We start from the raw sequence: 115,343 nt of genomic DNA, 5'->3' as shown, positions 1-115,343 counted from the left end.
TTGATAATGATGAAGCTGATACAATAGTTTTACCAGTAACATCGTCAATAATTTGTGCGTAGATGCCTTTATTGCTTCTGAATACAGATAAACGTGGGCGTGCTGTTGATCCTGAAAGGCGTTTTCTGATGCCTTTTTTAATCCTGTCTCTTCTTGATAATTTCATGACGATTATTTTTTAGATGCTGATTTACCTGCTTTTCTTCTCAATATTTCGCCAACAAACTTGATACCTTTACCTTTGTAAGGCTCTGGAGTACGTAACGAGCGTATTTTTGCCGCAACTTGTCCAATCAATTGTTTATCGTTTGATTCCAGGATGATGGTTGGGTTTTTACCCTTCTCAGCAGTGGTTGTAACTTTAATTTCTACTGGTAATTGAAACACATAGTGGTGAGAATAACCCAACACAAGATCTAATGTATTGCCGGTATTAGTTGCGCGGTAACCCACACCTACTAATTCCTGCTCAATTTTGTAACCGATGGTTACACCAACAACCATGTTATTTATAAGCGACCGGTATAAACCGTGTAACGCTTTATGACGTTTTTGCTCTGAAGGGCGTTTAACCAATAACTGGTCGCCTTCTTGCTCAATGATGATATCTCTATCAACTGCCTGTTGCAATTCACCTTTTGGGCCTTTAACAGTAACAACATTATCTGCTGATACAGTAACGGTAACACCGGTGGTTAACGCAATAGGTGCTTTTCCTATTCTTGACATTGCTTAATTTCCTCCTATTAATAAACGTAGCATAAAACTTCGCCACCCACATTTTGTGTACGAGCTTCTTTATCGGTCATTACACCTCTTGAAGTCGATAAGATAGCGATACCTAAACCATTTAATACGCGTGGCAGGTTATCCATGCCGGCGTATTTTCTCAAACCTGGTTTACTAATACGTGAAATGCTGCGGATTGCAGGAATTTTAGTTATTGGGTGGTATTTCAAAGCAACTTTGATAGTGCCTTGAGGACCGTTATCCTCAAACTTGTAATTAGCAATGTAACCTTTTTCGAAAAGCACTTTAGTGATTTCCTTTTTCAGATTTGATGCAGGAATTTCAACAACCCTATGGTTGGCTTTAATAGCATTCCTTACTCTTGTAAGATAATCTGCGATTGGATCTGTATTCATTATTGTTGTTTATGATAGTGGTTTCCTTCCGGTAACATCCCGGGTGACCTTCTATCGGTTAATTCTTTATAAAATTTGAGCCGCGAAATTACAAAAAAATTCAAAACATATTGTAGTATGTTTTGAATTCAATTTCGTTCCCGATATTTTGCTTACCAGCTTGCCTTTTTAACACCTGGTATTTTACCAGCTAGTGCCATATCACGGAATGTAACACGTGATATACCAAACTGGCGCATGTAACCACGCGGGCGGCCTGTTAATTTACAACGATTGTGTAATTTTACCGGTGATGAAGCTTTAGGCAATTTGTCTAAACCTATGTAATCACCAGCTGCTTTTAACGCTGCTCTTTTTTCAGCAAATTTTGCTACTAATTTGGCACGTTTTACTTCACGAGCCTTTACGCCTTCTTTAGCCATTGTTAGTTGGTGTTTGATTTTTAAATGGTAAACCAAATTGTTTCAGTAACTCCAATGCTTCAACATCGTTAGTTGCCGAGGTTACAAAGGTAATATCCATACCCTGGATCTTGTTGATCTTGTCAATGTTGATCTCCGGGAAGATAATTTGCTCTGATATACCTAAGGTATAGTTTCCGCGACCGTCAAAGCCTTTGTCGTTGATACCTTTAAAGTCACGTATACGTGGCAGGGCAACAGCAATTAAGCGGTCTAAGAACTCATACATAGTATTATCACGTAAAGTTACACGTACGCCAATCGGCATACCTTTACGTAATTTAAAGTTTGAGATATCCTTTTTAGATTTTGATGAAACAGCTTGCTGACCGGTGATGGTTGTTAGCTCGGTGATCGTGTTCTCGATAAGTTTTTTATCGGTAGTAGCACCGCCAACACCCTGGTTGATAGCAATTTTTTGCAATTTAGGAACCTGCATTACGCTTTTGTAGGCAAATTTTTCCTTAAGCGCTGTGCGGATATCTTCCTTATATTTTGTTTTTAATCTTGGTATGTAAGTCATTACTTAATTTCCTCCCCTGATTTTTTTGATACTCTAACCAATTTGCCGGCATCGTTTAATTTACGGCCTACGCGGGTTGTTTTACCTGTTGAAGGTTCAACCAGTGCCAGGTTAGATATGTGTATAGCAGCTTCCTGCTTTACAATACCGCCGTTAGGGTTGGCTGCATTAGGCTTAGTGTGTTTAGATACCATGTTGGCACCTTCAACTATAGCCCTGTTTTTTTCAATGATAACTTCAACTATTTTACCTTGTGATCCTTTTGAATCTCCGGCTATTACCTTAACTAAATCGCCCTTGCGGATCTTTAATTTAGCTGGTTTTGTGTTTTTCTTTTCCATATTACAATACCTCCGGTGCTAATGATACAATTTTCATAAATTGTTTTTCACGTAATTCTCTGGCAACAGGGCCAAAGATACGTGTGCCCCTTGGCTCATCCTGGTTGTTTAACAAAACGGCTGCGTTGTCGTCAAAGCGGATATATGAACCATCTTTCCTGCGGATCTCTTTCTTGGTTCTAACCACTACTGCTTTAGATACAGTACCTTTTTTTACGTTACCTGATGGTAAAGCACTTTTTACGGTAACTACTATCTTATCGCCAATAGAAGCATATCTTTTACCTGTACCACCTAATACGCGTATCACTAAAACTTCTTTAGCTCCGCTGTTATCGGCTACATTTAATCTTGATTCCTGTTGTACCATGTTATTTAGCCCTCTCTAAAATTTGAACTAATCTCCAGTTTTTGTTTTTGCTCAACGGACGGGTTTCCATAATCAATACGGTATCACCAACACCACATGTGTTAGTTTCGTCATGAGCCATAAATTTGGTAGTCTTCTTTACGAATTTACCATAGATTGGGTGTTTCACCTTCCGCTCTACAGCAACCACAATAGACTTTTCCATCTTATTGCTTACTACCAGGCCGGTACGTGTTTTTCTTAAATTTCTTTCCATTGTTTTCCGACGCTTAAAAATTAATTCTGTTCAGAAGCTGACGCCGCCTTGCGTTTTGTTAATTCAGTAGTTAAACGAGCAATATCCTTACGCACTTTAGTAATGCGGGTTGGGTTCTCAATAGCCGAAACAGCGTGTGCAAATTTCAGTTTAGTAAGAGTTGATTTTTCCTCGCCCAGTCTTGCTGACAATTCTTCGGTTGTAAGCTCTAAAATTTCTGAGTTCTTCATGTTCTTTATTGTTGTTGTAATGTTAGAAAGTTTAAATGTGTTAATGTTACCTAATGGCGGCTGCAAATAACAACCTTTCAACACTTACAACTTTCAACCTTAAATTTATGCTTCTACGTAATCCCTACGTGTTACAAATCTTGTTTGCACAGGTAGCTTTTGTGCTGCCAGGCGTAAAGCCTCTTTTGCAACGTCCAAAGGCACACCTTCTGCTTCAAATATCATCCTGCCCGGGCGTACAACTGCAACCCAGTATTCCGGTGCACCTTTACCTTTACCCATACGTACCTCTGCTGGTTTTTTGGTTATGGGTTTGTCAGGGAATATCCTGATCCACACCTGGCCTTCACGTTTCATGAAACGTGTAACAGCGATACGTGCAGCCTCGATCTGACGACTGGTTATCCAGGCGGCTTCGAGTGATTTTATACCGAAAGATCCGAATGAAAGCTCAGTACCACGACTGGCTAAACCTTTCATCCTGCCTTTTTGCATCTTTCTGAACTTCGTTCTTTTTGGCTGTAGCATTTTATTAAGCTTTTATATCCTCACGGATATGTCTTTTCTAATTCTTGTTATCTTCTTCCGGGGCCGCCTGGACGGTTACCACCACCTTGACCTGGTCCACCTGGACGGCTGTTACCACCACCGCCTCTGCGGTCGTTGTTGCCACCTGGTTTACGATCGCCTCTGCGCTCACCACCTCTTTCGCCGCCACGTGCATTATCACGTCCGCCAAAGCCTGGTGCGCCACCTTCAGGGCGTCCGCCTTTACCGCTTGCGCTGCTTGTACCACCAATGTTTGGAGATAAATCGCGTTTGCCGTAAACCTCACCTTTACAGATCCATACTTTAACACCTATTTTACCATAAGTAGTTAAGGCTTCTGCCAAAGCATAGTCAATGTCAGCACGGAAAGTATGCAAAGGAATTCTTCCTTCTTTATATTGTTCAGTACGTGCCATTTCAGCGCCACCTAAACGGCCTGATGTCATCACTTTAATTCCTTCGGCACCCATTCTCATGGTAGAAGCAATTGTAGTTTTCATAGCACGACGGAAGGAGATACGTGCTTCAAGTTGTTTGGCAATACCTTCGGCAACTAACTGGGCATCAAGCTCAGGGCGTTTTATCTCGAAGATGTTGATCTGAACATCTTTTTTAGTTAATTTTTTTAACTCTTCCTTGATCTTATCAACCTCGGCGCCACCTTTACCAATTACAATACCCGGACGGGCAGTGTGGATGGTTACAGTGATGCGCTTTAAAGTACGTTCTATAACTACTTTAGATACGCCACCTTTGTTGATACGTACTGATAAGTATTTGCGGATCTTTTCGTCTTCAACTAATTTGTCGGCATAGTGATTTCCACCGAACCAATTAGAATCCCAACCGCGGATGATCCCTAACCTGTTACCTATTGGATGTGCTTTTTGTCCCATTTCAAATTAGTTGTTATCGTTTTTACTATCCACAATTAGAGTTACATGGTTAGAACGTTTGCGGATACGGAAACCTCTACCTTGTGGTGCGGGGCGTAACCTCTTTAATTGACGGCCACCACCTACTGATACTTCTTTAACAAATAAGGCACTATCCTCAACACGTTTACCTTCGTTTTTTGCTTCCCAGTTTTTAATGGCTGATAACAAAAGTTTCTCTACACGTATAGCTGCTTCTTTGTTAGTAAATTTTAAGATGTATAACGCTTTCTCAACGTTTTCACCACGGATCAGATCAACCACCAAACGCATTTTGCGTGGTGAAGTTGGACAGTTCTGTAGTTTAGCAACTGAAGAGCCACCCACTACGAGTTTAGCCGCTTCTTTTTGTTGCCTGATTAGTACAGACTTTTTGATTTTAGTTGTTGCTTCCATGCCTTATTTTTTCTTTTCTGCGTGACCGCGGAATGTGCGGGTTGGTGCAAATTCTCCCAACTTGTGACCAACCATGTTTTCTGTTACATACACAGGGATAAATTTATTACCGTTGTGTACTGCGAATGTATGACCAACGAAATCAGGAGAGATCATGGAACGACGTGACCATGTTTTTACAACTGATTTTTTACTTGCATCATTCAAGGTAAGAACTTTTCTTTCCAGGTTATGATCTATGTAAGGTCCTTTTTTAATTGAACGTGCCATTATTATTTCTTCCTTCTTTCAATGATGTAACGATCTGATCCTTTTTTCTTGTCACGGGTTTTGTAACCTTTGGCTAATAAACCTTTGCGTGAACGTGGGTGACCACCTGATGAACGGCCTTCACCACCACCCATAGGGTGATCGACAGGGTTCATGGCTACACCACGAACGCGAGGGCGACGACCTAACCAGCGTTTACGGCCGGCTTTACCAAGCACTGCGTTTGCTTTTTCGCCATTTGAAACGGTACCGATAGTTGCCAAACAAGTTGACAGTATCATACGTGTTTCGCCTGAAGGTAATTTGATGATGGCGTATTTACCATCACGTGCGGATAACTGAGCATAAGTACCGGCGCTGCGGGCAATAACACCACCCTGGCCTGGGTTTAACTCAATGTTGTGGATGATAGAACCTAACGGGATGTTCTTCAAAGGCATGGTATTACCAACCTCTGGTGCAGCAGCCTCGCCAGATACAACTACCGTTCCAACTGTTAAGCCTTCCGGAGCTATCATGTATCGTTTTTCACCATCTACAAAATGTAACAGGGCTATGCGTGCAGATCTGTTTGGATCATACTCAATAGTTGCAACTTTTGCAGGAATGTCAAACTTATTACGTTTAAAATCTATTATCCTGTATGCTTGTTTATGGCCACCACCAAGGTAGCGCATAGTCATTTTACCGCTGTGGTTACGACCGCCTGATCTTTTATTCGCTGCTTCAACCAACGACTTTTCAGGAACGTTTGTTGTAATGTCCGAATTAGATACATCAATCCTGAAACGGGTACCGGGGGTAACCGGTTTAAATCTCTTTACTGCCATCTCTATATTATATATTGCTGTAAAAATCTATTGTTTCACCATCCTTCAGCGTGATGATGGCTTTCTTGTAAGTAGCCGCGCGGCCAGACACTGCACCTGCTTTTGTGTTGCGGGTTTTAAGTTTGCCTATGTATTTCATTGTATTAACTGCTGTAACGTTAACACCATACATAGCCTCAATAGCGCCTTTGATCTGAATTTTGTTAGCTCTGTGGTCAACTTTAAACGCATAGCGATTAAGTTTCTCAGTTAGTTGAGCTACTTTTTCAGTAAGTAAGGGTTTCTTTAAAATTTCCATAATTACTTAGCTAATGCTTCCTCCAAAGTTTTAACAGCGCCTGTAGTTAAGATTAGTTTACCAGCGTTTAACACATCATAGGTGTTAAGCTGCTCAACTGATATAACCTTAGTTTTCTTCAGGTTCCTGCTTGATAAATAAACGTTGTTATTTTCGGCACCTGCTAATACTAATAACGTTTTATCGTTAGTAACATTCAGGTCAGCTTCCATTTTTATATAAGTTTTGGTTGCGATGGCATCAAAGCTGAAATCCTCCAGAACCAAAATGTTGTTATCTTTTGCTTTGTATGATAGAGCTGAAGCACGTGCTAATGATTTAAGCTTTTTGTTTAATTTAAAGCTATAATCACGTGGTTGCGGACCGAAAACACGACCACCACCATTAAACAATGGAGATTTTATGCTACCTGCACGGGCGCCACCTGTACCTTTTTGTTTATGTAATTTGCGGGTACTACCAGCAATTTCATTACGTTGTTTTGATTTGTGCGTACCCTGGCGTTGGTTAGCTAAGAACTGCTTTACATCTAAGTAAATAGCATGATCGTTAGGCTCTACTCCGAATACGGACTCAGGCAGTTGCACCTTGGCACCTGTTTCTTTACCTGATAGATTTAATACGTTGATTTCCATCTTATTTATCCACTATTACGAATGAACCCTTAGCTCCGGGGATAGAACCTTTAACTACAATTAGGTTTTGCTCAGCAAATACTTTAACCACTTCGAGGTTTTGTACTTTAACGCGAACGTTACCCATTTGACCCGCCATACGCATACCTTTAAATACACGAGAAGGCCATGATGATGCACCCAATGAACCTGGAGCACGTAAACGGTTGTGCTGACCGTGAGTTTGCATACCCACACCACTAAAACCGTGACGTTTTACAACACCCTGAAATCCTTTACCTTTTGAAGTACCTACTACATCAACGTAATCGCCTGCGGCAAAAATCTCAACGGTAACAGTGTCACCAAGAGCTTTTTCGTCTTCGAATGTTTTAAATTCAACAAGTTTACGTTTTGGAGTAGTACCGGCTTTTTGGAAATGGCCTTTTAACGGGCCTGAAGTGTTTTTTTCCTTCTTCTCGCCATATGCTAACTGTACAGCTGCATATCCGTCTGTTTCAACAGACCTGATTTGGGTTACTACGCAAGGGCCAGCTTCGATTACAGTACAAGGAATGTTTTTCCCCGCTTCATCGAAAATGCTGGTCATTCCTACTTTTTTACCAATAATTCCTGACATTTTCTTTATTTTATTTGTGCCCATCGAAGCAGTAGGGCTTCGTTCAAGGCATATTATTTCCCCCTTAAGGGACGGCAAAGATAGAAACTTTACATTAATTTTCAAATAGTTATCAAGTTATTTTTAAATAAATATTACGCCAACACAATTACCATTCAATTTAATGATAACCAGCCCATAACTTGTGTATTGAACGAGGTAAGCTGGAAGTGTAATTTGTTAACTTATTATAAACTTGCAACAGCTAAGCCTTTGATTAATTTTAATGTGTATCCGGGGGGAATTTGCCCGCCCAGCTTTTGGGGATTAAGGACAATTAAATATAAGCCAGTTTTTGTTTGATAAAGGGTGGTTTCTACAGCAACTTCCTTAACAATATCGCCATTAGGCCTTATCACTATTTCCTCCATGCTTTTAGGACTAAACTTTAAATAACTCAATTGCATATTAGAGTAAAACGAAGCGATACTATCTGAACGAAGAATTACCTGATAACCCTTGCCAGCTAAACTTAAATAAATATGTTTCAACGGCTCAGGTTTTCCGATCTGATATTCGACTGTAAGGGGTGGATTATTTGCAAATGATGAGTAATAACCAGCTTTCATATTCATTTTAAAAGAATGATGAATAATAGTAATCAATGAATCAAGCGAAGGCAGATCGTAGTTAGTAAGTTTATAGAGTTCTATATTATATTCCTTGCCATACCCCAACGTAACGCTTGGATTTCGATATTTACTTTTATCGCCAACAAAAAACTTCAAGCTATCAATCAAAGGAAATACATTTGAATATGCAGCCGGTATAGTAATTAATGCAATGCGTGGGGCATCGGCAGATTTTGCGTTCGTTTTCTTAATAAGGTTAATTGAGAACCAAATAAACCCAATAAAGAAAAGGATAACTATCGACAGAAAAAATATTAGTAATGGTCTTTCATTTTATCATTAGCTATGATAGCCTTGCAAATTACCCCATCATTAACCTGCGGATCAACTCAGCGCTCTGCTTGTTACCCTCTTCTAACCTGCCGGCAAAAAAGGACTGCACTTCGTTAAAATGTTTTTTGTAGCCTTCCATATCGCCGTACCCAATAATGGCGCTCCACTCCCGCACTGCGGAATGGAACTCTAAGTCATCACCACGGATGGTTTTATCGTACAGGGCAGTTTCTATTGATTCTTCCAATAATTCTTCATTCTTGAATAAATACTCTGCTATACCTAACCTCAATCTGAACGGCGGGGTTTGGCAGATGAGGTTGTCATACGGGTTTACGCCCAGGTGATACCAAGCATCAACCATACTTAATATACTCAGGTGCGAATTTGGCTTTTGGTGGCCCGCATCCCGCGCAAGCGAAAACTCGTTCATAATGCTATCATTAAACATGATGGGTTTGCGGCTTTCATGAAAAACAAAATCGCGCGCGCGGTAAAGGCGGTTCCTAAACTCCTGCTCCTCCTCTTTTATCATCAGCTTAAATAGTTCCGATTCAGATTCGGCATAACGTTTCACCTGTTGGCGTGCATAAGGATTAAGGATAGCCAAACCTGCGTACACGTGGGCTTTGTAGCTAAATATGCGCAGGGTGGTCAGGATCTTTACATTATCGATCCCTCCTATATAAGAGGCATTCTCCCACGGGAAAAACCCAGCCGATTTCCAGGCGGTGCCCATACTCTCGAAACCAACGTGGGTTACAGCCTGCGTGTCGGCTACAATTTTATCGTGTTCGTGATAGTCCGGGATCTCTACAATGTCGGTTTCTAAAGCAGTAAACAGGTCAAGCATGCGCTGGTAAGCATCTGCTTCGCTACGGTGATTAATAAGAATCAGCTTTTGCCCCTTTGGCTCAAAGCCCGGGCCGTGCATGGCATGGAAGGTGATGATCTGCGCATCCGCAGGCAAATATTTTTCAAAGATGGCGATCTCGGGGTGTTTAACAGATGTTTGCCCTGCTACAATAGCACCATATTTGGTAGATGAGCCGTACATGCCCACTACCTGCTCCAGTTTATCGGCCTCTACCGAATAAATGATGAGGTCGCTTACGCGAGATACATCTTTCCCATCATCCATTAGGATGATGCCCAACTGGTCTAACTCATTCTCCAGTCGCTCCCGGTTAAGGGGCATATCGCAGCCGCAAACCGTGTAGCCCGCATTTGCAAAAGCTTTGGCGTAAAGTTTACCCATATCGCCTAAACCTATAATACCTATCCGCATAGTATAAAATAAAGGCCTAATATATGCTTTTTGCCAATTACACCTTATTTATACAGGCATTACTTATCATCCTTGTAAAGATGATGGTGATACACGCCATTTGTTTAAACTATATTTATAAACTTTAAATTATTTGTTACGTTTAACATATTATACATTTACATAGCTTAAACCGATCTGATTAACCCCCGATACCTATAATTTTATGACCAAGCCTTTGAATTTACGGATTACCTTATTAGCGATACTCACTTTAAGCAGCGCAAGCTTTAGCCAAGCGCAGGATACTACAAAAAAAGTAACCGCCGCTAAATTGGTTGCCGCTAAACCCAAATACAGTACCTATAAAAAACCTGTATTTACCAGCGCGCAAATACCGGGCACTACAGCTGTACCAACTGTAGCAGTACCTGCACAACATCGCACCGCGCCTACACAACAATCTGCAGCGCCTGTAGATAAGAGCCTGCGCGGGCAATACCATTACTTGTTGACCAAAGTTTACAATTACCAGCAACCATTGGTTGCAGCGCTTTTTAAAAACTATAACGACACGCTTAGCACTACCCGCAAACAGTTAAAAGCAGCGCAGGCTACTGTTAAAGAACAGGCAAAGGATATAGATACTTTAAAAAAATCATCGACCAGTAAAGACCAGGCGGTGGCCAAATCAAAAGCCAAAGTTGATGAGGTAAGCCTTGTTGGCGTGCCGCTTACTAAAAGCACCTACAATTTAATTATGTGGGGCCTGGTGATAGGCTTTGGCGTTATAGCAGCCATCGTGATCGCGCGTAGTGGCAGCCACAGCCGCGAAGCCAGTTACCGCATTAAGCTTTATAACGAGTTGGAAGAAGAGTATAAAATCTACAAAACCAAAGCTAACGAAAAAGAAAAGAAACTTGCCCGCGAGTTGCAAACAGAGCGTAACAAGAATGACGAATTAATGGGCAATGGCTAATCCACTACAAAAAGCTTTTTTGTTTGGATGGAACCCCGTTAAGTTTAAATGGGAAAATATTGATGACGATATTGAAAAGCTAAAAACCACCGGCAAACTTGTAGATAACTGGAGTGTTGCCAGCCATAAAACCACAGCAATTGGCGACCGCGCCTACCTTGTGCGCCTGGGTGCCGAACCACGTGGTATATTCGGCTCGGGGCATATCGCATCAGAACCTTACCTTGCATCGCGCAATGGGCGCATTTATCATCGTATTAATATCGGTATTGATGCTTTGCTCAATCCTGATAAAGAACGTATCCTTACCTTCGATATACTAAAGACCGGCAAACTTGACGAACAAACCTGGGCGCCGCAGGCATCAGGCATATCTATCAGGCCGCATTTGATTGATGAACTGGAAGGCGTATGGTTAGATCTTTTATCTGATACCTATTACGGGCAACTCTAAATTAATTTCAGCACAGCTACGACGACCTTGATGGTCACCACTGGAAAATTATGCAGACAGATCCTGCATGCCCACAAGTGCAGTAATAACAATTACAAATTAAACAAAAAAGCCATTCGTTAATAACGAATGGCTTTTTTTATAGATCTTCCGGTATATTTATACTTTGATCTCAACTTCAACACCGCTTGGCAATTCAAGCTTCATTAGCGCATCTACAGTTTTTGAGTTTGAGCTGTAGATATCCAATAAACGTTTGTAGGAACATAATTGGAATTGCTCACGTGCTTTTTTGTTAACGTGTGGTGAACGTAAAACAGTGAAAATTTTCTTTTCTGTTGGTAACGGAAGTGGTCCGCTAACTACAGCGCCTGTCGGCTTTACTGTCTTAACGATCTTCTCGGCTGATTTATCAACCAAGTTGTAATCGTACGATTTTAATTTGATCCTGATTCTTTGGCTCATTTTGTTTTTGTTTATGATGATTTAACCGATTAAGGCGATTTCACCGATTTTAAATTGGCCGCCTATAAGAGCTATTAATTATAGATGGCCGGATTTATATATAAAAGTTGATTGGTAACTATTCTATAATCACCAATCAACTAATCTCTAATTACGCGTTAGCAGCAGCTTTTTTGCCTCTTGCTTTAGCAACTATTTCTTCCTGAACGTTACGTGGAGCTTCAGCATAGTGATCAAACTCCATGGTTGAAGTTGCACGGCCAGATGTAATAGTACGTAACTGGGTTACGTAACCAAACATTTCTGAAAGTGGTACAGTTGCTTTAATTACCTGTGCACCTGCACGTGAATCCATACCCAAAAGCTGGCCACGACGACGGTTCATATCACCGATAACATCACCCATATTTTCTTCAGGGGTTAAGATCTCAATCTTCATGATCGGCTCAAGTAATACCGGCTTACATTTTGGTAAAGCCTCACGATAAGCAATCTTAGCAGCTAACTCGAAAGATAGCGCATCTGAATCGACTGCGTGGAATGAACCATCAATTAAACGAACTTTTAAGCCGGTAAGCGGATAACCTGCTAATACACCATTTGCTAATGAAGCTGCAAAGCCCTTTTCAACAGATGGGATAAACTCACGGGGGATTGAACCACCGGAGATTTCGTTAACAAAAGTTAAACCTTCTTTACCTTCATCGTTTGGTGATAATATAACCTGGATATCAGCAAATTTACCACGACCACCAGTTTGTTTCTTATAAGTTTCGCGGTGTTGTGTAGTACCTGTAATAGCTTCTTTGAAAGCTACTTGAGGCGCACCCTGGTTAACCTCTACCTTAAACTCGCGTTTAAGACGATCCATGATGATATCTAAGTGAAGCTCGCCCATACCACTAATTACAGTTTGGCCGGTTTCTTCGTCAGATTTTACGTGGAAGGTTGGATCTTCTTCAGATAATTTACCTAAAGCCATACCCAATCTATCAACGTCAGCTTGAGTTTTAGGCTCGATAGCTAAACCGATAACCGGCTCAGGGAAGTTCATCGACTCAAGAATAATAGGGTGTTTCTCATCACAAAGTGTATCACCTGTTTTGATATCCTTGAAGCCTACTACCGCTGCAATATCACCTGCACCTACATTAGGGATAGGGTTTTGCTTGTTAGCGTGCATCTGGAAGATACGGGAGATACGCTCTTTGTTATCTGAACGCATGTTGTGTACATATGAACCAGCCTCTAAGTTACCAGAGTAAACACGGATGAAACACAAACGGCCTACGAATGGGTCAGTCGCGATTTTAAACGCTAATGCTGCAAATGGTTCTTTTTCTGAAGGTTGACGGATGATCTCTTCGCCTGTATCAGGGTTAGTACCAACAATACCATCAACATCCATAGGTGAAGGAAGTAATTCCATCACATAATCAAGCATGGTTTGTACACCTTTGTTTTTAAAAGATGAACCACACACCATAGGCACAATTTTAGCATCTAACACTGCTTTACGCAATGCATCTAAAATTTCGCGCTCGGTGATAGAAGCAGGATCCTCAAAGAATTTCTCCATCAGGCTCTCATCGTAATCAGCTACCGATTCAAGTAATTTCTCTCTCCACTCAGTTGCTTCCTCGATCATATCCTCAGGAATAGGCACTTCCGTATAGGTCATACCTTTATCATCCTCATTCCAAACAATACCTCTCCAGTTAATTAGATCTACAACACCTTTAAAGTTCTCTTCAGCGCCAATAGGCAATTGAAGCGGAACAGCGTTGCTGCCTAACATGCTTTTTACTTGTTTCACAACGTTCAAGAAATCGGCACCGCTACGGTCCATCTTATTAACGAAACCTATACGGGCAACGTTGTAGTTGTTTGCAAGTCTCCAGTTGGTTTCTGATTGTGGCTCAACACCGTCAACTGCCGAAAATAAGAATACCAAACCATCTAATACACGTAACGAGCGATTTACCTCAACGGTAAAATCTACGTGCCCTGGTGTATCAATAATGTTGATGTGATAATTTTGGCCTCTATATTTCCAATTAACAGTGGTAGCAGCAGAGGTAATGGTAATACCACGTTCCTGCTCCTGCGCCATCCAGTCCATTGTAGCTGCACCTTCGTGTACTTCGCCAATTTTGTGGCTAACACCCGAGTAATACAGAATACGCTCTGTAGTAGTGGTTTTACCTGCATCAATGTGAGCGGCAATCCCTATGTTTCTTGTATATCTTAGATCTCTTGACATCTTTTTAGTTTTTTGATTTCACCAGTTTATTTAATGATTACACCGATTCTGCAATCATAGCAAAATCGGTGCAACCGTATATTAAATCGGTGTAATCCTTTTATTAGAATCTAAAGTGTGAGAACGCTTTGTTGGCCTCAGCCATTTTGTGCGTATCTTCTTTCTTCTTCACAGCAGCACCTTCACCTTTAGCAGCAGAAATGATCTCGCCGGCTAATTTCTCCATCATGGTTTTTTCACCACGGCGGCGTGCATAGCTAATTAACCATTTCATACCTAAAGCTACTTTACGTTCAGGGCGAACTTCTGTAGGCACCTGGAAATTAGCACCACCAACACGGCGGCTTTTTACTTCAACAGCAGGCATTACATTGTTTAAAGCTTTTTTCCAGCTGTCTAAGCCGTTTTCGCTTGTTTTCTTTTCAACAATATCAATTGCATTATAGAATATGGTGTAAGCGGTAGATTTTTTACCATCAAACATCATGTTATTTACAAACCTGGTTACCAATACTTCATTGAATTTTGGATCAGGAAGAAGGATTCTTTTTTTTGGTTTTGATTTTCTCATTATTACTATCCTCCTTTAATTATTTCTTTTTCTTAGCTGGTGCACCTTTTGTCGCGGCAGCTGGCTGACCTGGTTTAGGGCGTTTAGTTCCGTATTTTGAACGGCGTTGGTTACGACCGGCTACGCCTGAAGTATCTAACGCACCACGGATGATGTGGTAACGTACACCCGGTAAGTCTTTTACACGACCACCGCGGATCAAAACAATAGAGTGTTCCTGTAAGTTGTGGCCTTCACCAGGGATGTAGGCGTTAACTTCTTTACCATTTGTAAGGCGCACACGTGCAACTTTACGCATTGCTGAGTTTGGTTTTTTAGGGGTAGTGGTATACACACGTGTGCACACACCTCTTCGCTGTGGACAGCTGTCCAACGCTGGTGACTTACTCTTGTCAACCATAGCTACTCTACCTTTTCTAACTAATTGCTGAATAGTAGGCATTTTTTCCTTTTTGTATTTACTGTTTTATCCTTATTTTAAGGACTGCAAAGGTAGATTTTATTTTTTGATTTTCAAGCGCTTGCAAGAAAAGTTTTTTTTGTAATGGATTGATTGAGTGGCAAGAGCAGATGATGTGGCTATAAATTTGCTACCTCCGTGTCATTCTGAATGATAGTGAAGGATATAAATCGCATAATGTGTAAAGCAAGCGCACTATTCCTATCTACCGCCAGCCCCGCTTTCCGCTAATACTGCACAGGTCTTAAGCGCAAGGCGGGTATGCGCTGCAATCGGGTTTAGGTAAGTATGGTCGCAATAGCTGAAAAAAACTATTTAAAAATATTTTTTCGTCATTTAAACTAAAATTATACTTTTGCCACCCCAACGCGAAAGTAGCTCAGTTGGTAGAGCACGACCTTGCCAAGGTCGGGGTCGCGAGTTCGAATCTCGTCTTTCGCTCAAATCCTTCCCAATAAACCGGGAGGGATTTTTTTGTTTTATTACTTTTTAAAAGTGTTTTGATTTTCTCTACCTTAACACCTTAAACCAAATAAATCATGAAAACAGACCTATACACAAAAATTATTTTAACCATTATCGCTGTTGCGCTAACAGTAAACTTGTTTAAAAGCAGCATCACCCCTGCTATGGCCGATGGCAAAAAATACGTTACCCTGCCAGCCAACCCCGATGGCAGTATCAATGTAAATATTAATAAGGTGAACGAAACGATGGATGTAAATATCAAAAATGTTGATCGCAACGCATTTTATTACGTTACGCCTATCCCTGTAAAAGTGAACCAATAAATTACTAAATATCAGCAACTTGATAATCAATTACAATTTTGAATATCTTATTATATTTTTATCAACTAACAGATTTAATCAACTGCCGGTTATTAGCTAATTAAAATTTATAGAGAGCAGGTATAGCGCAAGGCCAAGCCAGCTCTTTTTATTTTTTAAAAATCCCAACAACAAAAAGGGCCTGCAACGTAAAGCTACAGGCCCGGGTATATAATTGATCAGTATAGTTTCTTACTTTAACACTTCGCGGCTAATCACGATCTTCTGGATCTCTGAGGTGCCCTCACCTATAGTACAAAGCTTGGCATCGCGGTAAAATTTTTCTACGGGGAAGTCTTTTGTGTAACCATATCCCCCAAAGATCTGTACCGCCTCATTAGCGCATCGTACGGCCACTTCCGAAGCAAAATATTTTGCCATTGCCGATTGCTTAGTTACCGGCAAATGGCGGTTCTTTAAGTCGGCAGCTTGCATAATTAGTAATTCGGCAGCTTCTATCTCTGTAGCCATATCTGCCAGTTTAAAGGCAATCCCCTGGAAATTACTAATCGGCTGGCCAAACTGGTGGCGCTCTTTTGAATACGCAACCGCCGCCTCAAAAGCACCCTTAGCAATACCTAATGATAGTGCCGCTATAGAGATGCGGCCGCCATCCAGCACTTTCATGGCTTGTTTAAAGCCCTCGCCTTCTACACCTAAAAGGTTTTCTTTTGGCACACGGCAATTATCAAATATCATTTCGGTGGTTTCTGATGCACGCATGCCCAGTTTGTTCTCTTTCTTGCCTGCACTAAAGCCTGGTGTACCGCGCTCTATTACCAAAGCCGAGATACCTTTACTGTCACCCTTCTCACCTGTACGTACCATTACAACGGCAACATCGCCGCTTTTACCGTGGGTGATCCAGTTTTTTGATCCGTTAACAATGTAATGGTCACCATCTAAAACGGCTGTGGTTGCCATACGCATAGCATCGCTGCCGGTATTAGCTTCAGTTAATCCCCAGGCACCAAGCCACTCGGCGGTAGCCAGTTTTGGTAACCAACGTTGTTTTTGTTCTTCGTTTGCAAATGCCAGGATGTGGCCGGTACAAAGTGAATTATGCGCCGCTACCGATAACCCTATCGAACCGCAAACTTTTGCTATCTCTACAATTGTAGTAACATACTCGGCATAACCAAAACCCGAACCGCCGTATTCTTCAGGAACAAGCACGCCCATCATTCCCTGCTCACCAAGTTGCTTAAACAACTCCAACGGGAATTTTTGCGCCTCGTCCCAGTCCATCACATTTGGGCGGATGTGCTTTTCGGCAAAATCTTTGGCCATCTGGCCTATCATTTTTTGGTTTTCGCTTACAGAAAAATCGTAGCCCGCAGGGCTATCGGTTAACAAATATTCCATGTAATAAAAGTATATTTATAATTGGTTTACGGTAAAGCTAACAATTAATTTGCCCAATGTTTTATGCGGTAAACAGCATAAGATCAACACCAAAACGGTATATGGTACAAATAATAGCTTTAAACGCTGCAAGATAAATTTATTATGCATGCATAGCAAATAATAAATTAAAAAAAAGTTTTTGGCCATTTTTTTAATATGATGTTATTTCTAAACTATAGTGAGAAATCTTCTACAATGAACATCAAAAAGTTGTATGGAGTTGCCAGATTTTTCCTCGTACCTCGTTCGATGACAAAAAGTTTACTCCACCGTCAACTTAACAATAGTATCCACCTCATCCATCGCCAAACCATCGGTATAAATAAACACACCTTCCGGCTGTTGCTTAATTTTAACAGCGCTGCCATTACTTAACAAAACAGCCTTGCTAACCTTCTCTTTTAACTTCGGGAGAAAGATGTATCCCTCGCCTTGCGGACTGGTAATATGCACATACATTGTTTTGGCTTTTGCAGTTATAACACCCCATGGCTGTGGTGGTACATAGCTGCCGCGGGTGCCGTAAATGCTTTCGCCATTCTTTTTTACCCATGCGCCAACAATAGCTAAGGTATCAGTAAACTCAGATTGGATCTTGCCGTTTGGCATCGGCCCAATGTTTAGCAGGAAATTAGCGTTGCGCCCCGCATCATTCACCAAATAATGGATGATCTGTTTAGACGATTTAAAACTCCTGTCGGTAATGTTAAAGCCCCAGCTGTTGTTAATGGTTTCGCAGGTTTCAAGCGGCAGTTTACCTACCGACTGAGACGGTGCAAAACCTGTAGTATTGCCTCCCGGCAGATCCTTTTCAAACATCTGGAAATCTTCGCCATTTTTCACAGCAACGTGGTGGTTGTTGCCCACCATTATGGCCGGGTTTAGCTTGTGTATTAACGCGTAAATTTCATCGTAGTGCCAGTTAGCTTCTACCCTTTCCCAACCGCCGTCAAACCAAATGCCTTTTACACCGGGGTAGTTGGTGATCAGCTCGGTAAGCTGGTCTTTCATAAATTTAATATAGCCGTCCCAGTTGCCTTTTTCGGGCTTACCGTTTACTATTTTGCTGCCATAAGCATAATCGGGCCTTCCCCAATCCAGCAACGAATAATAAAAGTGGAGTTCGATGCCCTCCTTTTCGCATTCTTTTGCCAGTTCCATCAATGGGTCTTTATGGTAAGGCGTGGCATCCACAATATTATATGGCGACATTTTGGTGCCGTACATGCTAAACCCATCGTGGTGGCGCGAGGTTATGGTGATGTACTTCATCCCTGCCTGTTTGGCAAACGCCACCCACTCTTTGGCATTAAATTCCAGCGGATTAAAAAACCCGGCTAACCGTTTATAGCTATCATAGGGAATCTTTTTATCGTGCATTACCCACTCGCCATCGCCCAAAATGCTATAAATACCCCAGTGAATAAACAGGCCGAACTTCATATCCTGAAATTTTTGCCTTTGTGCCAGGTTCTCGGCGGTTGGTGTGTAAGCACCTTGTGCCGAAAGATTTACTACAATAGTTAACAACAGGCATAACGTTAGTAGCGTCCTTCTCATAATTGGTAAATTAATGTAGCTGTTATAATTGAAATATCTTATCCATTAAAACCCATTTTTCGCCGGCAAGCGCGCCTTTTATGGGTTGCTGATATTTCCACATCAGGTCTTCCCACTCCTGCACTTTGGCGTTGCCGGCATCCATTGCAGCCTTTTTAGAAAAACTAAAATCGGCATTAGCCTCTACTATCATAAACAGCCTTGCGCCTAAACGATAGATCTCCATATTGGTAATGCCCGATGCGGTAATACTGTCTAATACCTTTGGCCAAACGGCTTTATGATGCTCTTCGTAACCAGCTATCAGGTCGGCATCATCTTTTAAATCGAGGGTAAGGCAATACTTTTTCATAGGCATCAGGTAAAGTAAACAGATGATTTATAACGATTATACAAGTAAGCAAATGTTTGTGGTAAAAGCAAGCGTTATGGCGTTATCCAATTATTAAAATTCATAGCTTAGTGTTTTATGAGCACTGCACACATCATCCAATATCAGCCTGCGCCTTTCATGCCAGGTTATGAAGGCCGTGGCCTGGCTTACGAAGCTTGCACAGCATCACTAGCATACATTAATAAACTTTATACCCTGTAGATAAATTATATGCTACCACAACAGACAGCATCACGCGTTCGCAACGTTTTTAGAAAGGTGTGGCTATTTAAAAATAGGCTTGGTAACATCAACCGAAGGTGAGGCGCTTTTGCTTTATACATTGATTTTACAATAACATAATACTACCGTTACTATACAGTACAGATATTTGGGGCGGATTTATAATTTAGTACAATGCAAGATACACGCAGAGATTTCCTTAAAAAAGCAGCTATGCTTGCCGGTACCGCCGGTTTAGCAAATATCCTCCCGGCTTCTATTAAAAAAGCAATGGCTATAAACCCATTGCCCGGCACCACTTGGGCCGATGCTGAGCATATTGTGTTTTTAATGCAGGAGAATCGATCGTTCGACCATTGTTTTGGCTCGCTAAAAGGGGTGAGGGGATTTAACGACCCGCGTGCTATCGAATTGCCTAACCGCAATCCGGTTTGGCTGCAATCAAACAACACAGGCGAAACTTATGCGCCGTTTCACCTGGATATTCATAACACACGCTCTACGTGGATGAGTTCGTTGCCACACAGCTGGAGCAACCAGGTAAATGCCCGTAACGATGGCAAATTTGACCAGTGGTTAATGGAGAAGAAATCGGATAATAAGGATTATAAAAATATGCCCTTAACACTTGGTTTCCATAACCGGGAAGATCTTCCATTTAATTATGCTTTAGCAGATGCTTTTACGGTTTGCGACCAGAGTTTCTGCTCTTCGCTAACGGGTACTACGCCAAACCGTCACTTTTTTTGGACGGGCAGCATCCGCAAGGAACAAAATGAATCATCGCGTCCAAATGTGTGGAATGAAGATTCGGACTTTGAATCGCTAAATTGGACAACCTTCCCCGAGCGATTGGAAGAGGCCGGAATATCATGGAAATGCTACCAAAACGAGGTATCGGTAGGTGTTGGCTTTAAGGGCGAAGAGGATGCATGGCTCTCGAATTTTACCGATAATAACCTGGAATTTTTTAAGCAATACAACGTAAAGCTACACAACGAACACGTCGCCTATCTAAAAAAACAGCTTACTGTAATACCAAAGCAAATAGCTGATAAACAGGCAAAAATAGATGCTTTACCTGCCGGAGATGCTACTCTAATCAAACTTAAAGAGGAATTAAAGCAGCAAAAAGAGGAATTGGACGGCATCAACAGTAACAAGGCCATATTAGAGCCAGGTGCATTTGATAAACTAAGCGCTAAGGAGAAAAACCTTCATTTAAAGGCATTTACCACCAATAAAGCTGACCCGGATTATCATAAATTAACCACCCTTAAGTATAATGATAACGGTACCGAGCGCGAAATGCTGGTACCAAAGGGCGATGTACTTTACCAGTTTAGGCAGGATGTAAAAACGGGAAAGCTGCCCACCGTATCGTGGTTAACGGCCGGTGAAAATTTCTCTGACCACCCCGGTGCGCCTTGGTATGGGGCATGGTACACGTCGGAAGTTTTGGATATTTTAACCAAAAATCCGGAGGTTTGGAAGAAGACAATTTTCATTTTAACATACGATGAAAACGACGGATATTTCGACCATATTCCACCATTTACCGCCCCTCATTCGCACAAAAAAGGCACCGGAAAAGTTTCTGAAGGGATTGATACGCGGGTGGAGTTTGTAACCCTGGAGCAGGAACAGGAACGCAAAAATTTCCCGAACGGTTACGACCGCGAAAGCACTATTGGTTTGGGTTACCGGGTGCCGATGGTGATAGCCTCGCCATGGAGCCGTGGCGGGTATGTAAATTCCGAGGTGTTTGATCATACCTCGTCACTGCAATTTTTAGAAACCTTCCTTGCCAAAAAAACCGGCAAGAAAATAAAGGAACATAACATCAGCGATTGGCGCCGTACCATTTGCGGCGACCTTACATCCGTATTCCGCCCGTACAATGGCGAGAAATTTGCCAGCCCTACACCCCTGAAGAAAAATGAATTTGTAGAGGGTATCCACAAAGCACAATTTAAAAAGCTGCCGTCGGGATATAAAAACCTGTCGGCGGCTGAGGTAGCTGTTATTAAAAAGCATCCGGCAACATCTCCACATATGCCAAAGCAGGAACCGGGTATAAAACCGGCTTGTGCGTTACCGTATGAACTTTATGCTGATGGCAGCCTGAACGATGACAAAACCGCGTTCGAAATAAAATTTAAGGCGGGCAATACAGTTTTTGGCGACAAGGCCGTTGGCGCGCCATTTAACGTTTACGCCCCGGGTAAGTATGCTTCCTTTAACAATCCGCAGAAAATGGAGCCGGTACGCACTTGGAGTTATGCCGCAAAGGCGGGCGATATCCTAACCGATGCCTGGCCGCTAAACGAATTTGAGGGCAGCAATTACCACCTGCGCACTTACGGGCCAAACGGTTTTTACCGGGAGTTTAAAGGCAACATTAAAGACCCCGGCATCGGTATGGAACTTACCTGCCAGGCGGTCAATAAAAAACCGAACGGCAATATAACACTTACTTTTTGGCTGCATGGTGACAGAACTCCGCGTACTGTTGAAATAATTGACAATGCCTACAAAACCGCCACAAAACAAATGATCATTCAGCAGGAAAGCTTTGCGCCGCAAACTATAAAACTCGACTTAAGTAAGAGCCATGGCTGGTATGATTTTACCTTGAAAGTAAAAGGTTTTGGCAATTTTGAGAAACGTTATGCGGGCCGTGTTGAAACGGGGCATTCCAGCTTTACAGATCCGTTGATGGGCAGGGTTATTTAGAAACCTTCACTACTTCCATCTTCGCGACTTCCTTATCACGCGTGGCCTGGTTTAAAAACTTAGGCGTTAGACGGGATGTGTGGAAACGTTGGAATTGCGCCAGCTTTTCAACCTTGTATCCTTTTGAGATGAATGATGCAGCTACCTCTGCCGGGCCATAGAAAATAAATGGCGTTACAGGAATCTTCCCGCTGCCATCTTCATTCAATTCCACAATAGGTTGTTGCAGATAAAACTCCATCGGGAAGGAGGCAAACTCAAAGCTGCGGGCAACTGGTAGTTTCGCGGTGTTGTTTTGGTTGATCCAAAAAGCGGCCTCGCTCCCGGCCTGGTATTTTAACAATGAGGGGTAAAAAGCTAAATTCAGGTACAAATTCACCACAAAAGCTATGATGAGTGTACGGAATCCCATCTGCCTAAAATCGGCATCGCTGAAATTACCGGGCAGTATAATTAATAGCGCAAGCCAAATCAAAAGTGTAAACCCAACATGCCCATTAAATTCCTGCGGTTTAAAAAAATAGTGCAGGGTGCCTATCACCAGCAGCAACAAAACAACCAAACCAATTTGCATTATGCGGATGGTTTTGATAGTACGTTCTGACTGTAAACCCACCAGATACTGCGCGGTTATAATAGCGAAAAACGGAAACACGATATTGAGATAATGCGGCAGCTGAAATTTGGATGCCGAGAACAGCAGGAACGTAAGCAATGCCCCGCTGATGCAAAGCCATTCGCGCTTTTGTACATCTTTAATGCCCGTTTTAATGAAGTGCCATATCGCCGCGAAAAATATCAGCGACCATGGCAAAAACGCCCACAACGTAGTATGCACAAAAAACGATGGGTCGCCGTGGCCTTTAATGGGGCCGGTATTAAAGAAGCGCCCAAACTGGCTATCCCAAAAAAAGAATTTGATGCCCGATACATTGTGCGTATCAAAAACAAGCTTCTCGGGGTGGCTGTCGAATTGCACATAAAGGCACCAGATCTCGGGCAGGATAAACACCAATATCAGCGCAGCAGCCAGCAACCAGCGCAGGTTAAAAAGCTGTTTCCATTGTTTGGTAATGGCCAACTGACATACTATTGCGCCACCTATCGGCACCAGGGCAAACATGCCTTTGGTCATGATGGCACAGGCGGCAAACAATGCACCTAATACCAGTTGCCAAAACTTGTTGCGCGTATAAGCGATAAATAAATAATATACCGACGCGATGATCAACCCCGTAAGGTAAGGCTCGGCACGTACATCGTTATTGGATAAGATGATGTGTTGCGAGGTAAGCAAGATCAGCACCGCCCATAGCGCTATTTGCTTAGTATACAGTTTTTTACCCAGTTTATAAGTGTACCACGCCCCCATCAACATAAACAAAACGCCGGGCAGCTTATATGCCCAGGTAGTAAACCCGAAGATCTTGAATGACAGTGCTGCCACCCAAAACGGGAAATGTGGTTTATCCAGCCAGCCGGTATGGTTTACAATAATGTTTACGTAGTCGTTACGCTGCACCATGGTTTTGGCGATTACGGCATATAATGTACCATCGGGCGCTAAAATGGGGATGAACAAACCCGTAAAATTAAGCAGCACGGCCAAACCAATAAAGGTGTAAAGCCATTTGTAATTATCGCGGTCGGGTTGTTGCATTCGGGGTAAAGTTAAGTAAATGTTTGTTGATCAACCTACACGTCATCGCAAGGTACGAAGCAATCCCTACATAGGCAGATCCGCTCTGTAAAACAAAAAGATTGCTTCGTACCTTGCAATAACGCGCGAAAAAGATAACGCGATACTTCGCGGCTCCTTGCATAAAGGTAACGCCACAATAACATTAACCCTATTTTTCACAAACCAAACTTTTATCCCTAAATTTAACCAAACGCAATAACCCCTGTTGCTAACCAAAAATATTGATGAAAAAAATATTGTTTGTATTGCTGATGCTTTGTCCGGCTGTGCTTTTCGCGCAGATTACCGGCAAGGTGTATGATAACCTTACCCTTACCAGCAAGATCCTGAAAAGCGAACGCAAGTATGCCGTTTACCTGCCACCCGATTACGAGACAAGCGGCCGTACTTACCCTATACTTTACCTGCTGCATGGCTCGGGCGACGACCAAACAGGCTGGGTGCAGTTTGGCGAGGTGCTCAGCATAACTGATAAGGCCCTCCGCGATGGTATGGCCACGCCCATGATTATTGTTATGCCCGATGGCAATACCGGCCACAGGGGTTACTTTAACCGCGTAAAGGGCGACTGGAATTACGAGGATTTCATTTTTAATGAACTGATGCCTTTTGTAGAAAAAAAATATAAAGTTAAATCTGAAAAGCGCTATCGCGCCATTGCCGGTTTAAGCATGGGCGGTGAGGGCACTTTTATTTACGCGCTGCACCATCCCGAACTTTTCTCATCTGCTTGCCCGCTGAGTGCCGCTACCGGTTTTTGGAGCTTAGACGAGGCAAAAAGTTATTGTAAAGAAGAATACCCTGCCATAAAAGATAGCACCATAAGCAACTATTACAAACAATACAGCGTATCTGAATTGATGAAAGCCATGCCCGACGCCAAAAAGAAAGACGTGCGCTGGTTTATGGATGTTGGCGACGACGACTTTTTGTACGAAGGCAACGGCTTGGTGCATAACCTGATGCGTAAGTTGAACATCCCTCATGAGTACCGCGTACGCGATGGCGCACACAACTGGACGTATTGGCGCGCATCGTTACCAAAAGTGCTGGAGTTTGTGTCGCAGGGGTTTCATCAGTATTAAATATAAATCCTAAATTTTAAATGACTAAAGTAATTTCTACCTTTAAATAACATAATTAAATGATCACTGATCTTTAATCAACAATTAAATATTCTCTCATATATGGAACGCCGTAAATTTTTAAGAAACACCGCTTTAACAGCCGGTTCGCTGGCTCTGTTGGGAAACAAAAGCTTTGCCCAACTGCTTGCCGCGCCCGGGTATAAATTAACACCGTTGCGTAACAACGTAGGCATTTTTACCGAGCAGGGCGGTACCATCATCTGGATGGTGAATAAAGAAGGCATTGTTTGTGTTGATGCCGAGTTCCCCGACCCGGCAACGCATTTGATAACCGAGCTGAAAAAGAAAAGTGATAAGCCTTTTCAATGGCTGATCAATACCCACCACCACGGCGACCATACCAGCGGTAATATCTCGTTTAAAGGCATCGCCAAAAACGTAGCCGCACATGCCAACTCGCTTATCAATCAAAAAAGAGCTGCCGAGGCAAAAAAAACGGAAGACAAACAGCTATACCCTAATATCACGTACGACCTTAACTGGAAAACAAAAGTTGGCGACGAAACCATTAGCGCACATTACTTTGGCCCCGGCCATACCAATGGCGATAGCTTTATCCATTTCGAGAACGCCAACATTGTACATTGTGGCGACCAGGTGTTTAACCGTATGTATCCGTACATAGATCGCAGCGCGGGCGCATCATGCAAGAACTGGCCGGTAGCGCTGGAGCAGGCCCAAAAACAATTTAATAAGGACACCATATTTGTATACGGCCATGCCTTTGATCCTGTTAAAGTCACCGGTACTGCCGACGATTTGAAAGCCATGCAAAACTTTATGGAGAAACTGGTTGCCTTTGTAGATAGCGGCATTAAAGCCGGCAAAACCAAGGAGCAGATATTGGCCGCAACCGCAATCCCCGGTGTTACCGACTGGAATGGCGATGGCATACAACGCGGGCTTACCGCGGCTTATGAGGAGCTAACCGCTTAATCATAAACTAACGAAGATTTTAAAAACTGATATCCCTGGCGAATGCCGGGGATTATTTTTTGATCAATATCCTACAAATTCTTTTTGGTGCACTACAACCTGCCCCCGGTTTTCGGTGGTGCTGATAGTCATGGTGATAAAGTAAAATTCGTTATCAAACTTGTAGATGTTGTTGTACTTATCCTGCCCTTGAAATTTCATGATCAGCTTAGAGCGGCGTGCCTGGGCAATAAGGTTTACAATGTGCTGCGGATCAGTAGTATCGTAAGTAACTGTCCGCAATATCGCCCCGTTAGATAATGTGGTATTTTCGCCTATGGTAATACTTTGCTCTTTAACTGTAGTTGATTTTGAGCGGAAATGCTCTATCTTTTTACCGTCTTTTTCCTCTAAATAGTAGTGTTTAAAAACATTACCAAGGATAAGATAAGTATGCGCCTGCCCATCGCTTAAGTTAGTAAGGTTGGTAAGATCGAAAAAAGAAATACTTTGTGCCCGCGCGCCAACGCAAAGGCTAAAGAGTAATATGATTAATGCGGATCTTTTCATGCACCTTAAGATGAAACAAATATAATTGAAATTTTTTATTTTAAGATGTTCGCAGCCATCGCTTTTAGGAATACAAGGCAAATGCTCCTCGGCATATTAATTAACCCACCCTTGCGCCACTTGTATATATTATAGTGCATAAAACATCATTATAATTCTATCACTTATTTCTCAGATAGTATATGCTCATTTAAATTTTGCTTACGCTTTTGCGCCGGCATATTACACCCCGTATTAGTTCAGAACCGTATTATTCAAAGTTTTGTAATATTTATATGTTTAAACAGTTCTTTATTAGTACAAGCTTTTATGGCATATGTTCAATGTGTGCCTTTGACACTTAGTTGCATTAGGAACACTTTTTGTAGTATAACTATCAAATCCATAATATTTTAAGAAATAAGCAGCCGCAATGGCTTCGCTACAAAGAGCTTGGGTAATTTTAAACATGTTATCTGAGGTTTAGTTGATCAACATTATTTGAATGATGTTGCAGTGCGTTCCGGGGTGAGATACGGAACGCATTTTTTATTTGGTTTACACCAATCGTGCTTGCTGCAGATAGATTTAAGATTGTTTGCACCGATCTGTTAGGTTTGAATTTCCAACCACTCACCACCCTCCACTAACTACTCAATTACCCTTATACATCGCCATTACCAGCAGTACCATCCGGTTGTAGGTATCTAAACCCCGGGGCTGGTTGTTGGCCTTCAAAAAGTTGTCGTAAAAAACGCTGGTAATGGTGTTGATCTTATTTTGATAGGAAAGCCAGTAGAGGCGCTCTTCTTTAAAATCGGCTAATACCTGCGGGGAGATCTTTGTTTTTAGCAGTTTAAATACTACGGTATCGGTATAGCGCATCGTACGCATAAACTCGTTAACAGCCAGGTTATATGCCGAGTATCTTAACAACCTGTCGTTAGAGCCTATTGCTGCTACAAAGCCTACAAAGTTGGCTTCGTCCTCGGGGCCGTAACCCATCTGGTGGCCCATCTCGTGGCTGGCTACAAACGGCCGGTTAAATACCGGCATCTGGTAATTTATTTGCGCCTCGCCGGTAAACGGGTTGTAATAGCCGGATGTACCAATATAATTTAATAGCCCCGTTAACAGCGATGGTTTTATTTTAGGGCTGTAAGTGTAGTATTCGCTATTGGTATTAGATAATTTGATAACCGCCTTTGTAGCGATGCTATATATAGAATCATTACCCTGCTTCAGATCTGCCGCTGTAACTCTTGCCCTGGTGGCATTAGCGCTATCTATCAGGATATTGGTAACACGTTGCAGTTCGGCCCTGGTATAAGTGCTTTCCCGCAGGTTAAGCCGCTCCCCTGCCGACGGGCGAAAATAGTTTAACCCCCAAAAAACGTAAAACATCAGGATGCCTGCCATCACGGCAATTACGATCCCCGCCGCAAAAATCCCCGCGTGAATAAATTTCTTTTTAATACACATTGCAACAAGCCTAACCAGTACATACACTAAGTAACCGATCACAAAAAGGTAGATGAGGTCGCCAATACTAAAGGGGAACAGGTTAAAAACCGGGTGCAGTATATGGCTTATGATAGGATAAAACCCGTTAGAGTAATATTGCTCTACCGCCCGGGGATGATCCGCAAAAACAAGCAGCAGGTTTACTGCGAGCATAAGGCCGAGGATGATCAATCCTCTATTTGTGAAAACCTTACCCGGCTTTTGTTTCTGCATTTGTAATAGGGGTAATATAGTAAGGCAATATTAGCTTTATTTTAATTATCGCCCAATAAAAAACCCCAACCAAATGGCCGGGGTTAATTTATTAAAATACTTCGATAACTTATTTTACGGCAACCGGTACAGTTAGCTTATCCCATGTTAGGGTGAAACCTTTTTTGTTGATGTTGTAAACCAAATGCTCGGTAGGTTTTGCAGCAACCGGCTTAACAGTTACACGCAATGCATCCTGTGCTGCATCGTATTTATACGCGCCCCATTGTTTGGCAGTTTTGTTAAAAATAATTGTCCAGGTGGTAGCAGTTGGGATAGCGAAAAAGCTATAAGTACCGGCAGCCAATTTTTTTCCTTCAACCAAAATATCGTTAGTTGTTGTAAATACAGTTGCTTCGTTAGCGCCTGTGCGCCATACTTTATCAAACGGCACTAATTCGCCGTATATCTTACGGCCTTTAACCGCCGGGCTGCCATAGTTGATGCTAACGGTTGATGCACCAATTTTTGTGCTAACGCTGTCGCGCGGACTTTCAACAGCTTTTTTTTGCGCAAAGGTAACGGTTGTGAACAGCATGGCGAATGCAAATAGCATTGCTGCTTTTAATTGAAATGTGTTTTTCATAATAGTAACGCTTGTAGTTTATATGGTGATAAAGATAACGCATAAACGCACAACATCTAAAAAAATTACTTATTACCTTCCGGTGCTAAAACTTTCACTAAAACAGCGTATTATCAGGGCTAAATTCACATTGCAGTTAGGAATAAACCGAAAGGTTAAACAATTGTTGTGAGTTTTTGGCCCCTGCCTTGCGGCAGGGGTTTTTTATACGTTCAGCGCGATAAATATTTGCCTGCATTACTCCTATATTTGTGCCAGCAATGGCCAAAAATTACAAGCCTTTTTACCTTTTACTGTTTGTGCTGGCGCTGATGGTTAATTTCATTGGCATCAATGCCGATTTTTTTACCGACGACCCCGGCCTTTACGCTTCTATTGCTAAAAACATGCTTTACAAGCATGACGTATTACAACTCTTCACCTATAATACCGATTGGCTCGACAAGCCCCACTTTCCGTTTTGGGCGGTGCTGGTAAGCTTTAAAATATTTGGCGTGAGTGCCTGGGCCTATCGCCTGCCCGCGCTGCTGTTCTTCTTGCTAAGTTTGCTTTATACGTACCTATTCGCACGCAGGTTTTACACCAAAGAAATAGCGCTTACAGCGGTATTAATATTGATGACAGCCCAGCACATCCTGTTATCAAACCTTGATATACGCGCCGAGCCGTACTTATTGGCGCTGATCATTGGCAGCATTTACCACATTGCCCGGTATAATGATAAGCCGATAGCAAAACACTTATTGCTGGCCGCCCTGCTAACCGCATGTGCTATAATGACTAAAGGCATATTTGTGATCGTAGCAATATATGGTGCGTTGCTTGGGCAGTTTATATTTCAAAAAAAGTTTTTGCAGTTGTTTTATCCTAAATGGTTGCTGTTGTATTTGCTTACCTTTCTGTTTACCATCCCCGAAGTTTACGCCCTTTACGTACAGTTTGACGCCCACCCCGAGAAAACAGTTTTCGACAGGCAAAATGTAAGCGGCATAAAATGGTTTTTGTGGGATAGCCAGTTTGGCCGTTTTATAAACCAGGGCCCTATCCAACAAAAAAAAGGCGGGGATAAATTCTTCTTTATACATACCCTGCTTTGGGCTTATTTACCCTGGTGCCTATTGTTCTATTACGCACTTTACAAAAGTTTCAAAAGCATCTGGCGAAAGGTAACCCTGCCGGAATATTATACGCTAAGCGGCGGTTTGTTGTTATTGATCCTATTCTCGCTATCCGGGTTTCAGTTGCCGTTTTATACCAATATACTTTTCCCTTTATTTGCTATTATTACCGCGCCTTATTGTTTTGTACAACTGAGCAAGGCAGGCGAAAATTATCGTAAGATAGTTCTGCTTTTATTTGCGATAGCTTTACCGATGATAATTATAGCGATACATGTTTTTGCGAAGCCGGCGTCTAACCTGCTATTTATAACAGCTGTTGTGTTGTTTGGATCAATCGCTGCAGCAATCAGCCTAAAAGTAAAAGAAATAGCCTACAAGGTTTTTATGCTAACCTGCTGCTCGGTGCTTTTCGCTAATTTTTACTTGAATACTGTTTTCTTCCCGCTGGTTACTTCTTACAACGGGCAAATACCTGCAGCCAGGTACGCAAGCCAGCCGCAGTTTGCCGATGCTAATTTATATACCTTGCGCATGTCTAACAACTCATTCCAGTTTTATAGTAACAGGCCTGTGCAGTTTGTGCCACTTGAGGGCTTTAAAGATTTTAAACCTGCGGGTAAAGCACTCTTTTTTGCCAGCCAGGCATCTGTAGATTACCTTACCAATACCCACGCCGATTTTAAGGTCGTCAAATCATTTATTGATTATCCGCAGGAAAATATGCTGCCAAAGTTTATAAACAGCGCCACACGCAGCCAGGTTATCTCAAAGGCTTATCTTATCAGCAAGTAACTACTGCACGTTGTATTTATAAACTGCACGGCCAATATTACCTCCATTATCAATACCCTCAACAATTACCCGGCATCGGCCCGCCCCGGCATTAAAATAATTAATGAAAGCATTCCCTGCAGCGTCGGTTATTACGTTTGGTTTCCAATAAATGGTTGTACGTTCATCGGCTGGGTATTTCTTTACTGCATCGTAAACCGGCGAATAAAATTCACGGGCCATGTAAAACCCTTTCGGGGATAATGATAAAATGCCCGGCGACATTTCTTTACTTTCCTCCACCGCGTCACCACCTTGTTTAGTATTGATAACCATAACTCCGCTGCCTGCCCCCATACCATACACCGCGGCATTAGCACCTTTAAGTATCTCTATAGATTCAACATCATTAGGCTGTACAACATCTATCCCTCCCGAAGTGATGGCGCCGTCGATAACGATTAGCATGGGTTCGGAAACAGTAGATCCGTTTGCCACAGCAATCGAGGTTTTAAGGTAAGCTTTCCCGTTATTAAAATCAATATTACGTGCAAGCCCGGTAAGCCCTTGTGATAAAGTTGCGAAATTTTTAATGTCCTTGCCGAAAACAACCTGGTCGGCATTGCCTGCGCCTGCAAGGCTTTGTGTATGATAGTTGCCTGGTTTCCCTTTTATATATACCGGCTTCAGATCGCGTATTTTACCTGTTTGCCAGGCTGTTACACCTGCGTAGTTTGATAAGTTATCAATAACCCCTACTGCCGGCTCATTATAAGCGGCTTGTGTAATTGCACTGCTATTATTAGCTATCACTAATTTAGCTTTGTTACGTAATGCTTTATTATCAATATTTAACACAAACTGCGATCTGTCTGCATACTCCAGACCCGGGAAGTTAAATTTACCTGCAGCATTAGTAGTTGCAGTTATACTTTGCCCGGTGGCCGATAGCATTAAGGTTAACTTTTCATTAGCTATTGGCGCGCCCGATCTATTGGTGAGTACACCTTCAATAGGGATCCCGAACTCGGGTTTATAAGTTAAGGGTGTTGGCGGTTCATTCAACAGTTCTTGCCATTGTACGCGGCGGTAACCCTGGGTAAGCATCAAAACATCCAGGTTGCTGCGGGTATCGGCATTTATAGTGTTAAAATAATAGCCCGGCTGTTCTACATAGCCCCGTAATTCTGAGGTTAGCAGCAAGTTTGACAAAATAGAGCTTTCTTTATCCTCATCGCCCTGCACCTTACTTTCATCTATTACCGCTACCGAGAAGTTGCCTACTGATGCTTTATCCCCAAACTTTACATTTAGCGTGATGGTTGCCTTATCGTGACCGGCGTAAGTTGCTTTATCGCTGTTTACGGTAAAATTAATGCCATCTTCATTTTGGATAAACACGAGGCGTTCGGCTAATGGCACGCCGTTTTGCGTAAAAACGGTGATCTGTGTTATCCCGCTTTTTAAATCTTTTTTTGGCAGATCGAACCCGATCACCTGGTTATCTAAAATAGTTTTTACCGTTTTTACCACACCGGCCGAATAGATCACCACGTTTACTTCTTTATCCTTATTCTCCAGGTAATAAGCCTTATTGGCATTTATATCGATGGCCAGTTTGCTGAGGTCGCTGTTGTTAACCGTAAGCGACATGCCCTTTGCTTCCGGCGTTGGGAGCGCCACCATATTTACCGAACCATCCGGATAGGTTACTTTTGCCTTGTAAGTTTTGCCGGCATCGGCAGTGATATAAAACTGGCCCATCCCCAAATGTGCCGAGGTAAATTTGGCAACTTCTTTATTATCGCTATCAACAACAATTCCTTTTACATATGTACCCAAACCATTGCTACCAACCGCTTTAAACGCAATACGGCAGGGTACAGCGGTTACAAACGAGCCGCCCTCCGGGAAAAATTGCACGTCGGTTTTGTTGTCCGTTGCTTTTGCGGGGTATACCTGCGCTATGCTTTTGCCATTAACAGATATGGTTTTATTAAATACATAGGCATTGCCTGCATTTTGCATCCATTGGGTGTAAGCCCTCACTTTATAATTGCCTTTTGAAAGGTAGTTTGGCAACGAAAAATCGCCCCAGGCAAGCCCGTTTTTCAGTTGCAGGATGAGCGACTGCATAACCGAATCGTTTTTACTCACCAGGTCTACGTGCAATACACCGCTGATCTTTGATAATTCGTGCTGTTCGCCAGCGGTTACGTAGGCTTTAAAATAGAGAGTATCGCCCGGGTTATAATAAGGTTTATCGAAATGCAGATAAGCTTTTTCAATGATCTTGTCGGTAGAGAGTGATTGCAGTTTGGCTACTACATCTTTAACATCCGTTTTTTGAGGCGCAACCTGTGCCTGCACAGCCACATTTACGCAGCCGGCTACAAACAACATTAAGAAAAGCTTTTTCATGATGTGAGATATTTATATGCGATAAAATTGCGGATGGTCTGTCCGTTATAATTGACACATAAATATACTGATATCCAAATGTATAGTACAAGCATTTTTTGCACTATAATTAAAAAAATACAAAATGGGTTTACTCGTCCTTTATCTCTTCCCAATAAAGGGTACCTTCATAAATGCCATTTTTGATGGCAACGTGCGCCTTTATTTTTTCAAGTTCGGCTTTAACCTCATCGGGGCCTAATTTGATGCTCAACGACGAATAGAAAATTACATACCCAGTTTTACTGTTTATAAATTTATAATGTTTTTCAGCCGTATTCATAACGATAATGCTTTAAGATATATCATTATAATAATACTATAAAACGCTTAATTGTTTTTAAAATTACCTGCCTGCGGGCTCGCTTGGCATATTATTTCCGCCCTCGTCTCGGCCGTCCTTCTCTTTATCCTTAGAAAACTCCAGCTTACCAAATTTATAACTAAGCGTTAACCCAAACGAGCGGAATGGTAACTGCCTGATGCTTGATTGGTTAAAGCCCGGCCCTTTAGTGGTCGACTCCTGGTTAATATACCGGCTAAACGCGTTGTTGGCAACCAAACCAATACTGGCCTTTTTATCCCAAAACTGCTTACGTACAGCCATGGTGTAAAAGAAGAAATGCGGGCGTGTGCCTTGCAGTGTGCGCGATGAGGAATTGTAGTTACCAAATGCCTCGGCCATAATGTTGCCGCCAAATTGGTAGCTGGCATTTAAATTTAAGCGATACTGAAAGGCCTTTATAGAATCGATACCCGGTGCTTTGTTGCTACGCTCTACCAGGAATATATTGGTGCGCAGGTTCAGTTTTTTAGTAACCGGTATCGATGCAAAAATGTTACCACCTAATGATGCCTGTGTGCCCAGGTTGGCGCGTTGGTTAAGTAATACGTTGGTATAATCCTTCCCGTTGATAGTTAATAACTCGTAACGGGTGGTAAACTGTTGGATATCGTCGGTATTGTGGCGATAAAAACTGCCAATGTAAATATTGGTGCCGCTATCAAATGATTTGTTGTAGCCTAACTCAAAGCTATTACTTTTCTCCGGCTTTAAGTTAGGGTTACCTGTGCTGATGTTCTTAGGGTCGCTGATGTTATAGAACGGGTTGATCTCGCCATAATCCGGTCGCTCTATCCGATATGAGTAGCTCAGTTTAATACTTTGTGTTGGCGTTAACTTATGAGATATTACTGCCGATGGCGCAAAAGTATTATAGGCCGGAATTACCACTCCTGCAAGGTTTGATTTGGTATCGGTGTACTCGCTCCTCAAACCCGCCTTAACATCCAAAAAATTTTTAAACAACGATGTTGATACCGATACATAACCCGCGTAAATATTACGTTTATAGTTAAATTCATAAGTTTGGTCGGCGTTGTTTACATAGCTACCGCTCTGTAAAGTATCGGTAATGGTAATATTCTTCAGGTCTTCTATCACCGCTTTAACGCCGCCCTCAATAGTAAAGGTTTTAGTTACCGGGTGTGTATAATCAATGGAGATATTGGTCTCCCTGTCGCTACCCGGGTTGTTGCCACGGATGCCGGTGGTCTCTTTCGGGTCATTAAGGTAATCTTGCGTTTGGAAATAGTTTGCGGTGTTTTTGCTGTAACTGCTGGTGTATAAAAACTCAAGCGACTGGCCTTCTTTCTTAAAATTCTTTTTGTAAGCAAGGCTGTAATCGGTAGAATACGCGGTGAACTTACTATCAGAATTACGCAGAGTTAACAGGTTAGATAACAAATTACCGTTCGCATCGGTTACGCTGTCCTGTTGATTGGTAAGCCCGTTGTTGTGGTTCCCAAAATGATCAAAACCAATTGAAGCCGTTAATAAATCTTTAGGCGTAATATCCCAGTTTAAACTAAGGCCGCTTTGGTAACCGCTTCTTTTAGAATCTGAGCCACCATTTTGAACCAGGCCGTTTAAATTGCCAGAGCCTTCGGTTGATGAGCGGTTGCTAGTATTTAAAACAGTTGTATTTAGCTGCGCATTCCCGCTAAAAAACGCGTTTACGCCAAAATTACCCTTACGGGCGTTCAGGTTAAACGATCCGTTTTCCTGGCGGGTACCGGCGGTTAAGTTAACGCTACCATTGATACCTTGTACCTTGCTATCCTTTAATATAATATTGATGATACCGCCTGTACCTGCCGCATCGTACCTAGCGCCGGGGCTGGTTATTACTTCAATACTTTTTATCTGGCTGCCGGGGATGGCCTGCAAGGCATCGGCAAGGCTGGCACCAAAAATACTGCTCGGCTTACCATTAATGAGGAAACGGATGTTGGCGTTGCCCTGTAATTCTACGTTACCGTCAATATCTACCGTAACCTGCGGTACTTTTTTAAGCACGTCAATAGCCGCGCCGCTTTGCGCTGTCAGATCGTTTTGGGCATTGTAAACCATTTTGTCGATCCGGTTCTCAATTATCGGCGCTTTAGCCACAATATCAACCCCTTTAAGCTGGTTTTGAACAGGGTCTATCAAAACATTACCAAGGGCTATTGTACCGCCGTCAACTACAATAACATGCTCAACGGCGTGTTTCTTATACCCTAAAAAATCTATGGTCAGGCGGTAATCTCCGGCGGGGATATTCTCTAAACTGAAGTTGCCTTTTGGGTCGGTACTAATACCGTTGAAGGGGCTGGTGCTGCCTTGTTTAAATAATGATACGGTTGCATAGTCAACCGGCTGTTTGCCTACAGCATCGGTAACTTTACCGGTAATTTTACCTTTGCCGCCCGCAGCATTTTGGGCATTTACATTTACGGTAGTAACAAACAGAAAAACAAGAACAAAAAACGTACGCATATAACCTCTTTATTTCGAGGTACAAAACTGAAAAGAAACTTTGGATTAAAACTGAATTTTTAGTTACGTTTCGTAATTGTTACATACTCCATATTCGGCTAAAATATAAGCACCAAAGTGCCCGAAATTATCAGCAACGCCCCCATCCCTGTTTTTAGTGTAAGCGGCTCGCCCAAAAAAACCACAGATAAAATTATAGCAATTGCCACGCTAAGTTTATCTACCGGAGCCACCTGCGATACCTTACCTAACTGCAATGCCCTAAAATAAAAGATCCACGATAAACCCGTGGCGCAACCGGATAGCACCAGGAAAGCCCAGTTTAATTTAGTTAAACCGTTTATGCCATGCTGTGTGCCTTTATACAATACAATTGACCAGGCTATTAATAATATCACTACCGTACGGATGGCGGTAGCCAGGTCGGTATCAACCCCTTTAATACCAATTTTAGCGAATATAGCGGTTAAGGCCGCAAATAGTGCCGAGAGTAATGCATAGATCCACCACATAATTATAGTTTATACAGGTTAAAATAATTACCAATTCAACTTATCGGATACCATCCAAAAAAAAATAATTTCGTTTAGACTAATATCGAATGGTATTTTTATCCTAAATATGATGATTTTTTATAAGAAAATTATTTTTGTGGCACGTTATTCTTATCTTCATCGTTTTAATCTTAATATGAAGAAAACTGATTTTGTTTATTCTCAGGAATCGGAACCACACCGCATACGTACAAAAAAGATACTAAAGCAGTTTCCGCAGCTAAGGAATTTGATAGGGAAAAACCCAAAAACTATTTGGGCGATCATTGGCCTGGTAGCGTTCCAGGTTGTATTGGCATGGTTCCTTCGCGATCAATCGTGGTGGTTGGTATTTGGCGCAGCTTATTTATTAGGCGCATTTGCAGACCACGCGCTATTTGTGATGATTCACGAATGTACCCACCAATTGTTATTTAAAAACCGTAACGCTAACCGTTGGGCATCTATGTTTGCCAATTTGCCGCAAATATTACCAAGCGCTATATCGTTCGAAAAATACCATATCAAACACCACTCTTTCCAGGGTGTGCACGAGCTTGATGCCGATTTGCCAAACCGTTGGGAAGCAAGATTGATCAGCAACTCATTTTTTGGTAAAGCACTTTGGTTATTGTTCTTTCCGGTGTTCCAGTTATTCCGTTTATCACGTTTACGCGAGATCCACCCGTTTGACGGCTGGATCCTAACCAACTGGTTAATACAGGCCGTATTTACAGGCCTTATTTATTACTTTATGGGCTGGCATGCCTTAGCATTTTTGCTATTGAGCTTCTCATTCTCGGTTGGCTTGCACCCGCTTGGCGCCCGCTGGATCCAGGAGCACTACTTAACTCACAATGTTGAGCAGGAAACTTACAGCTACTATGGTAACTTTAATGCGGTAGCATTTAACGTAGGCTTCCATAATGAGCACCACGACTTCCCTTCTATCCCATGGAATAAGCTTCCGGAGATAAAGAAAACCGCACCAGAATACTACGATACTTTATACTATCACACCTCTTGGACCAAGCTATTCTTCCAGTTTTTGTTTGACAGGGAGATCTCGTTATTCAACAGGATCTTGCGTCGCGAGCGTGGCAAGGTTGCCATTACCGATGTATCTAAACCAGATGCGGAAATGAGTTTTGGCAAAGAACCCGCCTTAACCCCGCAAAACTCTTAAGTGTCAATTTAAAAGCATAAATAAAACGGCCCATAATAATATGGGTCGTTTTTTGTTTTATAGGCTTAGTTATGATTAAAAGTAAAGCGTTTAAAATATTTATCCCGGTGCTGTGCCTGCTGTTTATAGCAGCATTTGCCAAACACCGTTTAATTGATAACAAGCACCTGCCCGAAAGCCATCTGTTCTCAAAAGAAATGGATGAAACATCGGGACTGGCAGCATCAGCCATAAACCCAGATATTTATTATGCCCATAACGATAGCGGAGACACCAGCCGTTTCTTCGCCATTACTGCCGATGGCAAACTAAAAACCACCATTTATTTTAGCGGCGATAAAAAAGAGCCCTTTGGCGTGCGCGATTGTGAGGACATTGCCGTTGGGCCCGGCCCCTTAAAAGGCAAAAGCTATGTGTATATTGGTGATATTGGTGATAATAGCGCAATAAGAAAATTCATAACCGTTTACCGCGCCGAAGAGCGTAAGACCTGGGGAACCAACAGCCTTGCACAAACCGTGCCCGTGCCACTCAACCTGAAATACCCGGATGGCGCCAAGGATGCCGAGGCAATAACCATTGATCCTATTGAAAAGCTACTTTACATCATCACCAAGCGTGGCGATAGTGTGGGCGTTTACACATCGCCGTTAACTTACAAAGCCAATGATACCATTACCTTAACCTTTAGGGGCAGGTTATTCTTCAGCGGGATAAAACCTTTTAAATGGATAACCGCTGCAGATGTAACTGCCGATGGTAAACAGATTCTGGTAAAAAGCTACGAGAAAGTTTATTACTGGCAGCGCCAGGCCAACCAACCTATTTGGCAGGCATTAAAAACCACCCCGAAAGAACTGGTTTACAAACAGGAAAAACAGGGCGAGGCTATAGCTTTTACGCGTGATGGCAATGGTTATTATACTACCAGTGAGGGTATTTACGCGCCTATATATTATTATAAAATAGCAGGAAATTAATTCATAGTCGAGTGTTCACGTTCACGGTGCGAACACCGTTATAATTATCTATAATACTGATAATCATCGGTTTGTGTTTTTTATTTAACACATCAAACGTGAACACGGGAACCAATAACGTCGAGATTATAGGCCTTTGATAAGCTTTTTATAATTGATCTTATCAAAATCAAACTCTGGCATTTTATCCATTTTGCTGTAATTGACTACCATATCAAATTTGGCGGCATGTTCTTTGGCTACGTATAGGGTATAGCGGTAATCAAACGGCAGCGATGTGTCTTCCCAAACCGTAACCATGTTTTTGGGATCTATAATATATATGGTAACATTTGATGATCTTACGAACTGGTAAAATGGCGGCGATTTTAAAAAGTATTTATTCGCTTTTAATTTTTTAAAATCGAGCAAGGCCTGTACGGTAGGCCCATCCATATCGTAGTATATTATGGTGCTATCCGTAATTGCCCGGATCCGTGTATTGCCGCCATCGCCGGGTGCATATAGGTAATATTTACCCTTATATAAATTTAACGGTACCCACTGCTTTGGCAAGCCGGCAAGGTCATATTTTTTAAGTGGCTTAAAATGCTTAACCTTTAATATCTTATAGGTTTCGTTATAATTTATGCTGTCGTTATGGTCATACTTAAAACCTAACAGCCATTTGTATTGGCTCGCATTGCGGTCTTTTTCTATATAAACCGCATGATAAACATCCTTTTTAACCTCTCTCCATAAAAAAGTGGTATCCGCGGGTTTTGCCTTTTGCACGGTATCTTTTTCAACCGCGGCAACTTTCTTTTCGGGGCTTTTACACGCCGCAAGCAGGATCAATAGGTATATCAGCTTTTTCATTACCTAAATATAGCTAATTAAAGTATCACTTAGCTGTTAGCGTGTTAAAGGCATTGTCAACTCCGAATAATTATCACTACATTTCTATCAAATAAACTAATTCAAATTTTTTCTGACCGCGTGGCAACCTTAAGGCAATATCCATCGTGATGTATGCAGATAAGGTAATAATTTAAGGCAAACAGGATTCCCAAATATGGGCGAAGAAGAATTACATCAACTGGTAAAAGGCTGTTTAAAGGATGACAGGCTATGTCAAAAGCTTTTGTATAAGGCTTTTTATGGCTTTGCTATAGGCATCTGTTTAAAGTACGCCAACAACCGGTACGAGGCTTCGGAGATCATGAACCAGGGGTTTTATAAAGTATTCAAAAACGTAGCGAAGTATGATCTAACTAAGCCCTTTAAGGCATGGATAGGCCGCATTATGGTTAATACATCCATAGATTATTACCGCTCTAACCTGAAGATTTCATACACCGAAGAGCTGGACAAAGCCGAACACGTTAACGATACTGAGTTTGCCGACAGGAATTTAAATTATAACGAATTACTGGATATGATAAGTCAGTTACCTCGTGCATACCGTACCATATTTAACTTATTTGCCATTGAGGGTTACACGCACGAAGAGATAGGCACCATGCTAAATATCAGCACGGGAACCTCAAAATCAAACCTGCACAAGGCGCGCGCGAAATTAAAGATAATGATAGCCAACAGCAATAAAATGCCCGGCACAGCAAGTAAACAAGTAAACGATAACATAGTACCACTTAACCACAAAAACACCACCAACTTATCCATATCTTTTATAAACAACGTAACCAAAAGATGAAAGAGGAAAAAGAAGATAGTATTGATAAATTGTTTAGCCGCGGCCTAAGCCAGCCGGGCTACAATGCGCAATACCGGGAGGAAGACTGGGACGCTATGGAGGAAATGCTTGATGACAAAAAGCTAAGGAGCATTGTATTTAATTTATTGGTACTGGCCGGCACCATAGCGGCTATGCTGGCATTAATAATTGGCTGGTTATACCTAAACCCTGCCACAAAACCTGATAAAAACACACAACAGGTGGTGAAAAAATCACAATCTGTACAAAAGGATTCCGGTATATACGGCCTGCCCGTGCAGCAACTAGCACATCTTAAAAGTAATACGCTTTCGGCAAATGACAGTAGTGCGATGAGTTCAAACCAATTGAACCGTAAAAGTAAGTCGTTCTTCACCTTATCTGCTGTACCGGGCGGCCGTAATATTACCGGTTTTAGCTACGTACCTATTACACCATCCCGCTATAAAAAGGATACGATAATTACTGATGTAACCCAACGCGGCATAGCTAAAGTAGATACCATTATTACCGATAAAAGCATACCGGTAATTGCAAATAACAACAAAACCTATATTGACACCATCATAACCGATAAAGCCGCCGTTATAGCAGCAAACAGCATCAAAAAAGATACCATTATCACCCAAAAACGGTCTCCGTTGATCTCGGTAGTGGATGATATTAAACCGAACAAAAAATCGTCGAGACCAGTCGGCAAATCTAAGCCGGCAGCTTACGCATTCAGGCCAACATTCGCGGTTAGTTTTATTGCTTCGCCGGATGTGAATAGTGCCCAAGGTTTTACACAAACTAAGGTGGGCAGCAATTTTGGGCTAATGCTAACTATGGGCGTATCCCGCAAATGGAGCATTACCACGGGGGCGGTTTATGCCAACAAACCTTACATGACCGATTTTACAAATTATGCAACGGCCTACAAGTTTAACACCAACCCGGTAAGCGTTACCGCAAGCTGTATAGTGTTAGATATCCCGATAAATGTTGGGTACCAGCTTTTTAACAATGGCCGCAACAAGTTTAGCCTGGGCACGGGACTGTCGTCATACTTTATGCTGCGCGAAAATTACACCTTTAAATATGCAGGTGCTTACCCGGATGGGCCAACCGCCTACAACATACGTAATAAAAACAAACACATTATGGGCATCCTAAACCTGAATGTCACTTATCAGCGCGAGATAAGTTCAAAATTTGGGGTGGGTGTACAGCCATACTTTAAAGTACCACTCACGGGCATTGGCTACGGGCAGGTGAATCTAAAATCGGCAGGGGTTGCTGTGGGGGTAACGTGGAACATTAATACGGGACTAAAACCTTAAGAAAAACATGAAATATATCGGAGTAATATTACTCGTTTGGTTCGCAACAAACCGGTCGGGGCAGGATATCTATATCTGTAAAAACGCGGTTGTAACGCTTTATTCAAAGGCACCTATAGAGGATATCGATGCCCGCAGCGACAGGGGAACATCGGTACTAAACACCGCCACCGGCGATGTAGCCTTTAGCGTACCCATCGGCTCATTTAAGTTTGATAATGCCCTGATGCAGGAACATTTCAACGAAAACTATATGGAAAGCGATAAGTATCCGCAAGCAAGTTTTAAAGGCAGGCTTACAAGCAAACCGGACCTAAGCAAGGATGGAAGCTACCCCATAACCGCCGCCGGTATTTTCGAAGCGCATGGTGTAAAAAAAAGCTGCACCATCCCGGGAGTCATAACTATAACCAACGGTGTCGTAAGCCTTAGCTCGGAGTTTATGGTGGCTTGTAAAGACCATAAGATAGATATCCCAAAACTGGTGTTCCAAAACATTGCCGAAACCATCAAAATAAAAGTAACAGCGGCATACGCGCCTTACAAATAGCAAACCCTCAACACAACCATTATCATGAAAAGGTCCCTCTTAATTATCGCGCTGTTAAGTACAGCAGGCTTTATAAAAGCACAAACCAAAACCGATTCAACAACGACTATCAACAGCACCGATTCGCTCATGAAAACCCTGAGCGCGCCACAAAAAGGCGAGCCGGTTATAGCAACCTTTAAGGCCACGCGCCTCATCCTGTCGCAAACTACCGAAACGGTTAAAAAGAAAGAACTTAACTTTTTGGTGATCCATCGCTTTGGTGACATTGGCGGCGCGGCAGGCGGTGGCAAAACCCTTTGGGGGCTTGATAATTCTTCAGATATCTATATTGGCTTTGAATATGGCCTTACCGATAACCTGAACATCGATTTTGGCCGCAGCAAATCCGAACAATTGATAGAATTTGGTTTAAAGTACAACATCCTGCATCAAAAAACAGATAACAGCGTACCCGTTGCCGTTACGCTGATTGGTAAAACCGCGCTTAAACCTTACCATGTAAATACCAATGTTTATGATTTTTACAGCAACCGGTTCAATTACCTGGCACAGGCCGTTATAGCCCGCAAGTTTTCATCAGTATTATCCTTACAGGTATCGCCAATATTTGTGCGTACCAATTTGCCCTATCCGTTTTTGGCAGGTAACACGCACAATGTTTTTGCCCTATCTGCAGCGGGCCGTTTAAAATTTAGCAAGCGCATGGGGATCGTTTTAGATTACGTGCACCCCTTCTCCAACTTCAGGGATAACAGCGTGAACCCCAAATTTTATGATGGATTAGGTGTGGGTATTGAGATTGAGACCGGTGGCCACGTGTTCACCATTAACTTTACCAATGCAGAGGCTATCTCCGAATTTAATTATGTAACCAATACCCAATCCAGCTGGAGCAAAGGCCAGTTTCGCTTAGGGTTTACCATTTCCCGCATTTTCGATTTCAACAAAAAACATAAATCAAACTAACTTTCAAAACTATGGAAAGGCACGAATTTTTAGCAAAATTAGGTATAGGTGTAGCTGCGGCTTGTACCGGGTGTAGTATAGTAGGCTGCGGTTCTAAAGTAAGTGACCCCACGCCGGGAAATGGCGGTAATAACCCGCCAACAGGTGGTAATGGCAACTTATTATCCGTTAACCTCAACAGCGAGCTTCAGAGCGTAGGCAGTTCCAAAGTATCTAACGGCGTTATACTGGTCCGCTTAGCAGCCGGGGCAGCGGCAAGCGCTTTTACAGCAGTACAGGTTTCCTGTACGCACGAGGGCTCAAGCATTAACTATAACAACGCCCTAGGCCTGTTTATTTGCCCTAACCATGGCAGCGAGTTTAGTACTACAGGCGCCGTATTACAGGGGCCTGCTGCAACTGCGCTTAAAAAGTATACCGTTAACGTGGTTGATAACACTTTAACCGTAACAGCCTGATTTTTATAATAGCTGGGTGGTGTAGGGGGATACTGCATGGCTATTTTTATTGCATCTTGTTTGCCGTGGTAAGTCAGGTGGAGGGGCGATGTGGTACATCGCCCCGCTATTTTTATTTTAAACTTTTGATTATTTAGAATTAATATTCGGCAAGCATTACTTTTATATAAAAGCGGTATATTTAGGACTATAAAATTCACAACCAAAATGAAAAGAAAGATCTTCACTACAGCCCTTTTATCATGCTGCTTTATGATCTGCATGGCAACAGCGGTTTTTGCCGACCTTACTGGTAAATGGACAGGTAATTTAACCATGAGCGATGGTAACACCTTCCCGGTTACATACGATTTTAAAGTTGCCGGCGAAAAACTGACCGGTACAGCACAGTCGCCACAGGGTGATGTAAATATCGAAGATGGTAAAATTAAAGGCGACGAGTTTAGCTTTAACGTTAACGTTAACGGCCTTGATGTACCACATAAAGGTAAAGTGTACGCAGATTCTGTTGGCATGAACCTTACTATCAATGCGGACCAATTGCACTTTGTGCTAAAACGCATAAAATAACACCAATCTCTTAAAATAATAAAAAACCCCGCCCAACCCGGCGGGGTTTTTTAGCCTAATGTAAATAAAAGGCTTGGTAAATAATTAACAACGCTTACCTTAGCCCCGCATGTTACACCGTTTAACCGCATATTTATTAATTGTATCCCTGGTATCGGCCAACTTTTCACGTTTTTTTATCTACGCGGGTTTTGAGCTGAACAGGAACTACATTGCGACGAAACTTTGTGAGAACCGTAATAAACCGCAGCTGCATTGCAACGGCATGTGTTACTTAATGAAAAAAGTAAAGCAAGCCGAAGAGAAGCAGAACACCGAAGACAGGCAGGCACAAAAAAACCTGTTCCAGGAGGCCACTTACAATCAGCCTGCTCAGGTTAAATTTTACCCGGTTTTATTATCGGTAACCAAAGTACCCAACTACAGGTTCCAACTGCCGCAGCAATCGGCGAACATCTTCCAGCCCCCACAGCTCGCATAAAAACACCATTCTTATTTATACAGTTTTGATACCGGCTTCGCGGCCCTTATCTGCTATGCCTTTGCATGCCCTGTAAATTATTTATGTCCCGTTGCATTTGGGACACTATACACGTTTTTATGAAAATATCTAAACTACTATATATCCTGTTGTGTTTTGCGCCTGCCTTATGCTTTGGCCAAAACAACTTAACAGTTACCGTTACCGATGCCCGCACAAACGAAGCGGTGCAAGGCGTAATGGTAAGCGATGCCGATAACGGCAACCTGCTTACTACCACAAACGCCAAAGGCAAGTTTACCCTAACAACCGACGGCATCAAAAGCCTTCGCTTTAAAATGATTGGTTTTAATGATAAGCTTTACACTTTAACCGGCGCTGCAACTGTCGAGATCGCCTTAGAGCCTTCTACGATTGATCTGCAGCAAGTAGTTGTATCTGCCAGCCGCGAGCGCCAGGCCAGGCAGGATGTACCTATCGCCATCAGCAAAATAAACTCTACCCAAATTCATGATACCAAAGCCACCGCGCTTTACCAGCTGCTTAACAAAGTAACCGGTGTTTATATGGTAGATCTTGGGAGCGAGCAGCATACCATGGCCATCCGCCAGCCTATTACATTCAACGCTTTGTATTTATACATGGAAGATGGTTTGCCTATTCGCCCTACCGGGATCTTTAACCACAACTCCCTTTACGAGATCAACATGAGTGGCGTTCGTGACATTGAAGTGATCAAAGGCCCTGCATCATCCCTTTACGGAAGTAACGCTATTGGCGGTGCTATCAATTTTATTACACAGGGCCCACCGGCGGGTTACGCCGGCAATGTATCTGTGCAAGGCGATAATTACCACTACCGCAGGGTTGATGCCGATGGTGGTTTTAGCGCAGGAAAGTTTGGCCTGTACGTTGGCGGTTACGTAGCCAAACTGCGCAACGGCTGGCAGGATTACAGCGACTTTGACAAATACTCGGGCAACTTTAAAATCACTTACGATTTTGATGCCGCTACGCGATTGACCACTTCTGTAGCCTATAATTATCTGAACACACAAACACCGGGCGGTTTAGACAGCGCGAAATTTTACAGCAGGACATTTGGCGCTAACCAGCGTTTTACCTATCGTAAAGCAAAAGCCTTTAGGGCCAATACCAAGTTAGAGCACAGCTGGAATAACCAAAGCAGCACTTTCCTGACCTTATTTTACCGCAATAACTCTAATGCGCAACTCCCAAGTTACTTTATACGTGATGTGCGGGACAATGCGGGTAACTACGAAAGCTCCAACGGGCAGGAGAACGACCAAAGTTTCCATAGCCTTGGTTTGTTGGCGCAGCACCGCCAGGCTTTTGATTTTTTACACTCGAAATTGATTTTGGGAGTTTATGCCGATAACAGCCCGAGCAGCTATTACGCCAAGTTTTTAAATATTCAGAAAGACGTGGCTAACAATTTTTATACCGGTTACACCCCTACCGGAAATTACATCGATAACTACCACATTAAATTGTTTAACACCGCGGCATACGCCCAGTACGAGATTAAACCTGCAGAGCCTTTGCGCATTGTAATGGGTTTACGTTACGACCGCATCCAATACAACTTTACCAATGGCATCGCTGCGGGCAGCACCAAATACAAACAACAGGAAACCAACGTCTTTAACATCGTAGCGCCAAAACTTGGCATGACCTATAATTTTGGCAACAATAAAGGTTTATACGCCAACTACAGCGTAGGTTTCCAGCCGCCGGAAACCGGCCACTTATATAACGCCCGCCAGCTCACCCCGCTAAAACAAGCTACCTTTAATAACTACGAAGCAGGTGGCTGGTTAGCATTATTAAACAAGAAAATGTATGTAGAGGTAACCGTGTATAATCTGGAAGGCCGTAACGAGATCATTAACCAATTAATGCCGGATAATACTACTCAAAACCAAAACGCTGGTGCAACACGCCATCGTGGTATAGAGTATTCGGTAGCCTACGCGCCGGTTAGCGAGTTGGGTTTCAGGTTTAGCGGAACGAATGCCAGGCATACTTATGTAGATTTTAATGAAGTTTCAACCAACTTTATCACGGGTACAAGCACAGTTACCGATTACAGTGGCAACCGCATGAATAACGCACCAAGCTGGATAGCCAACTCCGAACTTACTTACAAGCCTGCTTACATCAACGGTTTCAGGATAGCGGGCGAGTGGCAGCACATTTCGTCATACTTTACAAATCCGGCAAACACCAAAACCTATTCGGGATATGATATCTTTAACCTTCGTACCGGGTTTGATGTAAAAAGCGGCGTGCTTAAAGGCGCGGGCATCTGGTTAAATGTATTAAATGTTACCAATAAGCTTTACGCCACAACGGTAACCGGCTACCAGTTCGGCGATATGTATACAGCTGCGCCACCAAGGGTTTATACATTAGGTATTAGCTATTCATTTGCAAAACACTAACCATGGCAAAAGCAAAACAAAACTTTTATAAATGGCATCGGATATTGGGCTTAACAGCCCTTATCCCTGTTATGATGTGGACGCTGAGTGGCCTTTTGCACCCGTTCATGTCCAACTGGTTCAGGCCGACTATTGCAAGAGAAGTTTACAAGCCGGAGCAGATTATTAAGCCAACGCTGACCATTAAGCAGGTGCTGGATAAGAACGCGATAAGCCAATTCATCAATTTTGGGTTTATCAGTTTTAATAAGCAGGCTTACTACCAGGTATTGGGGAAGGATAGCATCACTAACTACTACTCAGCTACCAACGGTATTTTAGTGAATGACGGCGATAAGCAATACGCTACCTATCTTGCGCGCTATTTTACGCAGGATAGCACATCAAAAGTAAAAAGCATCACCCTGCAAAAAACCTTTGACGCGCATTATCATCCCATAAACCACCTGCTGCCCGTTTGGAAAATATCCTTTGACCGGGCAGACGGTATGGACGTTTACGTGGAATCCGCTCAAAGCCGCATGGGTACGTTCAACAACAATACCCGCAAGGCGATGCTTAGCGTTTTTGAGCAGCTGCACACCTGGCAGTTTTTAGAAGCAATTGGCGGCGAGCAATTCCGCATTGTGGTGTTACTGTTAATCGTGAGCATTATGTTTTTATCGCTATTGACCGGGTTAACCGTCTATGGTTTCTTTTGGAAGAAATTCAAGACCATCAAACAAAACCGCAAAGCCGATAAACGCCCGGATACCCGCTTTGTACACCGCTTTCACAGGCAGCTTGGGCTTATTGTTTCGTTCGTGATGTTCACGTTTATCATCAGCGCGGCATTCCACTTAATTATGAAGTTGCATATTATCAAACCGCAGAGTAAATCGTATAGCCAAATGATCGAAACAAAAGAGTTGTCTATCACTAACCTGCAATTGCCCGTAGATAGCATCAAAACAATTGGCCTAATTAAATATGCAGATAGCACCTATTATCAGGTGGCCGATCTTAAAAAGAATGTCAGCTATTTTAATACCTCAAGCGGCAAACAACTGGCAGATGGTGATGCGATCTACGCCAATTACCTGAGCAGTTTTTACCGCGCAGGCGAGCCACAGATAAAAGTAAAAGGCAAAAGCACAATAACGCAGACCCGTCAGTTTGATAACGAATATGGCTTTATCAACAAACGCCTGCCGGTACAAAAAGTGGCCTACCCTAACGGCGAGAACTGGTATATCGAAACCACCACATCGCAATTGGCTACCAAAGTAGCGGGTATTGACCGCGCCGAAGGGTTTTCTTTTATATTTTTACACAAGTATTTCGGCATGAGCTGGGCCGGCAAAAACATCCGCGACATAGTAAGCATGCTTGCCGCGCTGGGTGTATTCGTCATATCAGCATTCGGCTTTGCCGCGTTCCTTAAAAACAAATAATTATGAGAAGATACATCATCATTTTAGCTGTAGCCGCATTGAGCTTTGCAGCCTGTAATTCACCGGCAACAAAAGATGCCAAGGCAACCGAATCTGCCAAACCAAAAGGGAAATACTATTGCACCATGCACCCCGAGATAACATTAAACAAGCCGGGCACCTGCAGTAAATGCGGAATGGATTTGGTGGAGCGGGATACAACAGGGAAATAAATAATTTATGTCATTGCTTTAAGGAGCGTAGCGACGTGGTAATCTCAGCATATCCGATTGTCCTATGAGATTGCCGCGCTATCGCGCAGCAATCTCATTTTTTTATCTGTTTTTTATCCTGAGAGTCACTAGTTCAGAAACCTAAAACAGTTACTCCTCTTTCCAGAAAAGGGTGTTGGGGTGGAATTGTTTCCACGAGCGCCAGTACTCCTGGTAAGCTTGTATGACACCTAACCGGCTACCTTTATATGAGCCGGAGATACAAACGCCTTTCCAATCCCAAATGGATGAAGTTTCATCGTCGGTCAGCTGTTTATCAGCATTCACCTCGAAATGCAGGGGCTTGCCGTTTACGGTACTATTCCAGGCATGAAAGTTCATGCTGTCCTTTTCCATAGCTATCAGCAGGCTGGTAGTTTTAATCTTATCATTAAAAGTTCGTTTGCGCACCATGGCACGCCAGTCGTACGCTTTTGGCTGGCCTTGCACAATTACACCTATCATCCAGCTTTTACGTATCAGCGAATTTTTGTTTTTCAACGTGGTATCCTTATCAACCGTTTGTTTGCGGTCGTAATCTTTTAGGTCGGCATAGTCATTGGTATAGATGGCATCCGGCTGTAAAATTTGCGAGCCGGGATATTTGTTAAGCCATGCGCCAAGGGTTAATTGCTCGTAAGGCACTTCGCTCAATTGCGCGCCCTTTAACGCACCAACAGCAGCCTTTCCGGTAGATTGGTACCACCACGTTTTAGTAGCCTCATCCTCAATAATAGCATTGTAATGCCTCGCCCCCACCAACCTGAAGGTTTGCAGCTTCCCATTGATAACAGGGTCGTAAACGCGGCCTGTGCGGCACATGGTGCAATAGGTAATTAGCATCGGCTTGCCGGCAATATTATCCTGTACCTTATGATGGTAACCTAAATATATTATCGGATATGCTTTGGCAACGCCTTTATACACTACACCTATTACCAGATAACTATGCGGTACCCGGCTTTTTATGGCATTGGCAAACGCCACTTTACGCGTTTCCTTAAACATAATTTCGGCCTTATACATGTTATCGGTAAAATAAAAACTGATAAGGCACAGAGACATCACGGCAACTTTTATAGCCTTTTGTTTGGTGGTGTCTTTTATAAGGTAAAGCCCCAGGTATGTCAATATCAATACAGCGCCCAGTATCCGCAACGGCTGGATCATCTTTTCCAGGTAGTAGCAAAAAGTAATGGCGTTAATATCCTGGCTGCCAGGGAAAGGCATCAGCAGGTAAGCATTTATCAGCCCCGGAATTAAGAGTAGTATAATACCAGCCCAAAATAGGGAAGGTTTAGTTGTCTTGTTCATGCTTTATCCGTAAAGGCTTGTTACAGTATTGGTTAATTAGGTTACTAAGCCTAAATTATAAAAGATATTTAAATTTCCCATATGGCATTTTAAGTCGAATTTTATTTAAGCCGCACTACACTTTTGATTAGCATATTTGTTTTTGACTTTAGGCTTACGCGATTAAACTACAATACCTGTAATTTTATGAAAATTTAATAATGATGAAGATCGAGATCTGGAGTGATGTAATGTGCCCATTCTGTTACATAGGTAAACGCCGTTTTGAAGATGCCCTGCAACAATTCGCGCATAAAGGGGAAGTGGAGATAGAATGGAAAAGCTTTCAGCTTAACCCGGATATGGTAACCAACCCATCGGTAAACATTAATCAATACCTTGCCGATGCTAAAGGCTGGACATTGGAGTATGCACAACAAATGAACAACCACGTAACCGAGATGGCTGCCGAAGTTGGCCTCAATTATCATATGGACAATGCCGTTGTTGCCAACAGCTTAAAAGCTCATCGCTTTACCCATCTTGCTAAAAAGTATAACCTTGGCGATGCTGCCGAAGAAGCCTTATTTAAAGCCTACTTTACCGAAGGCAAAAATGTGGACGATACAGACACCCTTGCAGAATTGGGCTCTGCTATCGGCCTTAACCCCGATGAGATAAAACAAACCCTTGTTACCGATGCTTTTATAGATGATGTTAAGCATGACATAGCCGAAGCGCAGTATTTAGGCATACAGGGTGTACCGTTTTTTGTGATGAATAATAAATACGGCGTATCAGGCGCGCAGGCGGTTCCGGTATTTACCCAAACATTAGAAAAAGCGTTTGCAGAATGGAACGATGATCAAAGCAAACCAAAACTAGACGTTATTGAAGGCCCAACCTGCGGCCCTGATGGCGATTGCTAAGCAAATAAATTTATTGCAGCAAATCTTGCCGGTACAGGAAATGCGCCAGCCAACAGTACCATTTCGTATACTTTAGATGGCAAAACAGTAAAATTCACCACTGGTTTTTTTCAGGTGATTTCTCCAACATTAGTGCCGCCAAATGGTAGCATACAAGTAGGCGGCGGCTTAGATCCTGCAACTGCATTTTTGTTAATGGCAGAAACCAATTCCACCGGTACGTTTGATGCCGATATAATTACAGTTGGTACTTCTTCGGCTCGGGCAAAGTTACTTTTACAGACATTAACGTAAAGGATAAAAACGGCCTAAAGGGCACTATAAAAGGCACCTTTACCCGCAAAGTAGCAGGTTTCTTAACCGACCAACCCGAGAAAGATATTTCAGGATCGTTCAGCCTTAAAATGTAACCCTATTATTTGTTGACAGCTGTTTATCCCTATTATTTTCAATAATTAAAATATAGATAGTAACTTTGCACCTTAGTGTAATAAATACACAAAATTTGAATTTTACTTTTGGAAGCAGTAGCCCCATCTTACAATTTCTCCAGAACTACATTGCGCGTTGCGGTGGGAGCCATGTTTTTTATGACCGGCATTTGCTTTGCAAGCTGGGCATCCCGTATAGCTACTATTCAACAGGATCTTAATTTGAGCGATGCAGGGCTTGGCGGTGTTTTATTTGCACTTCCCGTTGGTTTAATGTGCTCGCTCCCATTCTCCGGCTGGGTAATTACCCGTATAGGCAGCCGTAAATTGCTTATTAGCGCGTTGGTGGTTTACAGCCTTTCGTTAGTTTCTTTGGGCATTGCGCAAAATACCGTTCAGCTGATCGGATGCTTGCTGTTATTCGGTTTCTCCAGCAACGCGGTAAACATAGCTGTAAATACCCAGGCTGTAGCTGCCGAGGAGTTATACCAGCGCCCAATACTTGCATCGTTCCATGGTTTATGGAGTTTGGCGGGCTTTACAGGGGCTGTCATAGGCACCTTTATGATAGGCAAACAGGTTATCCCATTCAAGCATTTTAGCATGATAATGGTGCTGGTGATCGTAGTGGTGATTTTCACGTCGCGCTACCTTAAAAACGACAAGCCAACAAGCGCCGGGCCGGTGTTTGTAATGCCCGATAACTCACTGATAAAATTAGGTGTCATCGCTTTTTGTTCGATGATATGCGAGGGCGCGATGTTCGACTGGAGCGTTATTTTCTTTAAAAAAGTAGTGCTTGCCCAAAATGCGTCAATGGGTGCCGGGTATACAGCCTTCATGTTTACCATGGCTACCGGCCGCTTTGTAGCCGATAAATTCGCACACCGTTTTGGCCTTAAACGCACTTTACAAATAAGCGGTATGCTTACCGCCACCGGCTTACTTACCGCCGTGGCATTCCCTTACATGTACTCGGCAATATTCGGGTTTTTATTGGTAGGGTTCGGTGTATCATCTGTTGTGCCGTTGGTTTACAGCGCGGCAGGCAAATCTAAAACCATGTCGCCGGGGGTGGCACTGGCGGCCGTATCAACCATTGGGTTTGCAGGTTTTTTAGTTGGCCCGCCGTTGATAGGTTTTGTGGCCGGGATAGCTACTTTAAGGGCATCCTTTACGCTCATAGCAGCCATGGGTATTTGCGTAACCATATTTGCTACCAAGGCAAAAATTTAATTACTCTTCTGTCAGATCTGCTTCATTCGGATTAAGAACATATTCAAAATTCTCGTATCCGTTATGGAAGATGAACTTGATCCGTTCGTGCGGCAAATTAATATCCAGCGATATAGCACCTAAGGTTGACGGCAGATTGTCACGAATCAATTTTAAGTCGGTAATGTGGGGCATGTCTATAGCGATGTCTTCGCCACGGGCTTCTATTTTCCAGTCTTTAAGGCCTGCGCCCTGCAATACATCCAACCACTTTTGCTGATAAGCATTCATAATATTATTATTTGCTTAAAGAACAGGCCGTGTTGAATTAAGTTTTTACCGATTGAACGCTACGGTGCAGATATATATCGCCCATAAACCCCTAAACGCGCCAGCCTGTTCTCAAATATCATGCGTGGATCGGCATAAAATTTCTTAAAGTCCTGCTCGCTCACCTGGCCGGGGTATGGCACAAAATAGTGATCGGGCCGGCCGTTACGCCATGCCATTACGTAGGATGTTTTGTGTTTGGCAAGGGTTGGCAAAAGCACTTTTGTCCACCAGTCGGCCTGTGGGATTTGCTCATACCCTGTTTCGGGCAGGCAGGCAAGCTTATGTGTTTTGGCAGCAACGGCGTCTACAATGCCCATGCGCTCGTCCAGTTTTTGCTGGTACTCGGTTACGTTTTTATTACAGTAATTATCAAAGCCAACAAAGTCTGTATAAGTATCACCCGGGTATCGCAGCATAAAATCGGCTTCGCTGTCAAAATCCGCCGCCGAATATACAATAAGCAGGTTATGCAACTTTTTGGTGTTACGCATATAATCGATGGTGAAACACCATAACTCCTTAAATTCCCCGGGAGTGCTGGTATTGGCGCACCACCAAAACCAACTTCCCGTAAGTTCATGAAACGGGCGAAACAGGATAGGGATTTGCTCACCGTTCCTGCCTTTTAAATCGGCTAAATAATTTGCCCCTTTCTCCAGCCACCTCACATATACATCGTGGTATGCGCCACCAGGTAAAATATCTTTAATGGTACGGTTAGTGGTATCCCAGGCGGTTTTGCCATTGGTTGGGTTATCCATATGCCAGCAAAAAGTATTGATGCCGCCGCGATCGTATGCCTCGCGCGCCATCTTTTTTTGCTCTTTAAAAAGCATCCCGTTAATATCTCGCGTGTTATCGTGCTCTATTTTAGCGAGGTCCCAGCCGTACATAGCGGGGTATGATCCGGTAACATCTTTAACATCAGACCGCCCCTCCTCGTAACACCAGCCTATGCCATAGGCGGTATCATCATGGTGGCCGAAGATGGTGCCCGCTCCTACCAATCGCTGCATACTATAATACAGCTGTTTGGTTTCGTATATGGCCTGCTTATCGCAAGGGTTATGTAATTGTGCCATAACTGATGTACCACGGGTTAATAAGATGATGATAATGGCGTAACGGTAAATGCTTTTCATGCTGATATCAGATGCCTTAAAGTAGCACAAATTATTAAACCTGCACCTTTTCGAATTTTGTTTGTATTAATTATAGCGGTGGTTTTGCAGCCGGTTATTATTGTGTATTTTAGATAATTATTACATTTAGCTAAATATCTTTTAAAAGAAATTGGGGCTTTCAAGTATCTATATCTTACATAAGTTATACCTTTACCACATTAATGGATAGCGTAGATACATCTTTAAAACCTGCACCAAAACGTTTTACAAAAACGCGGGGTAAACTTGCAGAATTTTTTTTAATGCTGCACAGGATATATGCATTTATCCTACGCTTTTTTAAAGAGGTTTTTTTACCACCTTACGAGTTTAAAGAGATTGTAAAGCAATGTTATGAAACCGGTGTAAAATCCTTCACGCTGATTACACTTACCGGTTTTATTGTGGGGGTTATTTTTACCAAACAAAGCCGCCCGTCGTTAACCAACTTTGGTGCCGAGTCGTGGTTACCGTCGCTGGTATCCATCGCTATCATGAAAGCCCTTGCACCACTGGTTACCGCGCTTATAGCTGCAGGTAAGGTTGGCTCAAGCATTGGCGCCGAGCTTGGCTCGATGCGGGTTACCGAGCAGATAGATGCCATGGAAGTATCGGGCACAAAACCTTTTAAATTTTTAGTTTGTACGCGGGTTATCGCTACCACTATCACCATACCATTGCTGGCAACTTACACCGCGTTTATAGCGCTTTTAGGTGGTTACTTAAACGTTAGCCAAAACGAGGGCACCAGTTACGCCATCTTTATGGAGCAGGCTTTTGAGCCTTTAACTTTTATTGATTTTTGGGCATCACTTATCAAGGCCCTAGTATTTGGTTTTACCATTGGTATTGTGGGATGTTACCAGGGTTATAATTCTACCAAAGGCACCGAGGGTGTTGGTAAAGCGGCAAACGGCGCGGTAGTTACCGCCATGTTTTTGGTGTTTATTGAGGAAGTTTTAATTGTACAGATGGCCGGATGGTTCCGCTAAATTATGGAAAAGCAAAAGGCAAATATTGATAAGACTAACGAAGTAATTAGGCTTCGAGGGGTTGAAAAATCTTTCGCGGATTATGACGTGCTCCGTGGTATCGACCTTGACCTTTATCAGGGCGAAAATTTAGTGGTTTTAGGTCGTTCCGGGACGGGTAAATCGGTATTAATTAAGTTAATATCCGGATTGTTAACGCCTGATGCGGGTACGATAGAAGTTTTGGGCAAAGAGGTAACCAACATTAGCGAACGCGATCTCGAAGAACTTCGTATCCACATTGGTTTCTCTTTCCAAAATAGTGCCCTGTACGATAGTATGACGGTTCGTAAGAACCTGGAGTTCCCGCTGGTGCGTAACCGCAAGGGCATCACCCGGTTCGAAATTGATAAAAACGTAGCCGAAGTATTAGAGGCCGTAGGCCTTTCGCAAACTATTAATCAAATGCCGTCAGAGCTATCGGGCGGGCAGCGTAAGCGTATAGGTATTGCCCGTACGCTTATCCTTAACCCCGAAATAATGCTTTATGACGAGCCAACCGCCGGCCTTGACCCAATTACCTGTATAGAAATTAACGAACTGATAAACGAGGTTCAGCAGCGCTATAATACATCGTCGATCATCATCACGCATGACCTTACCTGCGCCAAAATGACCGGTGACCGTGTAGCGATGCTACTTGACGGACAGTTTCAACGTGTGGGACCTTTTGATGAGGTATTTAAAACTACCGACCCGCGTGTTACCCCTTTTTACGATTATAATTTTATACAATAGATATTAGTACCCTATATAATGGATGCAGCAGAAAATAAAAGATCAATAACAGTAGGCGTGTTTGTACTGCTCGGCGTGGCCGTGTTTGTAATAGGCGTGCTTACCCTTGGCGGCCAGCAAAAAAGTTTTGTTAAAAGCATAACCATCAGCTCGATATTTAGCGATGTTGCGGGTTTAAAAAAAGGGAATAACGTTTGGTTCTCGGGCGTAAAGGTGGGTACTATCAAAAACATCCATTTCACAGGCCCGTCGCAGGTTGATGTGATCATGAGTATCGAATCGAGCACGCAGCAGTACATTCACCGTAATGCAGGTGTACGTATTAGCAGCGATGGTTTAATAGGTAACAAAATCATCGTTATTGATGGTGGTTCGCCGCAGGCACCTCCTATACAGGATGGTGCTGTGCTACAGTCAGAAAAATTGTTATCTACCGATGATGTGCTGAAAACCCTGCAGCAAAACAACCAGAACTTGCTGGCTATTACTACTGATTTTAAACAATTAAGCAAACAGATACTGGCCGGAAAAGGCACTGTAGGCACTTTACTGGCCGATAGCACCATGGGCAACCAGTTAAAACAAACCATGCGCAATTTACAGGCTGCCACCCAAAACGCGGCGAATATGTCATCTCAGCTAAATAACTTTAGCAATAAGATGAACACCAAAGGGGGCTTTGCCGATAACCTGTTAACTGACACAATTACCTTCAACAAAATTCGTGGATCTGTTATCCGTTTAAAAGAAGCCGCGGATAATGCCAGCACTTTAACGGATAACTTGAACAAGGCCAGCAACAAACTTAACACGACAGACAACGCCCTTGGTGTACTTTTAAACGACCCCAAAGCGGCCGTTAAAGTACAAAACACCATCAATTACCTTCAACAGAGTTCTATCAAACTAAATGATGACCTGGAAGCGGTTCAGCATAATTTTTTGTTAAAAGGTTTTTTTAAGAAAAAGGAGAAAGCCAAACAGGATAGTATTAAAAAGGCGATGTAAGAATTTCCTGCTTTATGATACTGAAAGCGACGGGTTAATGACTGTCGCTTTTTTTGTTTAATCAAAACCATCGCACCACTACCCTGTTGCTTGTACACATCAACAGGAATGATCATGCAGAGCAGGAAACCCGTTTGGCAAACTTTAGGACTAGGTGCAGTTGCAGGTGTAAAAGCAAGCGCGGCACCGTCAATAGCCAATTATTATAGCAATGGGTTTCACTCCAGCTCGCTAAGCATAGTTAGGTTTGTGCATGCTCCAATCACCAGTATTGCAACTTCTTTGCTCTCTGCCGCAGAGAAGGAAAGAAAGAGATCAGCAAAAACAACCGATCATATTGATATGAGCCAGCTAGTTCTGCACGTAGCATCGGGCGCATTTGCGGGCGCGGCTATCTTTCGCAAAAACAAGCAGAGTATATTAAAGGGAATGTTAATTGGCGGGGCTGCAGCATTACTTACAGGTGTTGCCGGTTTCTACATCCGTAAACATGCCGATAAACTGCCTGATATACTACCGCAGTTTACAGGTGCTTTCAGCGATGCCTTTGCGTTTAGCAGTGGCATTACTTTGTAAGTTTTGGTGGTTGCCTTTTTTCAAGCGATAATTTCTAATACTTCTTCAGGAAAGCATTGAGGTAATTAGCCAGGTTAAAATCTACCTCCGTTACTATCTTGGTAGTAGGGGTGTATAGGTTTATAAAGTTGGTTAGATCTGCGCCCGTTAAGGGAATATATTGTGCGATGATCTTCGGCTGAAATACCGCCTGTATCTTATCCATAATCGCATATTTTTGTTGCAGCACTTCAAGCTTGGTTTTCTTTTTCTCATCTCTCTTCCACCACCATAATCGCCACATAACACCGCCTTTATAGTTCAACTTGTCATCGTATGCGTAAATCAGCTGTTGTGCGTGAAGCCTTGGGTCGTAATAGGTTTATGGTTTCGGTAGTAATAATGTTGCCCTGGTTCAGCTCATTGGTAACAGGCTCCATAAACACTTCCTGCTCATTCATTTTGGTTAAAACCAGCGTATCAACCTGGTAAGCAAAAGCTTTAAGCACCAGCAAGTCGCCTATTTTAGCGGGGAGGGTAAAATTGCCGGTATTATTGGTGAGCGTAGTTTTCTTATTATTCAGGTTATCTAATCCCGGCCAAGCCAATGCGGGTTTTATTTTCGAAAAAGCGCGCCTTTAATGTAGTTTGGGCATTAACCTCGATTGATATTAAAAACGCGAAAAGGATAAGGTAGCGTTGCATAGTTTAAAACTATGTAAAGGGCACAACAATTCGCAAAGCAGTATGGATGTTTAACTTAAATTAACATTTCCCTGTGAGAAACAAGATGGTTTCAGCAGAAAACGATTCCATAGACGAAATTTTTTAACTAATTACTTTTTTTTTAAAATATATTTAGAACATTATAAATACTTTTTGCTTACCCTTACTAACAAACTGATTAAACTTGAAACAGCAGTTAATACATACTGAAGCTTCACTACCCACAATTAAGCAAAGCAAGCATAGTTTATACACTAACTATGGCGCAATGCTATTGGGTTATATTAAGGAGGTGGTAAAAGAAATTACCATTGCCGAGCAATACCTTATAGAGGTTTTTAACGACTTGCAGCATAAGGATATTGAAGAGATACTGGCACCCGGCGCAAATGCTTTTCTGCGTTTGCAGCAGTTGGCCCGCAAAAAGCTATCATCATTTATCAGCACGGTTGAAGATTGTGCCGACCAGGTAGAAATAACCACTAAGAGAGCGATACAAAGCAATAAGTTTATTGAAATGATGAACCAAGAGCAGCAACTTGTTTTTTGTGGAGTACATTACCATGGCAAAACAACTGCTAAATTGGCTACCGAGTTAAATAAGCACGAAGACACCATCAGGCAATTACTAAGAGAATCGTTTACAATTATCAGGAAAAACCGTAGTGATACAGCAGTACATTAATAGCGGCATATTAGAAGCTTATGTAACAGTTTCTGCCTTCGAGCGAGAGGTGCATGAACTGCAGCAGATGAAGGCAAAATAACCTGAGGTAAACATTGCTTTACAGGAGTTGGAAACAGATATGGAACTGCTTGTTCAAAGCATGACCGGTACCCCTCCTGCAAATACCTGGAACAATATCTCTGATAGTATCGACGAGATCATCCTGCGCAAAACAAAAAAGGATACCGAAAAATCACCATCACCCGGTTATAACAATCTGGAAACAGAAATGCCGTTTAGCGAAAAAGACGAGGTGAAAAAAAAGGAGCGAAAAACAAATAAGGCCGCTAAAAAATCTACTTAAGTTCTAACATCACCACTGATTTTGCCGGGATAGTTACCTTAAGGTCATCCCCGTCTTTTTTTGCACCGGTGAAATTGTTGATGTGCAATTTAGAAGGCTGCTGAAAAGTGTTTACATCTGTAATGTTAGCAGAGGTAAGTATCTCACCGGTTACTGCCGACCATTTGAGATCTTTTAACTGTGTGCTAATGCTAACCGCTTTGTTCATATCAACGTTAACTAAAGATATGTGGATTTTCCCTGTGGCATCCTGCGAAGCGGAAACGTTTATGGCCGGGATGGTTTTGCCGTTAAAATCATAATCCGGCGATTTTAGGTTTACGGCTAAATACTTAGCATCCTGGTGCACTTTGTACATATCAAACACATGGTATGTGGGTGTTAGCAGCATCTTAGCTTTATCGGTAAGGATCAATGCCTGCAGTACGTTAACAGTTTGGGCCAGTTCGGCCATTTTTACCCTATCGCAATGGTTATTAAATATATTTAAAGTAGTTGCCGCTATTAACGCGTCTCGCAGGCTGTTTTGCTGGTACAAAAATCCTGGGTTGGTGCCCGGTTCGGGGTCGGTCCAAATCCCCCACTCATCAACTACCAGCGCCACTTTTTTATCCGGGTCATACTTATCCATTATGGCCGAATGTTTATTAACCAGTTCTTCCATTTTAAGGCAGCTTACCATGGTATTAAAATACTCCTGCTCGGTAAAACCGGTTGCCGACCCTTTTTTGCCCCAGTTACCGGTAGGTATGGTATAGTAATGTAACGATAACCCCCACATCATATTAAGAGGGATATTTTTCATACATACTTCCGTCCAATTATAATCAAAGGAATTTGCGCCGCTGGCAATCTTTTTTAGCGGTGTACCCGGGTAATCCCTTGCATATGTAGCATATCGCCTAAACTGGCCGGCATAAAATTCAGGGGTCATTTCGCCACCACAGCCCCAGCTTTCGTTACCTACACCCCAAAAGCTAACTTTAAAAGGTTCGGGATGGCCATTTTGGGCACGCATTTTAGCAACTGTGCTGCTACTGCCCGAGTTTAGATACTCTACCCATTTAGCCATCTCTTCTACCGTGCCGCTGCCAACATTACCGGCAATGTATGGCTCGGTATCAAGCAACTTACAAAGTGCTAAAAATTCATGTGTTCCAAAGCTATTGTCTTCGGTTACACCACCCCAATTGGTATTAACCATTTTAGGCCTTTGCATACTGGGGCCAATACCATCGCGCCAATGATATTCATCGGCAAAGCAACCACCCGGCCAGCGCAGGTTAGGGACCTTTATTTTCCGTAAAGCGTTAACTACATCCAGGCGTATTCTGCCCTGCTTTTTTACCGGCAGGTTTTTATCAACCCAAAAACCATCGTAAATGCCCCTGCCTAAATGTTCGGCAAACTGTCCGTAGATATGCCTGCTTACAGTTTCCCCGGTATTGCTGCTGATGGTTAAGCCGGCCGTGGTTTGTGCAAATGAGTTTGCATGCCAGCACAGGAGGATAAAAAGTAGGCTTTTTTTCATGATGATAACTGTGTAATTACGGTAATAAACATAACGGTAATTATTAAAGAAAACAATAACACCGGTTATTTACCAAAAGCTGCAGTCGTAGCAAATCTATTATCCTACTAATTCACGTTTTTTTTGCAAAGCGGCGGCAATGTTATCTATCAGGTTTTGTTCAGAAAATGGCTTTAATACCACACCACTCATCCCTACAGACAAATACTTGTCCCTGTCCTCTTTAAGTACGTTAGCGGTAAGGGCTAAAATAGGCACTTCGCCTTTTTTAGCATTACCGTTGGTACGGATAACCTGGGTAAGTTCTATACCCCCCATTTCCGGCATTTCAATGTCTGTAAGTACAATGTCGTAATGTTTATCTTCAAAAAGCTGCAGCGCTTCGCGGCCGTTATAGGCAACATCAAAGCTTATCTTCCATTTTTTAAGAATGGTACTTACCAGTAATACATTTAGTTTGTTATCCTCAGCTATCAATACGTGTCGGCCTGCAACAAACTGTTTGGGGTTAAACTCGGCTACAACTTCTTGTTCCTTAACACATGCCCCTTTTTTGGCAACATCCATTGGCAGCTTAAAGCTAAATACCGAGCCTTTGCCTACTTTACTGGTTACTTTGATACTGCCGCCTTGTAACTCAATTATTTTTTTACAGATGGCGAGGCCAAGCCCCGTACCGCCATAATTAGCTGTTTTTTGTGCCGATGCCACCTGTGAGAACTCTTCAAATAGTAGCGGTAAATGCTCTTTATCGATACCTAAGCCGGTATCTTGCACTTGTACATTCAGGATCTGCTGGCCGGGTTTGCCTTCGGTTAAAAACGCAGTAATGGCAACCTCGCCAATGGTAGTAAATTTAATGGCATTACCTACCAGGTTCATAATTACTTGCTTTAACCTAAAATAATCGCCGTTAAAGCAAAAGTCTTTGGCAAAGTTTATCTCGTGCTTTAAGGAAATATTCTTTTTACCTGCTTGCACCTGCATACTGGTGGCAATTTCCTGTATTGCCTCAAACGGGCTAAAGGGCGAAGTCTCGAAATTCATTTTACCGGTTTCGTACTTTGAAAAATCCAGGATCTCATTAACAACCTCCAGCAGCATTTTTGACGAGCTGCGGATGGCGTTGCTTTGCTCGGTTTGTGTTGCAGTTAAGTTACTTTGTGTTAGCTGTTCCGAGAAACCGATAATAGAGTTCAAAGGTGTACGGATCTCGTGGCTCATGCTGGCTAAAAAGCGGCTTTTAGATTGCGCGTATTTTTCGGCTATCTCGGTATAAACAACCAATTCCTCCTCGTTACGGAAGATCTTCCAGATGTTATAAAGTATAATAACTACAACGGTAGTAAGCAGTAGGAACATAATGCCCGATAACCTTTTAAACTCGTACAATACACTAGAAAGGCTGCTGTTCACCTCTTCCCGGCTTCCCACGATGTATTGCTGCTCAGCCACTTTGTACTTTTTAAGACTACCAATGATCTGGCTAATTAAACGGTTGTTTATCTCCAGCATCTCGCGCTCGTTGGCACGCAGCTTATTGTTGGCATCGTATATTTTAGTATAATATTTACTGTAGGCCTGTGCCACTTTAGGGCTTGCGGTCATGGTGGTAATAATGGTATCCGTACGCCTTGTTAACAGCACAAGTTTATTACCCTCTTCTTTTTTCTTTTTATCAAAAACAGAGAACAGGCGACCAAAAAATTTCTTCTTTTGTCCAGGCGTTTTAGCAATAGCCACCGTTTTAACAGTATCTATGCTTACCTGCGTTTTTATACGCCTTACTACAGGTTGTTGTATTATCTTATTGTCCTTATCCTTTAAAGCCGCATTTATCTTTTTAGCCGACCGCATCAGGCTATCAGATAAAGCCATTAATTTAATATAACTATCGGTTTTTAATTTCTTCTCGCTAACCAGGTTTCCCAGTTCGACATCACCAGAAAAATTAGCGGATTTTTTATCGTTGGAATTAATGGCCGTAATAATTCCGCGTACATTCTTGATCTGCCTCGAAAACTCGTTTGAATACCATTTGCGCCCGGTAAGGGCATACATACGGCTGCTGTTATCGGCACTATAAAGTTCAACAATACAGCTATCTATAAGGGATGAGTTTTCGCGCGCGTTAACCATCTGCTGGAAATTTCCGCGCAGTTTTTCGGCCTTTTTATAATGCAGGTATAAATAGAATGCACTGCCAGATAACACTACTATGAGCAGTACAATTAAGGCATAACGTAGGACAGGTATTTTTTTTACACCGGCAATCATTAGGGGGCTTTTCATATTATCTTGTATCAACACAACCAAAAGTTGTAAATAATACAACTGTTAGTTTTTGTTTTTGTGCTGACTGCAAGGCTTATGCCACATTAAAGTATTATTCCATACAGGAATATCTTTTATCTTATTATGCAGCTTTTGTTACAAAACGTCCCATTTTAATATTGTACGATGCTGTTCATAATTGTAGGCAATGTTTTAAAATATGCACTGTTAAAATAACGCTACTGTTAAAAAAGTTTAGTGTGCGCCAAAGGATCCGCCGGTAGACTCAACCCTCTCTTTGATATTTCGGCGGCCTATTAGTACGATAAATAGGGCCAGTGACGATGCCGCCAGCATAATAGCCGACATGGGTATAGAAGATTGACTTTTTAACAAACTGATCCCTACAGATACAACCGAGCCTATGCACATTTGGAATGCGCCTAAAAGGGCTGATGCCGAACCCGCGTTTTTCTCAAATGGCGCTAAGGCTAATGCCGATGTATTTGGGCTGGTAATGCCTACGCAGCACAAAACCAAAAATATCATGGCAATAGTGCCCACAAGCCCAAGTATATTTTGCACAGATCCAACAACGAATAAAGCCGAGATAATTACCATTGCAATAAGCGCGGCATTAACTATTTGCGCGCTTTTGTATTTTTTAATTAGTAAACTATTTACCTGACTGGAACCAATAAAACCTACCGAAAGGATAGCGAAAATCCATCCGTAAACTTTGCTGCTCACGTTAAATACTTCCATAAATACCAATGGCGACGAGGAGATATAAGCGAACAACCCCGAAAAGGCTATACCCCCACTTATGGCATAAGTATAAAACTGTGGTGTTTTAATAACGGTTATAAAGCCATTGATGATGGGCTTTGGCTTAAGGGAGTATGTTGGATCGGGCTTATAACTCTCCGGCAAAAAAAAGATAACCGCAAGGCTTATCAGCACGGCGATAACCGCCAGGATAAGAAAAATCAATTGCCAGCCAAAAGCGGTTGTCACGTACCCGCCAACTGTAGGCGCTATCATAGGCGATGCACCCAAAACCAATATCAGCAGGGCAAAAACCTTGGCGTTTTCCTTCACCGGGAAAATATCGCGCACTATAGTGATAGATGCTACCGATGCAGCGCAACCGCCAATGGCCTGGATAAACCGCATGGCAATAAGCATCTCGATACTTGCCGAAAAGTGACAACCTATTGACGCTACAATGTATAATGCCAAACCAAAATACAAAGGTGGTTTACGCCCGTATTTATCCAACAGCGGCCCATAAAGCAACTGCCCGGCAGAGATTCCGATAAAAAAGCTGGAAAGCGACAAAGCCACATTCTCGGTACTGGTATGCAAGGATTTTGCAATATCCGGGAAACCCGGCAAATACATATCTATGGAAAAAGGCGCGAGTGCGGTAAGCGAGCCCAATATCAGGATCAGAAAAAAATAGCGTTGGCTTGTCATCCCTGCAAATAAACGAAGTTTAATTGAGTGAACGGAGTAAGGCAATTGTAAATAGTTTACTACTAAACCCTTAACTGACATTGTTATGAAAGATGAACGCTTAACATCATACAATTAATATAATTACTACTTTAGTTGCACCGGCCCCGCCGGCAAGCAATACATTTATAAACCTTAATATAAAATAATGCTGGTTATACTGTTCTGTATAGTACTGCTCATATTACTGGTTAGCTGGGCTAAGCTAAACCCATTTTTGGCGTTCCTGCTGGTATCCATCACCGCGGGTTTAATGCTGGGTATACCTATCAATAAAGTAACCGCATCGGTACAAAAAGGCATTGGCGAAATACTGGGAAGCCTGCTTATTATTATATGCCTTGGGGCCATGCTGGGCAAACTGGTTGCCGCAAGTGGCGCCGCCCAAAAAATTGCAGAAGTACTGGTTAATGCCGTTGGGCAAAAATACATTCAGTGGGCATTGGTGGCAGCAGGGTTCATCATAGGCATCCCCCTGTTTTACGGGATAGGCTTTGTGCTGATGGTACCGCTCATATTTTCTTTAGTGTATAAGTACAAGCTACCCGCCGTTTGGATAGGCCTGCCCATGATAGCCTCGCTATCGGTTACCCACGGCTTCTTACCGCCGCACCCGTCGCCATCAGCATTGGTAGCTTTATTCCATGCAAATATGGCTACTACATTTGTTTATGGCCTTTGCATCGCTATACCAACAATTATACTTGCCGGGCCTGTATTCGCAAGTTTTCTAAAAAAGATCCCATCAGAACCCTTGGCAACCTTCCGTGCCGAAGAGATGCCTGCCGATAAACTACCAAGCGGCTTTATCAGCTTTTTTACCGCGCTGCTGCCGGTGATGTTACTGATGCTTACGGCGTTCTTCCCATATTTGGGTGTAACAAATGAAAAAGCCTTAAAAGTGATGGCTTTCCTTGGCGACCCTTCTATTGTTATGCTGATAGCACTTATTGTGGCTACTTATACGCTTGGTATAAAACAAGGCCGCAGTATGAGCGTGTTAGGCGTTAATTATGTGGATGCCGTAAAAGATATATCGCTGATCCTGCTGATCATCGCCGGGTCGGGGGCCTTTAAAGAGGTGCTAACCACCAGCGGAGTAAGCAACGAAATTGCCAATAGCTTAAAATCCTTTAATATGCCGCCGCTTGTTTTAGGTTGGGTAATAGCTGCTATTATCCGCGTAAGTTTAGGTTCGGCTACAGTTGCGGGGCTAACTGCCGCCGGCATAGTATCATCATTGGTAGTTAGCGAGCATGTAAACCCTAATTTGATGGTGTTATCCATCGGTGCGGGTAGTTTGGCATTCTCGCATGTTAACGATTCAGGCTTTTGGTTATTTAAGGAGTATTTTAACCTCAGCATAAAGGACACCTTCAAATCATGGTCGGTGATGGAAAGTTTAGTATCTGTCATAGGCCTGGGTGGTGTTTTAATTTTAAACCTGTTTGTTTAATGTTATGAAGAGGATCTTATCAGCACTTATTTTAACCGTTGTTTGCAGTGTTAACCTGCACGCCCAAAACCCGGAGGGTAAATTTTTCACGTCTTTCGACAGAACGAAGATCTATTACGAGGTAAAAGGCACAGGCTTCCCGGTGATATTGTTGCATGGCTTTACCGGCACCAGCCAGGGGTGGAAGCATGGCTCGCTTTACCCGGCATTGATTGACGAGGGTTACCAGGTGATTATACTGGACCAGCGCGGTAACGGCCTTTCCGGCAAGCCCCACACCAACGCGGGATACAGCAACAATGCCGAAGCTAAAGATGTAATGGCATTGGCAACCAACCTCGGTCTTAAGAGATATAGCGTTGTGGGATACTCGCGCGGGTCTATCATTACGTCGCGCCTGATTGTGCTTGATAAACGCATTAACAAGGCCGTAATGGGTGGCATGGGTGCTGATTATACCAACCCCGAATGGCCTCGACGAATCCACGCTTATAAAGCTTTAATGGGCGATACCACCATGCATGATGTGGATGAGATGATGGTTTGGATTCATAAAAACAAGTTTGATAACCTTGCCCTGGCCTACCAGCAAAAACACCAGCCAAGTACCAGCCCTAAAGAGCTTGCGGCGGTTAAAATACCGGTACTATTGATAGACGGGACAGAAGATACCACTAATGGCGATGTTACCGTTCTGCAGAAAATGATACCTGGGTCTAAGTTCATTACCGTACCTGGTAACCATAACAGTGCAGGCAATACTATACAGTTTTCGGCAGCGATACTTGATTTTTTAAAATAAATTTTAAACCATTGGCATTTTTACGGCTCTATTAATATGTAAGCTTTACTGGCTTGCTATTTGTTAAAGTTTTTCATATTTATAAAGATACATACCATGAAAAGATTGATCATATATGGAGGCTTGTTACTATCATTAACTACAACTGTTAATTTTAGTGCCCAGGCGCAAGAGAGTAAAGGAATAAGTAAACAAGGTAAAGGCGCCATTATTGGTGGTGCCGGTGGTGCTGTTGCAGGTGCCCTTATAGGTAAAAGCGTTGGTGGCGCCGTAATTGGTGGTGCTATTGGTGCAGGTGGTGGTTACATTATTGGTAACGAAGCCCGTAAACGAGAAGAAAAAAGAAAACACGCCGCATGGCTGGAACGCCGCAGCGCATGGAAACGCAAACATCCAGGTAAGGCATATCCTTATTAATCATATTCAAAGCCCCCGTTTTATCAACGGGGGCTTTTTTGTGCCTGTATTTTTCCTACATTCACATGGCAAGCAACTCATTATCTTATTTTATAAAATAATTTATTTTTAAAACTCTAGCTATAATATTTTTTTTTAATATAAATAAATATCTTACATTTATTTGATAGCTGATTAATTACCAGATATTATTAAGCTACGTTTCCGTACCAAGATACTGCTTTCATAATTTTTTCATTTTACTTTAATATCTTTACTTACTTTTTAATTTAGTTACTCATTGGTTATGGTGAAGCGCATTTTAGTATTGGACGACAATCAGGATATTCTGGACATTGTTCATGAAACGCTTACGTACGAAAACTTCGATGTAAAAAGCACCGGGGCGAGCGAAAATGTAATGCCCTTCGTTGAAGAATTTAAACCCGACCTGGTTATTCTTGATTATCGCGTAGCGGGCCAAAACGGCGGCGAACTTTGCCGTAGTATTAAAGCACATCCAAAATTTGGGAATGTACCTGTTATTATATTCTCGGCATATATTAACCACGAGGCCGACCTTTACGCCTATGGTTGCGACGCAATCATTAACAAACCATTCGATTTAACTGAGTTGGTTGATAAGGTGAATAATTTAATATCTTAAGATAAAAGACTTTATATAGAAAAGCCATCTGCTAACTAACTGATGGCCTTCATATTTCAATTATGTTCATGATTAGCTTGTCGAACCATTAGTAAACTATACAGGGCGGATAAGTCTTCGACAAGCTCAGACTGACAATCTACACCAACAAAAAAGGCCCCGAAATTCGAGGCCTTTTCATTTGTATATCGGGCTGATTATTTTACTTCTTCGAAGTCAACATCTGTTACGTTGTCAGCATTACCTTCCGGTTTGCCACCCGCAGGCTGACCTGCGTCAGCACCCGGCTGTTGTCCGCCTTCGGCAGATGCTTTGTACATATCTTCAGATGCAGCAGTCCATGCAGCATTTAACTCTTCCTGTGCAGGCTCAATAGCAGCAAGGTCTTTAGCGGAGTAAGCTGTTTTCAATTTTTCTAAGCCGGCTTCGATAGCGCCTTTTTTATCGGCAGGGATCTTATCACCATACTCTTTCAATTGTTTCTCGGTAGAAAAGATCAGGGCATCAGCAGAGTTCAGTTTTTCAACTTCTTCTTTTGCTTTTTGATCTGATTCAGCGTTAGCTTCAGCTTCGTCTTTCATCCTTTTGATCTCGGCATCGGTTAAACCAGATGATGCTTCGATACGGATCTTTTGCTCTTTACCGGTTGCTTTATCTTTTGCAGATACATGTAGTATACCGTTTGCATCAATGTCGAATGTTACTTCAACCTGAGGCACACCACGAGGTGCAGGAGGTATACCATCCAAGTGGAAACGGCCTATAGTACGGTTACCCGCTGCCATTGGGCGCTCGCCCTGTAATATGTGGATCTCAACAGATGGCTGGCTATCAGACGCTGTAGAGAATGTTTCCGATTTTTTAGTTGGGATGGTAGTGTTCGACTCGATCAATTTTGTCATTACACCACCCATAGTTTCGATACCTAATGATAACGGGGTAACATCTAACAACAATACATCTTTAACCTCGCCGGTTAAAACACCACCCTGTATAGCTGCACCAATGGCAACAACTTCATCAGGGTTAACACCTTTTGACGGCGCTTTACCAAAGAATTTTTGTACTGCATCCTGTATAGCCGGGATACGAGTTGAGCCACCTACCAGGATAACTTCGTCAATATCTGAAGTGCTGTAACCTGCGTTTTTCAAAGCAGTACGGCAAGGCTCAATAGTACGTTTGATCAGGCTATCAGCCAATTGCTCAAATTTAGCACGGCTTAAAGTTTTAACCAAGTGCTTAGGGCCTTCGGCACCAGCAGTAATGTATGGCAGGTTGATCTCTGTTTGAGTAGAGCTTGATAATTCTATTTTAGCTTTCTCTGCAGATTCTTTTAAACGTTGCAAAGCCATTGGGTCTTTACGCAAGTCAACACCTTCGTCGCTTTTAAATTCGTCAGCCATCCAGTCGATAATAACCTGGTCAAAATCGTCACCACCTAAGTGAGTATCACCATCGGTAGATTTTACTTCGAACACGCCATCACCTAACTCCAGTACAGATACGTCATGCGTACCACCACCACAGTCAAATACCGCTATCTTCATGTCCTTGTGTGCTTTGTCCAAACCGTAGGCAAGGGCAGCAGCAGTGGGCTCGTTAATGATACGGCGAACTTTTAAACCTGCAATTTCACCGGCTTCTTTAGTTGCCTGGCGTTGTGCATCGTTAAAGTATGCAGGAACGGTAATAACCGCTTCGGTAACTTCATGCCCTAAGAAATCTTCGGCAGTTTTCTTCATTTTTTGAAGAATGATAGCAGAGATCTCCTGAGGTGTATATTTACGGTCGCCAATTTCAACACGCGGGGTGTTGTTGTCGCCTTTAACTACTTTGTAAGGTACACGGCCAACTTCGGTGGTAACTTCGTTGAAGTTGTTACCCATAAAGCGCTTGATAGAATAAATAGTTTTTGTTGGGTTTGTAATGGCCTGGCGCTTTGCCGGGTCGCCCACTTTACGCTCACCGTCGTTAACAAAAGCTACAACAGAAGGCGTAGTACGTTTTCCCTCGCTGTTAGCAATAACTACAGGTTCGTTACCTTCCATTACTGATACGCAGGAGTTTGTTGTTCCTAAGTCAATTCCAATTATTTTAGACATATTATGATTTTTTTTCTTGATAATAAATGCTTCTACACCTATTTATCAATGCCTGTGCCAATATGTATTTGGCAGAAAAAATAAAGCAGCCGTGTCAGTTAACTTACAAACCGTCAGTCTAACTTACTTTTCGGTGACAGGTTGGCAGGAATTTGAGGCCAAAGCAAGGGGTAAAGGCGAAGGTAATAATCTACTCTGCAGGCTCAATCCAATTACCATCGCCTTTGATGATGACGATGAGTTCATCGAGCGCATTGGCAGAACTGATATTCTTCTTTACAGCTTGCTGACCACGATATAGGGTTACCTTATCCGTACCCGAGCCTACGTAACCATAATCAGCATCGGCCATTTCGCCGGGGCCGTTTACGATACAGCCCATAATACCAATTTTCAATCCTTTCAAGTGACTTGTCCTGCTGCGGATCATCTGGGTGGTCACCATCAGGTCAAACAGTGTACGGCCGCAGCTTGGGCAGGAGATATATTCTGTTTTGGAGATGCGCGAGCGCGTTGCCTGCAATATCCCAAAAGCGGTAGAGGTGATAATATTTATTGGCACCTGCGGCGCATCAATCCAGATGCCGTCGCCATAACCATCAACTAATAAAGCCCCCAGATCGGTACCAGCGTAGAGTTGTAACAGCATGGTAGCAATCCCCTCTAAATCTCTCCCGGCAGGGGCGACTTCTTTTTTTTCTAAAGCCCTACCTTCCGGGGAGGGTTGGGTGGGGCTGCCGTAACTACGTTTGATGATCACCGGCACATCCAGCTCCAAATCCTGTAGCTTCAGGAAAAAAGCGCGCTGGTCGGCCATGCCGTGGTCCTCGTTTGTTTCCAATACAAAAATCAGCGATTTATCAAGCGGGATCAACCCGAAAGCCTCTGCATCCAAATCGGCATTTTTAATGCAGACGAGGTTCAGAGCGGATGTACGGTCGGTGTTTTCACTTACATATTCATCTAAGGTAAAAACGGGGTGGCAAAGCGTTTTGTTAGAAAGCTTTTGCCAGGTTGTATAATTGTATAATTGCTTTAAGTTGCCCGGCAGGGTAAACGACGGCAGGCTATCGCCCAGGTAAACAAAATCTACCGATTGCTCGGCCATGTTATATTTATCAAGCAGTGCCGAATACAGGTAACCTGCATCATTCATCACCGCTGGGTCTTTCAGTTTAGCGGCAGATAGATCTACCACTACCCTTGGTACCATATGCCCGCCTATAAAAGCGTTGGCTTCGTAAGTTTCTCGTTTTTTGTATTCGTAGGGTGAATGAGGCCCCTCTAACCCGATAACTATCGGATCTCCTCCCCTGTTTAGCGGAGAGACTTTTTTTAAGTCCATTTCCCCCGGTGAGGGGTTTGGGGTGAGGCTTCGCTCACTATATCTCTTCACCAGAGCAATTGCTACCGGCGCTTCGGCCTCCGGTTCCTCGGTTAGGGATACTCGGACAGTATCACCAAGGCCGTCTTCCAATAAGGTACCGATACCTACGGCAGATTTTATACGTCCGTCCTCGCCGTCGCCGGCTTCTGTAACGCCAAGGTGCAGCGGGTAATTCATGCCTTCGGCCACCATGGTTTGTACCAACAAGCGGTAGGCTTGTACCATTACCTGCGGGTTACTGCTTTTCATACTTACCACCAGGCTATAGTAACCCAATGTTTCGCACATGCGGATGAACTCCATAGCGCTCTCCACCATCCCCTGCGGAGTATCGCCGTAGCGGCTCATGATACGGTCGCTCAGCGAACCGTGGTTGGTACCAATCCGCATGGCGGTACCATATTCTTTACAAATATTTACTAATGGCGTAAACTTTTGAAAGATGCGTTCCAGTTCGCCTTTATATTCAAGGTCGGTATAATCTAAAGTATCAAATTTCTTTTTATCGGCATAGTTGCCGGGGTTCACGCGTACTTTTTCAACAATACGTGCGGCTACCTCGGCAGCGTTTGGGGTAAAGTGGATATCGGCGACCAGCGGCACATGGTAACCGCGCAGGCGCAGTTGTTTTTTTATCTCGGCAAGGTTATTTGCTTCCTTAATGCTGGGCGCGGTGATCCGCACGTACTCGCAGCCGGCATCAACCATGCGGATGGTTTGCTCAACCGTACCCATGGTGTCCATGGTATCGGTAGTGGTCATGCTTTGTATGCGGATAGGATTATTGCCGCCCATTGGCACATCGCCAATAGCAACCTCGCGGGTTACAAAACGGGAATAATTTGTTAATGAGTTACAATAACGGCCTTGCAGCATTTTCACAGCATCAGCATTCATGCAGGGATAGAATTAATGAGACGCAAAAATACGAAAGAAGTTTGAAGGTTGAAATTTGTTTATGTTGGCAGGTTGTAAAGTTATTTTTAAAAATTTAATTCATGGATAAAAAAAATACATTGAAAATCAAACCCATTTAGCATCATGTTTAACTGATAATTATAAAGCTATGATTGATAAAATGCTTGATGAAGAAATCAATAACGAAATAAGCTATATACCTGCCGAAAAGATTAAAGACAAATATTTTTAATAATTAATAAGAATCTTATTGTGTCATTTAGACAACAATAGGCCTATAATTCCTTATCTTGGGTTTATTAACACGTCTACATGAAAAGGATCTTTTATCTCCCGCTTATACTCAGTATTTTCCTATCGTGCAAAAGCAAAACAGGTGATACCGATCAGGACACAACCGTGGCTGGCCGGTTGGACCAATCGCAGGACCTATTGCACCAGTTTAAACCGTTGATAAACGGTGTATGGGTAAAAAAGGATTACGTTAAAAAAGTAAAGAAAAGCAAATCGCCGCTGGAGGCTGTTGAAAAAGGTACGGGCATCACAGTAATGTATATTGATACGGCTCAGCTAAAGGGTGATAGCATTATAGTACCCGTTGTAATAAACAATCATGAAGGCATTAACACAAGATTAAGATTTCAGGCAGGTAAAAATACTACTACTATCGAACTTGGCGACGATGAGTTAAGCTATAAGGTAAAAAATGGTGATACCACGCTAATTATCTACAGTTATAACAACCAAACCAAAGAAACTAATACCGCTCAATATATCAAAGCGATGCAAAGCAAACCTGCAGGTGGCTTAGCCGAAGGCATGAACCTGATGATCAACCAGGCCATCCTATCCGGCAATTACGAAGGCACGAACACTGCAGGCAAAAAAATAATTGCCAAATTTAACGACAACGGAAAAGTAACCGGTTTACCGGGGCTTACGACCTACTTCGTACAAAACGACCATATTGCCGACCCACGACACAGCCACGACGAGATCATTTTTAACTTGAACGCTAAAGATCAAAAGGCATATTCATTCATCATTAATAAACGCACATTAAGCCTTTATGATAATGCCGATAAGATTCAGTCTAACAAACCTGCCTACAGCTTAAAAAAGAAGCGGGAATAGTTACTTAGCGCTATCCAGATATTTATATATGGAGATAAGATCTTCGTCGCCAAAGTTTTTGCTGGCCGCTTCAAATGTTTTTAATGCCGCTTCACCTAATGGGGTGGTTAATCCAATATCCCGCGATAGTTTCAAATCTTTCACAATATTTTTAAGGCTGAATGCCGCTTTAAAATTATCGTTTACAATAGCGTCGCCTTTTATTTTTGTGTATGGATTGGCAATGGCGGCATTCCCTATCAGGTTCAATAAAACTTCGGGTTCTATCCCGTTGTTTTTTGCAAGGATAACCGCCTCGGCTAAGCCCTGGGTATAAAAGCTCAATAAAGTATTGATAGCAAGTTTGGCCGCATTACCCGCGCCAACTTCACCAACGTTAACCGCTAATTTACCAATGGTTTCTAAAACTGATTTTACCTTTTCAAATACTTCAGCATCCCCGCCAACCATGATAACCAATTGCGCGGTTTCAGCTTGTTTAATACTGCCGGATACCGGTGCATCTAAATAATCCAAACCCTGCGCTTTACACAATTCAGCCATTTCTTTACTGATAGCGGGAGATACGGTGCTCATATTGATGATGACTTTACCGTTAACATCAGCCTTTAACAAACCATCTTCGCCTGTAAATATTTCGCGGATAGCCTTATCGTCGGTCACCATAATAATCACCATATCCGTATGTTGCAAAAGTTCTTTGGGGGTTGACGCAGTGCTTGCGCCCTGCTCCTTCAATTCAGCCTCTTTGGCTTTATTACGGTTGTAAACCGTTACCGGGTACCCAGCCTTAACCAATTGCAGCGACATAGGGTTGCCCATTAGGCCAAGGCCTATCCAGCCAATTTTTATTGTATTTGTCATGATGGATTAACAGTTTTTGTAGTAACAACGTTTTCGTCGAAGTATTTTTTTACAAGCAGATTAATAAATCGTTTCAAATAAGTTTTGTTAAAAAACACATTTAACCAATTATCAAACCGCTGCGCCTGAATGCCCAGATAAAAGAAATACATGCTTACTCCTAACAAAGGCAGCAAGCGCTTTTCTTCATCAGTTATTGTAATAACACTTTCATAGCCGGTTAAAAAGTTATTCAGTTTTTCCGTGCGCTCGGCTTCTACCTTCTCTGTACTATTCAATTGTAAAATGTAGTAAGCAATATCGTAACACAGCCAGCCATTCCCCGCAGAAATCAAAATCGAATAAGTTGATCTGCCCCTCTTTGGTGATGTTGAAATTATCGAACCAAATATCCATGTGGGTAGCACCTATTCTTAGTTGTGATTTATCTGCTTTTCCCAATTCGTCCAATAAAAATTTTGGGTTGATAGCATCCATTGCATTTCCTCGCTGTCGACAGGCAGAAACTCCTTGATATATTCAAATGGATCCTACAATATAACCTTTGGCGTGTACACCACCCTTTTGCAATTAGCAATTACGCTAAACCCATATTTGTCCTGCAAAAAAAATCAACGTACTTTGTAGATAATGTAGAATTACTGACCGGGAAGTTTTGCATGATAAATGTTTTGGGGCTGCAAAGAAACAAAAACGCCATTGCATTTTGGCAATGGTGTTTAATATAAATCACTTTAACAAATTATTTGTATCGACTTTATAACCTTTTCCAACATTTATTTTCTCCTCGTCATCAAGGTCTTTTTTACCTCGAAAGAAATTTTAAAAGCCTTTATTAGAGCCTTTAATGCATCAAATTGTTCTTGAATTTCAGGATGTACAATTAATGTTTCCATATTCAAATTTAAGCATTTTTCAGCACGTTTTATTTTGCAAAAAAAGCGATGGGTATAAAACCCATCGCAATATAAAGTTATTACAAACTGCCAACTAAACTACACCGCGTCAGAAAGTGAACTAAAGGTAAAGTCCCTGATCTTCATTGGCGGGATCAAATAACTGCGGTAGCTTTCCACGCTGATGCTGCGTTCCTGCTTACCAAGGGCTTCGAGGTTGTTCAGCATAATTACCGGGCTCTCATTAAACCTGAAGTTTTTTACCGGGAACATGATCTTGCCGTTCTCGATGTAAAATGTACCATCGCGGGTAAGGCCGGTTAACAGTAACGATTGCGGATCAACCATACGGATGTACCATAATCTGGATACCAGGATGCCTTTTTCGGTGCCTTTTATCAGTTCTTCCAAACTTTGGGTGCCGCCCTCCATAATGATATTACTTGGACCGGGGATAGGTTGCACGCCTTTCTTTTGCGCCCAAAAGCGCGAGTACGATAAATTTTTCACAACACCTTTATCTATCCAGGTTGTTTTTTCTCGCGGTAATCCGTCATCACCCCAGGTTGAGCCGGGCAAATCGGCGTTAAAAGGATCTGAATAGATAGTTACCTTAGGATCTACCAGTTGCTCGCCCAAACGAGTGCCGCCGCCTTTTTTGCTCAGGAAGCTACGGCCTTCCTCCGCGCTGCGCGCGTCGAAACGGAACATATTTTCCAGCATATAAGTTGCCGCCACGGGCTCTAATATCACGGTGTATTTTCCGGGCTCAATAGCCCTTGCACCAACAGATGCATTGGCCTTCATACAAGCCACACGGGTTGCAGAAGCGGTGTCTAATTTAGCAACATCGGTAAAACCACGCGCCGCGTAACCCGATATGGTGCCTCCCTCGTTACGGGTAGTAACCGAAAAGTTAACATCGCTGCTTTTATTGTAAGCAAACAAGCCTTTTGAGTTCATCACCGAATTAAATCCGCTTGAATTTTCAAGGAAGCCAGCCGCAAATAGTTTGGCTTCTTTGGTAACCTGTAAGCTTTTGCCAACCATTTCGGCACGGCTTTCGGGCGTCATGGCGGCGGTATTGGCGTTATAAGTGATGGCTTCTTTAAACTCGCTTTGGCCAAGCATCGGCATGTATTCCGAATTTTCGGGTGCCAGTTGCGCCAACTCCTCCGACCGGCGAACAACGCGCTCTAAAGATGCGTCTTCGAACTGGTCGATAGTAGCAGATCCTGCTTTTTTCCCGTAAACGGAGGTTACGCTAAGCCCAACCGTGCTGATATCGCCGGCGGTTGAAACCGCGTTTAATGCATAACGTACGTTACCGCCTTCGCTGCCGCTAAGGCCTACTTCGCACTCGTCAGCTTTTGAATAGCTAAGCACTTTCTTTAATAAAGCATGTGCTTGTTCTTTTGTATATATAGGCATATGTTATCCGATCTTTCTTTTTGTGTTAATTACATTAACACCGTTAAACCTTGCTGTTGACGACCCGTGCGATACCGCGCTGCTCTGGCTCGGTTGTCCCTTACCATCATTAAACGAACCACCAAGGCGGTAATCGCGCTCATCACAAACCGCGTTGCACGAGTTCCAGAACTCCTGGGTATTGGCCTGGTAAGCCACATCATTAAGCATACCTACTATTTTACCTTGTTTTATCTCGTAGAACAGCTGCCCGCCAAACTGGAAGTTATAACGTTGCTGATCAATTGAGAACGACCCATCGCCAATAATATAGATACCTTTCTCTACATTCTTGATCATATCATCAACCGCCAACGGCGTTTTGCCCGGCTGTAACGATACATTCGGCATACGCTGGAACTGTACATCCTGCCAGCTTTGGGCATAGCAGCATCCTTGCGATTCTTTAAGACCGATGATATGCGCCTGGTCGCGGATGGCCTGGTAGTTTACCAGCGTACCGTCTTTAATGATATCCCATTTCTTAGTACCAACGCCTTCGTCATCGTAACCAACAGCGCCAAGCGAACCAACTTCGGTTTTATCGCCAGTTACGTTTACATTTTTACTGCCAAAATTAAACTTGCCCGATTTCCATTTATCCAGGGTAAGGAAACTGGTACCGGCAAAGTTGGCTTCGTAGCCCAATACACGGTCAAGTTCGGTTGGGTGGCCTACCGATTCGTGGATAGTTAACCAAAGGTGGCTTGGATCAAGCACCAGGTCATACTTACCCGGCTCTACCGTTTTGGCGGTGATCTTTTCAGCGGCTTGTTTGGTGGCGAACTTCATATCCTCCATCATATCGTAACGCTTTTTGTAGCGTGGCGTAATGCCGGCAATCGTTTCGGAAGTCATCGGCACCAGGTATTCGTAGCCCATCCCTACCGGCGAACTTAACGAGCGACGGGTTTGGAAAGAGTTGGTAGCGCTATCTATCTTGGTAACGTTAAACGACGGGAATAATCTGTGGATATCCTGATCGATGTATGAACCATCGGTTGATGCAAAGTATTTTTGCTCGTTTACCGCAAATATGGTGGAGTTTACAAAGTTGGCACCGCCACCCATCGCTATGGCATTCGCGCCAAGCAGCAGGTCTACCTTTTCTTTAATAGGTACTTCAAAGGCATTTTTTTCGATAGGTGTTTTCCAGCTTACTTCGCCATAACCTTTTTGCGGGGCCAGTTGTACCGGCGCACTGCCCAATTTGGCATTAGCCTTGGCAACGGCAACGGCACGTTTAGCAGCTTTAGCTATTCCCTCTTGGGTTACCTCGTTTGTTGCGGCAAAGCCCCAGCAACCATTGGCAATAACACGGATGCCAATACCATACGATTCGGTGTTGGCAACGTTGGTTACGCGGTTTTCGCGGGTTATTACAAACTGGTTTAGGTAACGGCCTATACGTACATCGGCATAGCTTGCACCTGCGCTTTTAGCAGTGTTAAGCCCAACATCGGCCAGTCCTTTTTTGATGCGTACATCAACGCCCTCAAGCGCCTGCTGCACATCAATGTTTTTACCAAAGCCATCTAACGACGGCAGCATCATAGCCCCCGCGCCAACGCCGGTTAAAAAAATAAAGTCTCTTCTTCTCAAAGCTTGTCCTCCAAAAAATTAATTCCCAACCGGGGAAGACGGTTATTTTATGAAAATTTTGTTGCTACCCAAAGGAAAGTACATGCTGCAAGCAGCAGGATATAAAAATATATTTTCGGCACATCAATTCGCACTTTTTGCTGTATCTGTTTTGTTACAATACCACTTATTTCGTGCGACTTAGCATACTTTTCAGTCGCCGATAATTTGTTGGCCGCCTGTACTGGTCTCCAATCGTTATTAGCAAATGCATACCCGTTTTTACCCTGCAAAATTTGCCAACCTGCAGCCTTTGGCCAGTATTGCGCGCTGTATTCAAAAGGTACATTTGGGTTTTGTATTGATGCGATGATTTTGTTGTTGATAGTGATGGGGGCTGCTTTACCTTGTGCTACCTTTAGTTGTGACGGTTCGCCTTTGTAAGGTGGAGATATAAATTCAATTTGGCTTTCATTCGTATCATCTTTACGCGCAGCCTTATTAATCAATATCGACCACAACATCATATAATCCTGCTTATTTCCACTTAGCATCCAACTGAAAGTATTATTTAATGTGGTAAACACAACCTTTCCTGAGCCGAATATGGCACTGCTTGCCAAAACTTTTTCTTGTGCGGTTTTAATCAAGGGCTGGGTGCCGTTTTGATAAACAATATGCGCCGGTCCGTAAACCAATTTGCCTGCGCTTTTTTTACCATTGATGATGAGCAAAGCGGGTTCTGGTTCTTTACCCTCCGGCCTGTTTACCAGGAACTGTGTTTGCAGCCATGATCTTTTAGTCATGCTATCTGCACGTACAATTATCCCAAGGCCGTTATCGGCAACAGCCTGTTTAAGCGCTCCGCTTCCTGCCGGGGTCAATCCATTTAAAACTGATAGGTCTCCTATTACTAAATCAAATTTATTCAACGTTTGGGTGGATAGTTTATCCAAACTGAATTGTGCTATGTTAATGTATTCGATGTTGAATTTGCCTTTACTAATAACAGATCGCAGTACAACGGAATAGCCATTCTCAGTAAGCCAGTTCTTTAAAAATTTGCTCTCAAAATCCGGCGAAGCCGAAAGCATTAAAACTTTTAGCGGTTTAACAGGCGATATTTGAACGGGGATGCTTCCCTGCAAAGCGGTATCCGCACGTAAATTAAACACCACCTTACCTGTGGTTTTTGGGATGGTGCTTAGGTCAAACTCCGTTTGTGCATTCGGCGGCAGCATTACCGAATCTAAACCCGTGTTCAACCCGCTTAAAATCAATTTTACTTTTTGTGCCGATGGATTGTTGTAGGTGCCCTGCACTTGTAGGGCTTCACCCGCTTTTAGGTGGCCGTTCCAATTTACATTGTTAATACCGGATGGTGCTTTGGCGTGATGAAATACAAATGGCAGACTATTCAGTTGTGCTAACTCATCTGCACGTAATCCGTAACCATAAATGTGCAGCTTATCCGTTTTGTTCAGCTCATCTAAACCATTAATGAGTTTGGCTTTGGGGTAGGCTTTCTTAATTGCAGCCTCTGTCGTAACCAAATTGGTATCTGTAGATTTGATACTATCCACATCAAAACCATCGGTGAGCAAAATGGATTTATGTTCGTCAGATTTTGTTACCGAGTCATGGTAAGCAATTGGCAAAGTAATACATGCCAATGATGCTATCGCGATAAGCACCGCCAGCATCCGCAGCCATACATATCGTTTATTGGCACGCCTGTACTCCTGCCATACAAAGCCCAAAGCCAGCACAATGCAGAGCGCGATAACGAGATATGTCCAGTTGGCTTGCATTAACGGTTGGCTTGTTGTAAGTTCTTATAATACTGTTTGGAGAGGCCCATATCCGCGGAAGTTCCCTGAGATGATGGCATTGCTTTAAGTGCCCTTAGCGCTTTTTGCAGGGCACGTTCTACCGTATTTACATCTGCAAGGTTAGCCTTTGGTACCAATAATATCCTGCGCATGGCATTCAAAGCCGACAAATAAACGCCGGGTTGTGCCGATGCCCTCACACTTAGTTCCTGGTTAGCTATCCGGAGCGTCCTGTTATCAGCCTGCTTAAGCGCCGGGTTGCTCTTTAAACCTTCCAATACATTCACCGCATTTTTAAGCACCTCCAACTGATCTGCCGGGGCTTTTATTTCCTGTTTGTTTATGGGTTGGATGATTTTGTCCAGTTCGCCACTCAATCGTTTCCCGGGCTTTAGCGGCGCGGGGTTGTAAGCCGTTTTGGCTACGTATGAACGTGACTTTTGTTGCAGATCTTTCAGTAATCGCAACGCTTTGTAAGCGAAAGGCAGGGCGGCCTGTGGTTTGTAAAGGCGCAGCTGTAATTCGGCCTTCCACATCTCGGTGAGGGTGGCTTTTAGCTGGGCTTTTATATTCGGCTCAAAAAAGCCTGCATCTTCGGCATTATCGTGGTCGTCGGTGTATTCTTTCAGGATCTTTGCGGCGTTACTAAAATCTGCCGGGTTGGCGGGGTCATTGTTTGGCGCACCAATGGCATCTTCACCTTCTTCGCCTAAAAACTTGCCGTAACGCAGTCTTAACAGTTTCTGGTCGATGCCCAGATCATTACTTCGTGCATTAAATTTCTCTACGCTGATGCTGTCCTTATCTTTCAGCAATTGCCCGGCATCAATAATTATTTGCCGCTCGCTCCTAAAAAATTCGGGTTTAACATTTACACCGGAGAGCACACCGTTCATGCTCAGCAATTCTGCAGTATCCTGTATACTTACGATATATACATCGGTGCGACTAAGCTGCTTGTGCGTATCCTGTGCCTGCACGTAAAAATAAAGTTCGTCGCCGGGCTGCATATCCAGGGTTGGTAGGTTGATTAGTTTTTGCAGATCGTATTTCGGTTTATGCGCATCAAAAACTTCCGCAAAACTCAGCATATATTCTTTAAATTTCACACCCTCACCCCGGCCTTTGGCAACGGTTGCTATAATGGTAGATGCTGCAATGCCATAATCATCATTCAGGGTGGCGTTTATGGTAACCTTTTGAGCCTCGCCGGCATCTATATAAGTATACTGTTTTGGCGATTTAATATGAATAACCGGCGCAACGTCCTTAACCATTTGTATATAATAATAGTCAGATAATTTACCATCGATACTCACCTGATAAAAACCCGGCTTATTAATTTGTGTAGAAGCATGCCATTCAGTATGTTTTTTATTGCTTTGTAATGCAATTTCACCATTCTTAATAAACTGTATGGTAATTTTCTTGACAGCGATGTTGGTTTTAATAATCCAGCTAACGGCTCCCCCTTCTTCTGCCGAAAGGTTAAACTTATCCTGCACGCGTTTGGCATTGCCTGTATAAGCGGGTGGCGTTACCGTAATTTCCACACTGCTTATTTGCGGCAAAACCTTTTCGGCCATATCCATTGTGCCGGGTGCGCATACTGCAACGGGCCGATTTGGCCCAAAAAATACCCGCTCGATATGGAAGATCTTGCCTAATCCCCATATCAAACCTGTAGCGATAATCAAAAAGAAGAATGCGGTTATCAATCGTTTGGCGAATGGCTTATGTGATATTTTCAGATCTGTTAAAACAGACGCCGTTTTTGATGAGGCAATAACCTGTAACGGGTTCAATTCATCCACAGGTAATAACAACAATTGGCTGCTTTCCTGTAACTCAGGATATTCTTTGTTTAAAAAGGCGGCTATCTTCTCGTCCGTCATTTGCCATGGGCGATTAATAGACAATAAAATGGCAAAGACAATTGGGAAGGTGATGAGCCCATACACCAAATTTGTCGACCATAAATAATACACAAGCGCACCCAGATATAAGGCTGCGTAAAGCGAGTATAGCATATCCTCCAGCACCTGGTAAATTATCCATCGTTGGCGCAGGCCTTGTATTTTATATATCCCCCCCTGCTTAGCCATTACTTATGGTTTTAGTTTTATGTGCAAGGATGCGCTCGGCAATAAACATTGCGATTAATAACAGCCAAAAATAGTGCGACAAGGCTATACGTTCTGTTGATTTAGCTGATGAGATCGTTTTATTTTCGGTTACTTTATTGGGTTGGATTTGCGTGTTGCTAAGTACCCGTTTATCGTATTGTGCGGGCTGAACGACGTCCTTTTCTATCAGCTTCAAGATCATTTTTGGGAATGCGTCGCTCCAAACCAATTCATTCCAAAGGGGGTTAAAATGGCTGTAGAAATGATAAGTATTGCCAGCTAAACCTAATACCGGCTTGCCGAAACCATCCTTCCAAATTGCTTCTTCATTCTTTTTTGGATTGATGGATTTTGCTAACGCGATTTGCCCCGGCTCTATCCAGGTATGTACATCAATGACCTTACCTGCCTCATACTTAAAAATATGATTACTGTTTTTTGCAGAACTGCTTACAGGTTTCTCTGATAACCAAAACAACCAGGTTTGTTCGCCGGGTATTTGTAACGAGCTACTATATTGTTTAACAACAGCTTTCCTTCCGCTAAAGTTAACTGCTGCAAATAGCGCCGCTTTCAAGTAACCGGCATCAACCGCATACTTATCGGTATAGATTGCTATACGCGTGGCGCTGGTATCAACAGCAATACTATTGGCACCTTTTAAACTGACTGATGGCTGTCCGTTTTGAGTGCTAACACTCATGTCGCCGCTGCCATCATTCTGCAATATTTGATTGCTGTAACTTGTCCCTGCAGGGTTGCTGTTGCCAACTGTTACTTTTATGGAACCGCTATTTGTTAGCGATGCCGATGCGATCCATTTGCTCACCGAATCGGCAGCAGTGTAGGTTTGCCAACGCAGGTTCAAATTTACTTGTGGTTTGCTGCCTTTATAATAGTTCATACCATTCGGCGTAAAAACATACAACGGCATAGCCGACGAAACCTTACTGTCCAAAGCCCTAATGATGCTCCAATAGTTGGCTTTGGCAGCGGTATCTTTTATGGTGGTATCGGTTAATAGCTTTTTCAAATCGTTCTTTGCAAATCCCCTGTTAAAATAATGGAACTCGTAACCGGCCTTATTTAGCGAATCGACCACGGGTTTAAATTTTTGATAGATTTCTTTAAAATTCTCCTTCGGGACGAGCAACCAGCCTTTAACCTTTTGAGTTAATGCCACCTTTTGCCAAACCGGCGAAGCCAGTAGCATCGCCAATAAGGCCAGCAATAAACAACGCAGTATCAGCAGTAAAATATCCAGCAGCTTTAAACTGTGGCTGCTGCTTTTAGAGGCCTCCGTAATAAGCGAAATGCTACCAACCTTACGTGTTTTTCCAGGCCTTACATTCCACAAGTGAATAATAACAGGAATACTGAGCGCGGCCAGTGCAAAAAACCATATGGGGTTTAAAAATTGCATAAAGCCCCTCCTAAATCCTCCCCAAAGGGGCGGGCTTTAAAATAAGGAGTATAAATTAATACACCCTTCATTGCTTTGCCCCCTTTTTACGCTGTACCAAAAATACCCGCAAGGCCTCGTCTAAAGGCTGCTGCGTGCTCACCATTTGATATACGATGCGTTTGGCCGCGAGGTTGCTTTTTATAGCCGCTAAATGTTCCTTCAACCGCTCTTTATAAGTATGCTTTGCGCGCTGGGTGTTTACCTGGATAATTTGGCCTGTTTCCAGATCTTCAAGCGTAGAAAAATCTTTAAAATCAAAATCAAGTTCGTTTTGCCCCATCAGGTGGAACACGATGATCTCGTGCCGTAATGCAGATAAGGAATTAAGCAGCGCGTTTATCTCTCCATTCGCCTGGTACATATCGGTCACAAAAACCAATAGTTCCTTGCGGCCGTTGCCTGCAAAAAGCTCTTGATAATGCACCGGCTTAGTAAACGCACCTGCCGGGTCAACTTGTTGCAAATTATAAAACAAGCGTTGCAAATGCTGCGGATCGGGCTTAGATGGCAAGGAGAAAAGTTCGCCACCCTTAAATATATTCAAAGCTACCGAATCGCCCTGTAGGTTGGCGAGGTAGGCTAATGAAGCCGTTAATGCTTTGGCATATGCTATCTTTTTAATCCCGTCATCATCATGGTTCATAGATGCGCTGGCATCCACCAAAAACCTTACGGAGATACTCGTTTCCACCTCCGACTCGCGGATGTAGTACCTGTCGCTTCGGGCAAACATCCGCCAGTCCAGCCAACGCAGGTCGTCGCCCGGTTGGTAGCTGCGGTACTGGCTAAACTCCAGTCCGGGGCCCTTTACCTTGCTTTTGTTAAACCCGTACATAAAGCCATCAATAACTGTCTTCGCCAATAATGGCAAATCCTTAATGGTCATTAATACTTTAGGGTTAAGCATGGTTAGTGATCAAAGATCGGTTAATTAGAGATTAGCACGCATTAATTTATTAGAACCCTCTCCTGCGGAGAGGGCAGGGTGAGGCTACAGCGCGCCTTTACGTTCAACCACTTTTATCAACTCCTCGGTTACCCTGTCGGAGTTGATGCCTTCTGCCTCGGCTTTAAAGTTCATGAGTATGCGGTGCCTTAACACGGCCGGGGCCATGGCGTGGATATCCTCCATTAGTACCGAATATCTCCCTTTTAGCAAAGCCCTTGCTTTGGCAGTTAATATCAACGCCTGCCCTGCGCGCGGGCCTGCACCCCAGCGTACCCACTCTTTTATATAAGCAACGGTGGTAGTATCGGGGCGGGTGGCACGGATCAGTTCGCTAACGTAGCGGGTTAGGTCCTCGTTGATGGTTACCTGCCTTACCAGGGCTTGCGCCTGTATAATTTCTTCGGCGGTTATTACGGCCTGCACATCGGCTTTTTTGGTGCCGGTGGTGCGGTTTAGTATCGTAAATTCTTCTTCGGGGGTTGGGTAACCGATTTTTATCAGCAGTAAAAACCTGTCGAGTTGTGCCTCGGGCAAAGGATACGTTCCTGCCTGCTCTATTGGGTTTTGGGTAGCCAGGATAAAGAAAGGCTTATCCAGCGGGTAGGTTTGCCCGCCATAGGTTACCTCAAATTCCTGCATGGCCTCCAACAATGCCGCCTGTGTTTTAGGCGGTGTCCGGTTGATCTCATCGGCCAGGATAATATTGGCGAATAGCGGGCCTTTATTAAACTTAAAAAAGCGTTTGCCCGTTGCGTGGTCTTCCTCCAAAATCTCGGTGCCGATGATATCCGTCGGCATCAGATCTGGCGTAAACTGGATGCGCCTAAACGCCAAATGCAAAGCCCGCGACATAGTTTTAACGATCAGCGTCTTTGCCAGGCCGGGTACACCCTCTAACAGGCAATGCCCGCCTGCTAAAAATGCCACCAGCAATTCATCCAAAATGGCATCCTGCCCCACAATAACCTTCTGGATCTCGGTTTTTAACTGAGGCAGTTTTTGTAGCAGGGTTTGTATATTTTTCTCGGTAAGTTCCAATGTATTTGTATTTCGGCCTCACCCCAACCCTCTCTAAAGGAGAGGGGGCTTTATAAACCCACTTACAAACTCCATCTACTTTGGAGAGGACCGGGGTGAGGCTAATGAGGCTACAAGATATTATGCTTTTAACTAAATACCATGCTTTTTTGTCAAAATCTCATTAAAGTATCTAAAACTTTACAACATCATCGGTTTATTAATTTAAGCGGGCAGTATTTTTGTTTTAATTTTAGTCACGATAAAACCGGGGTTTAATATAGATGGCATACGGGCAAAAATTCACTTTTACAAGGTTAAGCTACCACAGCGGCGATTGGGATACCGATCAGCGCATGCCTTCCAACCTGCTTAATTCCCTGCTGGAGTACACCACCATCGCTATCGACGAGCACGAGAAGGTGATCCCGCTAAGCAGCGATGACATTTTTGCCTACCCCTTTTGCTATCTCAGCGGGCATAAGCTGGTTCAGTTTGATGCCAAAGAGAAAGCCAACTTTAAAAAGTACGTGCAAAACGGGGGTTTTGTGTTTGTAGACGATTGCAACCACGATATCGACGGCCTGTTCGCCAAATCGTTCGAGGCGCAGATGGTGGCTTTGTTTGGACCGGCGGCCATGAAAAAGATCCCCAATAACCATAAGCTCTACAGTTCGTTCTTTAAGTTTGAGAAAGGCCCGCCTACCACCTCCTTTGAGCTGAACGGCTGGGGCGACGACCTGGTGCACGACTACCTGAAAGCCATTGAAATAAATGGCCGCATAGGTGTACTGTACAGTAGTAAAGATTACGGCTGCGAGTGGGATTACGATTACCGCAACAAACGCTTCCTGGCAGAAGATAACACCAAATTTGGGGTGAATATTATTGTTTACGCCATGAATTCCTGAACGGGTAACGCCAATTTTGCTTACCTTTCGCCAAGTTTTAAAACACGCATGACAGACGGTTACCACATATCGCAGGGCAATGAAGAAAAGGGCCCTTATACTTTAGAAGAATTGACGGAAATGGGTATCGATTTAGATACCATGGTGCTATCCCCGGGGGCCGACGACTGGCAACGCGCGGCCGATCTGCCCGAGTTTTTTAATTACTTTGAGGCCACCGGCATCATCTTCCCTACCGAAGATAATCTTGCCGGTTTTTGGTGGAGGCTGCTGGCTTACTTTATCGATTCGTTTATCATCACCAATATCATGTCGCTTTTCACATCAGATCTTACCGCCCCGCTTTACAAAAAAATAGCCGAGAATAAGATGACGACCGACGACCTGCCCTTTTTCCTGCAAATAAGCCTGCTTAATTTTGTGGTTTTCGCTTTGTATAATGCCGCGTTGGAAGCATCGCCCATACAGGGCAGCCTGGGCAAACGTTTCTGCGGACTGGTGGTAGTTGATGAAGATGGCCGCAAGCTCAAATACGGTAAAGCCCTCATCCGTAACTTCAGCAAAATATTATCCCAAATGGCCCTGCTTTTAGGTTACCTGAGCATACTGTGGGACGACCGCAAACAAGCCTGGCACGATAAGATCGCTAAAACCTACGTGCTGGTACGGAATAGGTAGAGCCCCCTTTTTAAATCTCCTCCGCTGGTTAGCGGAGACCCTTTGGTACGCTGCCCACCTCAAAATGTTCACGTTCACGCTTGTTAACACACGGCTAACATCATGAACATTCTGATAACCAACTAATTAACAATTTAAGTACTGACATAACTGCGCCACCACTTTGTATTTAAAAATTACACTTGTTTTTACGCTCATAAATGACTTTTTTTCGCCTTGGTTTCGCCGGGGAATAAGCCATTTGATGAACAAAACGGTGCAGTATAGGACTCCCTCTTTCTGCACCTGATTAAGGTTCGGACAAGCTGCAACTACTCTCCAACTTATCATTTCGAAAAAGGCACGAAGAGAAATCTTGTAAGATATGATAAGGCGTTAATTAGTTCTTCGTTAGATATGGGTTGGTGCTTTATGAATCGTCAGTGGTTGTCACTTTCTTTTCTCTCAAAAGAAAGTAACCAAAGAAAAGTCGCGGCTTGGTAACACCCTATTAAAGTTAGTGCTTTATCAGTTGAGGTGCCACCCGTGTGTTACACTATGCCGCAGGTTTTAGGTCATCGTTCGGTTCGTCAGGCTCAATTGGTTTTGAACTTCGATTAAGATGATTTGCCCGATGTTTCCGATTTTTAAAAGTCCTGTAATCCGGATAATCCTATAAATCAAGGTTCAGACAATCTTCAGCCACCCCCCTTGCTGGCGCTCGCCCACCGCGTGTGCCCCTACCTTCACAGCCCCACCCCCACCTAAACCCGATAGCAGCGTATACCTCGTATATCCGTTGGCTAACGGAGGGGCTGCCCCAACCGAAGCACTACTGCAATTGCTTTTCTTGTTGGTTCATTAGTTCACTTGTTCAATAGTGATTGAGCAGACACACGTCGCTCGTATAACACACCCCTAACCTCTCTCAAGAGGGGAACTTAAAAACATCTGCATATTTCCCCCACTTGCACATTTTTCCCTCATCCACACATTTGCATATCTGCACATCTGCACATTTCCCACATCTGCATATCCGCATATCCGCATATTTGCACATCTTCCTTTAATCGCTATATTTAGGCTTTAATACTGACCCACTTTGAAAAGAAAAGATTTCCTTTACCTTACGGGCATGGGCATTAGTGCATCTATGCTTAGCCAGTTTACGGCGGTGGGTTCGCCCATTGTGCCCGGCACGCGCATGCGCGATGTTGATGTGGCCATTAAAAAACGCATGAGCGATGTGGCACTTAACGCAGCCCGCGCTAAAGGCGCTACTTATACAGATGTGCGCCTTGGCCGCTACCTGAACGAGTTTGTGGTTACCCGCGATAAAAACATTGAGAACATAGTAGATACCGAAAGCTACGGCATGGGCATCCGCGTTATTGCCAACGGCTGCTGGGGCTTTGCCGCTACAGATAAGCTGGATAACGATAGCATTGCACGCGCTGCCGAAACCGCCGTTGCCATTGCCAAAGAAAACTCGCGTATACAAAGCGAGCCGGTACAGCTGGCCCCACAAAAGGGCTACGGCGAAGTTACCTGGAAAACCCCGATAGAGCGTAACGCTTTTGAGGTACCCATGAAGGAAAAAACCGACCTGCTGTTATCTGTAAACGACGCTGCCTTTAAAAATGGCGCCAACTACGTTAACTCGGTGTTGTTTTTGGTGAATGAGCAAAAATACTTTGCCTCTACCGATGGCTCGTACATAGACCAGGATATCCACCGCATCTGGCCGGTTTTCGGGGTTACCAAAATTGACGACAAAAGCGGCAAGTTTGAAACCCGCAGCTCGCTTAGCGCGCCGAGGGGCATGGGTTACGAATACCTGATGCCTATGGCAAGCGAAAAGATAAAAAGCCAAACCACCCTATACCGCGACCGCTACGATATGCTGGAAGATGCAGGCGCGGCAGCATTGCAGGTTGCCGAAAAACTAAAGGCAAAAACGGTAGAGCCGGGCAAGTACGACCTGGTGCTTGATCCAAGTCACCTGTGGTTAACCATCCATGAATCGGTAGGCCACCCATCAGAACTTGACCGTGTGCTGGGTTACGAAGCCAACTTTGCCGGTACCAGTTTCTTAACTTTAGATAAGTGGAAAACAGGCAAGTTCAACTTCGGCAGTAAAAACGTAAACATTGTGGCCGATAAACTGCAGCCGGGTTCGCTTGGCGCGGTTGGTTATGATGATGAGGGCGTAGGCACTAAACAGTGGGATATTATTAAGGACGGGATACTGGTAAATTACCAGGCCATCCGCGACCAGGCACACATCATCGGGCTAAAAGAATCGCAAGGCTGTTGCTACGCGCAAAGCTGGAAAGACGTACAGTTCCAGCGCATGCCAAATATCTCGCTGCTGCCGGGCAAGGAGAAAATGTCGCCTGCGGATATGATCAAAAACGTGGAGAAAGGTATTTACATCATCGGCGATAGCTCGTTCTCGATAGATCAGCAGCGTTACAACTTCCAGTTTAGCGGTCAGCTTTATTACGAGATCAGGAATGGTAAAATAGTGGGTATGCTAAACGATGTTGCCTACCAGGCCAACACGCAGGAGTTTTGGAATTCATGTACGGCTGTTTGCGATAAGGACGATTACCGTTTGGGCGGATCTTTCTTTGATGGCAAGGGCCAGCCAATGCAATCAAGCGCGGTATCTCATGGTTCATCAACAGCCCGTTTTAACGGGGTTAACGTAATTAACACAGCAAGAAAAATATAATGGCAATATTAACTGAAAACGAATGCCGCACCCTGTTAAAAAAGGTGCTTAGCTATTCAAAAGCTGATGAATGCCAGGTTAGCATTTACAGTTCAGATTCGGCAAACGTACGCTTTGCCCGTAACAACGTATCAACCAGCGGCGCTATCAGCAGCAGCAGCATGTCCATATCATCGGCCTTTGGCAAAAAGCTGGGCGTTATTACGTTAAATGATTATAGCGACGATTTGTTACAAAAAGCGGTAAAACGCGCTGAAGAACTGGCGCATTTTGCACCCGAGAACCCGGAGTATATGCCCATGCTTGGGCCACAAACCTACCCCGCCCACGGCAAAACTTTTGTAGAGGCAACAGCGGCTATTACACCTGCACAGCGCAGCAAATGGGTGGAAGACAGCCTTAACATATCTAAACAGAACAAGTTGATAGCCGCCGGCTTTTTGCAAGACAGTTGTGCCAGCAGCGCCATGATGAACTCTAAAGGCCTGTTTGTATACAACAGCGGCACCAACGTTAATTTTTCGGCCACAATGCGCACGGCAGACGGGCAGGGCTCGGGTTATGTTACCAGGGATTATAACGACGTTAGCAAGCTGGATGTTAACGCCTTCTCGTTAATAGCTGCTAAAAAAGCAGCCGGCTCTGTTGGCGCTAAAGCCATTGAACCGGGCAAGTACACCGTAATATTAGAACCTGCGGCAGGCATTGTATTATTAGAGCAACTATACGGTAGCCTGGATGCCCGCAGTGCCGATGAAGGCCGCAGCTTTTTAAGCAAACCGGGCGGTAAAACCCGCCTTGGCGAAAAACTGGTTGACGAGCGCATCAACATCTACGCCGACCCTACCAACCCCGACCTGCCTGCCACAACTTACGACGGCGAAGGCATGCCTTTAGATAAGATGAGCCTGATAGAAAAAGGTGTTATCAAAAACTTGAGCTATTCGCGATACTGGGCGCAAAAGAAGGGTGTTAAACCTGTGCCCGGTGCAGCCAACATTATTATGGAAGGTGGCACACAAAGCCTGGAAGACTTGATAAAAGGCACCGAAAAAGGCATACTGGTTACCCGCCTGTGGTACATACGCCCGGTTGACCCGCAAACCCTGCTTTACACCGGCCTTACCCGCGATGGTACTTTTTACATAGAGAACGGTAAGATCAAGTTCCCGATCAAAAACATGCGCTTTAACGAGAGCCCTGTTATAATGCTGAACAACCTGGATGCCCTTGGCAAAAGCGAGCGCACCGTTAGCGGCGAGAGCAGCCAAAGCGCCCTGATCCCGCCAATGCGGATAAGGGACTTTACGTTTAGTTCACTGTCTGACGCGGTTTAGGTTAGTTGGCAGTTATTAGTTTGCATGACTATATATAGCGATGGGTTTTATACCCATCGCTATATATTTGTGCGATCTACAAATTGTAATGCTGAGCTTGTTGAACCATTAGCCACTCGCAGAAGCCTTCGACAGACTCAGACTGACACATTTATCAGTACTACGAGTCGAGCCTGTCTTTGATCACTACTGTATCTGCCAGCATATCGTGCAGGCATTGCTGTTTGGCGGTGAAGAAGCACATGATATAACCCATAAAAAATGTAGCTGTGGAAATGTATTTGCCCAGGTTGCGGCCCATGGCCTGGCCGGAGGTTATCTGCTCGCCGTAGAGGTCGCACACGCGGATCTTCATTAATTGCTTGCCTATTGTGCCGCGCTTGGTGCCGCTTTCCAATCGTACGTTGTAAATTAGCTTGGCAATGGGTGTTAAGGCTACAATGCCGATGGTGATACCAACTCTTAAGATCTTATTATCATCGCCCGGCAGGGCTAATAATAACACCAGCATCACCACAAAGGCTGTCAATACAAATACCAATAATACAATTAGCCAATCTATAACGGCTGCAATAGCCCGCTGATCGAAACTACCGAAATATTGCATGGGCAACGGTTGCCTTTTAAAACCGAAAAGCTGCCTTAGTGCAGCTATTTCATGGGCTTCTTTGTAATCGTCCATCGCCGGGGTCTTTACAAAATCGCCGGGCTTAATTTTACGCTCTTTTAGTTGCGTAAGAGTGAAGGGGCCATCGGGTTTCCCGTTGATGACGAGGGTATATTCGTCATGGGTATTAGGCTGTAATTTAGTATTGCCGGATGGTTGCATAGCGTTCAAATTTAAACATTAGGTGCAGCCATCCGGCAATAAAAACTATTAATATTTGCTTACCTTAAATTTAGATAAGCCACCTTTCATATTGATGATTATTTTAGTTTTAGCGGCTTCAAATCCCTGGGTTTCATAAACATTGTCGCCTTTGCTAACAAAATCTATAAAATCTGTTGATGATAGGCCGGAATTTGAGGTGATACGGCATGCTGCATTCTGGGGTATTTGGATAGCAACTTTAGATACACCGGTTTCAACATCGATGTTGGTAGTTGCAAGTGGCTGGCCGAGTTTAATTTCAAAAGAACCCGCACCACCGTTTATATTAACCCGTTGAATTTTAAATTTCGAAAGATCAAATTCAAGAGCGGTAGCCCCAGCATCAATATTGATATCCCATTCTGGCTTTGTGTTCAGCTTTATTTCAGCAGAATTACCATTGTCTGAATCCCAGTCGATATGGCCTTTTTTATCTTTCATGCGCAAATTAATTACTGGTGTGGCGCCGTCCATGGTATGTGTATAGATATACCTGTTAAAATGCTCTTTAGTTTTGACGTAAAAAAGCTGGTCGGTTGTATCTTTCAGCTTATATGCAGTACCGCCACCGGTTATATTAAGCTTGGCAACCGTTGCAGTTGCTACGTAAGGCTCGGTATAGGTGCTGCTGCCTTCTACCTTTACTATGCCGGTGCTATCGCTTCCGTTATCGTTGTCGTTGTCGTTGTCGTTGTCGTCATCATTATCTTTATACCAGCCTTTATCGTTAAAGTTCCACCGGCTGTTAAACGGCGAGAACCAGCGGTTTTCAAAACGCCCAAATAACAGCAGCGCAAAACCTAATATTACCACACCTATTTTAAGGGCAGCTACCCAAACCGTTTTATTATTGGCCAACACCAGGTTTACACCACCCATGATCAGGAATATTGGCCAAAGGTGCCATATGTTGCCCCAGTGAAAATTTATCACGTTATAATTATTTAACAGGAATACGGTTCCTAACAGGACCAGGATAAGGCCAGGTACAATTTTTTCGCTTTTCATGATTATACAGTTGGAGTGTTATCGTTTAAGTTTTCTTCGGTTGTGGTGGCTTTGGGCTGGGCAGTAAAATCGGCCTCTTTTTTATCGGCAGCCCAGCCTTCTTTTTCCCAGGGTTGTTTTTTGGTACTAAATATTAGCGTTGCACCAACAGCTACCAATACTACAGGCCATAATTTTTCAAAATCAAAATCAGGGATGATGTCTATCTGGTCCAGCAAAAAGATGGTGCCAAGGGCTATCAATATCACACCAAACATCACACCTACATTAGAGGCCTTTTTTACCGGCTGAAACGGCGGGAACGGCTGGCCCGGATATGGCGGGTTAGGTATGGTATAATCTACCTTTACATCACCATGTGTTTGTTGATAGTTAGGGTTATAGCCCGGTGTTACACCCGGCCTAAATGGTTCATTATAGTTAAACGGGCGTTTTGGCAATACTGCCCATAATATAAAATAGGGCAGCACAACAAAGCCTTTTAAAAATATGCCCAGTACAAATATTACACGTACTATTGATACATCAATGCCAAAGTATTCGGCTAAGCCTGCGCAAACACCACTTACTACTTTGCGGTGTTCGTCTCTGTAAAGTTTCTTTTCCATTGTCTTTTAATTTAAATGTTGGTTTTTAAATCTGGCCCGGCGCAGGTTTTATAACCACTTCGTCAACATTGGCACCGGCGCTCATATTTAATATATTTACTATTGCCGATGCTACATCTTCGGGGAGTACCATGGTGTTTTTATCAACCTCAATACCGTTCCACGAATCTGTTAATGTTGACCCCGGTATCACTGCTGTTACTTTAACACCATGTGCCTGCGTTTCGAGCCTCATTACCTTATTAAGACCTAAAAGTGCATATTTAGTTACACTATACATACCTGCCTCTACTACGGGGTTTATAGCGGCTACAGAGCATATATTGAAGATATGCCCTTTACCGACAGAAACCATGGTTTTACCGAAGAAACGATACAGTTCATAGGCCGGAAGCAGGTTGGTATCTATCTGTTTTTGGAACGAATCTTCGCTATCGTTAAGTATAGATACATGCTTGTACATACCCACATTATTCACAATAATGTCGACGAAACCCATCTTTTTCTCGGTGAATACGGCAAAATTTATGAGCTCGTCGCGCTTGCTGCAATCCGTAACCATGGTTATTACCGTAATTTGGGGGTTGATGCCTTGCAGCTCCATTTTAAATTTTAATAAATCTTGCTCGTTTCGAGAACAAATTGATAAGTTTATTCCTTGTTTAACAAAAGCAATTGAAACAGCACGGCCAATGCCTTTAGTTGCTGCAGTAATAAGAGCGTTTTTCATACTTAAATATCAATTAAAATCGATTGAATTTGAAGCGGCAATATAGCTTAATATTAAAAAATGTATTTTTAACCGAATTATCTACGACCACAAATGTTTCAAAGCTTAGGAAAATATATAATATTGCTGGGTTTAAGTTTTAAAAAACCCGAGAAATTTAAGGTTTATTGGGCCGAGGTAATGCGCGAAATGGTATCAGTGGGCGTTGGCTCGTTGGGTATCATCAGTATTATATCGGTATTTATCGGTGCCGCTACAACCATCCAGGTGGCCTTCCAGCTTTCAAGCCCTTTGGTGCCCCGCAGTATTGCCGGCAGCATCTCGCGCGACTCCAACATCCTGGAGTTTAGCCCAACCATATCATCATTGGTATTGGCAGGCCGTGTGGGCTCAAACTTTGCATCAAACATTGGCACCATGCGCGTTACCGAGCAAATTGACGCATTGGAAATAATGGGTGTTAACGCGCCGGGCTATTTAATAGCGCCTAAGATCTTAGCCTCTATCACTATGGTGCCCTTACTGGTTGTCATATCAATAGCATTGGGTATTACAGGCGGTTACATCGCTTGTTTGGTTACCGGCAGCATTACCCCTGCAGATTACCTGATGGGTGTTCATGATGGTTTTGATGGCCTTACCATTCGTGTTGCATTGGTTAAAGCCTTTGTATTTGGCTTTCTTATCGCTTCTATCTGTTCTTACCAGGGGTTTTACACAACAGGCGGCGCACTCGAGGTTGGCCAGTCGGCCACACGTGGTGTGGTTTTTAGTTGTGTGTGGATCTTATTTGCCGACCTTATGATCACCAGTTTAATGTTATGATCGAGATCAAGGATATTTATAAAACCTTTGGCGATAACGAGGTGCTTAAAGGCATCAGCGCTACTTTTCAAACCGGGAAAAACAACCTCATCATCGGTGGCTCGGGTTCCGGTAAAACTACTTTGCTAAAATGTATCGTGGGCTTGCACGAACCTACCAAAGGCCAGGTGTTTTTTGAGGATGAAAATTTTACCGAGATGGATTTTACCGACCGCGTACCTATCCGTACGCAAATTGGGATGTTGTTCCAAAACTCGGCTTTGTTTGATAGCATGACGGTTGAAGAGAACATCATGTTCCCGCTAAACCTATTCACCCAGCAATCAAAGGCAGAGAAGCAAGACCGCGCTAACTTTTGCCTGGAGCGTGTAAACCTTAAAGACAAGAACAAACTTTACCCTGCAGAACTATCGGGCGGTATGAAAAAGCGTGTGGGTATTGCCCGCGCCATATCCATGCAGCCAAAGTTTTTATTTGTAGATGAGCCAAACTCCGGCCTCGACCCAAAAACATCTATCCTGATAGATGACCTGATCAACGATCTTACTGCCGAGTATAACATGACTACCGTTATTGTAACGCACGATATGAACTCGGTAATGGGTATTGGCGACCATATCATTTTCCTTCACCAGGGCCAAAAATGGTGGGAAGGCTCCAATAAAGATATTGCACATACCGATAATCAAGAACTTAACGACTTTGTATTTGCCAGTAAATTTATGCAGGCAGCGAAAGAGAAATTGTAGTTAAGTCGGTAAGTCCGATGTCCGTAAAGTCGGAAAGAAGAACAAAATCAATAAGATTGTCTAAATTTGCAGCATCTTATTAATTCACAATAAAAACACCTCCGGACTTTCGGTCTTTCCGACTTTCGGACCACTTAAAACATGATCCAACTGCTTACCCCAACCCACTGGAAAGATTACGAGCTGATAGATTGCGGCGACTTTGAAAAACTGGAAAGGTTTGGCAATACTATACTGATACGCCCCGAGCCGCAGGCTGTGTGGAGCAAAGCCCTCAGCCCCGCCGAATGGCAGCGCCTGCACCATATTAAATTTAAAGGCCGCAGCGCAACCGCAGGCGACTGGGTAAAGAAAGACCCAAAAACTGCCGACCGCTGGCACGTGGAATACAAAAACAACGATGTTGCTATTAAATTCCGCCTGGGTTTAACCTCATTTAAACACCTGGGGATCTTCCCGGAGCAGGCCGTGAACTGGGACTACATTTCAGACAATATCAAAAAATTTAAAACGCCAACTCCAAAGGTGCTTAACCTGTTCGCCTACACCGGTGGTGCATCGCTTATTGCCCGCGCGGCAGGTGCCGATACCACCCACGTAGATTCGATAAAACAAGTGGTTACCTGGGCAAATGAGAACCAGGAACTATCGGGTTTAAAAGACGTCCGCTGGATGGTAGAAGATGCTTTGAAGTTTGTTAAGCGCGAAGTTAAACGCGGCAAAACGTATAACGGCATCATCCTGGACCCGCCTGCGTATGGTAACGGCCCCAACGGCGAAAAATGGAAACTGGAAGATAACATCAACGAGATGATGAGCGATGTAATGCAATTGCTTGACCCCGAAGAACACTTCCTGATCCTGAACACCTACTCGCTTGGGTTTTCATCGGTCATCATAGAGAACCTGATCAAAAGTGCATATCCTGCAGTAGAGAATTTAGAAACAGGCGAGCTGTATTTACAGGCCACGGCAGGCCTCAAACTACCGTTAGGCGTGTTTGGTAAATTTTATAAAAATAAAAGCTAATACACCTGTAAGTTTTATCTTTACAAGCACTATATTTAACCAGGCCCAACGTTCGGCACACAATCAAACTACCCATTACTTATGAAATTAAAAAGCGTATTTGTACCGGCATTAATAGCGGTATGTTCTGTTGCATTACTTAGCAGCTGCAACCAAAGCGGTGGCAGCAAAACAGCCGATAAAAAGGCCGACACCACCGCGAAAGTTAAAGGCGAAGAAGCCGATACTTTAGGTGTTTTAAAATCGAGCTACCCGCCAATTGATAAAGCCAAATACGACTCTTTATTAAAATTTAACGCCCATAATGATACCAGCGGCCGCTGGCCGGTTAAAAACCAGCCTTACCCATTAGGTGGTGCCATTTTGCCATTTAAACGCGTGGTATCTTTTTACGGCAACCTATACTCTAAAAAAATGGGCATCCTGGGCGAATTGCCGCCAAAGGAAATGCTTGCCAAACTAAAAGGCGAAGTTAAAGCATGGGAAAAAGCAGATCCTAAAACACCTGTACAACCTGCCTTACACTACATTGCAGTTGTTGCCCAGGGCGATGGTGGTAAAGATGGTAAATACCGTTACCGCATGCCTTTTAAACAAATTGATAGTATTTTGGTACTGGCTAAAAAAGCACATGCCATTGTTTTTTTAGATGTGCAGGTAGCCTTAAGTAATATACAGGCCGAGTTGCCTTTATTTGAAAAATACTTAAAAATGCCACAAGTACATTTTGGTATGGACCCTGAGTTTTCTATGAAAGACGGCAGCAAGCCGGGTAAAAAAATTGGCACTTATGATGCTGCCGATATTAATTACGTAACCGGTTATTTGGCTAACATTGTTAAAAAGAATGGCCTGCCTCCAAAAATTTTGGTTATTCACCGTTTTACTAAAAAGATGGTAACCAACTACAAGAACATTAAATTACGCCCGGAAGTACAGATAGTAATGGATATGGATGGCTGGGGCGAACCTGATTTGAAGACCGGTACTTACCGCTACTTTATTAACCAGGAGCCGGTACAATTCACAGGGTTTAAATTGTTCTACAAAAACGACATCAAGAAAGCACCTCACCATTTGCTAACCCCAACAGAGGTAATAACAAGGTACAGCCCTTATCCTTTGTATATACAGTATCAATAGAGATTAAGTGGTGAATAGAGGGTGGTGAGTGGTTCATGGCGTATAATTTACGATGAATTACTCACCATTTTTTAATATACATTGCCCTTTAAAATACAAGCATGCACAAACATTCTTCACTTACCACTCACTATTCTCCAGTAAAATGGGGCATCATCGGCTGCGGGCGCATAGCGCACAGGTTTATGCAGGGTTTAAACGCCTTGCCCGGCAACATGCTTGTGGCTTCTTACTCGCGCAGGCCGGAAACGGTCGACGCATTTGTAGCGCAGTACGGAGGCGAGGCTTGTAGCAGCGCGGAAGAGCTTTTAGCAAGCGATATAAACGCGGTTTATATTGCTACCCTGCCCGATACCCACGCCGGTTACAGTATTAAAGCATTAAACGCCGGAAAGCATGTATTATGCGAGAAACCGGCTACCTTAAACCTACCCCAGTTAGAAGAAGTATTAACCGTTGCAAAAGCAAGCGGCCTGTTATTTATGGAAGGGATGAAACCGCCCTTTTACCCGTTATACCAAAAACTTAAAGAATATTTAGTTGAAGACCCTATTGGCCCGGTGGGGTATGTAAGGGCAGGCTCATCAGTAGCTGATATCAGCAGAGACCATCCAAATTTTAGCCTCGCGTTAGCAGGCGGCGCTTTGATGCAGATTGGTATTTACGAAGCTTTCCTGGCCGTAGACTGGCTTGGCAAAACAGAAGAGGTACAAGCCATGGGCCGCTTCAGCGGGATGGAGATAGATATGTTCAGCATTTTCCAAACCAAACACAAGAATGGGTATGCCCAGCTTTACGGCGGGTTCGATCTGCATGGTAAAGGCGACGCACTCATTTGCGGCACCATCGGCCACGTCACCATCCACAAAAACTGGTGGAACCCGGCAAAGGCTACCATTAGTTACCTGGACGGGCGCGTAGTAGAAATTAATGAACCTTTTACCGCAGGCGGATTAAATTACGAAATACAACACTTTGTTGACCTGATGCAAGCCGGCAAAACCGAAAGCCCGATCATCTCTCATGAAATGTCCCGCCAAATGATAGCGATGATAGATAAAGCAAGGAAACAGGTTGGGTTGAAGTATGAGGGGGAGTAAATAGTAAAATATGGCATTGCTAAGAGCGTAGCGACGTGGTTTTTATTATTTGTCGCAAACGCAAAAACCCTCCCGACTATAGTTGGGAGGGCTTTCAATATTATAACAGGGGTTAGTGGATACCCCTTAATAACCGGCTCCAGCGAATCTTGCCGAAGAACGAGGCGTTATCATCCCAGCTCATCCACACAAAAAGGGCTTTACCTACTATATGGTCTTCGGGCACAAAACCCCAGTAGCGCGAATCTAACGAGTCGTGGCGGTTATCACCCATCATCCAGTAATAATTCATTTTAAAGGTGTAGGTAGTGGTCTCTTTACCGTTGATCAGAACCTTACCGTTACCGTGTTGGATCTCTAATTTATTACCTTCGTAAACCTCAATAGCGCGGCCGTATATAGGCAGGGTTAAGCTGTCTAATTTAACTGTCCAGCCTTTTTTAGGGATAATGATAGGGCCGTAGTTATCTACATTCCAGTCAAAATCTTTATTCAACGGGCTTAGTTTATATTTTGGATACCCCGCCGGGAAAACCGGGTTAAACGGATCTGCCATGCCCGGCTGCTTATAGTTTGGCGTGATAGATTTTACGTTGGAGTATGTTTTTAATTTGGCCGCCGCATCCTTGGTCATGGTTGGGGTCGGTTGGCTCGGGTCGTAATAAGACACATTCAGGTCGGCCAGGATCTGCGGGTTTAAATCCATCCCATTTGTAGTAACTGCATAATCTGTTTGCTCACCCGGAGGGTTTGGTGCAGCCTTACTGTTTACATAAACCTGCGCGTTTATCAGGCTCAAGGTATCGCCGGGGGCACCCTGGCAACGTTTAATGTAGTTCTCGCGTTTATCAACCGGCCTAAAGTATGGCGAGTCGGCTTCCATGGGGTAATTGAATACCACCACATCACCTTTTTTTACCTCGCTTAAACCCGGCAAACGGTAGTATGGTAATTTAATGCCATCCCAGTATGCTTTTGTGCCTAATATGGGCATAGTATGATGCGCAAACGGGAAGGCAACAGGCGTCATAGGTGTGCGGGCACCGTAGTTAACTTTGCTTACAAACAAAAAGTCGCCTACCAACAACGAGCGCTCCATTGATGGTGTAGGTATGGTGTACGCTTCAATAAACAACGTACGGATCAGCGTAGCGGCAACAACCGCAAAAATTATCGCATCTGCCCATTCGCGGCCCGAGCTCTTTTTTTTCTTATCCTTTGATTTATTGTTATTCCAAAATTTCCAGTTCATTATTTAATTATTGGGCAGTAAATTAGTTATTAAAATCAAACATATCCTCAACAGAATAAAAACCTTTTTTATCCTTGATCCATTCGGCAGCCAGCACGGCGCCTAAGGCAAAACCGTTACGGTTATGAGCGGTATGTTTAAACTCGATGGTATCTATTTCAGAATCGTAAATAACGGTGTGGGTACCGGGCACGTTCTCTATCCGTAACGATTCAATAAGCAAGTCGTTAGCCGCAATTGTTTCGTCGTCAGGTTTTTCATCGCTGATCAAAACATTTTTCCAGCCTTTTTTGCTATCCAGGTTATTAATAATACCCTCGGCAATGGTAATAGCCGTTCCGCTTGGCGAATCGAGCTTTTGGGTGTGATGGATCTCTTCTACCTGTACATCGTAGTAAGGGTAGTTATTCATCAGCTTGGCCAGGATTTTATTTACGTGGAAGAACACATTTACGCCAACGCTAAAGTTGGTTGCATAAATAAACGATGCCTTTTGGTATTCGCACTGTTCTTTGATCTGCTCCATTTCGTGGTGCCAGCCGGTGGTGCCCACAACTATGGGTACGCCTGCCTTAAAGCAACTTTCGATATTGCCCAACACGGTTGCCGGGGTACTAAACTCAATAGCCACATCCGCCTTTTGCAGGTTTTCGGTAGTTAGCTCATCAAGGTTATTGTTATCTATTTTAAGTACAATTTCGTGTTTTCGGTCATGGGCAATCTTTTCAATTATCTTACCCATTTTACCGTAACCTAACAATGCAATTTTCATCCGTAATGTATTAAACTGTATGCTTTAAATTATTAAAGCGTTAGGGTTAATTTTATTCCCGGCATAAATGTACTGTTAAAATTCGACGCTGCATAAACAGGTTGCCCCATTAAGGTGGGGGTAACTTTAAAAGAAAGGTTATTATCTACCGTATAAGCATTTATAAATTTAGCGGTGATGTAAGCCTCTACCGCCTGTATGCCCCAAACGGCTATTACACCCAGTATACTTATCTGAAAGTTACGCTGATAGCCGTTTGCCGCGCTTTCAAGGTCGGTGTTTGATGCACCGTAGTTTACCACATAAAGGTCGTACTCGCGTTTGTATTTAATATACGAATCATAAAGCCTGTCCCCGGGCACAGGCACGCCACCTGTCCGCGTTATTTTTGCAAGCGCCACAAAAATCTTGTAATCTTTTTGGTTCACAATAATTGCGTTACCCAATAAGCCAAGGCCGGCGTAAATAGCAGGCACTTTTAAATACCATAATTCGCGGTTATAATATTGCCCCCATCCGGGGATAATAAGCGAGCGCTTTACAGCCAGGCTTGGGCTGTGCGTACTATCGGGGTGGTACTCTTTTTCTTTTTTTATTGGCGGGGCAAAGGAGGTTCTCCTCACCGTATCAACTTTTTTAACAACGGTAGTATCTTTTTTAGCTTTCGCGGTTGTATCGGGGTTTTGGCCCATTGCAAAAAAGGCAAACCCTAAAAATAATACAGTAGTTAAAAGTTTCTTCAGCATGTGTTTACCAATCCAGCATTTCAAGTATACGGCCCAGGTCGTCTTCGGATAAGAACGGAATTTCGATACTTCCATTGCCTTGGGCGTTAACTTTTAGTTTTACTCTAGTGCTAAACTTTGAAGCAAGGTCGTCCTGTACTTTTTGTAGCTGATAAGTAAGCGTTTCCGGCTGTTTGCCTTCTTTCTTTTGCGGCGCTTTTTGGATCTCGCGTACCATCTCCTCAACCTTACGTACCGACAATTCATTTTTGATGACCTGCTGGAAAATATAAAGCTGAACGCTTGGGTCATCAACAGCCAGCAAAGCCTTTGCATGGCCCATGCTGATGCCACCATCGCGGATTGACGCCTGGATGGTTGGCGGCAATTTTAAAAGCCTTAGGTAGTTGGTAACGGTAGAGCGGTTTTTGCTTACGCGATCGCCAAGTTCTTCCTGTTTAAGGCTGCACTCGTCAATCATCCGCTGAAAGCTAAGTGCTACCTCAATAGCATTCAGGTTTTCGCGCTGGATGTTTTCTATTAGCGCCATCTCCAGCATTTGCTGGTCGTTGGCGGTACGTACGTAAGCCGGGATCTGGGTAAGGCCCGCCATTTTTGATGCACGTAACCTGCGTTCGCCCGATATTAACTGGTACGAATGCGAATTAACACGCCTTACGGTAATAGGTTGGATCAAGCCCTGTAATTTTATCGAAGCCGATAGGTCGGCAAGGGCCTGCTCATCAAACTCGGTACGGGGCTGGAAAGGGTTAACCTCTATCTCGCTTATCTTGATCTCGTTCACCGACCCCAGGCTATCTATTTCTGATACCGGGTTTGATGGGTTGGAATAATTGTTCTTATTTTGATTTACGCTTGGGGAATCGTTTAGCAGGGCGCTTAAACCTTTTCCCAGAGCGTTTCTTTTTTCTGTACTCATTGTTATTGTTAAGCTGTTACGGTAGTTGCCAGTTCCTCGTTACTAACCAGGCCATTCTTACGGATGATCTCGCGGGCAAGGTTTAGATAGTTAACGGCACCTTTACAGTTTGCATCGTGCATAATTACGGATATACCAAAGCTTGGCGCCTCGCTTAAGCGCGTGTTACGCTGTATAATGGTATCAAACACCATATCTTCAAAGTGGGTACGCACCTCATCAACCACCTGATTAGATAAGCGCAGGCGCACATCGTACATCGTTAATAAAATACCTTCTATTTGCAAGGTGGGGTTCAGGCGCGATTGTACAATTTTGATAGTGTTCAGCAATTTGCCCAAACCCTCTAAAGCGAAGTACTCGCACTGTACCGGGATAATAACCGAATCTGCAGCGGTAAGCGCGTTTATGGTAATTAAACCTAACGACGGAGAGCAGTCTATGATGATAAAATCGTAATCGTCTCGGATGCTTTCTAAAACCGCTTTCATTTTATACTCGCGGTTTGGCAGGTTTATCATTTCTATCTCGGCACCAACCAAATCAATATGCGCTGGCAAAAGGTCGAGGTTTGGTGTTTCTGTTTTCTGGATAGCTTCGCGGGGGTCAACATCGTTAATGATACACTCGTAAATGCTGTTTTTGATATTGCGCGGGTCGAAACCGATACCCGATGTTGAATTTGCCTGCGGGTCGGCATCTAACAGTAAAGTCTTGTATTCCAGCACTGCTAAACTTGCGGCAAGGTTTATAGATGATGTAGTTTTACCAACGCCACCTTTTTGGTTAGCTAAAGCAATAATTTTACCCATTATATATCTCTAAAAAATTAAGTCTGTGGTATATTACGAACGAAAAACAGGCACATAAATTTCTATATTTGTACTGTTTTTTTATCCGCCGCTAAAGATACGGATTTTAACAATTGAGAAATTAACAGTTTTGCCAACTTACAAACATATTTGTGCGTTGATGTTTGGTGAGTAGAGCGTGATGAATGGTTGCTTTTATAGCAATCTTATCCTACATTTAACTACTCTCCATTCACTACTCATCATTCACCAAACATACCATGGTTACCATTATAGCATCAACAAACCGCGCCGGGAGTTTCACCTTAAAGCTTGCCCAATACTACCAAAAGCAACTTGCAGCAAAAGGCATGGAAACTACCTTGGTATCGCTGGCCCAACTGCCGCCAAACCTGATAGAAACCGACCTGTACGGCAAACGCAGCGAAGCCTTTGGCGAGATCCAGAAGATAATTACCGCTACCGAAAAGTTTTTATTTTTGATACCCGAATACAACGGCAGCTTCCCCGGCATTTTAAAGGTTTTTGTTGATGCCTGCAGTTTCCCCGAAAGTTTTTATGATAAAAAAGTGGCGCTGGTTGGTTTGTCATCGGGCAAGTATGGTAACATCCGCGGTGTAGACCATTTTACGGGCGTTTGCCACTACCTTAATCTGCATGTTATGCCGTTAAAGATCCACATCGCATCTATCCGTAAGGAAATGGACGAACAAGGCAACATCACCCCCGAGGACACCCTAAAATTTACCAACGAGCAGATGGATAAATTCATCAAGTTTTAATTAAAACTAAGTTTTTAGTGTTATTGATGGTGAATTTAAATATATTTATACCACCAATTATCACAATTAATGAAACTTATATACAAGCTGCTTACGGCAGTACTGCTACTCCCCTCACTTTCTTACGCCCAGGGTAATTTTAAACCCGGTTATGTAATTACCTTAAAGGGCGATACCCTTAAAGGCTTTATAAGCGAGCATGAGTGGGACTCCAACCCAACATCGGTAACCTTTAAACCCGACACACTTCACGGGCAACAAAAATATACCGTTGCCGATATTAAACAGTTTACAATAGATAACCGTGTTACTTACAAAAGCTTCAGCTGCCAAATAAGCCTGGCTGCGGTAGAAGAGAACCATCTGTTCCGTAAAGATACCACCACAAAAACCGCGACGGTATTTTTAGAAGAACTGCAGGCCGGCAAAAATGTATCGCTTTACGCCTATTCAGACGAAACCAAAAAACGCTTTTTTGTGACCGAAAAAGGCACTACAACACCCCAGGAATTACTTTATAGGGTTTATGTGCTTCCCGGTAACGAGGGGCGAACCAAAACCGATAATATTTACGCGCAACAACTTGGTAGCCTTGCCTTAAAATATGGCAGCCTAACCGATAAATTACAGCGCACTTTAGACGACCCTGAATATCGCGAGCCAAACCTTGTTAAAATGGTATCGCAAATAAATGGCGTGCATAACCCTACCTTTGTAAAAAAGAAAACGAATTACACAAAATTAACACTTGCTGTTCTTTTATTTAGCGTTATTGCTTACCTGGTGCTTTTCAAATCCCATTAATTAATAATGACAGTGCATTTATACGAATTAATCTTCGCATGAACCTAATTGTCTTAAACAAAGTAATCTCCTAAACCTAAACTATTAATGAAACACTTTTGCTTTTTTTCCATTTTCGCTATATGCTTCGCACTCTCTGCATCGGCACAAAGCAACTATAAACCCGGCTACTATATTTCGTTGCAAGGCGATACCACAAAAGGGTATGTTGATTATCGCGAATGGGAGGAAAACCCCGAAATAATTGATTTTAAACCTACCCTAAACAATAACCAGCGCCAACACTTAACACCCCAAAATGTAAGGCTGGTATCTATTACCGGGTTTGAAATTTATAAAAGCCACACCGGGAGTGTAAGTGCTGATGTACCCGGCGGCAACGACAGGGATACATCGTTCGAGCAAAAAACCGTTTTTTTGAAATTGCTTACCCGTGGCAACAAATTGGCTTTGTATGAGTACCGGGACGGTGTTAAAAGCCGCTTTTTTATAGCAATTGACAATGCCGCCCCAACGGAACTTATCTATCGTTCGTACCAGCAAAATGATAGGAATATTGATGAACGTACGTATCGTAAGCAACTAAGTGTTATTGCTTCACAAAACCAGAAACTGAGTGATGATGTTAACATCTTGATACAGCGGACAGACTATAAAGAGGGTGACCTGGTTAAAGTGATAAATAGCATAAATGATAAAACCGATAACGCAGCGATAACAACCTATGCACAAGACTCAAAAGCATTTAGCTTTTATGGCGGGGTAGCGGCTAACATAACTTTTTATAAAACCGACGGAGGCCTTAAGGCGGCAGGTGCGCCCGATGCTACATCTGTTTTACCAAAAATACTTGCCGGTTTAAACTTTTATATAAATCCACGGATACAAAAAGTGGTATTAAGGGTAGAAGCAGGGTTAGCCCTGGGCCGTTATGCTATAGGATACACCAGTAAAGATTCGCCATATGATGAAGTGGTTTTTAAATTTAACCAGGTAACCTTATCTGTTAGCCCGCAGGTACTTTTCACCGTTTACAACAAGCCAAATTTCAAATTTTTTATGGGCGGGGGGCTGCAGGCATCCCTTAGTACCTACATCGGCAAAGAGTTTCGAAATGCCGACGGAACGCCAAGCACGCTGGCTTCACAACCGTTCGATTCCTTTACCACAGTTACACCTGCTTTAGTTTTAAAAACTGGTGTGCTAATCAATAAAAGAGTTGAGATAAACGCCGGATTTTTAAGTGTCACCGATGTTACTCACGACTCTTATTATCACATAAGCACCTATGGTGCCCAATTGGGTATTAACTATTTTTTCAAATAATTTTTACCGCATCAGCAACACCCACCCGGAAAGGTTAGGCGTGCCGTTTTTAAGATCGATCACATAATAATAGGTACCTGCGGGTAGCTGGCTGCCATTTAACCTGCCATCCCATGGTTTGCCGTAGCCCCTGCTTTGGTACACGCGTTTACCGGTGCGGGTGTAAACAGAAATTACACCATCGGCGTAGGTTTCCAGGGCTTCAATATTCCATATATCGTTTATGCCGTCGCTATTTGGGGTGAATGATGATGGTATAACTAACTTTTCGTAAACCCTTATAAAAACCTTGTCTTCCTTTTCGCCACAATTATTGCCTGAGGTTACCGTGAGGGTATACGTAATATCGTGTCGCGGCGTGGCAACCGGCGTTAACGAATGCGGATCGTCCAGGTAATCGGTTGGCGACCAATTGTAGGTAGCTATATCACCCGTGGCGCTGCCATTTAGTTTTACAGATTGGCCCTCAAATATTTTTTTATCGCCGCCGGCATTAACTATAGGTACCGGCAAAACATCAACCTGCACTTTTTTGGTGCTAAAGCAATTACCGGCACTGGTAACGGTAACGGTGTATAAAGTTGAAACCGAAGGATTGGCGAAAGGAGTGGCTGAATTAGGATCTGACAGGCCTGCCGCAGGCAACCAGCTATAGGTAACCGCATCTGGTGCCGATGCCGTTATTAACGAGCCCGTACCCGCGCAAATAGTTTGCGGGCCGCTTACATTTATAACGGGTTTTGAATTTACTTTTACCGTTACATTTTTAGGCGTGATACAAAGTGCGGCAGATATTACATCTACATGGTAAGTCCCGGCTTTGTCTGCCGTCATATTTGGTATAATCAGCGGGTTTTGAGAAGTTTCGGGCAGGTTTGGCCCCGTCCATTTGTAGGTTGCACCTCCTGTTGCAGTAAGCGTGAGCGCATCGCCCTCGCATATGGGTTGCTGCGACGGAAGGCCATTTACTACGGGATAAGCTGTAACGCTAATAGTGACGATATTTGAGTACACCCTGCATTTAAGGGAATTGATATTCTCTCCCTCGGCAGCACCCAAACGGTATTGGTAAGCCCCCAATAGGGCATCGGCAGGAAAAACACGGTCGAGCGATTGGCCCGTCTCATTGTTTATATCCGCCCAGGTATCGCCATTGTTAGTACTAAGCTGCCATTGGTATTTTGCATTACTGTATCCTATTGCCGGTGTTGATGTTAAATGGTATGATGCCACGTTACCCTGGCAAACATTATCTTTTGTAAAACCAACGTTTGCTCCTATGCTGGCCTGCATAACCGGCCCATAGGCCCTAAAAGCAATGTCATCTAACAATAGATCGTTACCATTGCCGCCATCTGCATTATTTACCATCCGTATCACCACCTGGGTTACACCTGCCGTGGTGGTAAAAGTGGTACCGTATTTAACCCAGGCATCTTGTGCAGCACTTTCCGGAATGTTTTCTGTATCGTATTTATTTAAAAGCGTACCATCAACCTTTTCTATTATAAAAGATATATTCGGTTTAATAGTGGCGTCGCCCTTGGGTACAATTAAATTCAATATATAAGCAGAAAACTCATACTTGGTGTTTTCACAAAGTGTACCCACGTCTATTTGCTGTTTAAAAAATTCGCCTTTGTTGTAAGATGCATTTACGATCATCATATACCCGCCAGGGTCGCCGGTGTGGTCATGCGTAACCGTGTGCCAGTTGTTACCAAAGCACCCGTTTGTGCTGCTTGCAATTGCATAGCTACCATCGGGCGGGCAGGTATTTGTAGTAAAAGTATAATTGGTTGATAAGGGAACCGCCGCCCTGGTGGCCGAACCAAAGTCTTGTGTAAAAACCGGGTCGCCCAAGCTACCGTCACTTACCTGCGCAAATACCTGCACATCAATAAACAAGAAACATATTAAGATTAAAAACTTTAGTTTATTAACTGGCATGGCGTACTGGTGTACAAAACGGTAACATCAAAAATATAGCTTTTTAGCAAAGTTGCGCATAACGGGATAATTTAAATAAATGCACAGTTTATTACAGCTGTTTATACCTTTAAAACCACTGGTACATATGCACTGTTCATCAAACAAATACTAACGGGGTAGGTTAATAGTTAACAAACTGTATCTATGAAAAGTTATATAGCCTGCATAGCCGGCATTACCTTATTAGCCGCAAGCTGCAAACAAACAAAGGTGGACGCCTCTAAAGCGGCAGAGGTAAATACGCCCACCAAACAGAAGGTAAACCTGCCTGCACCATACCAAACTAAAGCGGTGCGTAACTATTGCAAAGTTATTGCATGGCCTGCAGGCAAAATGCCCGTGGCCCCGGCAGGGTTCGGGGTTAATTTATTTGCCGATGGCCTGAAAAACCCCCGTAATATTTATGTGGCCCCTAACGGGAATATTTTTGTAAGCGAGGCCAATACCGAAGTGAAGGGTGTTAAAAAAATAGGTGCCAAAATTATTGGCGCGGCCGCATCGCAAAATCTGGGTAAAAGTGCCAACCAGGTAACCATATTGTGTGATACCAATAGTGATGGCGTACCCGATACCCGTGGGGTATTTTTAAGCAACTTAAACCAGCCTTACGGGATGCTGATATTAGGTAACTCCTTTTACGTGGCTAATACCGACGGCCTTTGGAAATACGATTACAAAGCCGGGCAAACCAAAATAACTACCCCGGGCAAAATGATATTATCGTTGCCTGCGGGAGGCTACAACAACCACTGGACACGTAACTTGCGCGCTAATGCCGCCGGCACTAAAATTTATGTGGCTGTTGGCTCTGGCAGTAACGTTGCCGAGTACGGTATGGAGGTTGAAAAACGCCGCGCCGATGTGTTAGAGATAAACCCCGACGGCAGCGGCGAACGTATTTATGCCAGCGGTTTACGCAACCCCGCAGGGATAGATGTGCAACCTGAAACGGGCGTACTTTACGCCGCGGTTAACGAGCGTGATAACCTGGGTGATGAACTGGTACCCGATTATTTTACCAGCGTTAAAGAGGGAGGCTTCTACGGCTGGCCATGGGCTTACTTCGGAAAACACGAAGACCCAGAGCTGGAGGTAAAACGCCCCGATATGGTTGCCAAAACCATTACGCCCGATCTGTCACTAGGCCCGCACACGGCATCTTTAGGCTTGGCGTTTTATACCGGCAAAAAGTTCCCGGCTAAGTATGACAACGGCGCGTTTATTGGTCAGCATGGGTCGTGGAACAAATCGGTTTTGTCCGGTTACAAAGTTGGCTTTATCCCTTTTGTGAACGGCAGGCCCGCCCCAAAAATGGAAGACTTTTTGACCGGCTTTATTGCCAACCTGGATAAAAAAGAAGTTTATGGCCGCCCTGTTGGCGTGGCTGTTGCCAAAGATGGTTCACTGTTGGTTGCCGATGATGTGAGCAACCGCATCTGGCGTGTGAGCGCAAAATAAACTATTTGTAATATTATTTAACAAGGATATCCCAATACAGTATAAAGCGCTATTTTTGCTTTTTTATACCCCCGCACATGACAAAACGTTACTTAAGTTTATTTTCAGCTGTTATATTCTCGGTTGCTGCTGTGGCGCAAACCAAGCCTATTGCTAAACAAGACACCTCGCGACAGTTAAAGCAGGTTACCATAAAGGCCTACTTATCCGAACAGCCCGTGCTAAGTGCGCCTGCATCGGTTAGCGTGCTTGGGTCGGCACAGCTGAAATTGCAGCCCGATAATTCATTTGTTACCGCGCTAAACACCTTGCCGGGTGTACGTGCTGAGGAGCGCTCGCCGGGGAGTTACCGCTTGTCTATCCGCGGTAGTTTGCTGCGATCGCCGTTTGGGGTGAGGGATGTAAAAGTTTACTTTGATGAGATCCCTCTAACCGATGCGGGCGGCAATACTTATTTGAATACTATCGATATCAGTAACATCCGCCACATCGAGATCCTGAAAGGGCCGGATGGGAGCCTTTTCGGGGCTAATTCCGGCGGTGTGGTTTTGCTTAGTCCGGTTAACCGTACAGACAGTAATTATTTATCCGCAGGTATCAACGGCGGCTCGTATGGCTTGTTCCATGAAAAGGTGTCGCTACAAAATACGGGCGCTAAAAACCGGTTCAATTTCAATCAATCGTACCAAACGTATGATGGCTACCGCCAAAATAGCCGCATGCACCGCACCTATTTGCAGGCGGGCGATGCTTACCAATACGCACCGCAAAGCGAATTACGTGCAACCGTCCTATACTCGGATCTGGATTACCAAACGCCCGGCGGCTTAAACCTGGCGCAAATGCAAGCCGACCCGCGCAATGCAAGGTTACCAACAGCTACGCTGCCGGGGGCTATCCAGCAAAAGACCCGCATCAATACTAAATTACTTTTGGGCGGCCTGGTGAACGATGCACTGCTTAACAACCGTATCCGCAACGTAATAGCCGTTTTTGGTAACCACGTAGATTTTGCCAACCCTTTCATCACCAATTACGAGCAGCGTAAAGAGAATACCTTCGGCGCACGCACCTACTTTGAACTGGCCGCCATACCGCAGGAAAATTTCGACTGGAAACTAAACGTGGGCGCAGAGTGGCAGCAAACCAACTCGCAGATCAGCAACTATAATAACAACGCCGGCGAAAAGGGTAAGGTGCAAAAGATAGACAAGATCAACACCGGCCAACATTTCTTTTTCGCGCGCTACGCGGCGGATATTTTCAAACGCTTGCATGTAGAGGCTGCCGCAAGTTTGAACTACTACGGCTACAAATTCCGCAACATTGCCCCTTTGAATGAGGCTAATTTTACCGACCGTAAATTTGATGCCGTGGTGATGCCGAGACTGGCGCTGTCTTACCAGATCACCAATGATTTCATCTGGCGGGCGTCGGTTAGCAGAGGGTACTCTACCCCTACTACTGCCGAGGTTAGGCCTACCAATAATATCATCAACACCAACCTGCAGGCACAATCCGGCTGGAACTACGAAACGGGTTTCCGACTGCGTAATAAAGATGAAAGCCTGCTGCTGGATGCTTCGGTGTTTTATTATAGGTTAGATAAGTCTATCGTTCGTCAGCTCAACCAAAACGAAACGGAGTACTACATTAATTCGGGAGGCACCAACCAACCCGGTTTTGAACTGGCTTTTACCGATTGGTTAATCAAACGCAACAACAACGGTATCATCCGCGGGTTGCAATTCAATACTTCATTTACCATAAGCCGTTTCAAATTTAGGGATTATAATGTAGCGGGGGCAAGTTACTCTGGCAACCGTTTAACGGGTGTACCGCGCGAGGTTATTGTATCATCGCTACAAACGTTATTCCCGCAAAGTTTCGCTTTGTTTGTACAGCACAACTACACCTCTAATATCCCGCTGAACGATGGCAACACCGTTTACGCGCCCAAGTATCACCTTTTGCAGGCAAAGGCCTCCTGGCAGCACAATATCAGCCGTAAAACCCGTTTGGAACTTTACGCCGGTGCAGACAATTTGCTTAATCAGAAATATAGCTTGGGTAACGATTTGAATGCGGTGGGGAACCGTTATTATAATCCCGCACCGCTTAGGAATTACTTTTTTGGGATGAATGTGAGTTTGTAGGAAAGTTTATAGATCATGGTAAAAAACACCTCATTGCGATGGTTCATAAATCATAGTTAAAACGAGCGCAATTGCGAGGCGCGATAGCGACGTGGCAATCTTAGAGATACCTATCTGCAACTCTGTAAGTAGGGTTTTGCCACGCTACACTCGCAATTACGCGTGGTTAATATGATGAAGGCTGCCATCAGGCAGCCTTCATCATGATGCCCAAACTATGAACCATCAAATATCATCCATGAACTAAACCTTACATCGCCGGTTCCTGCTTATTCTGCACCTCGGCTACGTTGCCTCCCCGCCCTTTGGCGTCAAAAGCGCGGAATTTGATGATACCGTTTGCAGGGATAGGTTTTACGTAAACAGGGCTGTTGGCGTCCGGCTCTTTGCCATTGGTGGTGTAGCGAATGGTAATGCCCGGGAACTGGATATTGCTTTTATACTTGCCATCCTCTAAAGTAACACCCGGTTTGGGTATGCGGAAGTTATACCCGCCGTTGTAATAGGCTAATCTTGGCAATTCTCGTTTGCCTAATATATTCAGGAATTTGCTCCAGTCGGCATTATACATTTCGCGGGCCTTGGTGGTATCGCGCTCGGTGGCCCAGGCCGGGTCTTTCGCCCATGCGCGTTCTGCCAGACCAATCAACTTGGGGAAGATCATATAATCCATCCGCTCGGGCGTCTTTACCGTTTCGGCCCAAAGCGCGCCTTGTAAACCAATGATATTGGTTTTGCCGTAATCGGTTAAACGTTGCTTGCCGATGAAGATGTTGCGGTTTATGGGCAGGCCGTTTTTATCAACATCTGCATTTTTAAAGTAATCGTACGGGATAAACGAGAAGAATTTATCTATGCCTAAAAACGCCCCCCAGTAGTAACCCGGCTCGTCCCACGATTTGTAGTTGGCCATATCAAAATACAGGTTGGTTACACAGGTAAGCACCGTTTTGTAACCGCCGTTCGCCAGCTTGTAGGCCAGGTCTTCCTGTCCATCACCCAATACGTTGTTCCAAACATCAACCTGCATTTTTTCTCCCGAAAACTGCGGATTAGGCACATAGGTATTTTTTCCATCCACCAGTGTTTTGCGCAGGGCCATTTCTTCCCAACCCGCCAGGCGAATATTGCGTTTCTTCAGGATCTCGTTCACCCTGCCGTAAAAGTAGTACCACAGGTCGCCGGTATTTTGGATATCGGGGTTGCTTGCTTTCAACGCCAGGTATGATGGCGACTTCTCCCACACATGCGGCGGCACTTCATCACCACCAAAGTGGATGGCAGGCAACGGCGCACCGGCTTCATTATACATATTTACCAGGTCGCCAACTACGGTTTCGATATAGTTATAGGTGGATGGCATTGATACGTCTATTACGTTATCGTTCCAGTATTGTACCGAGCGATAGTCCGATCTATCGTTTACATCGCGCAGCAAATTACGTTCGGCACCTGCCTTGTCACCAGCGGCTAAAAGTCGCTCGTAACGGGCGTCCATCGCTTTGATAGAGGCACGTGCGTGGCCGGGGGTCTCTATCTCGGGCAATACGTTAATGTGGCGTTCGGCAGCATATTTCAGGATCTCGATATAGTCGGCTTTAGTGTAAAAACCCGTACCGGCTTTGTTATCAAAATCGGGGCCGGAACCATGTGATGCCGGCAGGAAGCCTTTGCTATCCAGCGTATGGCCACGTTTCGAACCAATCGCAGTCAATTCCGGTAATGATGGGATCTCTATTCGCCAGCCCTCATCATCGGTAAGGTGCATGTGCAGGGTGTTTAACTTGTAAACCCCCATTAGGTTGATGAGTTTAAGCACCTGCTGTTTGCTTTGAAAATTACGTGCTACATCCAGCATCACCGCACGGTATGGGAAACGGGGCTCGTCATTAACACTGATGCAAGGCACGGGGATACTGGCCTGCGCTTTCATCCATGGTGATGCCGAAATAGCTGTTTTGAGCGACTGGATGCCATAGAATAACCCTGCCGGGGTTGATGCCCCTATGGCGATATCATTCGGCGTAACATTTAAAGTATAAGCCTCCGCACCTAAAGCAGTCTCTTTTTTAAAGATGATCTTTTTTGTTATTGAACCACCTTTAAGCTTACTGCCCAGTAACTTTTCGATATCGGTAATGAAATAGGCTTTCTCTTTGGTGAAAAGTGGGTCGCTTACAATAGACACCGCATTGGTGATCACAAAGCTGCCTGCACTTTCGGTATAGCTTGCCGGCGTAGGGATAATTTTTTGTAGCTGCGCTACCGGGATATCCTGAACAATCTTATTTTGGTTATACAATATCTCGGGCGTAATTAAGCCCTGGTAGGTTGGGTTTAATGGTTTGATGGTAAAATTGCCGGGCCGGTACCCTTTGGTTGGTTCGGCATCCCATACAAAATACGGGCCTTCAATGGCGTCGGTAAAGTTTACCACAACGGCATCGCACAGGTAGTCTATCCGGATGCTTTCGCCGGGTTTTATTACCGCAAATTTATCGTTTGGGGTGATGCTGTACAAGTCGCCGTTTACCTGTAATATTTTGGCGTTGCCGCTAACCGCATCTGCAATAAAATTACGCGACGAGTTGAAATAGATCTTCC

The 115,343-nt window shown here is 43.5% G+C and carries 114 protein-coding genes and 1 tRNA gene (2 of these 115 only partly in view); 48 read left to right on the top strand and 67 right to left on the bottom strand.

Annotated elements, in window-relative coordinates:
* The 19 genes from rplR to NAF17_RS09820 form a co-directional block, all read right to left on the bottom strand.
* Nucleotides 1–166: the 5' end (the start) of a 50S ribosomal protein L18 gene (rplR, locus tag NAF17_RS09910; protein ID WP_252757840.1), read on the bottom strand. It extends 182 nt beyond the left edge of the window; only the first 166 of its 348 coding nucleotides appear in the window; the start codon lies at nt 164–166; its stop codon lies off the left edge, out of view.
* A 5-nt stretch (nt 167–171) separates the two neighbouring features.
* On the bottom strand, nt 172–729 hold the full coding sequence (gene rplF / locus NAF17_RS09905) for a 50S ribosomal protein L6 (protein WP_252757839.1): 558 nt from the start codon (nt 727–729) through the stop codon (nt 172–174).
* Between the two features lie 17 nt (nt 730–746).
* Nucleotides 747–1,145, bottom strand: a complete 399-nt coding sequence (rpsH, locus tag NAF17_RS09900) for a 30S ribosomal protein S8 (protein ID WP_256474492.1) — start codon at nt 1,143–1,145, stop codon at nt 747–749.
* A 152-nt stretch (nt 1,146–1,297) separates the two neighbouring features.
* Nucleotides 1,298–1,567, bottom strand: a complete 270-nt coding sequence (gene rpsN, locus NAF17_RS09895; protein WP_067059741.1) for a 30S ribosomal protein S14 — start codon at nt 1,565–1,567, stop codon at nt 1,298–1,300.
* Nucleotides 1,560–2,129, bottom strand: coding sequence for a 50S ribosomal protein L5 (gene rplE, locus NAF17_RS09890; RefSeq protein WP_067059742.1), 570 nt, complete (start codon nt 2,127–2,129; stop codon nt 1,560–1,562). The genes rpsN and rplE overlap by 8 nt, the downstream gene beginning before the upstream one ends.
* A complete protein-coding gene (rplX, locus tag NAF17_RS09885) occupies nt 2,129–2,470 on the bottom strand; it encodes a 50S ribosomal protein L24 (RefSeq protein WP_252757838.1) in 342 nt (113 codons plus the stop codon). The genes rplE and rplX overlap by 1 nt, the downstream gene beginning before the upstream one ends.
* 1 nt (nt 2,471) lies before the next feature.
* Nucleotides 2,472–2,840, bottom strand: a complete 369-nt coding sequence (gene rplN / locus NAF17_RS09880; protein WP_073405786.1) for a 50S ribosomal protein L14 — start codon at nt 2,838–2,840, stop codon at nt 2,472–2,474.
* A 1-nt stretch (nt 2,841) separates the two neighbouring features.
* On the bottom strand, nt 2,842–3,096 hold the full coding sequence (gene rpsQ, locus NAF17_RS09875; protein WP_067059745.1) for a 30S ribosomal protein S17: 255 nt from the start codon (nt 3,094–3,096) through the stop codon (nt 2,842–2,844).
* 20 nt (nt 3,097–3,116) lie between these two features.
* Complete coding sequence (gene rpmC / locus NAF17_RS09870; RefSeq protein WP_252757837.1) at nt 3,117–3,326, bottom strand: 50S ribosomal protein L29; 210 nt, start codon at nt 3,324–3,326, stop codon at nt 3,117–3,119.
* 105 nt (nt 3,327–3,431) lie between these two features.
* Nucleotides 3,432–3,854: a 50S ribosomal protein L16 gene (gene rplP, locus NAF17_RS09865; protein ID WP_252757836.1), complete on the bottom strand. Its 423-nt coding sequence runs from the start codon at nt 3,852–3,854 to the stop codon at nt 3,432–3,434.
* Between the two features lie 47 nt (nt 3,855–3,901).
* Nucleotides 3,902–4,771, bottom strand: coding sequence for a 30S ribosomal protein S3 (gene rpsC, locus NAF17_RS09860; RefSeq protein WP_252757835.1), 870 nt, complete (start codon nt 4,769–4,771; stop codon nt 3,902–3,904).
* 6 nt (nt 4,772–4,777) lie between these two features.
* Nucleotides 4,778–5,206, bottom strand: coding sequence for a 50S ribosomal protein L22 (gene rplV / locus NAF17_RS09855; RefSeq protein WP_067059749.1), 429 nt, complete (start codon nt 5,204–5,206; stop codon nt 4,778–4,780).
* A 3-nt stretch (nt 5,207–5,209) separates the two neighbouring features.
* Entirely contained in the window at nt 5,210–5,476 is a 267-nt protein-coding gene (gene rpsS, locus NAF17_RS09850; protein ID WP_067059750.1) for a 30S ribosomal protein S19, read from the bottom strand.
* Between the two features lie 2 nt (nt 5,477–5,478).
* Entirely contained in the window at nt 5,479–6,306 is an 828-nt protein-coding gene (rplB, locus tag NAF17_RS09845) for a 50S ribosomal protein L2 (RefSeq protein WP_252757834.1), read from the bottom strand.
* A 7-nt stretch (nt 6,307–6,313) separates the two neighbouring features.
* Complete coding sequence (rplW, locus tag NAF17_RS09840) at nt 6,314–6,604, bottom strand: 50S ribosomal protein L23 (RefSeq protein ID WP_252757833.1); 291 nt, start codon at nt 6,602–6,604, stop codon at nt 6,314–6,316.
* A gap of 2 nt (nt 6,605–6,606) precedes the next feature.
* Entirely contained in the window at nt 6,607–7,239 is a 633-nt protein-coding gene (rplD, locus tag NAF17_RS09835; RefSeq protein WP_252757832.1) for a 50S ribosomal protein L4, read from the bottom strand.
* 1 nt (nt 7,240) lies between these two features.
* Nucleotides 7,241–7,858 (bottom strand): 50S ribosomal protein L3, encoded by a 618-nt coding sequence (rplC, locus tag NAF17_RS09830; protein ID WP_252758488.1) that lies wholly within the window; start codon nt 7,856–7,858, stop codon nt 7,241–7,243.
* Nucleotides 7,859–8,085: 227 nt separating this feature from the next.
* The gene (locus NAF17_RS09825; RefSeq protein ID WP_252757831.1) at nt 8,086–8,625 is read right to left on the bottom strand and encodes a hypothetical protein; all 540 of its coding nucleotides are present in this window, start codon (nt 8,623–8,625) and stop codon (nt 8,086–8,088) included.
* A gap of 205 nt (nt 8,626–8,830) precedes the next feature.
* On the bottom strand, nt 8,831–10,090 hold the full coding sequence (locus NAF17_RS09820; protein ID WP_252757830.1) for a prephenate dehydrogenase: 1,260 nt from the start codon (nt 10,088–10,090) through the stop codon (nt 8,831–8,833).
* A 205-nt stretch (nt 10,091–10,295) separates the two neighbouring features.
* Here NAF17_RS09820 and NAF17_RS09815 point away from each other — a divergent pair, with 205 nt between their 5' ends.
* Complete coding sequence (locus NAF17_RS09815; RefSeq protein WP_252757829.1) at nt 10,296–11,048, top strand: hypothetical protein; 753 nt, start codon at nt 10,296–10,298, stop codon at nt 11,046–11,048.
* Nucleotides 11,041–11,502 (top strand): hypothetical protein, encoded by a 462-nt coding sequence (locus NAF17_RS09810; RefSeq protein ID WP_252757828.1) that lies wholly within the window; start codon nt 11,041–11,043, stop codon nt 11,500–11,502. The genes NAF17_RS09815 and NAF17_RS09810 overlap by 8 nt, the downstream gene beginning before the upstream one ends.
* A gap of 159 nt (nt 11,503–11,661) precedes the next feature.
* Here NAF17_RS09810 and rpsJ read toward each other — a convergent pair whose 3' ends face one another.
* From rpsJ to rpsL, 4 genes are all read right to left on the bottom strand, one after another.
* A complete protein-coding gene (rpsJ, locus tag NAF17_RS09805) occupies nt 11,662–11,967 on the bottom strand; it encodes a 30S ribosomal protein S10 (RefSeq protein ID WP_022830652.1) in 306 nt (101 codons plus the stop codon).
* Between the two features lie 151 nt (nt 11,968–12,118).
* Entirely contained in the window at nt 12,119–14,230 is a 2,112-nt protein-coding gene (gene fusA, locus NAF17_RS09800) for an elongation factor G (RefSeq protein ID WP_252757827.1), read from the bottom strand.
* Nucleotides 14,231–14,333: 103 nt separating this feature from the next.
* A complete protein-coding gene (rpsG, locus tag NAF17_RS09795) occupies nt 14,334–14,801 on the bottom strand; it encodes a 30S ribosomal protein S7 (RefSeq protein ID WP_121245903.1) in 468 nt (155 codons plus the stop codon).
* Between the two features lie 19 nt (nt 14,802–14,820).
* A complete protein-coding gene (gene rpsL, locus NAF17_RS09790; RefSeq protein ID WP_252757826.1) occupies nt 14,821–15,243 on the bottom strand; it encodes a 30S ribosomal protein S12 in 423 nt (140 codons plus the stop codon).
* A gap of 386 nt (nt 15,244–15,629) precedes the next feature.
* Between rpsL and NAF17_RS09785 the strand changes: the two genes are divergently transcribed.
* A tRNA-Gly gene (locus tag NAF17_RS09785) sits at nt 15,630–15,702 on the top strand.
* Between the two features lie 98 nt (nt 15,703–15,800).
* Nucleotides 15,801–16,052: a hypothetical protein gene (locus NAF17_RS09780; RefSeq protein WP_252757825.1), complete on the top strand. Its 252-nt coding sequence runs from the start codon at nt 15,801–15,803 to the stop codon at nt 16,050–16,052.
* A gap of 231 nt (nt 16,053–16,283) precedes the next feature.
* Here the strand turns inward: NAF17_RS09780 and NAF17_RS09775 are convergent, their stop codons facing one another.
* The 3 genes from NAF17_RS09775 to NAF17_RS09765 form a co-directional block, all read right to left on the bottom strand.
* Nucleotides 16,284–17,456: an acyl-CoA dehydrogenase family protein gene (locus NAF17_RS09775; protein WP_252757824.1), complete on the bottom strand. Its 1,173-nt coding sequence runs from the start codon at nt 17,454–17,456 to the stop codon at nt 16,284–16,286.
* 303 nt (nt 17,457–17,759) lie between these two features.
* Complete coding sequence (locus NAF17_RS09770) at nt 17,760–19,058, bottom strand: alpha-L-fucosidase (protein WP_252757823.1); 1,299 nt, start codon at nt 19,056–19,058, stop codon at nt 17,760–17,762.
* A gap of 22 nt (nt 19,059–19,080) precedes the next feature.
* The gene (locus tag NAF17_RS09765) at nt 19,081–19,410 is read right to left on the bottom strand and encodes an L-rhamnose mutarotase (RefSeq protein ID WP_252757822.1); all 330 of its coding nucleotides are present in this window, start codon (nt 19,408–19,410) and stop codon (nt 19,081–19,083) included.
* 117 nt (nt 19,411–19,527) lie between these two features.
* Here NAF17_RS09765 and NAF17_RS18105 point away from each other — a divergent pair, with 117 nt between their 5' ends.
* Together NAF17_RS18105 and NAF17_RS09760 are read left to right on the top strand one after the other, a co-directional pair.
* Nucleotides 19,528–19,653 carry a hypothetical protein gene (locus NAF17_RS18105; protein WP_256474490.1) on the top strand — a complete coding sequence of 42 codons (126 nt, stop codon included), beginning with the start codon at nt 19,528–19,530 and terminating at the stop codon, nt 19,651–19,653.
* Nucleotides 19,654–19,848: 195 nt separating this feature from the next.
* Complete coding sequence (locus tag NAF17_RS09760; RefSeq protein WP_252757821.1) at nt 19,849–22,410, top strand: phosphocholine-specific phospholipase C; 2,562 nt, start codon at nt 19,849–19,851, stop codon at nt 22,408–22,410.
* On the opposite strand, the gene NAF17_RS09755 is transcribed toward NAF17_RS09760, so the two are convergent.
* Nucleotides 22,403–24,070 carry an ArnT family glycosyltransferase gene (locus tag NAF17_RS09755; RefSeq protein ID WP_252757820.1) on the bottom strand — a complete coding sequence of 556 codons (1,668 nt, stop codon included), beginning with the start codon at nt 24,068–24,070 and terminating at the stop codon, nt 22,403–22,405. The genes NAF17_RS09760 and NAF17_RS09755 overlap by 8 nt on opposite strands.
* A 266-nt stretch (nt 24,071–24,336) precedes the next feature.
* On the opposite strand from NAF17_RS09755, the gene NAF17_RS09750 reads away from it, so the two are divergent.
* Nucleotides 24,337–25,197 carry an alpha/beta hydrolase gene (locus NAF17_RS09750; RefSeq protein WP_252757819.1) on the top strand — a complete coding sequence of 287 codons (861 nt, stop codon included), beginning with the start codon at nt 24,337–24,339 and terminating at the stop codon, nt 25,195–25,197.
* Nucleotides 25,198–25,299: 102 nt separating this feature from the next.
* Nucleotides 25,300–26,196 carry an MBL fold metallo-hydrolase gene (locus tag NAF17_RS09745; protein WP_252757818.1) on the top strand — a complete coding sequence of 299 codons (897 nt, stop codon included), beginning with the start codon at nt 25,300–25,302 and terminating at the stop codon, nt 26,194–26,196.
* A 63-nt stretch (nt 26,197–26,259) separates the two neighbouring features.
* Here NAF17_RS09745 and NAF17_RS09740 read toward each other — a convergent pair whose 3' ends face one another.
* The 3 genes from NAF17_RS09740 to NAF17_RS09730 form a co-directional block, all read right to left on the bottom strand.
* Entirely contained in the window at nt 26,260–26,745 is a 486-nt protein-coding gene (locus NAF17_RS09740) for a hypothetical protein (RefSeq protein WP_252757817.1), read from the bottom strand.
* A gap of 633 nt (nt 26,746–27,378) precedes the next feature.
* Nucleotides 27,379–28,461 (bottom strand): DUF3810 domain-containing protein, encoded by a 1,083-nt coding sequence (locus NAF17_RS09735; protein WP_252757816.1) that lies wholly within the window; start codon nt 28,459–28,461, stop codon nt 27,379–27,381.
* Nucleotides 28,462–28,570: 109 nt separating this feature from the next.
* A complete protein-coding gene (locus tag NAF17_RS09730; RefSeq protein WP_252757815.1) occupies nt 28,571–29,086 on the bottom strand; it encodes a DUF2911 domain-containing protein in 516 nt (171 codons plus the stop codon).
* Nucleotides 29,087–29,346: 260 nt separating this feature from the next.
* Between NAF17_RS09730 and NAF17_RS09725 the strand changes: the two genes are divergently transcribed.
* Entirely contained in the window at nt 29,347–30,999 is a 1,653-nt protein-coding gene (locus tag NAF17_RS09725) for an ArnT family glycosyltransferase (RefSeq protein ID WP_252757814.1), read from the top strand.
* On the opposite strand, the gene NAF17_RS09720 is transcribed toward NAF17_RS09725, so the two are convergent.
* The 4 genes from NAF17_RS09720 to NAF17_RS09705 all read right to left on the bottom strand — a co-directional run bounded on the left by NAF17_RS09720 (nt 31,000) and on the right by NAF17_RS09705 (nt 36,771).
* Nucleotides 31,000–33,399, bottom strand: coding sequence for an MG2 domain-containing protein (locus NAF17_RS09720; RefSeq protein WP_252757813.1), 2,400 nt, complete (start codon nt 33,397–33,399; stop codon nt 31,000–31,002).
* Between the two features lie 130 nt (nt 33,400–33,529).
* The gene (locus NAF17_RS09715; protein ID WP_252757812.1) at nt 33,530–33,721 is read right to left on the bottom strand and encodes a hypothetical protein; all 192 of its coding nucleotides are present in this window, start codon (nt 33,719–33,721) and stop codon (nt 33,530–33,532) included.
* Nucleotides 33,722–33,784: 63 nt separating this feature from the next.
* Entirely contained in the window at nt 33,785–36,259 is a 2,475-nt protein-coding gene (locus NAF17_RS09710) for a TonB-dependent receptor domain-containing protein (protein ID WP_252757811.1), read from the bottom strand.
* Nucleotides 36,260–36,357: 98 nt separating this feature from the next.
* Entirely contained in the window at nt 36,358–36,771 is a 414-nt protein-coding gene (locus tag NAF17_RS09705) for an EamA family transporter (protein WP_252757810.1), read from the bottom strand.
* 178 nt (nt 36,772–36,949) lie between these two features.
* Here NAF17_RS09705 and NAF17_RS09700 point away from each other — a divergent pair, with 178 nt between their 5' ends.
* Nucleotides 36,950–37,978, top strand: a complete 1,029-nt coding sequence (locus NAF17_RS09700) for a fatty acid desaturase (protein WP_252757809.1) — start codon at nt 36,950–36,952, stop codon at nt 37,976–37,978.
* Between the two features lie 71 nt (nt 37,979–38,049).
* Nucleotides 38,050–38,958, top strand: a complete 909-nt coding sequence (locus tag NAF17_RS09695) for a hypothetical protein (protein ID WP_252757808.1) — start codon at nt 38,050–38,052, stop codon at nt 38,956–38,958.
* Between the two features lie 126 nt (nt 38,959–39,084).
* Here NAF17_RS09695 and NAF17_RS09690 read toward each other — a convergent pair whose 3' ends face one another.
* Nucleotides 39,085–39,816 (bottom strand): hypothetical protein, encoded by a 732-nt coding sequence (locus tag NAF17_RS09690; protein WP_252757807.1) that lies wholly within the window; start codon nt 39,814–39,816, stop codon nt 39,085–39,087.
* Nucleotides 39,817–40,012: 196 nt separating this feature from the next.
* Here NAF17_RS09690 and NAF17_RS09685 point away from each other — a divergent pair, with 196 nt between their 5' ends.
* The 10 genes from NAF17_RS09685 to NAF17_RS09640 all read left to right on the top strand — a co-directional run bounded on the left by NAF17_RS09685 (nt 40,013) and on the right by NAF17_RS09640 (nt 49,135).
* Nucleotides 40,013–40,654 (top strand): RNA polymerase sigma factor, encoded by a 642-nt coding sequence (locus NAF17_RS09685; RefSeq protein ID WP_252757806.1) that lies wholly within the window; start codon nt 40,013–40,015, stop codon nt 40,652–40,654.
* Nucleotides 40,651–41,997, top strand: coding sequence for a porin family protein (locus NAF17_RS09680; RefSeq protein WP_252757805.1), 1,347 nt, complete (start codon nt 40,651–40,653; stop codon nt 41,995–41,997). The genes NAF17_RS09685 and NAF17_RS09680 overlap by 4 nt, the downstream gene beginning before the upstream one ends.
* 7 nt (nt 41,998–42,004) lie before the next feature.
* Nucleotides 42,005–42,547: a YceI family protein gene (locus tag NAF17_RS09675; RefSeq protein ID WP_252757804.1), complete on the top strand. Its 543-nt coding sequence runs from the start codon at nt 42,005–42,007 to the stop codon at nt 42,545–42,547.
* Nucleotides 42,548–42,571: 24 nt separating this feature from the next.
* Nucleotides 42,572–43,516, top strand: a complete 945-nt coding sequence (locus NAF17_RS09670) for a DUF5777 family beta-barrel protein (protein ID WP_252757803.1) — start codon at nt 42,572–42,574, stop codon at nt 43,514–43,516.
* Between the two features lie 11 nt (nt 43,517–43,527).
* Complete coding sequence (locus NAF17_RS09665; RefSeq protein WP_252757802.1) at nt 43,528–43,974, top strand: QcrA and Rieske domain-containing protein; 447 nt, start codon at nt 43,528–43,530, stop codon at nt 43,972–43,974.
* A gap of 207 nt (nt 43,975–44,181) precedes the next feature.
* The gene (locus NAF17_RS09660) at nt 44,182–44,544 is read left to right on the top strand and encodes a hypothetical protein (RefSeq protein WP_252757801.1); all 363 of its coding nucleotides are present in this window, start codon (nt 44,182–44,184) and stop codon (nt 44,542–44,544) included.
* A gap of 109 nt (nt 44,545–44,653) precedes the next feature.
* A complete protein-coding gene (locus NAF17_RS09655; RefSeq protein WP_252757800.1) occupies nt 44,654–45,025 on the top strand; it encodes a hypothetical protein in 372 nt (123 codons plus the stop codon).
* Between the two features lie 119 nt (nt 45,026–45,144).
* Complete coding sequence (locus NAF17_RS09650) at nt 45,145–47,490, top strand: TonB-dependent receptor (RefSeq protein WP_252757799.1); 2,346 nt, start codon at nt 45,145–45,147, stop codon at nt 47,488–47,490.
* Nucleotides 47,491–47,492: 2 nt separating this feature from the next.
* On the top strand, nt 47,493–48,923 hold the full coding sequence (locus NAF17_RS09645; RefSeq protein ID WP_252757798.1) for a PepSY domain-containing protein: 1,431 nt from the start codon (nt 47,493–47,495) through the stop codon (nt 48,921–48,923).
* Nucleotides 48,924–48,925: 2 nt separating this feature from the next.
* Nucleotides 48,926–49,135, top strand: coding sequence for a heavy metal-binding domain-containing protein (locus tag NAF17_RS09640; protein WP_252757797.1), 210 nt, complete (start codon nt 48,926–48,928; stop codon nt 49,133–49,135).
* Nucleotides 49,136–49,285: 150 nt separating this feature from the next.
* Here NAF17_RS09640 and NAF17_RS09635 read toward each other — a convergent pair whose 3' ends face one another.
* A complete protein-coding gene (locus tag NAF17_RS09635; RefSeq protein WP_252757796.1) occupies nt 49,286–50,488 on the bottom strand; it encodes a DUF3179 domain-containing (seleno)protein in 1,203 nt (400 codons plus the stop codon).
* Between the two features lie 200 nt (nt 50,489–50,688).
* On the opposite strand from NAF17_RS09635, the gene NAF17_RS09630 reads away from it, so the two are divergent.
* Together NAF17_RS09630 and NAF17_RS09625 are read left to right on the top strand one after the other, a co-directional pair.
* Nucleotides 50,689–51,396, top strand: a complete 708-nt coding sequence (locus NAF17_RS09630) for a DsbA family oxidoreductase (RefSeq protein ID WP_252757795.1) — start codon at nt 50,689–50,691, stop codon at nt 51,394–51,396.
* 518 nt (nt 51,397–51,914) lie between these two features.
* Entirely contained in the window at nt 51,915–53,063 is a 1,149-nt protein-coding gene (locus NAF17_RS09625; protein WP_252757794.1) for an MFS transporter, read from the top strand.
* Here NAF17_RS09625 and NAF17_RS09620 read toward each other — a convergent pair whose 3' ends face one another.
* Nucleotides 53,064–53,333: a hypothetical protein gene (locus NAF17_RS09620; protein WP_252757793.1), complete on the bottom strand. Its 270-nt coding sequence runs from the start codon at nt 53,331–53,333 to the stop codon at nt 53,064–53,066. It lies immediately after the preceding gene.
* Nucleotides 53,334–53,392: 59 nt separating this feature from the next.
* Nucleotides 53,393–54,517 carry a glycoside hydrolase family 26 protein gene (locus NAF17_RS09615; protein ID WP_252757792.1) on the bottom strand — a complete coding sequence of 375 codons (1,125 nt, stop codon included), beginning with the start codon at nt 54,515–54,517 and terminating at the stop codon, nt 53,393–53,395.
* A 284-nt stretch (nt 54,518–54,801) separates the two neighbouring features.
* On the opposite strand from NAF17_RS09615, the gene NAF17_RS09610 reads away from it, so the two are divergent.
* The 4 genes from NAF17_RS09610 to NAF17_RS09595 all read left to right on the top strand — a co-directional run bounded on the left by NAF17_RS09610 (nt 54,802) and on the right by NAF17_RS09595 (nt 57,891).
* The gene (locus tag NAF17_RS09610; RefSeq protein ID WP_252758487.1) at nt 54,802–55,530 is read left to right on the top strand and encodes an MlaE family ABC transporter permease; all 729 of its coding nucleotides are present in this window, start codon (nt 54,802–54,804) and stop codon (nt 55,528–55,530) included.
* Nucleotides 55,531–55,533: 3 nt separating this feature from the next.
* Nucleotides 55,534–56,307, top strand: a complete 774-nt coding sequence (locus tag NAF17_RS09605) for an ABC transporter ATP-binding protein (RefSeq protein WP_252757791.1) — start codon at nt 55,534–55,536, stop codon at nt 56,305–56,307.
* A gap of 18 nt (nt 56,308–56,325) precedes the next feature.
* Nucleotides 56,326–57,315 carry an MlaD family protein gene (locus tag NAF17_RS09600; RefSeq protein WP_252757790.1) on the top strand — a complete coding sequence of 330 codons (990 nt, stop codon included), beginning with the start codon at nt 56,326–56,328 and terminating at the stop codon, nt 57,313–57,315.
* Nucleotides 57,316–57,429: 114 nt separating this feature from the next.
* Entirely contained in the window at nt 57,430–57,891 is a 462-nt protein-coding gene (locus NAF17_RS09595; protein ID WP_252757789.1) for a hypothetical protein, read from the top strand.
* Nucleotides 57,892–57,925: 34 nt separating this feature from the next.
* Here the strand turns inward: NAF17_RS09595 and NAF17_RS09590 are convergent, their stop codons facing one another.
* Nucleotides 57,926–58,195 carry a hypothetical protein gene (locus tag NAF17_RS09590; RefSeq protein WP_252757788.1) on the bottom strand — a complete coding sequence of 90 codons (270 nt, stop codon included), beginning with the start codon at nt 58,193–58,195 and terminating at the stop codon, nt 57,926–57,928.
* Between the two features lie 4 nt (nt 58,196–58,199).
* Nucleotides 58,200–58,478 carry a hypothetical protein gene (locus NAF17_RS09585; protein WP_252757787.1) on the bottom strand — a complete coding sequence of 93 codons (279 nt, stop codon included), beginning with the start codon at nt 58,476–58,478 and terminating at the stop codon, nt 58,200–58,202.
* A gap of 302 nt (nt 58,479–58,780) precedes the next feature.
* Here NAF17_RS09585 and NAF17_RS09580 point away from each other — a divergent pair, with 302 nt between their 5' ends.
* The gene (locus NAF17_RS09580; protein ID WP_252757786.1) at nt 58,781–59,281 is read left to right on the top strand and encodes a hypothetical protein; all 501 of its coding nucleotides are present in this window, start codon (nt 58,781–58,783) and stop codon (nt 59,279–59,281) included.
* Nucleotides 59,282–59,402: 121 nt separating this feature from the next.
* Entirely contained in the window at nt 59,403–59,627 is a 225-nt protein-coding gene (locus NAF17_RS09575; protein ID WP_252757785.1) for a hypothetical protein, read from the top strand.
* Here the strand turns inward: NAF17_RS09575 and NAF17_RS09570 are convergent.
* From NAF17_RS09570 to NAF17_RS09560, 3 genes are all read right to left on the bottom strand, one after another.
* A complete protein-coding gene (locus NAF17_RS09570) occupies nt 59,620–61,158 on the bottom strand; it encodes an alpha-N-arabinofuranosidase (protein ID WP_252757784.1) in 1,539 nt (512 codons plus the stop codon). The genes NAF17_RS09575 and NAF17_RS09570 overlap by 8 nt on opposite strands.
* A gap of 99 nt (nt 61,159–61,257) precedes the next feature.
* Nucleotides 61,258–63,450 carry an ATP-binding protein gene (locus NAF17_RS09565; protein ID WP_252757783.1) on the bottom strand — a complete coding sequence of 731 codons (2,193 nt, stop codon included), beginning with the start codon at nt 63,448–63,450 and terminating at the stop codon, nt 61,258–61,260.
* Nucleotides 63,451–63,687: 237 nt separating this feature from the next.
* Entirely contained in the window at nt 63,688–64,992 is a 1,305-nt protein-coding gene (locus NAF17_RS09560; RefSeq protein WP_252757782.1) for a multidrug effflux MFS transporter, read from the bottom strand.
* Nucleotides 64,993–65,098: 106 nt separating this feature from the next.
* Here NAF17_RS09560 and NAF17_RS09555 point away from each other — a divergent pair, with 106 nt between their 5' ends.
* The 4 genes from NAF17_RS09555 to NAF17_RS09540 all read left to right on the top strand — a co-directional run bounded on the left by NAF17_RS09555 (nt 65,099) and on the right by NAF17_RS09540 (nt 68,271).
* A complete protein-coding gene (locus NAF17_RS09555) occupies nt 65,099–66,406 on the top strand; it encodes a gluconate:H+ symporter (RefSeq protein WP_252757781.1) in 1,308 nt (435 codons plus the stop codon).
* 4 nt (nt 66,407–66,410) lie between these two features.
* Nucleotides 66,411–67,208 (top strand): alpha/beta fold hydrolase, encoded by a 798-nt coding sequence (locus NAF17_RS09550; protein ID WP_252757780.1) that lies wholly within the window; start codon nt 66,411–66,413, stop codon nt 67,206–67,208.
* Between the two features lie 96 nt (nt 67,209–67,304).
* Complete coding sequence (locus tag NAF17_RS09545) at nt 67,305–67,625, top strand: YMGG-like glycine zipper-containing protein (protein ID WP_252757779.1); 321 nt, start codon at nt 67,305–67,307, stop codon at nt 67,623–67,625.
* A 286-nt stretch (nt 67,626–67,911) separates the two neighbouring features.
* Nucleotides 67,912–68,271 (top strand): response regulator transcription factor, encoded by a 360-nt coding sequence (locus tag NAF17_RS09540; RefSeq protein ID WP_252757778.1) that lies wholly within the window; start codon nt 67,912–67,914, stop codon nt 68,269–68,271.
* Nucleotides 68,272–68,468: 197 nt separating this feature from the next.
* Here NAF17_RS09540 and dnaK read toward each other — a convergent pair whose 3' ends face one another.
* Both dnaK and ispG read right to left on the bottom strand, forming a co-directional pair.
* Entirely contained in the window at nt 68,469–70,397 is a 1,929-nt protein-coding gene (dnaK, locus tag NAF17_RS09535; protein ID WP_370341156.1) for a molecular chaperone DnaK, read from the bottom strand.
* Between the two features lie 169 nt (nt 70,398–70,566).
* The gene (gene ispG / locus NAF17_RS09530) at nt 70,567–72,660 is read right to left on the bottom strand and encodes a (E)-4-hydroxy-3-methylbut-2-enyl-diphosphate synthase (protein ID WP_252757776.1); all 2,094 of its coding nucleotides are present in this window, start codon (nt 72,658–72,660) and stop codon (nt 70,567–70,569) included.
* 333 nt (nt 72,661–72,993) lie between these two features.
* Here ispG and NAF17_RS09525 point away from each other — a divergent pair, with 333 nt between their 5' ends.
* Nucleotides 72,994–73,815: a hypothetical protein gene (locus NAF17_RS09525; RefSeq protein ID WP_252757775.1), complete on the top strand. Its 822-nt coding sequence runs from the start codon at nt 72,994–72,996 to the stop codon at nt 73,813–73,815.
* Here NAF17_RS09525 and NAF17_RS09520 read toward each other — a convergent pair whose 3' ends face one another.
* The 11 genes from NAF17_RS09520 to NAF17_RS09475 form a co-directional block, all read right to left on the bottom strand.
* Nucleotides 73,816–74,679, bottom strand: a complete 864-nt coding sequence (locus tag NAF17_RS09520; protein ID WP_252757774.1) for an NAD(P)-dependent oxidoreductase — start codon at nt 74,677–74,679, stop codon at nt 73,816–73,818.
* Nucleotides 74,676–74,957 carry a hypothetical protein gene (locus NAF17_RS09515; RefSeq protein WP_252757773.1) on the bottom strand — a complete coding sequence of 94 codons (282 nt, stop codon included), beginning with the start codon at nt 74,955–74,957 and terminating at the stop codon, nt 74,676–74,678. The genes NAF17_RS09520 and NAF17_RS09515 overlap by 4 nt, the downstream gene beginning before the upstream one ends.
* Nucleotides 74,950–75,156, bottom strand: a complete 207-nt coding sequence (locus NAF17_RS09510; RefSeq protein ID WP_252757772.1) for a hypothetical protein — start codon at nt 75,154–75,156, stop codon at nt 74,950–74,952. The genes NAF17_RS09515 and NAF17_RS09510 overlap by 8 nt, the downstream gene beginning before the upstream one ends.
* A 299-nt stretch (nt 75,157–75,455) precedes the next feature.
* The gene (locus NAF17_RS18295) at nt 75,456–75,575 is read right to left on the bottom strand and encodes a DUF2683 family protein (RefSeq protein WP_370340965.1); all 120 of its coding nucleotides are present in this window, start codon (nt 75,573–75,575) and stop codon (nt 75,456–75,458) included.
* A 99-nt stretch (nt 75,576–75,674) separates the two neighbouring features.
* On the bottom strand, nt 75,675–77,006 hold the full coding sequence (locus NAF17_RS09505; RefSeq protein ID WP_252757771.1) for a TldD/PmbA family protein: 1,332 nt from the start codon (nt 77,004–77,006) through the stop codon (nt 75,675–75,677).
* A gap of 3 nt (nt 77,007–77,009) precedes the next feature.
* Nucleotides 77,010–78,647, bottom strand: coding sequence for a TldD/PmbA family protein (locus NAF17_RS09500; RefSeq protein WP_252757770.1), 1,638 nt, complete (start codon nt 78,645–78,647; stop codon nt 77,010–77,012).
* Nucleotides 78,648–78,694: 47 nt separating this feature from the next.
* Nucleotides 78,695–80,437 (bottom strand): hypothetical protein, encoded by a 1,743-nt coding sequence (locus NAF17_RS09495; RefSeq protein WP_252757769.1) that lies wholly within the window; start codon nt 80,435–80,437, stop codon nt 78,695–78,697.
* Nucleotides 80,437–82,563 carry a DUF4175 family protein gene (locus NAF17_RS09490; RefSeq protein ID WP_252757768.1) on the bottom strand — a complete coding sequence of 709 codons (2,127 nt, stop codon included), beginning with the start codon at nt 82,561–82,563 and terminating at the stop codon, nt 80,437–80,439. The genes NAF17_RS09495 and NAF17_RS09490 overlap by 1 nt, the downstream gene beginning before the upstream one ends.
* Complete coding sequence (locus tag NAF17_RS09485; protein WP_252757767.1) at nt 82,556–84,007, bottom strand: BatA domain-containing protein; 1,452 nt, start codon at nt 84,005–84,007, stop codon at nt 82,556–82,558. Before NAF17_RS09485 ends, NAF17_RS09490 begins: the two co-directional genes overlap by 8 nt.
* A gap of 67 nt (nt 84,008–84,074) precedes the next feature.
* Entirely contained in the window at nt 84,075–84,956 is an 882-nt protein-coding gene (locus tag NAF17_RS09480; RefSeq protein ID WP_252757766.1) for a DUF58 domain-containing protein, read from the bottom strand.
* 84 nt (nt 84,957–85,040) lie between these two features.
* Nucleotides 85,041–86,036 (bottom strand): AAA family ATPase, encoded by a 996-nt coding sequence (locus tag NAF17_RS09475; RefSeq protein ID WP_252757765.1) that lies wholly within the window; start codon nt 86,034–86,036, stop codon nt 85,041–85,043.
* Nucleotides 86,037–86,299: 263 nt separating this feature from the next.
* On the opposite strand from NAF17_RS09475, the gene NAF17_RS09470 reads away from it, so the two are divergent.
* The 4 genes from NAF17_RS09470 (at nt 86,300) to NAF17_RS09455 (ending at nt 91,657) form a co-directional block, all read left to right on the top strand.
* The gene (locus NAF17_RS09470; protein WP_252757764.1) at nt 86,300–86,926 is read left to right on the top strand and encodes a DUF4159 domain-containing protein; all 627 of its coding nucleotides are present in this window, start codon (nt 86,300–86,302) and stop codon (nt 86,924–86,926) included.
* A 48-nt stretch (nt 86,927–86,974) separates the two neighbouring features.
* Nucleotides 86,975–87,604, top strand: coding sequence for an RDD family protein (locus NAF17_RS09465; RefSeq protein WP_252757763.1), 630 nt, complete (start codon nt 86,975–86,977; stop codon nt 87,602–87,604).
* A gap of 1,081 nt (nt 87,605–88,685) precedes the next feature.
* Complete coding sequence (locus tag NAF17_RS09460) at nt 88,686–90,320, top strand: TldD/PmbA family protein (protein ID WP_252757762.1); 1,635 nt, start codon at nt 88,686–88,688, stop codon at nt 90,318–90,320.
* Nucleotides 90,320–91,657: a TldD/PmbA family protein gene (locus NAF17_RS09455; protein ID WP_252757761.1), complete on the top strand. Its 1,338-nt coding sequence runs from the start codon at nt 90,320–90,322 to the stop codon at nt 91,655–91,657. The genes NAF17_RS09460 and NAF17_RS09455 overlap by 1 nt, the downstream gene beginning before the upstream one ends.
* A gap of 160 nt (nt 91,658–91,817) precedes the next feature.
* Here NAF17_RS09455 and NAF17_RS09450 read toward each other — a convergent pair whose 3' ends face one another.
* Genes NAF17_RS09450 through NAF17_RS09435 form a run of 4 tightly spaced genes read right to left on the bottom strand, consistent with a single transcriptional unit; the run spans nt 91,818 to nt 94,874 of the window.
* Nucleotides 91,818–92,486 carry an RDD family protein gene (locus tag NAF17_RS09450; RefSeq protein ID WP_252757760.1) on the bottom strand — a complete coding sequence of 223 codons (669 nt, stop codon included), beginning with the start codon at nt 92,484–92,486 and terminating at the stop codon, nt 91,818–91,820.
* A 48-nt stretch (nt 92,487–92,534) separates the two neighbouring features.
* On the bottom strand, nt 92,535–93,536 hold the full coding sequence (locus NAF17_RS09445; protein ID WP_252757759.1) for a toast rack family protein: 1,002 nt from the start codon (nt 93,534–93,536) through the stop codon (nt 92,535–92,537).
* A gap of 2 nt (nt 93,537–93,538) precedes the next feature.
* Nucleotides 93,539–94,144 carry a PspC domain-containing protein gene (locus NAF17_RS09440; protein ID WP_252757758.1) on the bottom strand — a complete coding sequence of 202 codons (606 nt, stop codon included), beginning with the start codon at nt 94,142–94,144 and terminating at the stop codon, nt 93,539–93,541.
* A gap of 25 nt (nt 94,145–94,169) precedes the next feature.
* Entirely contained in the window at nt 94,170–94,874 is a 705-nt protein-coding gene (locus tag NAF17_RS09435; RefSeq protein ID WP_252757757.1) for an SDR family oxidoreductase, read from the bottom strand.
* 93 nt (nt 94,875–94,967) lie between these two features.
* On the opposite strand from NAF17_RS09435, the gene NAF17_RS09430 reads away from it, so the two are divergent.
* The 5 genes from NAF17_RS09430 (at nt 94,968) to NAF17_RS09410 (ending at nt 99,720) form a co-directional block, all read left to right on the top strand.
* Nucleotides 94,968–95,699, top strand: a complete 732-nt coding sequence (locus tag NAF17_RS09430; protein ID WP_252757756.1) for an MlaE family ABC transporter permease — start codon at nt 94,968–94,970, stop codon at nt 95,697–95,699.
* A complete protein-coding gene (locus tag NAF17_RS09425; protein ID WP_252757755.1) occupies nt 95,696–96,448 on the top strand; it encodes an ABC transporter ATP-binding protein in 753 nt (250 codons plus the stop codon). The genes NAF17_RS09430 and NAF17_RS09425 overlap by 4 nt, the downstream gene beginning before the upstream one ends.
* Before the next feature lie 141 nt (nt 96,449–96,589).
* Nucleotides 96,590–97,477 (top strand): class I SAM-dependent methyltransferase, encoded by an 888-nt coding sequence (locus NAF17_RS09420; RefSeq protein WP_252757754.1) that lies wholly within the window; start codon nt 96,590–96,592, stop codon nt 97,475–97,477.
* An 81-nt stretch (nt 97,478–97,558) separates the two neighbouring features.
* The gene (locus NAF17_RS09415) at nt 97,559–98,620 is read left to right on the top strand and encodes a hypothetical protein (RefSeq protein ID WP_252757753.1); all 1,062 of its coding nucleotides are present in this window, start codon (nt 97,559–97,561) and stop codon (nt 98,618–98,620) included.
* A 101-nt stretch (nt 98,621–98,721) separates the two neighbouring features.
* A complete protein-coding gene (locus tag NAF17_RS09410; protein ID WP_252757752.1) occupies nt 98,722–99,720 on the top strand; it encodes a Gfo/Idh/MocA family protein in 999 nt (332 codons plus the stop codon).
* Nucleotides 99,721–99,832: 112 nt separating this feature from the next.
* On the opposite strand, the gene lepB is transcribed toward NAF17_RS09410, so the two are convergent.
* The 5 genes from lepB to NAF17_RS09385 are packed head-to-tail and all read right to left on the bottom strand — an operon-like array spanning nt 99,833 to nt 104,221.
* On the bottom strand, nt 99,833–100,972 hold the full coding sequence (gene lepB, locus NAF17_RS09405) for a signal peptidase I (protein WP_252757751.1): 1,140 nt from the start codon (nt 100,970–100,972) through the stop codon (nt 99,833–99,835).
* Nucleotides 100,973–100,994: 22 nt separating this feature from the next.
* Nucleotides 100,995–101,744 carry a 4-hydroxy-tetrahydrodipicolinate reductase gene (dapB, locus tag NAF17_RS09400; RefSeq protein WP_252757750.1) on the bottom strand — a complete coding sequence of 250 codons (750 nt, stop codon included), beginning with the start codon at nt 101,742–101,744 and terminating at the stop codon, nt 100,995–100,997.
* Nucleotides 101,745–101,776: 32 nt separating this feature from the next.
* A complete protein-coding gene (locus NAF17_RS09395) occupies nt 101,777–102,490 on the bottom strand; it encodes a DUF5683 domain-containing protein (RefSeq protein WP_252757749.1) in 714 nt (237 codons plus the stop codon).
* Nucleotides 102,491–102,494: 4 nt separating this feature from the next.
* Nucleotides 102,495–103,409 carry a ParB/RepB/Spo0J family partition protein gene (locus NAF17_RS09390; RefSeq protein ID WP_252757748.1) on the bottom strand — a complete coding sequence of 305 codons (915 nt, stop codon included), beginning with the start codon at nt 103,407–103,409 and terminating at the stop codon, nt 102,495–102,497.
* An 8-nt stretch (nt 103,410–103,417) separates the two neighbouring features.
* A complete protein-coding gene (locus NAF17_RS09385) occupies nt 103,418–104,221 on the bottom strand; it encodes a ParA family protein (protein ID WP_252757747.1) in 804 nt (267 codons plus the stop codon).
* Nucleotides 104,222–104,481: 260 nt separating this feature from the next.
* Here NAF17_RS09385 and NAF17_RS09380 point away from each other — a divergent pair, with 260 nt between their 5' ends.
* The 3 genes from NAF17_RS09380 to NAF17_RS09370 all read left to right on the top strand — a co-directional run bounded on the left by NAF17_RS09380 (nt 104,482) and on the right by NAF17_RS09370 (nt 107,133).
* Nucleotides 104,482–105,003, top strand: a complete 522-nt coding sequence (locus NAF17_RS09380; protein WP_252757746.1) for an NADPH-dependent FMN reductase — start codon at nt 104,482–104,484, stop codon at nt 105,001–105,003.
* 69 nt (nt 105,004–105,072) lie between these two features.
* Nucleotides 105,073–105,807, top strand: a complete 735-nt coding sequence (locus tag NAF17_RS09375; RefSeq protein ID WP_252757745.1) for a hypothetical protein — start codon at nt 105,073–105,075, stop codon at nt 105,805–105,807.
* Between the two features lie 87 nt (nt 105,808–105,894).
* Nucleotides 105,895–107,133, top strand: a complete 1,239-nt coding sequence (locus tag NAF17_RS09370; protein ID WP_252757744.1) for a hypothetical protein — start codon at nt 105,895–105,897, stop codon at nt 107,131–107,133.
* A gap of 3 nt (nt 107,134–107,136) precedes the next feature.
* Here the strand turns inward: NAF17_RS09370 and NAF17_RS09365 are convergent, their stop codons facing one another.
* Nucleotides 107,137–109,083, bottom strand: a complete 1,947-nt coding sequence (locus NAF17_RS09365; protein ID WP_252757743.1) for a T9SS type B sorting domain-containing protein — start codon at nt 109,081–109,083, stop codon at nt 107,137–107,139.
* Between the two features lie 186 nt (nt 109,084–109,269).
* On the opposite strand from NAF17_RS09365, the gene NAF17_RS09360 reads away from it, so the two are divergent.
* Both NAF17_RS09360 and NAF17_RS09355 read left to right on the top strand, forming a co-directional pair.
* On the top strand, nt 109,270–110,583 hold the full coding sequence (locus NAF17_RS09360) for a PQQ-dependent sugar dehydrogenase (RefSeq protein WP_252757742.1): 1,314 nt from the start codon (nt 109,270–109,272) through the stop codon (nt 110,581–110,583).
* Between the two features lie 77 nt (nt 110,584–110,660).
* The gene (locus NAF17_RS09355) at nt 110,661–112,739 is read left to right on the top strand and encodes a TonB-dependent receptor (RefSeq protein WP_252757741.1); all 2,079 of its coding nucleotides are present in this window, start codon (nt 110,661–110,663) and stop codon (nt 112,737–112,739) included.
* A 250-nt stretch (nt 112,740–112,989) separates the two neighbouring features.
* Here NAF17_RS09355 and NAF17_RS09350 read toward each other — a convergent pair whose 3' ends face one another.
* Nucleotides 112,990–115,343, bottom strand: the 3' portion of a protein-coding gene (locus NAF17_RS09350) for a family 20 glycosylhydrolase (protein ID WP_252757740.1). 172 nt of this gene lie beyond the right edge of the window; the window shows 2,354 of its 2,526 coding nt (coding positions 173–2,526); its start codon lies beyond the right edge, outside the window; it ends in the stop codon at nt 112,990–112,992.

The organism is Mucilaginibacter aurantiaciroseus, from assembly GCF_024055595.1.
Classification (GTDB): Bacteria; Bacteroidota; Bacteroidia; order Sphingobacteriales; family Sphingobacteriaceae; genus Mucilaginibacter; species Mucilaginibacter aurantiaciroseus.
This window is presented reverse-complemented; position numbering and strand designations above follow the sequence as displayed.

Coding starts and splice junctions, on each gene's coding strand:
- rplF (WP_252757839.1), bottom strand. CDS start 729: ATGTCAAGAATAGGAAAAGCACCTATTGCGTTAACCACCGGTGTTACC.
- rpsH (WP_256474492.1), bottom strand. CDS start 1,145: ATGAATACAGATCCAATCGCAGATTATCTTACAAGAGTAAGGAATGCT.
- rpsN (WP_067059741.1), bottom strand. CDS start 1,567: ATGGCTAAAGAAGGCGTAAAGGCTCGTGAAGTAAAACGTGCCAAATTA.
- rplE (WP_067059742.1), bottom strand. CDS start 2,129: ATGACTTACATACCAAGATTAAAAACAAAATATAAGGAAGATATCCGC.
- rplX (WP_252757838.1), bottom strand. CDS start 2,470: ATGGAAAAGAAAAACACAAAACCAGCTAAATTAAAGATCCGCAAGGGC.
- rplN (WP_073405786.1), bottom strand. CDS start 2,840: ATGGTACAACAGGAATCAAGATTAAATGTAGCCGATAACAGCGGAGCT.
- rpsQ (WP_067059745.1), bottom strand. CDS start 3,096: ATGGAAAGAAATTTAAGAAAAACACGTACCGGCCTGGTAGTAAGCAAT.
- rpmC (WP_252757837.1), bottom strand. CDS start 3,326: ATGAAGAACTCAGAAATTTTAGAGCTTACAACCGAAGAATTGTCAGCA.
- rplP (WP_252757836.1), bottom strand. CDS start 3,854: ATGCTACAGCCAAAAAGAACGAAGTTCAGAAAGATGCAAAAAGGCAGG.
- rpsC (WP_252757835.1), bottom strand. CDS start 4,771: ATGGGACAAAAAGCACATCCAATAGGTAACAGGTTAGGGATCATCCGC.
- rplV (WP_067059749.1), bottom strand. CDS start 5,206: ATGGAAGCAACAACTAAAATCAAAAAGTCTGTACTAATCAGGCAACAA.
- rpsS (WP_067059750.1), bottom strand. CDS start 5,476: ATGGCACGTTCAATTAAAAAAGGACCTTACATAGATCATAACCTGGAA.
- rplB (WP_252757834.1), bottom strand. CDS start 6,306: ATGGCAGTAAAGAGATTTAAACCGGTTACCCCCGGTACCCGTTTCAGG.
- rplW (WP_252757833.1), bottom strand. CDS start 6,604: ATGGAAATTTTAAAGAAACCCTTACTTACTGAAAAAGTAGCTCAACTA.
- rplD (WP_252757832.1), bottom strand. CDS start 7,239: ATGGAAATCAACGTATTAAATCTATCAGGTAAAGAAACAGGTGCCAAG.
- rplC (WP_252758488.1), bottom strand. CDS start 7,858: ATGTCAGGAATTATTGGTAAAAAAGTAGGAATGACCAGCATTTTCGAT.
- NAF17_RS09820 (WP_252757830.1), bottom strand. CDS start 10,090: ATGCGGATAGGTATTATAGGTTTAGGCGATATGGGTAAACTTTACGCC.
- NAF17_RS09815 (WP_252757829.1), top strand. CDS start 10,296: ATGACCAAGCCTTTGAATTTACGGATTACCTTATTAGCGATACTCACT.
- NAF17_RS09810 (WP_252757828.1), top strand. CDS start 11,041: ATGGCTAATCCACTACAAAAAGCTTTTTTGTTTGGATGGAACCCCGTT.
- rpsJ (WP_022830652.1), bottom strand. CDS start 11,967: ATGAGCCAAAGAATCAGGATCAAATTAAAATCGTACGATTACAACTTG.
- fusA (WP_252757827.1), bottom strand. CDS start 14,230: ATGTCAAGAGATCTAAGATATACAAGAAACATAGGGATTGCCGCTCAC.
- rpsG (WP_121245903.1), bottom strand. CDS start 14,801: ATGAGAAAATCAAAACCAAAAAAAAGAATCCTTCTTCCTGATCCAAAA.
- rpsL (WP_252757826.1), bottom strand. CDS start 15,243: ATGCCTACTATTCAGCAATTAGTTAGAAAAGGTAGAGTAGCTATGGTT.
- NAF17_RS09780 (WP_252757825.1), top strand. CDS start 15,801: ATGAAAACAGACCTATACACAAAAATTATTTTAACCATTATCGCTGTT.
- NAF17_RS09775 (WP_252757824.1), bottom strand. CDS start 17,456: ATGGAATATTTGTTAACCGATAGCCCTGCGGGCTACGATTTTTCTGTA.
- NAF17_RS09770 (WP_252757823.1), bottom strand. CDS start 19,058: ATGAGAAGGACGCTACTAACGTTATGCCTGTTGTTAACTATTGTAGTA.
- NAF17_RS09765 (WP_252757822.1), bottom strand. CDS start 19,410: ATGAAAAAGTATTGCCTTACCCTCGATTTAAAAGATGATGCCGACCTG.
- NAF17_RS18105 (WP_256474490.1), top strand. CDS start 19,528: ATGAGCACTGCACACATCATCCAATATCAGCCTGCGCCTTTCATGCCA.
- NAF17_RS09760 (WP_252757821.1), top strand. CDS start 19,849: ATGCAAGATACACGCAGAGATTTCCTTAAAAAAGCAGCTATGCTTGCC.
- NAF17_RS09755 (WP_252757820.1), bottom strand. CDS start 24,070: ATGCAACAACCCGACCGCGATAATTACAAATGGCTTTACACCTTTATT.
- NAF17_RS09750 (WP_252757819.1), top strand. CDS start 24,337: ATGAAAAAAATATTGTTTGTATTGCTGATGCTTTGTCCGGCTGTGCTT.
- NAF17_RS09745 (WP_252757818.1), top strand. CDS start 25,300: ATGGAACGCCGTAAATTTTTAAGAAACACCGCTTTAACAGCCGGTTCG.
- NAF17_RS09740 (WP_252757817.1), bottom strand. CDS start 26,745: ATGAAAAGATCCGCATTAATCATATTACTCTTTAGCCTTTGCGTTGGC.
- NAF17_RS09735 (WP_252757816.1), bottom strand. CDS start 28,461: ATGCAGAAACAAAAGCCGGGTAAGGTTTTCACAAATAGAGGATTGATC.
- NAF17_RS09730 (WP_252757815.1), bottom strand. CDS start 29,086: ATGAAAAACACATTTCAATTAAAAGCAGCAATGCTATTTGCATTCGCC.
- NAF17_RS09725 (WP_252757814.1), top strand. CDS start 29,347: ATGGCCAAAAATTACAAGCCTTTTTACCTTTTACTGTTTGTGCTGGCG.
- NAF17_RS09720 (WP_252757813.1), bottom strand. CDS start 33,399: ATGAAAAAGCTTTTCTTAATGTTGTTTGTAGCCGGCTGCGTAAATGTG.
- NAF17_RS09715 (WP_252757812.1), bottom strand. CDS start 33,721: ATGAATACGGCTGAAAAACATTATAAATTTATAAACAGTAAAACTGGG.
- NAF17_RS09710 (WP_252757811.1), bottom strand. CDS start 36,259: ATGCGTACGTTTTTTGTTCTTGTTTTTCTGTTTGTTACTACCGTAAAT.
- NAF17_RS09705 (WP_252757810.1), bottom strand. CDS start 36,771: ATGTGGTGGATCTATGCATTACTCTCGGCACTATTTGCGGCCTTAACC.
- NAF17_RS09700 (WP_252757809.1), top strand. CDS start 36,950: ATGAAGAAAACTGATTTTGTTTATTCTCAGGAATCGGAACCACACCGC.
- NAF17_RS09695 (WP_252757808.1), top strand. CDS start 38,050: ATGATTAAAAGTAAAGCGTTTAAAATATTTATCCCGGTGCTGTGCCTG.
- NAF17_RS09690 (WP_252757807.1), bottom strand. CDS start 39,816: ATGAAAAAGCTGATATACCTATTGATCCTGCTTGCGGCGTGTAAAAGC.
- NAF17_RS09685 (WP_252757806.1), top strand. CDS start 40,013: ATGGGCGAAGAAGAATTACATCAACTGGTAAAAGGCTGTTTAAAGGAT.
- NAF17_RS09680 (WP_252757805.1), top strand. CDS start 40,651: ATGAAAGAGGAAAAAGAAGATAGTATTGATAAATTGTTTAGCCGCGGC.
- NAF17_RS09675 (WP_252757804.1), top strand. CDS start 42,005: ATGAAATATATCGGAGTAATATTACTCGTTTGGTTCGCAACAAACCGG.
- NAF17_RS09670 (WP_252757803.1), top strand. CDS start 42,572: ATGAAAAGGTCCCTCTTAATTATCGCGCTGTTAAGTACAGCAGGCTTT.
- NAF17_RS09665 (WP_252757802.1), top strand. CDS start 43,528: ATGGAAAGGCACGAATTTTTAGCAAAATTAGGTATAGGTGTAGCTGCG.
- NAF17_RS09660 (WP_252757801.1), top strand. CDS start 44,182: ATGAAAAGAAAGATCTTCACTACAGCCCTTTTATCATGCTGCTTTATG.
- NAF17_RS09655 (WP_252757800.1), top strand. CDS start 44,654: ATGTTACACCGTTTAACCGCATATTTATTAATTGTATCCCTGGTATCG.
- NAF17_RS09650 (WP_252757799.1), top strand. CDS start 45,145: ATGAAAATATCTAAACTACTATATATCCTGTTGTGTTTTGCGCCTGCC.
- NAF17_RS09645 (WP_252757798.1), top strand. CDS start 47,493: ATGGCAAAAGCAAAACAAAACTTTTATAAATGGCATCGGATATTGGGC.
- NAF17_RS09640 (WP_252757797.1), top strand. CDS start 48,926: ATGAGAAGATACATCATCATTTTAGCTGTAGCCGCATTGAGCTTTGCA.
- NAF17_RS09635 (WP_252757796.1), bottom strand. CDS start 50,488: ATGAACAAGACAACTAAACCTTCCCTATTTTGGGCTGGTATTATACTA.
- NAF17_RS09630 (WP_252757795.1), top strand. CDS start 50,689: ATGATGAAGATCGAGATCTGGAGTGATGTAATGTGCCCATTCTGTTAC.
- NAF17_RS09620 (WP_252757793.1), bottom strand. CDS start 53,333: ATGAATGCTTATCAGCAAAAGTGGTTGGATGTATTGCAGGGCGCAGGC.
- NAF17_RS09615 (WP_252757792.1), bottom strand. CDS start 54,517: ATGAAAAGCATTTACCGTTACGCCATTATCATCATCTTATTAACCCGT.
- NAF17_RS09610 (WP_252758487.1), top strand. CDS start 54,802: ATGCTGCACAGGATATATGCATTTATCCTACGCTTTTTTAAAGAGGTT.
- NAF17_RS09605 (WP_252757791.1), top strand. CDS start 55,534: ATGGAAAAGCAAAAGGCAAATATTGATAAGACTAACGAAGTAATTAGG.
- NAF17_RS09600 (WP_252757790.1), top strand. CDS start 56,326: ATGGATGCAGCAGAAAATAAAAGATCAATAACAGTAGGCGTGTTTGTA.
- NAF17_RS09595 (WP_252757789.1), top strand. CDS start 57,430: ATGCAGAGCAGGAAACCCGTTTGGCAAACTTTAGGACTAGGTGCAGTT.
- NAF17_RS09575 (WP_252757785.1), top strand. CDS start 59,403: ATGGAACTGCTTGTTCAAAGCATGACCGGTACCCCTCCTGCAAATACC.
- NAF17_RS09570 (WP_252757784.1), bottom strand. CDS start 61,158: ATGAAAAAAAGCCTACTTTTTATCCTCCTGTGCTGGCATGCAAACTCA.
- NAF17_RS09565 (WP_252757783.1), bottom strand. CDS start 63,450: ATGAAAAGCCCCCTAATGATTGCCGGTGTAAAAAAAATACCTGTCCTA.
- NAF17_RS09560 (WP_252757782.1), bottom strand. CDS start 64,992: ATGTCAGTTAAGGGTTTAGTAGTAAACTATTTACAATTGCCTTACTCC.
- NAF17_RS09555 (WP_252757781.1), top strand. CDS start 65,099: ATGCTGGTTATACTGTTCTGTATAGTACTGCTCATATTACTGGTTAGC.
- NAF17_RS09550 (WP_252757780.1), top strand. CDS start 66,411: ATGAAGAGGATCTTATCAGCACTTATTTTAACCGTTGTTTGCAGTGTT.
- NAF17_RS09545 (WP_252757779.1), top strand. CDS start 67,305: ATGAAAAGATTGATCATATATGGAGGCTTGTTACTATCATTAACTACA.
- NAF17_RS09540 (WP_252757778.1), top strand. CDS start 67,912: ATGGTGAAGCGCATTTTAGTATTGGACGACAATCAGGATATTCTGGAC.
- ispG (WP_252757776.1), bottom strand. CDS start 72,660: ATGAATGCTGATGCTGTGAAAATGCTGCAAGGCCGTTATTGTAACTCA.
- NAF17_RS09525 (WP_252757775.1), top strand. CDS start 72,994: ATGAAAAGGATCTTTTATCTCCCGCTTATACTCAGTATTTTCCTATCG.
- NAF17_RS09520 (WP_252757774.1), bottom strand. CDS start 74,679: ATGACAAATACAATAAAAATTGGCTGGATAGGCCTTGGCCTAATGGGC.
- NAF17_RS09510 (WP_252757772.1), bottom strand. CDS start 75,156: ATGGATGCTATCAACCCAAAATTTTTATTGGACGAATTGGGAAAAGCA.
- NAF17_RS18295 (WP_370340965.1), bottom strand. CDS start 75,575: ATGGAAACATTAATTGTACATCCTGAAATTCAAGAACAATTTGATGCA.
- NAF17_RS09505 (WP_252757771.1), bottom strand. CDS start 77,006: ATGCCTATATATACAAAAGAACAAGCACATGCTTTATTAAAGAAAGTG.
- NAF17_RS09495 (WP_252757769.1), bottom strand. CDS start 80,437: ATGCAAGCCAACTGGACATATCTCGTTATCGCGCTCTGCATTGTGCTG.
- NAF17_RS09490 (WP_252757768.1), bottom strand. CDS start 82,563: ATGGCTAAGCAGGGGGGGATATATAAAATACAAGGCCTGCGCCAACGA.
- NAF17_RS09485 (WP_252757767.1), bottom strand. CDS start 84,007: ATGCAATTTTTAAACCCCATATGGTTTTTTGCACTGGCCGCGCTCAGT.
- NAF17_RS09480 (WP_252757766.1), bottom strand. CDS start 84,956: ATGCTTAACCCTAAAGTATTAATGACCATTAAGGATTTGCCATTATTG.
- NAF17_RS09470 (WP_252757764.1), top strand. CDS start 86,300: ATGGCATACGGGCAAAAATTCACTTTTACAAGGTTAAGCTACCACAGC.
- NAF17_RS09465 (WP_252757763.1), top strand. CDS start 86,975: ATGACAGACGGTTACCACATATCGCAGGGCAATGAAGAAAAGGGCCCT.
- NAF17_RS09455 (WP_252757761.1), top strand. CDS start 90,320: ATGGCAATATTAACTGAAAACGAATGCCGCACCCTGTTAAAAAAGGTG.
- NAF17_RS09450 (WP_252757760.1), bottom strand. CDS start 92,486: ATGCAACCATCCGGCAATACTAAATTACAGCCTAATACCCATGACGAA.
- NAF17_RS09445 (WP_252757759.1), bottom strand. CDS start 93,536: ATGAAAAGCGAAAAAATTGTACCTGGCCTTATCCTGGTCCTGTTAGGA.
- NAF17_RS09440 (WP_252757758.1), bottom strand. CDS start 94,144: ATGGAAAAGAAACTTTACAGAGACGAACACCGCAAAGTAGTAAGTGGT.
- NAF17_RS09435 (WP_252757757.1), bottom strand. CDS start 94,874: ATGAAAAACGCTCTTATTACTGCAGCAACTAAAGGCATTGGCCGTGCT.
- NAF17_RS09430 (WP_252757756.1), top strand. CDS start 94,968: ATGTTTCAAAGCTTAGGAAAATATATAATATTGCTGGGTTTAAGTTTT.
- NAF17_RS09425 (WP_252757755.1), top strand. CDS start 95,696: ATGATCGAGATCAAGGATATTTATAAAACCTTTGGCGATAACGAGGTG.
- NAF17_RS09420 (WP_252757754.1), top strand. CDS start 96,590: ATGATCCAACTGCTTACCCCAACCCACTGGAAAGATTACGAGCTGATA.
- NAF17_RS09415 (WP_252757753.1), top strand. CDS start 97,559: ATGAAATTAAAAAGCGTATTTGTACCGGCATTAATAGCGGTATGTTCT.
- NAF17_RS09410 (WP_252757752.1), top strand. CDS start 98,722: ATGCACAAACATTCTTCACTTACCACTCACTATTCTCCAGTAAAATGG.
- lepB (WP_252757751.1), bottom strand. CDS start 100,972: ATGAACTGGAAATTTTGGAATAACAATAAATCAAAGGATAAGAAAAAA.
- dapB (WP_252757750.1), bottom strand. CDS start 101,744: ATGAAAATTGCATTGTTAGGTTACGGTAAAATGGGTAAGATAATTGAA.
- NAF17_RS09395 (WP_252757749.1), bottom strand. CDS start 102,490: ATGCTGAAGAAACTTTTAACTACTGTATTATTTTTAGGGTTTGCCTTT.
- NAF17_RS09390 (WP_252757748.1), bottom strand. CDS start 103,409: ATGAGTACAGAAAAAAGAAACGCTCTGGGAAAAGGTTTAAGCGCCCTG.
- NAF17_RS09385 (WP_252757747.1), bottom strand. CDS start 104,221: ATGGGTAAAATTATTGCTTTAGCTAACCAAAAAGGTGGCGTTGGTAAA.
- NAF17_RS09380 (WP_252757746.1), top strand. CDS start 104,482: ATGGTTACCATTATAGCATCAACAAACCGCGCCGGGAGTTTCACCTTA.
- NAF17_RS09375 (WP_252757745.1), top strand. CDS start 105,073: ATGAAACTTATATACAAGCTGCTTACGGCAGTACTGCTACTCCCCTCA.
- NAF17_RS09370 (WP_252757744.1), top strand. CDS start 105,895: ATGAAACACTTTTGCTTTTTTTCCATTTTCGCTATATGCTTCGCACTC.
- NAF17_RS09365 (WP_252757743.1), bottom strand. CDS start 109,083: ATGCCAGTTAATAAACTAAAGTTTTTAATCTTAATATGTTTCTTGTTT.
- NAF17_RS09360 (WP_252757742.1), top strand. CDS start 109,270: ATGAAAAGTTATATAGCCTGCATAGCCGGCATTACCTTATTAGCCGCA.
- NAF17_RS09355 (WP_252757741.1), top strand. CDS start 110,661: ATGACAAAACGTTACTTAAGTTTATTTTCAGCTGTTATATTCTCGGTT.